Raw genomic sequence first — 115,343 nt, forward strand, 5'->3', positions numbered from 1 at the left:
GCATTTTTATTCTCCGGTTCAGAATATACCTCAACACCAATTTGTTCTCCTACTACATGCAACTGATTGATTGCTGCCGGACGGTAGATATCACAAGCTACCAACAACGGTTTCTTGTTCTTTTTTTCTTTTAAGAAATTAGCTAATTTCCCTGAAAATGTAGTTTTACCCGAACCTTGTAAACCAGACATTAATATCACCGAAGGATTTCCCGAAAGATTAATCCCAGCGACATCACCACCCATTAATTCGGTTAATTCATCCTTAACAATTTTAATTAAAAGCTGACCAGGTTGTAATGTAGTTAACACATCCTGTCCCAACGCTTTTTCTTTTACTCGAGTGGTAAAATCTTTAGCTATTTTAAAATTGACATCGGCATCTAACAAGGCACGACGCACTTCTTTTAAAGTATCTGCAACGTTTACCTCGGTAATTTTACCATGTCCTTTTAGTATATGGAACGCTTTATCTAGTTTATCGGATAAATTATTAAACATAATCTTCTTTTTTATGAAGTGGCAAAGATACTACAAATAGCAATTTTCTGAAATTTTTAAAAAATTATTTTTTCGCTAGTAAATCCAAACTCTGATTTACTATTGAAGCCTACTAAATGAAGCAAAGTTTATAAAAACACAAAGCAGTCTCAATAAGGACTAATCGTTTTGTTTGAGGTATCTATTTTTAAAAATAATATGATTTAGCTTCGATCTGATAAGATGATTTAGCTTCGATCTGATAAGATGATAAAAACCGCTTTACTACTTTGATTATTACCGATTATAAATGAAATTCGTTTATTATACTGCTTTTTCTAATGCAATGTAATTTAAAAGTTTTCCCTCTTTATTAAATTTTGGATAAGCTTCAATTTCACATTGATAGGTAGAACCATCTTTTTTATAATTGAGGACCAATTCTTTGAACGGAAGTTGATTTTGTATTGCTTGTCTGATTCTAATCCTAGTCTCGGAGGAAGTTAACTCACCTTGAAAAATTTTGGGCGATTTCCCGATAATTTCAAAGGGTCTGTAACCATTCATCTGGTAAATCCCTTGTGTAGCAAACACAATCTGTTGCTGTGGATCGGTAATAATAATCTCTCTGTTGGACTGATGAACGATGTTGCGAAAACTTTCTTTAGATTTCCAATCTTTTTGCAAAATATTATATTGTTGTAAATCGTAATCATGACTTGCAAACAAATCCCAGCAGATTAACGGTAGAGAAACTAAATCGAGTTTACTGTAATATTGCGCGTATGCTTTTTCTAGAGGTCCATTCATGGTTATTCACTTTAAATTGGAGAAAACGAATAAACCAGCTTTCATTTCGAAAAAATGAAGAGTAACAGCTTAAGCATTTCTCGTGATGCTCAAACAAAAATCAATTCTGTGTATCTGGCTCATTTTCTGAAAAGAAAAATACAGTTGCACGTCAGCTCAAGATTTACACTTGATTCCACATTGAAAGTAAAAAACTTTCTAAATTGTTTTTATTTATTTAATTACAAATATAAAATAAAAATAAAAAAGTAGCTACTAAGAGCTACTTTGAAAAGGATAATTTATATTTTGTTTTAAAATTTACATTCTTTGCGGAACCTGAATCCCTAATAATTGAAAAGCATTTTTGATGGTTTCTCCCACTTTTTTGGATAATTGGACTCTGAATATTTTTTTCACAGTATCCTCCTCACCTAATATAGAAACCGACTGGTAAAAAGAATTATATTCTTTAACCAAATCGTAGGTATAATTGGCTATTAAAGCAGGACTATGATTGATTGCCGCATTTTGAATCACTTCAGGAAAAAGAGCTACTTGCTTGATTAGTTCTTTTTCTTTTTCATGAAGAGCAGTCATCTTCACATTTTCAGAATAATCGAAGTCCGCTTTTCTAAGAATAGATTGAATACGTGCATAAGTATACTGAATAAAAGGTCCTGTGTTACCATTAAAATCAACCGATTCTTCCGGATTGAACATCATTGACTTTTTAGGATCTACTTTTAACATATAATATTTAAGTGCTCCAAGACCTATAACTTTATATAGTTCAACTTTCTCCGCATCAGTATAACCGTCTAATTTTCCTAACTCTTCAGCTATTGATTGTGCTGTTGTAGTCATTTCCGCCATTAAATCATCGGCATCAACTACAGTTCCTTCACGAGATTTCATTTTTCCTGAAGGTAATTCCACCATACCATACGATAAATGATACAAACTTTCCGCCCAATCAAAACCTAATTTTTTAAGAATTAAGAATAAAACTTTAAAATGGTAATCTTGCTCATTCCCTACGGTGTACACCATTCCACCAACATCAGGATTGTCTTTCACACGCTGAATTGCGGTACCGATATCTTGTGTCATGTATACCGCAGTACCATCTGAACGTAAAACAATTTTTCTATCTAAACCGTCAGCAGTAAGATCAATCCAGACTGAACCATCTGGATCTTTTTCGAAAATTCCTTTTTCAAGACCAAACTGTACAACTTCTTTCCCTAATAAGTAAGTATTACTCTCATAATAATACGAATCAAAATCGACTCCTAGGTTTTTGTAGGTTTGTTCAAAACCATCATAAACCCATTGGTTCATTCTCTTCCAAAGCGCTACCACTTCTTCATCGCCTGATTCCCATTTACGAAGCATTTCTTGAGCTTCTAAGATAGACGGCGCCATTTTCTTAGCTTCTTCTTCGGTTTTCCCTTGACTAATTAGATCGTTGATTTCTTTTTTGTATTGCTTATCAAATTCAACGTAAAAATTTCCAACCAATTTATCTCCTTTCAATCCGGTAGATTCTGGTGTTTGACCTTGACCAAACTTTTGCCAAGCCAACATTGACTTACAAATATGGATCCCACGATCATTGATAATCTGTGTTTTGTATACTTTTTTACCAGAAGCTTTTAAGATTTCAGCTACAGAATAACCCAATAAATTATTACGAATATGCCCCAAATGCAATGGTTTATTGGTATTAGGCGAAGAATATTCGACCATAATGGCTTTATCGCTTGGTTTAGGCAACTGAAAACCAAAAGTTTCGTTAGGGATTATGGCATTGAAAAAATCTAAATAATATGCATCCGAGATTACAATATTCAAAAAACCTTGTACGACATTGAATTTTTCAACCTCTTGAACATTTTCAACCAAATACTGGCCAATTTTAGTTCCTATTTCAACCGGATTCCCTTTTACTAATTTTAACAAAGGAAAAACCACCATGGTAATATCGCCTTCAAATTCCCTACGTGTTGCCTGAAACTCTACTTTATCAAGTGAAACAGCAAACAAAGCCTGAATAGCTTCCTGAATTTTTGGCGTAAGAATTTGTGTTAGTGTCATCATAACTATTTTTTAAAGCCGCAAAGATACTATTTTAATAGAATTTCTTTAAATTTAACCTGTAGAACATTGTAAAGTTATTGGAAATAAAAACCAATATTGTTTTTACTGATAAAGCCCCTGTATCAGTAACTCGCAAATTTTCATCTTTATAGAGATCCGCAAAATCAATTAGTATTAAGCCTAAAAAAAGTATATGAAAAAAATATTATCCCTAGCTTTTACATTATTAGGATATTTGAGTTATTCACAATCCATAACTGTAAACACCTCAACCTACAATGATTTCGGGCTAGTGAATAATGTACTGGTAAACAGTCCGTGTGTGAATATTAGCAATGTGAGTTCTAGAACCGGAACTAACTATGGATCGACTAATGGGATTGGATATTTTGAGAACACGAATCCAGCATTCCCCTTTGCTAATGGTGTTGTGTTAACCACCGGAAATGTTCTCAACGCAGTTGGCCCCAACACCTCGGAACTAAATGATGGTAGCCTAGCTTGGTTGGGAGACACTCAATTGGAAACAACGTTGGCGGCCTCGGGTATTACGATGAACTCTAAAAATGCAACTGTTTTAGAATTTGATTTTACTACGTATTCTAATTACTTCAACTTCCAATTTATTTTTGCTTCCGAAGAGTACGGAACTTATCAATGTAAATCTACTGATGGTTTTGCTTTTTTATTAACGGATGCTTCAGGTTCTACAGAAAATTTAGCCGTTATCCCTTCGACTACTACTCCCATTTCGGTACAAACCATACGAAATAATTTATTTAATTCGGATTGTAGTTCTGAAAATACCAGTTATTTTGGTTCCTTTAATGGTGGTTCTTCGGCAACAAGCTCTGCCTCGAATTTTAATGGACAAACGGTTTTAATGAATGCTACAAAAACTAATTTGATCCCCGGACAAACCTATCATATTCGAATAGTCATTGCAGATGGTATTGACAATCTATCTGATTCTGCACTGTTCCTTGGAGGGAGCAGTTTCGACTTCAGCCAAGATGTATTGGGACCTGATATTTCCAATTTATGCAACAACAACGGGGTTAATGAACCTTATACCATCACCTCCGGTCTGGACCCTAATTTTTTTGATTTTGTCTGGAAAGATGTCAACGGTAATCCTATTCCCGGAGCTACAGGACCCGATTTAACAGTTAATCAACCCGGAACATATCAACTAACGTATTATATTCAAGCTACTAATTGCGAAGTAGCAACGAACGATATTATTATTAATTATCAATTGCCGCCGAACACTCCCAATCCTATTGATCTTTACAAGTGTGACAACGGCGCTGCTACTTATATTTTTGATTTGAATCAAAATAATAGCGTCATTAATCCTTCCGGTCAATATCAATTAAGCTATCACGAAACTTTGGTTAATGCTGATATCAATACCAACTCTTTACCATTATCATACAGTGTTAACACCTCTGATTTACCGAAAGAAATTTGGGTGAGAATAACAGATCCAAACAACGGTTGTTATGCTGTAAAATCATTCTTTTTGCGACTTACGGCCTCGCCTCAAGCCAATAATCCAGGAGATTTCACTAGTTGTGAAACAGCAATGGGATCTGGTCTAGGATCTTTTGATCTAGCTTCGTTAACCCCAACTGTATTAGGCACCCAATCTTCTGCAACCTACACGGTTAGTTATCATCTTTCTCAATCTGATGCTGATAATGACAACAATCCCATAGACATTAATACTGATTACACAAGTTCAAACAGCAGCATTTTTATCCGTATTGAAAACAATACAGACGCCAACTGTTTCAACACTACCAGTATTAATTTAATTGTAAAACCAAGACCTATATTAGATACTATCCCAAATCAGTATGTATGCACTGAGTATATATTACCAAACCTAATCAATCCGGGTACTTACTATACCGGACCTAATCAAACAGGAAGCATTTTAAATGCCGGTACAGCCATAACGACTGACTCTGTGATCTATATTTATCATGAAACCGGAGGCTCTCCCAGTTGTTCTTCCGAATACAGTTTCACTGTTACTATAGTTGATTTGAACGATATTACTCCACCCGGTGTCACTGCTTGTGACAGCTATGTGATACAAGGCTATCCTATTGAAGGGATGCGCTATTTTAAATTACCGGGAGGTCCGACTGTTCCCAACAATATTGAAGTAGTACCGGGAGAAGTTATTTCTAATTTAGGAACCACTACTTTGTATGTTTATTTTACTTTTACCGATGCTTCTTGTCCTCCAATAACTAGTGATTTTGATATTACCCTTTATCAAACCCCAGTGCTGAGCAATACTTTTTCTAATCTGTTTGATTGTGTGCAGGTTAATTCATTACCAACATTAAATACTAATGTAGGTACAGCAAATTATTACACCTACGATGCTGCAACCAATACTTATACCCCTTTAACTTTTCCTATCACCACAACTACGGAAATACATGCTTTTGCCGATAATAATATTTGTCGTTCTGTTATTTCTGTTTTTACAGTCTATATAGGTAGTTTGAATTTACCTAACATTGACCTTTGTTCCGCACCTTATACCTTAACAGCTCCTCCTATCGGAGAATATCGCGATGCTCCCAATGGCGGAGGAAATAGAATCACTACACCGGCAATCATTAATCAAAATAGCATAATTTATCATTATGTCCCAGGCTTCAGTTGTACCGATGATGATTTTTTTACTATCACCTTCAATCAACCATTGTTAACACCACAGAATCCGGTAGCTGTTTGTGAAAACTATACCCTGCCTGTTAACCCTGATGGCGCCCGCTATTTTGAACAACCTGGCGGCCCAACTGTATCAGGGAACACAGAACTATTTGCCAACACTAGCACGATTACCAATAGCCGTACCCTTTGGATTTATAAAGAATCTTCTACAGCACTTACTCCAATTTGTTATAATGAAATTCCATGGGATATTACCATTTACCAAAAACCTGTTATAGATTCGAGAAGCCGTCAAGAAGTATGTTACAGCTATACTTTAACACCCTTATCGGTAGGTGCTTATTATGATGATCCAAACGGACAAAATCCTATCACTGATTTTGTAATCGATGCCTCAGATCTAAATGCAAATGACGATTTGGTGAATTTAATCAAGACTATCTACATTTACGCTGCCAATCCAAATGATCCTACTTGTTTTAGTCAAAATTCATTTGAGATTGATTTTGACAGTTTCAGAGCGCCGGTTTTTGATCCACAGGTACATTGTGACAGTTATACCCTACCGCCTTTACCTGCCAATACTTTTTATTATGATGCGCCCATGGATCCCAATCCCTTGAATCCGCATCCGGGAAATATTATTCCAGCAGGAACAACCTATACTTCCAGCAATGTTGTTTCACCACTTTATATTTATACCGAAACTAATGTTCGTTTTAAATGTAGAGATGAAAGTAGTTTTACGATTACTATAAACAATACGCCATCTTTAGATACTTCCTTACCCGCTACCTTTAATTCGTGTGATACTTTTACGTTACCAGCACTTAGTATAGGGAAATATTACAATCAATCTGTAAACGTACCCAACGGAAGAGTAGAAATACCCATAACTACTTATGATGTAAATAACCCTCCGCCTTCTTCTGTATTTGTATATGCAGAAACGGGTACAACACCAAATTGTTGGGTTGAAAAAGAAATCCCGATCTATTTATACAATGTTACTGAGTTAACCGATCTTCCTAATACCTGCAATAGTTATCAACTCGACCCCACCGCTTTAAAAGTAGGTGAGAATTATTACGATGTAAATGGAAATCCATTAGCTTCCAACGCCATCATTAATACTCCAGGCGCTAACATTATTTACATAAGAGGTAATGCTCCTTTTGCCCCATATTGTCAAGATCAGAGTGATTTTACTATAAATATTGTTGCCAGACCAGTAGCTAATCCTGCCTCAATAGCATCAAAATGTGACGATTACGGCGTGAATGATGGAATTTATCGTTTCGATTTAATCACAGAGGTACAATCTCAGGTTTTAGGTGCTCAACAACCTATTACAAACTTTGCTTTTGATTATTATACTTCTTCAGCGGATGCGAATACTGGGCTGAATGCTATAGTAAATCCTTCAGCTTATGAAAATGAAACACCTTACAACGATGCTATTTGGGTAAGAATAAGTAACAACACAAGTATAAATCCATGTTACGACATTGTTCGAGTAGATTTAAGAGTTAATCCTTTACCAAAAACCACTTTGGCGTCAGAATATTTTATTTGTGAAGATTACGAAACAGGAACGCTTCTCAACAGTGTCACGCTAGATACTGGGCTACGCACGGGATATACTTTTGATTGGACACAAGACGGTGTGAGCCTTACCAACAATTCAGGGGCTATCACAACAAATCAGGTTGGTAATTATACCGTAACCATTACTAACAATACAACACTTTGTTCTGAAACTTTTTCTACCAAAGTGACCAAATATTCTCCTTATCTAGAAATCATTTACAGCGATGCTTTTGAAACACCTAGTTTTATTCAGGTGAATGTATTGGGAGCTGGTTCTGGTCATTACGAATACCAAATTGATAATGGAATGTATCAAGATAATAATGTATTTTATAATGTTTCACCGGGTGAACACCTCATCACTGTGAGAGATAAAGACGGATATTGCTCACCGGCACCATTAAAGGCTTTTATAATTAATTATCCTAAATTTTTTACACCAAATGCCGATGGATACAATGAAACATGGAACATTCCAAATTTAGCGTTAACCAATCCTGATGCAAAAATTAATATCTTCGATCGATTTGGAAAACTGATCAAACAAATTACTCCAAGCGGTCCGGGATGGGATGGAACCTATAATGGAGAACCTCTCCCATCGACCGATTATTGGTTTACGGTTGATTACTCCGAGAAAGGAAGTTTTAAAACATTTAGAGCCCATTTCAGTCTAAAACGCTAACATTCAAAAAAATAGTCACTTTAAAAAGTGACTATTTTTTTATTCTCTTGTAACAAAATAATCTAATGGTCGACTAGTATAACATAAGTTAAAATTTCTTAAATGTTAAATTTAATATAAAACAGTACTTTGTATTGCATAGTATTATTTTAAATATTAATTTTGGCTTACAATCATCATCAATCAAAATCAATCATCAAAATGAAATTAAAAGTTCTTTTAATTTGTATGCTGGCATGTACTGTTGGCATACAAGCTCAAACATCGGTTACCAATAATCCTGCAATTACTATTGGATTAGGAACCATTAGCGGAAAAGTTGTAGACAAAAGCAACAATGAACCATTACCTTACGCTTCCGTAACTATTAAAGAAAACGGAAAAGTACTAACAGGCGGATTTACCAAAGACAACGGAACTTTCCAGATTACAAATCTTCCTCTTAAAAGTCTGAATGTTGAAGTTGTTTTCATGGGATACAAAAAATATGAAACTACAGTACAACTTGGATCAGACGAAAAAAATGCTACTCTTAAAAACATCTTACTGGAAGAAGAAGCTAAGCAACTAAACGAAGTAAGTATTGTCAGAGAAAAATCTACCGTTGAACAAAAAATAGACCGAAAAGTCATCACTGTAGGAAAAGATCTAATCTCCGCGGGTGCCACCGCAGCAGATATTATGAACAACATCCCATCGGTAAGTGTAGACCCACAAAGCAATACGGTAAGCTTGCGCGGAAATGAAAATGTGAAGATTTTCATAGATGGAAAACCTTCTAACCTATCGGCAGCTCAGGCTTTACAACAAATTCCATCGACATCTATCAAACAAATTGAATTGATTACCAACCCATCAGCTAAATACAATCCTGAAGGAATGAGCGGAATCATTAATATTGTTTTGAACAAAAATGCGCAATTGGGTTTTAACGGAAATGTAACCACGGGAGTAACTTTTGCTAAAACTCCAAAAACAAACAACGCTATTGATCTAAATTATCGTATTAATCAATTTAACTTTTACACCAATTATTCTCTCAATCACGGTAAACGTATCAATAATGGCATCATTGATTGGGTAGATTATTACAATGTAAACAACAATATTTCGTATTTTGATATTACAAACTTCAACAAAAGTCATTACACTAAAACCGGTGTTGATTTTTATTTAAACGAGAAAAACACCTTATCATTTTACACCATTCAATCGTTTTTTAAATCTACAGGGACTTTTAGTAATACTATGGATTTTAGTACAGGACCTTTAACCGATCGAACGCTGATTCAGAGTGCCATAAATGACGGAAAAAATCAAACGTATAACTTGGCCTATCGTTTAAAATTTGACAAACCCGATAAAACATTAGATGTAGAAGTGAATTACAGTCTAAATTCTGATCCAGAAGACAGCAAATACTATGATGAAAACAAAACATTATTGTATACGAATCAGGCCTACACCAACGGAAATAATCTTATTATTAATGCCGATTTTGTGAATCCAATCAATGAAACTACTAAGTTAGAATTAGGAGCAGAAAGCAGATTTGACGGTACCGATAACAAATTAAATTTTGATTATAATTACAATTCGGATTTCGATTACCAAAGAAACATCCAATCCGTTTATGGTAACTACAATAAACAAATTAATAAATGGAGTTATCAGTTAGGTCTTCGTTTGGAAAGTTATGATGCAGAAGCGAATTTCAGAAAAGTGAATGAACAACCCGGACAGTTTAAAGACTATATATTTACAATGTATCCTTCGGCTTTTGTAACCTTTAATGCTTCTGAGAAAAATGCTTTCAACTTTAGCTATTCCAGAAGAGTTGACAGACCAAATCTTGGACAAGTTAACCCGATTAGAGAATGGAGCAGCCCAACTATAGACCAAGAAGGAAATCCAAATTTGAAACCACAATTCACCAATTCGATTGAAGTAAACTATACCAGAAAAGTAAAAATAGGAACTTTCACTGCAGGAACCTTCTTTAGATATATTAATGATGATATCTCACAGGTAATTCTTTCGCACCCAACAGATGCAAACAAAAAATTGTTAACCTATACCAATTTTGACCAAAATACAGAATATGGAGTTGAAATCTCAGGGAACTTGGATCTAAAAAAATGGTGGAGTGTGAATTTTAGTGCCGACAGCTACTTCAGAAACTTGAAAGGATTTGTAGAAGATCCCGATGGAAATTTATATGAAGATAAAGTATTAGCAGTTCCTTTTAACACCAGAATGAATCATACGTTTAAAATAAATAAAGATTTACGTTTGATATGGTTTACTATGTATCGCGGAAGTGAAAAAGGGCTTCAGTTCTCTAACAACGACATGTGGAAAACCGATTTAGGAACAAGACTGAATTTACTTCAAGGAAAAGGCACATTGACCCTGCGTTTTAATGACATATTTAAAACCATGAAATCGAGTTTTTACAGTAATAATCCGGATACTATTAGAGGACAATTTTCATGGGAAAGCCAAAATGTAAATCTTAGTTTCAATTACCGCTTCGGTAGTGGAAAAGATAAAGCATTACAAAGAAAACAAAGAGAGCAAAACGAATCACAAGGAGGCGGTCTCTTTTAACAATAGTTTGAGTTAGGTTATTTTTAAAACGCTCTCGTATGAAAATTACGGGAGCGTTTTTTTCGTGTTAAACATTTCTTAAATCTGTAACACTTTACCCATACCTGAGTCTAGTGATTATAAATTTGTGGCGAAAATCGTCAATCGTAATCAAAATTAATCTAATGAAACTTAAATTATTATTTTTTTGTTGGCTTGTACAATTCATATCAGTACAAGCCCAAAATTCGGTAACTGGATCAAATGCTAATGGAAGCATCTCCGGTAAAATTATCGAGAAAAAAACTGGAGAGCCCATTCCATACGCAACAATTTCTGTGAAAAATGAGGGAAAAGTAATTTCTGGAGCTATTTCAAAAGATAATGGAACATTCACAGTGAACAATTTACCTTTAAAGAATTTAACCGTTGAAATTCAATTTATAGGTTTCAAAAAATACGAATCTACTTTTACTTTATCTGAAGAAGACAAGAGTATTTCTTTAAAAACCATCAGCCTTGAAGAAGAAGCTACAGTGTTAAATGAGGTAGCGATTGTAAAAGAACGATCTACGATTGAACAAAAAATTGACCGAAAAGTAGTGAATGTAGGTAAAGATTTAGTAGCGTCAGGAACAACCGCTTCTGAAATGCTTAACAACATACCTACGTTGAGTGTTGATGCTCAAACTAAAGAGATCACTCTTCGAGGCAACAGTAATGTAAGAGTTTTAATAGACGGAAAACCTTCTAATATTGAAGTAGGTCAATTATTACAGCAAATTCCATCTTCATCCATCAAGCAAGTAGAATTAATTACCAATCCGTCGGCTAAGTACAATCCTGAGGGAATGAGTGGTATCATTAACATCATCTTGCACAAAAACGCCAATACAGGATTCAACGGAAGCATTAATACCGGAACTACTTTTGGTATCACTCCTAAAACCAATTCTGCTTTGAACCTAAATTACAAAGTTGGGAAAGTGAATATTTACAGTAACTATGGTTACAACCACGGTATTAATTCTAACAATGGTTATGTAAATTCAGAAAATCCAACACGAGAAATTGAGCAGAATTTCAGTTTTAGAAACAGAAACAATTCTCATTTGTTAAAATTAGGTCTTGACTATTACATCAACGAAAAAAACACTTTATCGTTTTATACTAATCGTAACCAAACACACGTAGACGGTCAGAGTAAAAGCGATGTAGATTATTTTGACAACACAACGGTTTATCTAGACGACAATCCCGCAGTTCCTGGAGGCGTAGATCCTAACGATCCTAATACCTATATCGAAAGAACCAATCGAGATTCTAATCAAATGTCACGAAACGAAAATGAAAATAAAAATCAGACCTATGATTTAGTTTTCAAACATGATTTCGACAAAAAAGGAGAAAACATCGAGTTTCAGGTAAATTATTCAAACACAAACAATACTGAAAACACGAATTATATTGATACTGTTTTTAGTCCAACGGTTGTTAGTAATTCTCAAAACAGAATCAATACTGAAACCGATTATACACAGTTCAATATCGATTATACTAATCCGCTTTCTGAAACTACAAAGTTAGAATTAGGGTACGAGTCGAGATTACAAAATACGATGAGTAATTTTGATAATATCAGACAAACAAGTTCTGCTGAAAATAATTTCGATTTTGACCGAAATATTCACGCTGTGTATACCAATTACAGTAAAAAATGGAATAAATGGAGTGCTCAATTAGGATTAAGAGCTGAGATATATGATTTAAAAGCTAATTTTGAAAGTATCTCTACTATCACTTCCGAAAATATCCAAAAAAGTGTTACTGACGATATTTTTTCGGTATATCCTTCAGCATTCCTTAATTATACTCCAGACGATAAAAATTCATTCAACTTGAATTATTCTAGAAGAGTAGACCGTCCAAGCATCGGGCAAATTAACCCTATTCGTGAATGGACTACTCCAACCATGGAATCAAGAGGTAACCCAGATCTAGTACCACAATTCACCAACTCTTTTGAATTGAACTATACTCGTACAATGAAATTGGGTACTGTAACTACCGGAGTTTTTTATCGCAGAATTAATGATGAAATTTCAAGAGTTACTTACGTTGATCCAAATGACGAAAACAGAAGAATCATGTCTTTTGACAACTTCAAAGACAATAATGCTTATGGTATTGAAGCTTCTGCGAATTTAAAATTCTCTAAATGGTGGGCCGCTAATTTAAGTGCAGACACGTATTTTAAAACCGTACGAGGTATTGTTCAAAACGGAATCACTGGCGAATACGAAAGTAAAGAAATTGATGCCAATACCTTTAATGCTCGCATGAACAATACGTTCACGGCTAACAAAAAATTACGTTTCCAATTGTTTGGTATGTATCGTGGTCGCGATTTAAACTTGCAAGGCGAAAGAAAAGCTATGTATAAAGCGGACATTGGTGCCACCTACAACATCTTTAAAGGTAAAGGAACACTAACCATGAGATACAACGATATCTTTAAAAACATGCACTTTGCTTTTGATGGTAATATTCCTTACAGACAATATGGTGCTTTTTATTGGGAAAGCAGAACTTTTTATGTGGGGTTGAATTACAACTTCGGAGTGGGGAAAAACAAAGCCTTACAACGAAAACAACGTGATCAGAATGAAACACAAAACAGTGGCGGTATGTTTTAACCACTAAAACAATATAAAAAAACCTCGAAATTTACATTTCGAGGTTTTTGTTTTTATAGCGCTATTACTTTTTAATAATATAAGCCTTCTTAATGGCATCTAATTGTGGAAATCTCGAGATAAACTCTAAACGCTTTGTAGCTAAAGAATCGTAAACTTTCATGGTTTCATTACCATATCCAGAATAAAGCTGTTCTACAACCTCCATCCCTTTTGTGACTTTTCCAAAAGCAGGAAATCCTTTTACTTTATTATAGGACACCGTATCTAATCTTGTATTATCTTTCAAATTGATAAACAAATGATTACCACGAGTATTAGGTCCTGAACGCGCATAGCTAATAGCTCCTTTTACATTACTCCCTTTAACCACTTCATCTTTTACCTTGAATTGATCCCAAGTATGTGAAGTTTTTGTCGAATCCATAGATCCAAATTGGACTACAAAATTTGGTACAACTCTGTAAAAAAGAACATTATCGTAGAAATGATGTCGTAATTGTTGGTAAACTCTATCGACCGCTAAAGGTGATAAATCCCTATTAAATTCTACTTCAAAATCTCCTTTAGTGGTTTCAAAACGGGCCTGAAAAGTTTCCGGCGATTTTTCCTGCATCCATTTTGCATTAAAATTGTTTTTACAACCTAAAGCCAACAAGGCTACTATGATGATAGATTGGCGCATCAATTACCATTTAATGATAACACTACCCCAAGTAAATCCAGAACCAAAAGCGGCAAGTACCACGGTATCTCCTTCTTTGATCTTTCCTTTTTCCCATGCTTCTGTTAAAGCAATCGGAATGGAAGCCGCAGTGGTATTACCATATTCCATGATATTGTTATACACCTGATCGTCATTCAGTTTAAATTTCTGTTGAATGAATTGCGAAATTCTCAGATTGGCCTGATGAGGAATTAACATGTCTATATCAGATATTTCCAGTCCATTTGCTTTTAAACCTTCCATAATCACTTCACTGAAACGTACCACCGCATTTTTAAATACGAATTGGCCATTCATGTGCGGGTAATAACTCTCATCGTTAGGATCGTTGTCTGCAATAATATCGGTTACCCATCTTTTACCCATACCCGGTGCGATTACCGCTAGTTCTTCTGCATACTGACCTTCTGAATGTAAGTGAGTAGACAAAATACCTTTGGTTAAATCTTCTTCTCTGGATAAAATTGCCGCACCGGCACCATCTCCAAAAATAACAGAAACTCCACGACCACGTGTGGTAAAATCTAATCCTCGGGAATGTACTTCGGAACCAATTACCAATATATTTTTGTACATCCCGGTTTTAATGTATTGATCGGCAATGGAAATAGCATACACGAAACCTGAACATTGGTTACGAACATCTAAAGCTCCCACTGTTTTTAATCCCAAATCTCTTTGAACTAAAACCCCTGGTCCCGGAAAATAATAATCCGGACTTAATGTGGCAAAAATGATAAAATCGATATCTTCTTTAGCAATACCAGATCGGTCAATAGCAATTTTTGCTGCCTTTACTCCCATGGAAGTAGTGGTGTCTTCTAAGCTATTTACGTGTCTTCTTCTTTTTATCCCGGTACGTTCTTGAATCCATTCATCATTGGTATCCATAATTTTCGACAAATCATCATTTGTCACTATATTTTCAGGAACATAATATCCTAATCCTGTTATTTTTGAATGATACATGTTTTAATCAATTTGTTAATTAAGTCTGCAAATTTACGTTTAACTCAAATACAGACAACATAAATAAACAAAATTTATGAATTATAAGTACAAAATCTTATTAAATTTGAAATATTTATAATTCTACGATGGATTACTTTATTATTTGTCTTGTTGCGCTATTGGGTTCCGGATTAACACTTTTCTCTGGTTTCGGGTTAGGCACCCTTTTACTACCCGTTTTCGGATTGTTTTTCCCTATTGAAGTGGCCGTTGTCCTGACCGCTTTGGTACACTTTGCCAACAATATGCTCAAATTAATATTATTTGGAAGAAAAGCGGATAAAAATGTCATTCTTAAATTTGGTATTCCCGCTATTTTGTTTGCCTTTGCAGGCGCTTATGTTTTAGACTTACTCACCCATACTAAACCTCTTATTACCTACAGTATCATAAGCGGTAAAAATACAGATGTCACTTATTTAAAATTATCCATCGGGTTACTTCTAATTATCTTTGCTTTGTTCGAATTCATTCCCAAATTTAAAAATCTTGAATTTGACAAAAAATATTTGTCGGTTGGAGGAATATTGAGTGGTTTTTTTGGAGGATTATCAGGACATCAAGGGGCGTTACGCAGTGCTTTTTTGATTCGTTCGGGATTAAGCAAGGAAACTTTTGTTGCTTCAGGAGTTGTGATTGCCTGTTTAGTAGATTTTTCGCGTTTAAGTATTTACATTCCTAAAATTCTGAACAATGAAGTCACTTTAGATTATAAACTAATAACTCTAGCCACACTTTCTGCATTTATAGGAGTATATTTTGGAAATAAACTATTGCAGAAAACCACCATAAAATCACTACAAAATATTGTTTGTGTAACATTAATTCTATTTGGAATACTAATGATGTTAGGAATACTATAAAAATTTGTTAAGTTTTTATTCTCGAAAATTCCCTTAACCTATTTTTACACAAATAAACTTTCGTAAAATGAAAAAAACACTATTAACCACTTGCTTTTTTATTGCAAGTTATGTGGGGTTTTCTCAAGAAAACATTACCTACCAAAAACCTTCGGCTCCAATTTTAGCCCTAGCTGAATTTGAAAGAGCACCATCGGTATCGATGGATACCAAAAAAGTATACATGTTACTCACCTATCGTGATACTTACAAAACGCTGGACGATTTAAATCAAGTAGAAATGCGTCTTGGCGGATTACGTATCAACCCCGCGACTAATATTTCTAGTACAATAACCTATAACAATAACCTTAAAATCAGAAAAATAAGAGACAAGGTAGAAACTCAAGTCAAAGGACTTCCAAACAATCCAAGAATTGCTTACATCTCATGGTCTCCCGACGAAACTAAAGTAGCATTTACCAACACCGTTTCTTCGGGGGTAGAACTTTGGGTTCTAGACATCGCTTCGGCAACAGCTTCTAAACTGACCAATCCTATTTTAAATGCCAATATGGGAATGCCCTACACTTGGTTCAGAGACGGAAAACATATTTTAGTAAAACAATTGGTACCACAACGTCCTGCACTCATAGATGATAAGAAAGACTTACCCAAAGGACCTGTGGTTTCTACTGCTGATGGAAAAGTCTCTCAAAACAGAACATATCAGGATTTATTGAAAAATCCTACTGACGAAGCCAACTTCGAGAATCTGATTACTTCTGAATACCATAAAGTTAGTTTAGATGGCAGCTCCACTTTATTCAAAAAAGCTGATTTATATGCCAGCGAGTCATTTTCTCCGGACGGTAACTATCTATTAACCAATGTGATAAAAAAACCTTTTTCATATATTATTCCTTACAACCGATTTCCAATCACAACCGAAGTATATGATTTGAAGGCCAATTTAGTAAAAATCATCAACGAATCTCCACTAAACGAAGTAATGCCTAAGGGTTTTATGGCTGTTAAAAAAGGAAAAAGATCGATTTCCTGGAGAAACGACGAACCATCAACACTCTTCTTTGTGGAAGCTCTTGACGGCGGTGACCCTGCTATAAAAGTAGATTATAGAGATGAAGCATTCCTTTGGAAAGCCCCTTTTAATACCGAACCTGTTTCAATATTAAAAACACCTCAGCGTTTTGCAGGAATTACATGGGGGAATGCTACTACAGCCATTGCGTATGACAACTGGTACGACACCAGAAACATGAAAACCTATCTGTTTAACCCCTCCAATTCTTCAGAAAAACCTAAAGTAATTAACGATAGAAATCAACAAGATATTTATGCTGATCCCGGTAATTTCGAAACCAAAAAAAATGAATATGGCCGTTATGTTTTGGCTATAGAAAACAATAACCTCTACTTAATAGGCGATGGATTTACCAAAGAAGGTCAATTTCCTTTTGTAGATGAATTAAATCTAAATACCTTACAAAAAAAGCGTCTGTATCAGAGTAATTATAAAGACAAAAAAGAAGAAATTTTATCTATTGAAGATTTCAAAAAAGGAGAAGTTTTGGTACAAATTCAATCAAAAACCGAATTCCCAAATTATTATTTTAGAAACATCAAATCGAAAGATAAAATTACTCCAATCACTACATTCGCTAACCCTTTTCAAAGTATAAAAAATGTTCATAAAGAGGTGATCAAATACAAACGAAAAGATGGTGTAGAATTATCCGGAACTCTATATTTACCGGCAAATTACGACCGTGTTGGCAAGAAAGAAAAACTTCCTTTATTGATATGGGCTTACCCGGAAGAATTTAAAGATAAAAACTCGGCGGGACAGAATAATAAGAACGCGAATGAATTCACATTTCCTTATTACGGATCATTTGTTTATTGGGTGACCAAAGGTTATGCTGTATTAGATGATGCTTCTTTTCCAATAATTGGAGAAGGTAAAACAGAACCAAACGATACATTCATTCCGCAATTAGTAGCTAATGCCGAAGCAGCTATTGACGCGGTAGACAATTTAGGATACATCAATCGCAAAAAAGTAGCGGTAGGAGGTCATTCCTATGGCGCATTCATGACGGCTAATTTATTAACCCATTCCAATTTATTCGCTTGCGGAATTGCAAGAAGTGGAGCGTATAACAGGACATTGACACCTTTTGGCTTTCAGAGTGAACAACGTAATTATTGGGAAGTTCCTTCGATTTACAATGGCATGTCGCCTTTTATGACGGCTGACAAAATGAAAACTCCAATGCTATTGGTTCATGGAGAAGCAGATAATAACCCAGGAACCTTTACGTTACAAACCGAACGTTATTTTCAGGCATTAAAAGGCTTAGGAGCACCGGTAAGAATGGTGATCTTACCAAAAGAATCTCATGGCTATGCAGCCAAAGAAAATATTTTTCATTTACTGTGGGAACAAGAGCAGTTTTTAGACAAATATCTTAAAAATTAAACATAAATAAGCCCCAATTTTGGGGCTTATTTTATTTCTTTACTTCAAGTGTCACATCTAATTGTAATTCCAGTTCCGAGTCATGCTGAAAAAAAAGAGGCCTACCATTAAAAGCCGCTTTAATTAAATAGTGACTCCCTTTGAAATAGCATTGTTTTACCGTTACTTTCAAAGGACCATTTTCTGTAACCTTTAACTGATGTGGATATACCAAAATATTTTCTGTTTTCCCATCTCTACTAATCGCTAATTCATTAACTTCTCCAAAAAGAGACGCAATGTATTTTGATTCAGGATTTTTATAAATTTCCTTAGAAGGGGCTTTGGCTACCAATTGTCCTCCTTGCAAAATCATCGTCTCATCAGAAAACGATAAGGCATCAGTACTATCATGAGTTGCTACAATTACCGTAATTCCTCTACTTTTTAAATAGGCGAATAAATTACGTCGCAACGCATTTTTCCTAAAATTATCGATATGACTAAAAGGCTCATCCAACAACAATACCTCTGGTTCAAGCGCCAAAACTCTAGCTAATGCCACACGTTGTTGTTGCCCTCCACTCAAAAGATTAACATTGACCTTAGAAAACTCTGTCATTTCAACTATTTCCAAGAGTTCCTGAATCCTTAGTTTTTTTAAAGCTGTAAAGGCATTGGTTAGATATTTTCCAACACTTTCAGCCGCAGTTTCATAAGGCATTAAACCAAAATCCTGAGCCATAAATTTCATAAAAGGCATCCCTGGAACTAAATTGAACTTAGGTCCCGTTATCGGAGTATTATTCCAACTAATGTTCCCTTCATCCAAATCATACAATCCATACATCAGTTTTAGCAGGGTGCTTTTCCCACAGCCACTTTCACCCAGAAGAGCAATATTTTGGCCTTTTTGTATATCAAAACTAATATTATGTAAAATCTTTTTATCGGTATAACCAAAAGACAAATTTTCAACTCGAAGCATATTCAGCATTTATGGAGGACAAATTTACGAAGTAAGACCCTAAAAAAAGGGCTTTTTCGGGCAGCTTTTTCAACAAATTAGCATTAATTTTACTGTCCTGCTTCTTTTTTAGCATCCTCAACCATTTTCTGATTGGCTGTTATGGCAAATTCTACACGTCTGTTTAATGCTCTTCCTGCTTCGGTATCATTCGTTGCTATAGGATCGGCTTCACCCATACCCAAAGTATTAAAACGTGAACTTGACAAGCCTCTGGATACCAAATACGATTTCACAGCAGCAGCTCTTTGCTCTGATAGTTGTAAATTATAACTATCGGTTCCTTTACTATCAGTATAACCAAAGATTTGAATATCTGTATCCGGATATTCTTTGAAAACCGGCACTAATTTATCCAGATTAGCTTTGGCTTTACTGGTCAAAGTAGCTTTATTGAAATCAAAGTTTACCGAATTTTCTCCTAGAGTTAACTTAATCCCTTCTCCTACTCTTTCAACTTGCGCACCCGGTAATTGTTCATTAATTTGTCGGGCTTGACGGTCCATCTTGTTTCCAATAACTCCACCAACGACTCCACCAACGACTCCACCCAACACAGCACCCATAGCACCTTTTCCTCCTTTACCAAGGTTGTTTCCTAAAACACCTCCTATAACAGCACCACTAACAGCACCAATAGCTGCTCCTTTTTGAGTATTGTTTGCATTTTTAACTGCATTACAACTAGTTAAGATTGATCCTGTACAGAACAATCCTGTAACGATATATATACTTACTTTTTTCATAAGGTCTTATTTTATTTGTTCTTTTGAAATTGATAAACGATATCCGTCAGTTTTCCACCAATATCTACCCTATCCACTAACTGAAAGGAATCTTCCGTTTGATTGCGCAAGGCTAAAACATAACCTTGAGTAACTTTTCTGGCTTTGTCATCAGGATTTAGGAACTTTAACACAAACTGTTGTTCTTTAGTAACATACCATTTAATAGCAGCGCTAAAAGAAGGACACCCCCCTTTAGTCAACGCTACATTTCCGCTATCATTATTAGACACGAAAGTCCAGCTACTTCCTTCGAAACAATTGGAATCGGCAATTTGAAACGAATTCACTTTAAAAAGATTTTCACCTATATAATCAACCGAAGTCAATGTCCAATTACCTTTAATAGCGGTTTGTGATTTTCTATCAACAGTTGTACTTGTAGCAGCAGCTTGTTTTGTTTTGCAACTTACTAGGGTTACTAGCAATGCAAAAAACAACATCATTTTTTTCATATGCGAATATATTTATGTTTCTCGTTATACAAAATTACAACGATTTTCTAATCGTCTTAGTATAATTTTTCTGATTCATCACGCTATAAATCGGTCATTTTGTCACCTGAGGAAGATTTGGTATTTGTTTTGAAAGAAATAAAGAGATAATAAATTTACTAATAAAATTTGACATACTATGACAACAGGAAAAATTAATGTTTCGGTAGAAAACATCTTTCCCTTAATCAAAAAGTTTTTATATAGCGACCACGAAATTTTTCTTCGTGAGTTAGTATCGAATGCTACCGATGCAACTTTAAAATTAAAACACTTAACCAATATTGGAGAAGCCAAAGTTGAATACGGCAATCCTATTATCGAAATCAAAATAGATAAAGAAAACAAAAGAATCCACATTATCGACCAAGGTATTGGTATGACTGCTGATGAAGTAGAGAAATACATCAATCAAGTTGCCTTTTCCGGTGCCGAAGAATTTTTGGAAAAATATAAAGATTCTGCCAAAGATTCAGGTATTATCGGTCATTTTGGTCTTGGATTCTACTCTGCTTTCATGGTAGCTAACAAAGTGGAAATCATCACAAAATCATTCAAAGACGAACCAGCCGTTCATTGGACTTGTGACGGAAGCCCTGAATTTACTTTAGTGCCTCACTCTAAAACCGAAAGAGGAACAGAAATCATTCTAAACATTGCTGAAGATTCTCTAGAATTTTTAGAAGATTATAAAATTCGTGAATTGTTGACCAAGTACAACAAATTCATGCCGGTTCCTATCAAATTTGGTACCAGAACAGAAACAATCCCTGTTCCAGAAGGTGCTGCTGAAGATGTAAAACCAGAAACCAAAGAAGTAGATAACATCATCAACAACCCAAATCCGGCATGGACTAAACAACCTTCGGATCTCACTGATGAGGACTACAAAAACTTCTATCGCGAGTTGTATCCAATGAACTTCGAAGATCCGTTGTTCAACATTCATTTGAATGTAGATTATCCTTTTAATCTTACCGGTATTTTATACTTCCCTAAATTGTCTTCTGATTTACAAATCCAAAAAGACAAAATTCAATTGTACCAAAATCAGGTATTTGTAACGGATAATGTAGAAGGTATTGTTCCTGAGTTCTTGATGATGCTTAAAGGAGTGGTAGATTCTCCGGATATTCCGTTGAATGTTTCTCGTTCTTATTTACAAGCCGACGGAAATGTGAAGAAGATATCTAACTATATTACCCGAAAAGTATCGGACAAATTAAAGTCATTATTTAATGAAAATCGTGAAGATTTCGAGAAAAAATGGAATGATATTAAGATTGTCTTAGAATACGGTATGTTATCGGAACCAAAATTCTATGAAAAAGCTGGCGATTTTGTTTTGTACCCAACAACTGATGAAAAATATTTCACTTTATCTGAATTAAAAGAAGCTATTGCTCCTATTCAAACAGATAAAAACGGAAAATTAGTGGTGTTATACGCTTCCAATAAAGATGCACAACACAGCTACATCGATATTGCCAAAGCAAAAGGGTATCAAGTATTGTTGTTAGATTCACCAATCGTATCGCATTTGATTCAAAAATTAGAAGCTGATAACGAGAATTTAGTCTTCAGTCGCGTGGATGCAGATCATATTGATAAGTTAATTCAGAAAGAAGAAAATCAAATTTCTAAATTATCTGATGAAGAAAAAGAAAAACTAAAAGTAAGCATTGAAGCAGTTGTACCAAAAGAAAATTACACTGTTCAAATGGAAGCCTTAGACAGTACTTCTGCTCCGTTCATCATTACACAGCCTGAGTTCATGCGAAGAATGAAAGAAATGAGCGCAACCGGTGGCGGAGGAATGTTTGGAATGGGCAACTTCCCTGACATGTACAACTTAGTTGTAAACACTAATTCGGAATTGGCTTCAACTATTTTACATGCCGAAAACGAAGAATCAAAAGCTAGTCTGGTTAAACAAGCCTTAGATTTAGCGAAATTATCTCAAGGATTACTAAAAGGTGAAGAGTTAACTGCATTTGTAAAACGTAGTTTCGAATCGTTATCCTAAACCATTTTCTCTTTAATTAAGAAAGACCTGTTTCTACCATGATTCAGGTCTTTTTTTATTCCTTTACACAAAAAACTTCTTTATTCTTTAAGCGTTACAATCAAACAGAATTGCGAATAAAACAATTTGCTTATCGTGAAGATTCAATAAAATTCTGATATTTTAATCAAAATTTAAACTAATAAACTATATTTGCCGGCTTTTTAAATTTGAAAAAATGACGAAAAATACCTTATTAAAAGGCGTTTTGCTTGTGGGTTTAGGCGCTACCAGTTATGGAATGCTTGCTACCTTTGTAAAATTAGCCTATGATGAAAAATTCACTACCGGCGAAGTTACCTCTTCACAATTCATCTTAGGAATCCTAGGAATCTTAATCATCAATTTATTTCAAAAAGTGAAGAAGGGAGAAGCTGTTGTAAAAGCTACACCAAAAAACATTTTCGATTTAATGTTGGCTGGAACTTCTCTTGGAATGACAAGTGTATTTTATTATTTAGCCGTAAAATATATTCCTGTTTCAATTGGAATCGTATTATTAATGCAAACCGTATGGATGGGCGTTCTTTTAGAATGGTTTTTAGATAAAAAAGCTCCCTCTTTGCAAAAAATAATTTCTGTAGCAATTGTTTTATTGGGTACAGCTTTAGCAACCAATCTGTTTAGCAAATCTATTGTATTAGACTGGAGAGGAGTTATGTGGGGGGTATTAGCAGCCTCTTCGTTCACCACTACTATGTTTACTGCCAACAGAATTGCATTAGGTATTTCTTCAGCACAACGTAGTTTGTACATGCTTCTTGGTGGCGCTGTAATTGTATTTGGTTTTACTATCGCCACACAAGTTACTCCGTTTAACATGGCCATTTTCGCAAAATGGGGTATCATATTAGCCTTATTTGGCACTATTATTCCTCCTATGCTCATGAATGCAGGATTCCCTTACACAGGCATTGGATTAGGAAGTATTGTCTCTTCTTTAGAATTACCGGTTTCTGTAATGATGGCATTTATGATTTTAAATGAAACCGTTGTATTTTCACAATGGATTGGGATTATTTTAATTATCTTAGCGATTGTGATTATGAACATACAATTTTCTAAAAAATAAATGGCACACCATTGGCATCAATATCTAATGGCCACCGTGTATATTCTAGCAGGTTTGAATCATTTTCGAAACCCTAAATTATATACACGGATAATTCCCAACTACCTCCCTAATCCTTCACTATTAAACAAATTGAGTGGATTGGCAGAAATTGTTTTAGGTATTGGACTATTATTCCCACAAGTTTCGAAGCTATCGGCTTGGGGAATAATTATTTTATTGATTGCGGTCTTTCCTGCCAATGTGTATATGTACCAAAATGAAAAAGCTGGTTTAGGACTACCCAAATGGATCAGACTAGTTCGTCTTCCGTTGCAGTTGGTATTGCTCTATTGGGCTTATCTATATACGTAACTATGAGTTTATTTCCTGAGGAAAATATTGTTTTCAATTTACCTGATGCGGAAATAACCTATTTTCCTCAGTTCATAAATTCAGTTGACGCGCATGATTTATTTCAAAAATTACTCCAAGAAACTCCCTGGCAACAAGATTATATTACTGTTTTTGGAAAAACGCACGCACAACCAAGATTGACTTGCCTCTATGGAAACGAGGGCAAACCGTATGGCTATTCTAATATTGTCATGCAACCTAACCCTTGGACTCCTTTAATTATGTATATAAAAGAAGAGGTAGAGAAAATTTGTAATGAAAATTTCACCACGGTACTTCTGAATTTATACCGTGACGGACAAGATAGTAATGGTTGGCATGCGGATAATGAAAAAGAATTAGGCAGAAATCCTATTATTGCCTCGGTAAGTTTTGGTGCAGAGAGAATCTTCCAACTTAAACACAACACCTTAGATAACAAGCAAAATATCACATTACAAAACGGAAGCCTTCTAATAATGAAAGGCACCACACAACACTTCTGGAAACATCAAATTCCCAAAACCAAGACAAAAATTGGTCCTAGAATCAACTTAACCTTTAGAATTATTAAATAATTTTTTTGTTATATTTGGTAAAAACCAACCCAAATTATGATAAATGAAATTATTAACTATTTTGAAAACATACCTTCTTCGCATCGAAGTGCAATATTAATAGGAGGTATTACTGTTTTTTGGTTTATTGAAAATGGGATTCCCTTATTCAAATTCCAATACAAGAAATGGCAACATGCACTGCTAAATTTCTTTTTTACCGCAACCACCATTTTGGTCAATTTTTCGTTAGCCTTTTTATTGTACAAAAGTTCGGTGTGGGCTACGACAAATCAATTCGGTTTGATCTATTGGTTACATCTAGACAATTTATGGCTACAGGCTATCATTGGTCTCCTGATTATGGATTTAATAGGCGCCTATCTAGCCCATTGGGTTCAGCACAGAATCAAACCTCTTTGGCGCTTCCATTTAATTCACCACACAGATACTTGGGTAGATACCACCACCGCTAACAGGCATCATCCCGGAGAAAGCGTTATTCGATTCTCGTTCACCGTTTTAGCTATTTTTACAGTCGGAGCTCCCATTTGGTTATTTTTCTTGTACCAATCTCTTTCGGTCTTTTTTTCACAATTCAACCATGCTAACATGAAAATGCCAAAACTCTTGGATCAATACATTGGTTACCTGATTGTTTCCCCGGACATGCATAAAATTCACCACCACTACAAGTTACCTTATACCGATAGTAATTACGGAAATATATTTTCGATTTGGGATCGTTTGTTTGGAACTTTTAAAGTGATGAACCGTGAAGAAATCCTTTATGGCATTGACACTCACATGAAAATGGAGGAAAATAACAATTTAAAGAATTTATTATCCATTCCATTTCAAAAATATCGTAATCCAGAGCACTAAAATATTTTTTTTCTTAACGATATTTTAGTAATATTGGTATAAGTATTGCAGAAGTTTATATTGAATTAATGTTTTATAAATGAGAAAAAGTAAAATAGCTGATTTAGACAAAGAAACTTTAGAAAGGCTAATCAGTATGGCGCAAGAGGAACGCAAACCTTTTGAAACAATTAAACAAGAATTTGGCATTAGTGAAAACGAAGTAACAGAACTAATGCGTAAGCGCTTATCCAAAGATCAATTTGAGCTCTGGAAAAAAAAGGTCACCGCTTCAAAACCAAAGCCAAAACCTATTAACATTGATGATTTCGATGAAGATTTAGACGGAAAATACTATTTAAAAAATAAATTTGATTGACTTTCAACTCCTGAGAAAATCAGGAGTTTTTTTTGTAACAAAAACACGAAAAATACTACTTATAGACATTAATTAATCAACAATAAAATGAAAAAGATACTCCTTGCAGCTTCGTTTGCTTTTCTTCTGCTAGGCTGTAAAACGGCTCAAACTTCCGCTGAAGTAAGTTCGAATGTTCAAGTAAACATCGACCTGAACACTATTAAAGACGACAAAGTAATGGTAACGGTTTTACCTACGAAGATAAATCAGGACGTAATCACGTATAATATTCCTAAAACAGTTCCTGGAACGTATTCAACGGACAATTACGGGAAATATATCGAAAATTTAAAGGCCTACGATGCAAAAGGAAAAGCTTTAGTAGTTGCCAAAATGGATGACAATACTTGGCGTATTACCGATGCTAAAAAACTTAACAAAGTAACATATTGGGTAAACGACACCTATGATCAAGAAACCACAGGAGGTCTAGGCGGAAAAGATGTTTTCTCTCCAGCGGGGACGAATATCGATCCTAATTGTTTTATGATAAACACACATGGTTTCGTTGGTTATTTTTCTGATAAAAAAGACGCTACCTATAGTTTAAATATTGCCCATCCAGCAGAATTATTTGGTGCTACCGCTATGACAGATCTTGATCCGAGCAGCACAAGCGACACCTTTAAAACAAGCAGATACGCAGAATTGGTGGATCATCCGATTATGTATACCAAACCCGACTACACTACTTTTAAAGTAGAAAATATGGATATCATCATTAGTGTGTATTCGCCAAACGGAAAATTCAAAGCGGCGGATATTACTCCTAATATGGAAAAAATGATGATTGCTCAGAAAAAATTCTTGGGTCCAATCAATAATACCAAAAAATACGCAGTATTGATCTATCTTTCCGATATGCAAAAAAATGATGCCAAAGGTTTTGGAGCATTAGAGCATACCACCTCAACAACAGTAGTAATGCCAGAACAAATGCCTGCGGAAGAGATGGACGAACAACTAAAAGATATTGTTTCGCATGAATTTTTCCACATTGTTACTCCTTTAGGGATTCATGCTAACGAAATTCATTATTTTGATTTCAATGCTCCAAAAATGTCGAAGCACTTATGGATGTATGAAGGTGTTACGGAGTATTTTGCTAACTTATTCCAAATCAATCAAGGTTTAATTACCGAAGAAGAATTCTACGGAAGAATGTCGGAAAAAATCCGTCAAGCCTCTGTAATGGATGACACAATGCCTTTCACTCAAATGAGTGCCAACGTATTGGAACAACCTTACAAAGACCAATATTTGAATGTATATCAAAAAGGAGCTTTAATTGGAATGTGTTTGGATATCATTATCCGAGAAGAAAGTAATGGTCAACGCGGTATTTTAGATTTAATGCAAAAACTAAACAATGAATACGGCATTCAAAAACCATTTAAAGATGACGAATTATTCGATAAAATCATTTCATTAACATATCCTAAAGTAGGTGAATTCTTCAAAACGTATGTAGAAGGACCAACGCCTATACCATACGATCAGTTTTTTGGAAAAATGGGAGTTACCACAGCTACTTCAAAAATAGCAGGAAATCCGTTTTTTAATTCTCAAGCGCCTTTTATCTCAGTAAACCCTCAAACAAAAGAAATTATCGTAATTCCAGGCATTCCTTTACCTGAATTCTATTCAGCCATCGGACTAAAACCTGAAGATATCATTACGGCTATTAATGGTAAAAATTACAATCTAGACAATATCTATGACTTGATTGGAGAAAGTCAAAACTGGAAAGAAAACGATGCCATTCAAGTAAAAATAAAACGTTCGGGTAAAGAGATGGAATTAAAAGGAAAAGTAAAACTTCCTTACGAAGAAGTACTAGGTTACAAAGCCACCGATGATTCTAAAAAAGCACTTCGAGACGCTTGGTTAAAAGGTTAAACAACCTCCTAAAATATACTCATCATAAATCCTCAGTTTAACATTTAAATTGAGGATTTTTTTATTATTTTGCGCCAAATTTATGAAACTATGCACAAAATATTATTTGCCGCGTTATCACTAACTGTTTTACTTTCATGCAGTGAGAAAAAAAACGAAGGAAACTTAGAAATTACCGGAAACATTAAAGGATTTAAAAAAGGTAAATTATATATTCAAAAAATAGAAGATACCACATTGGTAGCACTAGACACTATTGTGTTAAACGGAACCTCAACGTTTGAAAGTCACCTAAACATTGATTCACCAGAAATGTTGTATCTGTTTGTAGATCGTGGTGTATCCAATTCTATCGATAACAACTTATTGTTTTTTGCAGAACCTGGAAAAATCAATATCGATACTGATGTAGATTATTTCTTCGCCAATGCTAAAATCACAGGGTCTAAAAACCAAGAACTTTACGAAGAATACAAAAAAATCATCTCTAAGTTTAATGACCAGCAATTAGAATTAATCCAAGAAGAAATTTTAGGACAAAAAGGTGCTAAAAAATATTCTGCCGAAGAAAACAAGAAAAAACAAGAAGCACTATTAAAGAAACGCTATTTGTATGCGGCTAACTATGCTTTAACCAATGCGAACAAAGAAATTGCTCCATACATTGCCCTTACGGATATTTACGACATGCAAATTAAATTTTTAGACACTATTCATAAATCAATGACTCCCGAAGTGGCTAAATCGAAATACGGAAAAAAATTCTCGGATTATTTAAAAAAGAGAAAAGCATCCGAAGAACAATAATTTTAAAAGACCTCACTTGAGGTCTTTTTTTATAGCAAAGAATAAACTTTTGAAACCATAAAGCTATATAAAATAGTTTTATATAAAAAATTAACTTAAAAAATAGTTTTTTAATAAATAATATTAGTCATTATTGTATTTTAGCTTTTTTTACAAGCTAAATACAAACTAATACAAAATGAAAAACTATTACTTTATTCTACATGCCTTTTTATTTGCAACCGCACGTCTTTATTCCCAAGAATTAGAACTACCAGAAAGTGCTACTTACGACGTTGGAACAAAATCTTTTTACATCTCTAACGTAAAAAGTAAAAACATCATCAAACAAAACGAAAAAGGAACAAAAAGCGTCTTTGCGCAAGTTGATGCTCAGTGTTTAGGATTAACAATTCACAACAATACTTTATTTGTAGTGGCCGATGACCAAATACTCGGGTACGACATTAAAACCAAAAAAAACACCTTTACCTTTGCTATTAACGAAGCAAAACAGTTAAACGATATCACTACCGATGGCAATGGGACTCTATTTGTTTCAGACAAAGGAGATCACAACATCTATAAAATCAATATAAAAGACAAAAAGTACAATAAACTATTAAAACCCAACAGTATTAAATGTCCCAATGGTTTATACTACGACAAAGCCTCTAAAGTCCTTTTAGTTTGTAATACGGTCGACAATAGCAGTATTTACACCGTAGATACCAAAAGCGGAGAAATCATCTCTCAATTTGCCACTAATTATAGTAATTTCGATGGGTTGGCAGTAGACAAACTAGGAAATATGTATGTGACGAGTTGGTCAAAAGATTGGAAAACAAGTAAGCTTTTACAATTTGGAAAAACAGCCAAACAACCCAAAACACTTTTGTCCAACACCAAAGGAATGTCTGATTTAGATTATAATCCTTTATTAAACCAACTGATCATGGTATTTTCTTTCGAAGGAAAGATAAAAGCGGCTTTCACCAATCAAATCAATTAATTCAAAACACGAATATTCATCCCTAAATTTTTTAACAAAATAGACTATAAGAAAATACATTTTTCCTTAATGGTTAGAATGCTTTAATCGAAAACAAATTCGCTGATAATCAGATATATGCATTTCATCGAATTTTTATAAATCTTGACAGACTATTCTTTTTTCTTACATAAATTTCAATTAAATTTATGTAAGAAAAACTGTTAATATCATGAGAAAGATTGCAACCCTTATAGTACTATTAACTTGTTCGCAAGTTTTTTCACAAGTAGGTATCGGAACCATAACTCCATCTGAAACACTTGATATTAATGGAAGCCTAAGAGTAAGAACTAGGACCACCGGGGCAGTAACCGACAGTGTTTTAGTTGCCAATACCACTGGTGTAGTGAAGAGAGTAAATGCGCGTGATTTAGTAAACAATACCTTTAGTGGAAGAACACTAGTAAAAGGCAGTTTAAGTACAGGAGGTCTTATTTCTCTAACTCTTTTAGGAGATATATTCAATACTACAAGGCTTATTCCATTTACAGAAGAATTTGATTTAGGAAATGAGTTTAATAGTTCTATATTTACCGCCAATGAAGCAGGATATTATGATATTGGTGTACAACTTAAAAATGAAAACTTTGTAACGGTAGATACAGATTTTGGAGTAGTAATACTTAAGGGAAACGTCGCGGGTACATCATACACTGAAATTGCCAGAAACTCTTCTGTAAATGCTACTATATCTATTCCACCTCTTACAACCTTAGCAATAACTCCATACAGACAAATTAATACTGTGGTTTATTTGAATGCTGGTGAAAAAATAAAGTTTCATTTAGTTGCAGGTTTACTAGGATTATCTATAAATCTAGTTGGGAAGAATACCGAGTCATTTTTTTCAATTCAAAGGATTAGATAAACACCTAAAAAAGCATAAAAAACTCCCGATTTCTCGGGAGTTTTTATTTACTATGATTAGCTATTACGCTTTTCCGGCAGCAATTAAGTTCAAAGCAGAACCGGCCACAAACCATCCAATTTGTCCCTCGTTATAAGTGTGATTTGCCATGATAATGTCTTTAGAACCATCAGCATGAACAAATTCCAATGTCAGTGGTTTACCTGGCGCAAAGTCGGTTAAATCTAAGAAATTGATGGTATCGTCTTCTTGAATTTTATCGTAATCCGCTTCGTTGGCAAACGTTAAAGCTAACATTCCTTGTTTTTTCAAATTGGTCTCATGGATACGCGCGAATGATTTCACTAAAACGGCTTTCACGCCCAAATGTCTTGGTTCCATAGCCGCATGTTCCCGTGAAGAACCTTCACCATAATTATGATCGCCCACAACAATAGAAGGTATTCTAGCTGCTTTGTAAGCTCTTTGTACTTTTGGCACCTCATCATAAGCGCCTGTTAATTGGTTTTTCACCGAATTCGCTTTTCCATTAAATGCATTTTCCGCACCAATCAACATGTTATTCGAAATATTATCCAAATGGCCACGAAAACGCAACCAAGGTCCAGCCATCGAAATATGATCAGTCGTACATTTCCCGAACGCTTTTATTAACAATTTGGCGCCTGTAATATTTTTACCATCCCAAGCATCAAAGGGCGCTAATAGCTGTAATCGGTCTGAAGTCGGAGAAACTACAACTTCTACGCTAGAACCGTCAGCTGCTGGTGCTTGAAAACCAAGATCTTTTACATCAAAACCTTTGGTTGGCAATTCATCGCCAATAGGTGGATTTAATTTAACCGCTTCTCCATTATCGTTTAATAAAGTATCAGTGATGGGATTAAAATCCAAACGCCCTGCAATGGCTATGGCTGCCACCATTTCAGGAGAGGTTACAAAAGCGTGTGTATTCGGATTTCCATCGGCTCTTTTTGAAAAGTTTCGGTTGAATGAATGCACGATGGTGTTTTTCTCTTGTTTGTCCGCTCCTTCTCTATCCCATTGCCCAATACAAGGTCCGCAAGCATTCGTAAACACTTTAGTTCCCATTTTCTCAAAATCGGCAATGATTCCATCTCGTTCAATGGTGTATCGAATTTGTTCCGAACCTGGATTAATTCCAAATTCTGCTTTTGGAGTAATACCATGCGCCACAGCTTGTCTCACAATGGAAGCGGCGCGCGACATATCTTCGTAAGACGAATTGGTACACGAACCGATTAAGCCCCATTCTACCTTTATCGGCCAACCATTCGCTTCAGCTTCGGCTTTCATCTTAGAAACTGGCGTTCCTCTATCAGGGGTGAAAGGCCCGTTAATATGTGGTTCTAATTCTGAAAGGTTAATTTCAATTAATTGATCAAAATATTTATCAGGATTCGCATAAACTTCGGCATCAGCTGTCAAATATGAAGCTACTTTATCCGCTGCATTTACCACATCTTGACGACCAGTTGCTACTAAATATCTTCGCATCGAATCATCGTAACCGAAAGTAGAAGTGGTAGCTCCGATTTCCGCACCCATATTACAAATGGTTCCTTTTCCAGTACACGACATCGATTCAGCACCTTCACCGAAATATTCCACTATAGCTCCCGTTCCACCTTTTACGGTTAAAATATCAGCTACTTTTAAAATAACGTCTTTTGGTGCGGTCCAACCGTTTAATTTACCCGTTAATTTTACACCGATTAATTTTGGAAATTTTAATTCCCAAGACATGCCCGACATTACGTCTACTGCATCTGCTCCACCAACACCAATAGCTAACATTCCTAAACCACCTGCATTTACAGTATGAGAATCGGTTCCAATCATCAATCCACCTGGAAATGCATAATTTTCTAAAACAATTTGGTGAATAATTCCTGAACCCGGTTTCCAAAAACCAATGCCGTATTTATTAGATACTGATGACAAGAAATCAAAAACCTCTTTTGATTGTTTATTCGCGAAAGCTAAATCAGCTTCCGCACCCGATTTTGCTTGAATTAAATGGTCGCAATGTACGGTTGTAGGAACCGCTACTTTACTTTTTCCAGCATGCATAAATTGCAATAAAGCCATTTGGGCTGTTGCATCTTGACAAGCCACTCTGTCTGGAGCAAAGTCAACATAATCTTTTCCTCTTGTGAAGGCTTGTGTTGGCATTCCTTCCCATAAATGCGAATACAAAATTTTCTCCGATAAAGTCAAAGGACGTCCAACCAACTCGCGTGCTTTATCCACTCGCTCTGCCATGGTAGCGTACACTTTTTCAATCATTTCTATATCAAATGCCATAGTTGTGTGTTTTAAATTTATTATTTAATCTTACTAATTTACAAAAATTCAAACAGATAAAAAACAAAAAAGCCTAAGTAAAAACTTAGGCTTTTCATTTTAATCTATAGGTATTTCAATTATCCTACTAACAATTTGTGTGATGGAGCAAACTTAGTTAAGTTAATGCCTTCTACCGCTTGTTTGTACTCTTCAATTGAAGGCGTTCTTCCTAAAATTGTCGATAATACAACCACTGGAGTAGATGACAATAAAGATTCTCCTTTTTTCTCTGCAGAATCTTCCACTACACGCCCTTGGAATAAACGTGTTGATGTTGCCATAACGGTATCTCCTTTAGACGCTTTCTCTTGGTTCCCCATACATAGGTTACAACCTGGACGCTCTAAATATAACATGTTTTCATATTCAGTACGAGCCACTGCTTTTGGAGCATTATCATCAAATTCAAATCCTGAATATTTTTGTAATACTTCCCAATCGCCTTCTGCTTTTAATTCGTCCACAATGTTGTAAGTTGGAGGAGCTACCACTAAAGGCGCTTTGAATTCCACTTTACCTTGTTGCTTTTCAATATTTTTCAACATCTGTGCTAAGATTTTCATATCGCCTTTGTGAACCATACAAGAACCGATGAATCCTAAATCTACTTTTTTCTCACCTCCGTAGAAAGAAAGCGGACGAATCGTATCGTGTGTATAACGTTTTGAAACGTCTTTGTTGTTAACATCTGGGTCAGCAATCATAGGCTCAGCGATTTGATCTAAATCTACCACTACTTCTGCATAATATTTTGCATTAGCATCTGGACGTAACGCTGGTTTTTCACCTGAACGGATTTCCGCAATACGTTGGTTTGCTTTATCGATTAATCCTTGAAGTACACGGTTTTTGTTATCCATGCCCTTGTCAATCATGATTTGAATTCTTCCTTTTGCAATTTCTAATGATTCGATTAACGTTTCATCTTCTGAAATACAAATAGACGCTTTTGCTTTCATTTCAGCAGTCCAATCGGTGAATGTAAACGCTTGGTCAGCTGTTAAAGTTCCGATATGAACTTCAATAATTCTACCTTGGAATACGTTTTCACCTCCAAATTGATGTAACATTTGCGCTTGTGTAGCATGAACTACATCGCGGAAGTCCATATAATCTGGCATACTTCCTTTGAAAGTCACTTTTACCGATTGTGGAATTGGCATTGAAGCTTCTCCAGTTGCTAAAGCAAGAGCCACAGTTCCTGAGTCTGCGCCAAACGCTACTCCTTTTGACATTCTAGTATGAGAGTCACCGCCAATAATGATAGCCCATTCATCAACTGTAATATCATTTAATACTTTGTGAATTACGTCGGTCATTGGATGATAAACACCTTTTGGATCACGTGCTGTAATCAATCCGAAATCATTCATGAATTGCATTAATTTCGGGATGTTGGCTTGTGCTTTTTTATCCCAAACCGATGCTGTATGACAACCTGATTGGTACGCTGCATCAACAATTGGAGAGATCACGGTAGCTGCCATTGATTCTAATTCTTGAGCCGTCATTAAACCTGTAGTATCTTGCGAACCTACAATGTTTACGGTAACGCGAACATCAGAACCAGCATGCAACACTTGTTTAGAAATAGTTCCAACAGCATTTTTGTTGAAGATTTTCTCAACAGCCGTTAATCCCTGACCTTCGTTGTGAATCTCTTTTGAAGGAGCGTATACAAGAGGTGCTTCAATTCCTAAAGTTTTAGCTGCAAATGTTTGTAATTTTTTACCAAAAACGATAGCATAAGAACCACCTGCTTTGATAAATTCCATTTTTTGTGGCGTGAATGATCTTGAAATATCAATCAATTCTTTATCACCGTTGTATAATTTTTTTGTTTTTGTATTGATAGTTAAAACCGTTCCCGTTGCAACTGAATATACTTGCTCTAAAACAGGTTCTCCATTTTCATCACGAACTAATTCACCATTAGCATCGGTTTTTTTAACCCAGTTTTTCAAATCGATTCCGATACCACCTGTTACGTCAACTGTAGTAAGGAAAATTGGAGAAATTCCGTTTGTTCCACCTACAATTGGAGCAAAGTTTACGAATGGCACATAAGGACTCGCTTGTTTTCCTGTCCAAAGTGCTACGTTATTTACACCCGACATACGAGAAGAACCTACACCCATCGTACCTTTTTCAGCAATTAACATTACCGATTTATCCGGATGTTGTGCTTGTAAAGCTTTGATTTCTTCTTGCGCTTGAGGCGTAATCATACATTTTCCGTGTAATTCACGGTCAGAACGCGAGTGCGCTTGATTCCCTGGAGATAATAAATCGGTAGAGATATCACCTTCTCCAGCAATAAACGTTACTACTTTGATTTCCTCCGGAACTTCTGGAAGTTTTGTAAAGAACTCTGCTTTCGCATAGCTTTCTAAAATGTCTTTTGCTACAGCATTTCCATTTTCATAAGCCACTTTTAAACTATCCATATCGGCATCGTATAAGAAAACTTGTGTTTTTAAAACTTCAGCCGCTTGTTTAGCAATTGCCTCATCATTTCCTAAAGCTAAATCCAACAATACTACGATAGATGGACCACCTTTCATGTGGGATAATAATTCAAAAGCAAAAGTCGGCGTGATTTCAGCTACTACTTCTTGACCTAAAATAATTTCTTTTAAGAATTTAGCTTTAGCTCCAGCCGCAGGTGTTGTACCTGGTAATGTATTGTAAATAAAAAATTTAAGAGAAGCTTCTCTGTGAGGATTGTTCACCTCTTTGATTTGCGAAATAATTTCGCTTAATAATTCTGCACCATCGATAGGTTTTGGGTGCAATCCTTGCGCTTTACGCTCTTCAATTTCAGCAAGATATTCTGTATACAAATTCATTTTGATATCGAGTATAAGGTTTTTATTTGTTGCCCAAATTTACAAAATAGGCACACTTTTTTAAAATATTTAAAGCAAATATCTTGTTAAGCTTTTTATTTTTCAGAAAAACCATCTAAAAGACTATAAAAACTACTGAAAATTCAATTAGAATGGCAAAAATTAAAAAAAATGAATTTTTAAAACAGTTTTTTTATAATTACTTCTTCGGAAATTCCTTCAGCATCCGCTTTGTAATTCTTAATAATACGATGACGTAATATTCCAATGGCTACTGCTTGAACATCTTCAATATCCGGAGAAAATTTCCCATTTAAAGCTGCATGTGTTTTGGCAGCCAAAATTAAATTCTGTGAAGCTCTAGGACCCGCTCCCCAATCTAAATAATTCTTAACAAACTCTGTCGCCAAAGGATTATCCGGTCGCGTTTTGGAAACCAAAGTTACCGCATACTCAATTACGTTATCCGGCACTGGAATCCTTCTAATTAACTGTTGAAAATCGATGATTTCTTGAGCCGAAAACAACGAATTTACCGTCACTTTATAATCGGTAGTCGTACTTTTCACTACCTGAACCTCTTCTGCAAACGAAGGGTAATCTAATTTTATAGCGAACATAAAACGATCCAACTGCGCTTCAGGTAAAGGGTAGGTTCCCTCTTGTTCTATTGGATTTTGAGTAGCTAGAACGAAAAAAGGCAAATCTAATTTATAATGATGCCCCGAAATGGTTACGGCTTTTTCCTGCATTGCTTCTAGCAAGGCCGCTTGTGTTTTGGGTGGTGTACGGTTAATTTCGTCTGCCAAAATGATATTGGAAAAAATAGGCCCTTTGATAAACTTAAACGTACGATTTTCATCTAAAATTTCACTTCCCAAAATATCTGAAGGCATCAAATCCGGAGTAAACTGAATACGTTTAAAATCCAATCCGAGCGCCTGAGATATTGTATTAACCATTAAAGTTTTTGCCAAACCAGGAACTCCCACCAACAAAGCATGTCCACCGGAGAAAACACTCAAAACGATTTGATTAATCACCTCTTCTTGGCCTACAATAATTTTTGAAATTTCTTGTTTAAGCTCTTTTTGCTTTTGAACTAAATTTTGAATCGCTGCAACGTCAGACATTTTGAACTATATTTAAATTGAAAAGAGTTAGTCTTATGAATTCATAAAACTAACTCTTTTCTTCGAAATACTAAAATAATTATTTTTTCAACCAATTATTGGTAAAAGTACAATCACGATATTCGTCATTGATTTTTACGTAGGTTTCTTTAATTTTTTCTTCTGTCCATTTGGCAATAGCTTTGATTTGTTTTTCTTTCAAAGCTAATTCTTTCAAACGAGTGTAATCTTTAGAATAATCAGCGGTGTGCTCATCAAAACGATTAGTTACTGTCATAATCTTGTAAAATTTACCTCCTGAACGGTCTTCATCCGCCATAGGTAAAGAAACCTCTCCTTCTTTAAGGTTCGCTACAATGCTATATAAAGATGGATCCATTTTAGTTAATTCAAAACGAGTATCTTGTGTTTTAGGGTTGGTTAGCAAACCTCCATCATTACGCGTTTCTTTTTCGTCTGACATCGTTCTAGCTGCTTCAGAAAAGGTAATTTCTTTGTTAAGGATTCTTTTTCTGATTAAATCCGCTTTTTCTTTTGCAGCTTTCAAAACCTCATCAGACACTTTTGGAGTGATTAGGATATGACGTAAATCCAAATCCTGTCCTCTTACTTTTTCTAAATAAATAATATGATACCCGAATTCTGTTTTGAAAGGCTCTGAAATTTCACCTTCTTGCAAACTAAAAGCAACGTCTTTAAATTCTTTTACGAATTGTGTTTTACGGTTCATTTTGTAAAATCCACCGGTAGAACGAGATCCAGGATCTTCCGAATAAAGTACTGCTTTACTGAAGAAACTCGCTCCGTTTTCTAAAACATCTTTTCTCAATTGTTTTAATTGATCAATAGCTTTTTGCTCAGCTTCTTTGGTTACTTGAGGTTTTACCACAATTTGAGCAATTTCCATTTCCGCACCAAAAACCGGTAGTTCGTCTTTTGGAATTTTTTTGAAGAAATCACGAACTTCTTCCGGTGTGATAGTTACTTCATCAACAATCTTTTTCTGCATTTCTGAAGTTAACTTGTTAGTTTTAATAATTTCAAAAAGCTCCGTTTTTAAATCCTCTTCATTTGCTTTTTTAAAATACTGCACCACTTTTTCTACAGATCCTAACTGCTCAACCATGTAAGCGTATTGTTCTTCTAATTTCTGATTAACCTCTGTATCTGTAACAATGATACTATCCTGAATAGCTTGATGCGCATAAAGTTTATCCTCCAACAACTTACCTAGCATTTGACAACGTGTAATTTCGTTTGTATTTACACCTTGCTGTTTCAGTTCTAAATAAGTTTTATCTATGTCAGAATCTAAAATGATATAATCACCCACAACTCCTATCACACCATCTACTTTGGTTTTGTTCACCTGAGCTGATGCTCCAAAAGCCATCAACAAAGTCGCGATGATCACATTACATTTAACGTTTAAAAATTTCATTTTCTTTCTTTTATATTGGCATTAATTATTTTTTCATTTGGGCTTTTAATCGCTCAAAAACCTCCTGATTGATTGTAATTTTGAATTCTTTCTTCAATTCCGAAACCCAATTATCCTCTAAAAACTGTTGATAATCATTGATTACTCGCCCTTTGATTTCGTCTAGAGCTTTTGGACCCGATGGAATTATTTTAACTACTTTATTCACAAAATAAGAGTCACCTTCTTTATACACTTCTGAAACTCCTGTTTGGAACATTAAATTTTTAGGCGAATTTGCATTTCCTTCCTCCACCACTTCCTCTTTGGTCATAATATTTACAACTTCTTTGGTGTTAAATTTTGATTTTATAGCCTCTGTACTATCGCCAGACAGCAACATCTTGCGTGCTTTTTTAGCTACATCTTCTTTAGTTGAAGAAACGATAATTACCTCTGCTCTATTCTTCCATTGGTATTTATCAATATTTTTATTGTAAAAATCTTTTAGCCCAACACTATCTTGTTTCGCCTTGTTCCAGATTTCTTTCTCCATTAAATCGAACAATAATAATCCATCGCGATATTCTTCAACGATGTTAGCGAATTCCGGGAACTCACTTTCTAAGTGATCGTTGTAATAGGTGTTTAATTGATTATCAACAAAGTTTTGATAGCAATAATCCACCAAATTACCTATAGGTTTTATTTTTAGACCCGCTTTTTGTTGTGATTCCAACTCTGACAAGAAAGCGGTTGCGCTGATTGATTTGTCTTGAATCTTCACCAATTTTTTTTCAAAATCTTTAGTGTTCGCAGGCAACGTCCATTTGTTATCATAATAATCATCTGTCACTGTAGCTTTTACAGACTTGTACAGCTTATCATTTCTTTTAACAGTGTATTTTTTACGAAGTTTAGATGTTAGTGATTTTGCGATTAAACGAGAACGATCGTCACGACGAATTTTATTTTCTAATTCACGCTCCATTTGTTCCAATTGCTGAAGCGGATGTCTTTCAACTAACTTCACGATATGCCATCCAAATGCAGTTTCAAAAGGCTCTGAATAATCCCCAGGATTTTTTAATCCGAAGGCAACATTTTCAAACTCTTCTGAACTAAGTTGTCCCGAAGAAAATTTAGGCAATACACCACCACGTGGACCCGAGTTTTGATCCTCTGAAAATTGTGTCGCTAAACTTTCAAAATTTTCTCCTTGTTTTAATTTGGTATAAATTTCCTGAATGGTAGCCTTTTGTTTTTCTGTATCCACAGGAGTTTCTCCTTCTGCTCTAGGCTTTAAGATCATGATGTGAGCCACTGTCACTTCTCCTCTATTATCACGTAAATCATTAACCTTTACCAAATGATAACCAAACTTAGTTCTAACAGGCATTGAAACCTCACCTACTTTGGTCTTATAAGCTGCACTTTCGAAAGGATATACCATTCTGAAAGCTGAAAAATAACCTAAATCCCCTTTGTTTTCTTTCGCCGATGGATCTTGAGAGAATTGTTGAGCCATCTCTTCGAAATTAGCTCCTGCAATTATCTTTTTACGAATATCAAGAATTTGATGGTACGCTTTTAATGTATCAGATGGTAAAGCATTTTCGTCGCACATGATAAGAATATGAGCTGCTTTTACCTCTTTCTGCGATCTGGCATAAGCTTCATCAATAAGCGCTTTGGTTACCTTGATATCCGAAGTATAATTTTTAGCAAGTTGACTTCTGTAAGACTTTAATTCACTAATATATTTCGGGTCATTTTGTAAACCTAATTTATTCGCTTTGTTAATTTTTAATTTGTATCCCAAAAAAAGTTCTAAATACTGATTCAAATCTTTTTGAGATTCATCTTTAACTAAATCAATATTTTTATTGTAAACTCTAGCAAATTCATCCGTATAATATGGCTTGTCATCAATAGAAAACAATACTTCTTTTTTGACTTGTTGTCCAAAAGAGAAGGTATTTACTGCCAATAACAAACTTAAAATTATTTTATTGAACGTCATATTCATTAGTGTATAACAATTGTTTTTTTAATTTATTTTTCAAATAACGAACAAAAATAGCAATTCGGAGATATTATCCAACTATAATAACATGTATTAACAAAAATTTATTAACGAAAAATAGTACTTTTGCAAACCATTTTACAATGTCATTATGAGTTTTTTAAAAGAAATACAACGCCGAAGAACCTTCGGTATTATCTCCCACCCCGATGCGGGTAAAACAACTTTGACCGAAAAGTTATTATTATTTGGAGGTGCAATTCAGGAAGCGGGAGCCGTAAAAAGCAATAAAATTAAAAAAGGAGCCACCTCCGACTTTATGGAAATTGAACGCCAAAGAGGGATTTCCGTAGCTACTTCAGTTCTAGCATTCAATTATAAGGACAAAAAAATCAACATTCTGGACACTCCAGGACACAAAGATTTTGCCGAAGATACTTTCAGAACTTTAACTGCTGTGGATAGTGTTATTGTGGTGATTGATGTTGCGAAAGGTGTCGAAGAACAAACTGAAAAATTGGTAGAGGTTTGTCGAATGCGAAATATTCCAATGATTGTGTTTATCAACAAATTGGACCGTGAAGGTAAGGATGCATTCGACTTGATGGATGAAGTAGAAAAGAAATTAGGACTTCATGTAACGCCATTAAGTTTCCCAATTGGTATGGGATATGATTTTCAAGGAATTTACAACATCTGGGAGAAGAATATTAATATTTTTGAAGGAGACAGCCGCAAGAATATTGAAGAAACCATTGCTTTTGAAGATGTAAACAGTCCTGAACTAGAAAACATCATTGGTGAAAAACCAGCTAATAGACTACGTGAAGAATTAGAATTAATTAGTGAAGTTTATCCTCCTTTTGACCGAGAAGCTTATCTAAAAGGTGATTTACAACCGGTTTTCTTTGGTTCTGCGTTGAATAATTTTGGGGTTCGTGAATTATTAGATTGTTTCATTGAAATTGCACCTTCTCCACGTCCTAAAGATTCGGATACGAGAGAAGTAAAACCAGAAGAAGAGAAATTCTCTGGGTTTGTATTTAAGATTCACGCCAACATGGATCCAAAACACCGTGACCGATTGGCTTTCATAAAAATTGTATCTGGAACTTTTGAAAGAAACAAACCTTATTTACATGTTCGATTAGGAAAAAATTTAAAATTCTCGAGTCCAAATGCCTTTTTCGCTGAAAAGAAAGAAATTGTAGATATTTCTTATCCTGGTGATATTGTTGGATTACACGATACTGGAAACTTTAAAATTGGTGACACCTTAACAGAAGGGGAACAAATGAGTTTTAAAGGTATTCCTAGTTTCTCTCCGGAACATTTCAGATATATTAACAATGCCGATCCATTAAAATCGAAACAGTTAGAAAAAGGAGTAGATCAGCTAATGGACGAAGGTGTTGCTCAGTTATTTACATTAGAAATGAACGGCAGAAAGGTTATCGGAACCGTTGGAGCTCTTCAGTATGAAGTAATTCAGTACCGACTGGAACATGAGTATGGTGCAAAATGTACCTACGAAAATTTCCCCGCTTATAAGGCGTGTTGGGTAAAACCTGAAGATCCTAAAAATGAAGAATTTGCCGAATTTAAACGAATCAAACAAAAATTCTTAGCTAAGGACAAATACGGTCAGTTGGTTTTCTTAGCCGATTCGGATTTTTCTATTCAAATGACGCAAAGTAAATACCCAAGTGTGAAATTGTTTTTCACCTCTGAATTTGAATAATTCAATTCATTCTCAAAATAAAAACAAAAGCGACCAAAAGGTCGCTTTTATTATTCTTATAAGTCACTCTTTGTAGAGAAAAAATTATGCTTGCCCCGTTGGTCCAAAATTCAACGGAATTGGTGCTTGTTCTGTTTCTTTAATTTCTCCGTGAGTACTTTCAAATCTATTAATATTATCTGCCAAAGCTCTAACCAATCTTTTAGCATGTTGTGGCGTCAAGATAATTCTAGACTTTACTTTTGCCTTAGGAACTCCTGGCATGATGTTAATAAAATCGACTACAAATTCTGTATTAGAGTGATTGATAATAGCTAAATTGGAATAGATCCCATCTGCTGTAGCTTCATCTAGTTCAATGTTAATTTGTCCTTCTGGATTGTTCTGATTGTTCATGTTTCACTATTTTAAAAGTTCTCCTTCTACGATGCACACTCTAAGATGATAACGTGAGGAGATAATAATTGATTTAAAAAAATCCTAACAGTATGCACTGTTAGGATTTATAAATATAATCAGAAATTTAATTACTAGTAGTTAAATTCTTCTTTTGTAATCATTAATTCGTCATATTCTTCTTTAGAACCTACAATTGTATTGTCGTAGTCTCTCATACCTGTACCGGCAGGAATTCTGTGACCTACAATTACATTTTCTTTAAGACCTTCTAACGTATCAATTTTACCTGCAACTGCAGCTTCATTCAATACTTTAGTAGTTTCCTGGAACGATGCCGCAGAAATGAACGACTTAGTTTGTAACGATGCTCTTGTAATACCTTGAAGTATTGGAGTCGCTGTAGCAGTAATTACATCACGTGCTACTACTAAGTTTTTATCTTCGCGTTTTAACAATGAATTTTCATCACGTAATTCACGAGCTGATACAATCTGACCTGGTTTCAAGTTAACCGAATCTCCTGCATCTTCAACCACTTTCATTCCGTATAATTTATCGTTTTCTGCGATAAAATCTTTAGTATGAATTAATTGTTCTTCAAGGAATAACGTATCTCCAGGATCTTGTACCTGAACTTTACGCATCATCTGACGAATCACTACCTCGAAGTGTTTGTCATTGATTTTTACCCCTTGTAAACGGTATACCTCTTGAATTTCATTCACTAAGTATTGTTGAACCGCCGCAGGACCTTGAATTCTTAGAATATCTTCTGGAGTAATAGCCCCATCTGATAAAGGCATTCCCGCTCTCACGAAGTCATTTTCTTGAACTAAGATTTGATTAGATAATTTAACCAAGTATTTCTTAACTTCTCCAAATTTAGACTCTACAATAATCTCACGGTTACCTCTCTTAATTTTACCGAATGATACTACACCATCGATTTCAGAAACCACCGCTGGATTAGAAGGGTTACGAGCTTCTAATAACTCAGTAATTCTTGGTAAACCTCCCGTGATATCGCCTGCTTTAGAAGAACGACGTGGGATTTTCACTAAAATTTTACCTGCTTTAATTTTCTCACCGTCTTCAACCATAAGGTGGGCTCCCACTGGTAAGTTATAAGAACGAATTAATTCACCATCTTTACCATAGATATGTAAAGTCGGGATTAATTTTTTATTTCTACCTTCAGAAATTACTTTTTCTTGGAATCCAGTTTGCTCGTCGATTTCAACCATGAACGATTGTCCTTGCTCTAAATCTTCGTAACCTACTTTACCAGTAAATTCTGAGATAATAACTCCATTATAAGGGTCCCATTTACAGATTACTTCACCTTTTCCTACTGATTGACCATCAGCAACAAAAATGCTAGATCCGTAAGGGATGTTATGAGTACTTAATAAAATACCTGTCTTCTCATCTACTAATTTTAATTCTGTTGAACGAGAAATTACGATATCTACAACATTACCCTCATTATCTTCACCCTTAACTGTTTTTAAATCTTCGATTTCTAAACGTCCTGGGAATTTAGCAACAATACTTGACTCTTCTGACAAACCTCCTGCAACCCCTCCAACGTGGAACGTACGAAGTGTTAACTGTGTTCCTGGCTCACCAATTGATTGTGCTGCAATAACTCCTACTGCTTCACCTTTTTGAGTCATTTTTCCTGTAGCCAAGTTACGTCCGTAACATTTAGCACAAATACCTTTTTCAGCCTCACAAGTTAAAGGAGAACGTACTTCTACTTTTTCAACTGGAGAAGCTTCAATTTCTTTAACAATTGCTTCCGTGATGTGTTCACCAGCAGCTACAATTACCTCAGAAGTTAATGGATTGATAACATCTTGTAATGCTACACGTCCTAAGATTCTTTCCCCTAAAGTTTCAACGATTTCTTCGTTTTTCTTTAAAGCAGTAACTTCAACTCCTCTTAATGTACCACAATCTACTTGGTTTACAATTACATCCTGAGCTACGTCATGTAAACGACGAGTTAAGTAACCCGCATCCGCCGTTTTTAACGCCGTATCCGCAAGACCTTTACGAGCACCGTGCGTAGAGATGAAGTATTCTAAGATGGAAAGACCTTCTTTAAAGTTCGATAAGATCGGGTTTTCAATAATTTCTCCACCACTAGCTGTCGATTTTTTAGGCTTAGCCATCAAACCACGCATACCGGTTAACTGACGAATCTGCTCTTTGGAACCACGGGCTCCAGAATCAAGCATCATATATACCGAGTTGAAACCTTGCTGGTCCTCACGGATATTTTTCATCGCTAACTCCGTCAATTGTGCATTGGCAGAAGTCCAAATATCAATAACTTGGTTGTAACGCTCATTATTGGTAATAAGACCCATGTTATAGTTCATGGAAATAACATCCACTTGCTCTCTTGCTTCTGCAATTAATGCTTCTTTTTGCTCTGGAATCTTGATATCTCCCAAAGAGAATGATAAACCTCCTTTGAAAGCGAATCTATATCCCATGTCTTTCATGTTATCCAAGAAAGCTGCTGTTGTAGGAACATCTGTTACAGCAAGGATTTTTCCAATAATATCACGTAATGATTTCTTAGTTAAAACCTCATTGATATATCCAGCTGCTTCTGGCACTACTTCGTTAAATAATACTCTACCTGCAGTAGTTTGGATAATTTTATAAACTAATTCACCATTTTCATTAAAGTCTTTTGCTCTAATTTTGATTCTAGCATTCAACTCTAATTTCCCTTCATTTAAAGCAATATGTACTTCTTCTGAAGAATAGAAAGTCAAGCCTTCTCCTAAAATAGGATGTTCTGGTGTTGATAAACGTTCTTTGGTCATGTAATATAGACCCAATACCATGTCCTGAGAAGGAACCGTAATAGGCGCTCCGTTAGCAGGGTTCAAAATATTGTGAGAACCTAACATTAACAACTGAGCCTCTAAAATAGCCTCTGGTCCTAATGGTAAGTGAACCGCCATCTGGTCACCATCGAAATCCGCGTTAAACGCCGTACATGTTAATGGATGTAACTGGATCGCTTTTCCTTCGATTAGTTTAGGTTGGAATGCCTGAATACCTAAACGGTGTAACGTAGGAGCACGGTTTAGTAATACTGGATGTCCTTTAATTACGTTTTCAAGGATATCCCATACCACTGGCTCTTTTTTGTCAATAATTTTCTTAGCTGACTTAACTGTTTTAACAATTCCTCTTTCGATTAATTTACGAATAACGAATGGTTTGTACAATTCAGCCGCCATATCTTTTGGCAAACCACACTCATACATTTTCAATTCAGGTCCAACGACAATTACCGAACGAGCAGAATAATCCACACGTTTACCTAGTAAGTTTTGACGGAAACGTCCTTGTTTACCTTTTAATGAATCTGATAATGATTTTAATGGTCTGTTTGATTCTGTTTTAACCGCAGAAGCTTTTCTTGTATTATCGAATAATGAATCTACAGCCTCTTGTAACATACGTTTTTCATTACGTAAGATTACTTCAGGAGCTTTAATTTCCATTAATCGTTTTAAACGATTATTACGGATAATTACACGACGGTACAAGTCATTTAAATCTGAAGTTGCAAAACGACCTCCATCAAGTGGAACTAACGGGCGTAATTCAGGTGGGATAACAGGAATTACTTTCAAGATCATCCATTCTGGTAAATTCTCTCTGTTTTGATTTGCTTCACGGAAAGATTCTACTACTTGAAGACGTTTTAAAGCTTCTGTTTTTCTTTGTTTAGACGTTTCATTATTAGCCGCATGACGTAATTGATACGATAAAGCATCTAAATCTACACGCGCTAATAAATCCATAATACATTCAGCACCCATTTTGGCGATGAATTTATTAGGATCTGTATCGTCTAGATATTGGTTTTCCATAGGAAGAGAATCCAAAATATTTAAGTATTCTTCTTCTGTTAGGAAGTCCATTTTTTGTAATGATTCACCATCAGCATTTTTAGCGATACCCGGTTGGATAACTACATAACGCTCATAGTAAATGATCATATCTAATTTTTTAGATGGTAATCCTAAGATGTAACCAATTTTGTTTGGCAACGAACGGAAATACCAAATGTGTGCGATTGGAACCACTAAATTGATGTGTCCTACACGGTCACGACGTACTTTTTTCTCAGTAACTTCAACCCCACAACGGTCACAAACGATTCCTTTGTATCGGATTCTTTTATATTTACCACAAGCACATTCAAAATCTTTTACTGGACCGAAAATTCTTTCACAGAAAAGACCATCACGTTCAGGTTTGTGCGTTCTATAGTTGATAGTTTCTGGTTTTAATACCTCTCCACGAGATTCTGCCAAAATGGATTCTGGTGAAGCTAAACCTATCGAAATTTTATCGAATCGTTTAATGGTATTCTTGTCTTTGTTTCTATTCATCATAGTTTCTACTATTGATTTATTTGCAATTAAAATTGATTTAATAGTGGCAATACAACTTGCCAACTCCCACGAATTACTTCTCAAAACTTCTAAACCTCTCTAGAAGTGCTAGTTATAAAACCTTGTTTTATAAAAAATCGGAACGGTTTACGGGGCTAAATCCTAAAAACTCGAATTAATAAGCAATCAGTTCCGAAAAATCGGAACCGATTACTGAAAATATATTTATTCTTCTAAACGAATGTCTAAACCAAGACCTTTTAATTCATGCATTAATACATTGAATGATTCCGGTAAACCTGGTTCAGGCATTGTTTCACCCTTAACGATTGCTTCGTAAGTTTTAGCTCTACCGATTACGTCGTCAGACTTCACGGTTAAGATTTCACGTAGAGTACTTGATGCTCCATAAGCTTCTAGTGCCCAAACCTCCATCTCTCCGAAACGCTGACCTCCAAATTGTGCTTTACCACCTAATGGTTGTTGCGTGATTAAAGAGTAAGGACCAATAGAACGAGCGTGCATCTTATCATCTACCATGTGACCTAATTTCAACATATAAATTACACCCACAGTTGCTGGTTGATGGAAACGTTCTCCAGTTCCACCATCGTATAGATAAGTATGTCCAAATCTTGGTACTCCTGCCTCATCAGTTAAAGCATTGATCTCGTCTAAAGAAGCTCCATCAAAAATTGGTGTAGCGAACTTCTTCCCTAACTTCTTCCCTGCCCAACCTAGAACTGTTTCATAGATCTGACCGATGTTCATACGTGAAGGTACCCCAAGTGGATTCAATACGATGTCTACTGGTGTTCCGTCTTCTAAGAATGGCATATCTTCCTGACGAACGATACGTGCAACGATACCTTTGTTACCGTGACGTCCTGCCATCTTATCACCTACTTTTAATTTACGTTTCTTAGCGATGTAAACTTTCGCTAATTTCAATATACCTGACGGTAACTCGTCACCTACAGTGATAGTGAATTTCTCACGACGTAACGCTCCTTGAAGGTCGTTTAATTTAATTTTATAGTTATGAATTAAATCATTAACCATTGCATTAGTTTCGTCATCAGCTACCCACTGTCCTTTGGTTAAGTGAGCGAAATCCTCCACAGCTTGTAACATCTTTTTAGAATATTTCTTACCTTTTGGTAATACTTCTTCTCCTAAATCGTTCATTACTCCTTGTGAAGTTTTACCATCAACAATAGCAAATAACTTATCGATTAATCTGTCTTTTAATTCAACAAATTTAGTTTCGAATTCCATTTCAAGAGCAGCCAATTCGTCTTTGTCTTGAGAACGCTTACGTTTATCTTTTACAGCTCTTGAGAATAATTTTTTATCTAAAACTACACCGTGTAATGAAGGAGACGCTTTTAATGAAGCATCTTTTACATCACCTGCTTTATCACCGAAGATTGCTCTTAATAACTTCTCTTCTGGAGTAGGATCTGATTCTCCTTTAGGTGTAATTTTTCCGATTAGAATGTCACCAGGTTTTACCTCGGCACCAATTCTAATCATACCATTTTCATCTAAATCTTTAGTAGCTTCTTCCGATACGTTTGGAATATCATTAGTCAGCTCTTCGTTACCTAATTTTGTATCACGAACTTCTAATGAATAATCATCGATATGGATTGAAGTAAAGATATCATCACGAACTACTTTCTCAGAAATTACAATAGCATCCTCGAAATTGTATCCTTTCCAAGGCATGAAAGCTACTTGTAAGTTTCTACCTAATGCTAATTCACCGTTTTGAGTGGCATAACCTTCACAAAGCACCTGTCCTTTTACCACTTTATCACCTTTTCTTACAATAGGTTTTAAGTTTATTGAAGTACTTTGGTTCGTTTTTCTAAACTTAATAAGGTTATATGATTTTTCATCTGTATCAAAACTTACTGCTCTTTCCGCATCAGTTCTTTCATACTTAATAGTAATCATGTTAGCATCTACATATTCTACTGTACCATTACCTTCTGCATTAATCAATACACGAGAATCTGAAGCTACTTGACGCTCTAATCCGGTTCCTACAATTGGCGATTCAGGACGTAATAATGGAACGGCCTGACGCATCATGTTTGACCCCATCAAAGCACGGTTCGCATCATCATGCTCTAAGAATGGAATTAATGAAGCGGAAATAGATGCAATCTGATTCGGTGCCACGTCGGCATAATCTAACTCTGTTGGATCAACTACAGGGAAATCGGCATCTTGTTTAGCAATTACTTTATCCTCAGTTATTTTTCCTTCATTATCAATTGCAATATTAGCTTGAGCAATTAATTTACCTTCTTCTTCTTCAGCACTTAAGTATACTGGATCTTCTGTAAGGTCAATTTTTCCATTAGTTACTTTACGATAAGGAGTCTCAATGAATCCCATTCCGTTTACTTTCGCATAAACTCCAAGAGAAGAAATCAAACCAATGTTTGGTCCTTCCGGCGTTTCAATCGGACATAAACGACCGTAGTGCGTGTAGTGAACGTCACGAACCTCGAATCCAGCTCTCTCTCTAGATAAACCACCAGGACCTAAAGCCGACAAACGACGTTTGTGCGTAATCTCTGCTAATGGATTGGTTTGATCCATGAACTGAGATAATTGGTTCGTACCGAAGAATGAGTTGATCACCGATGATAATGTTTTTGCATTAATCAAATCGATTGGTGTAAACACCTCATTATCACGAACGTTCATACGCTCACGAATAGTACGAGCCATACGAGCTAAACCAACACCAAACTGAGCCGATAACTGCTCACCTACTGTACGTACACGACGGTTAGATAAGTGGTCAATATCATCGATCTCTGCTTTAGAGTTAATTAACTCGATTAAATATTTAACGATAGTAATGATATCCTCTTTAGTAAGCACCTGCTTATCCATAGGAATATCAAGACCTAATTTTTTGTTCATTCTATAACGACCAACATCTCCTAAGTTGTAACGTTGATCCGAGAAGAATAACTTGTCGATAATTCCACGAGCCGTTTCTTCATCAGGCGGTTCAGCATTACGTAACTGACGGTAAATGTGTTCTACTGCTTCTTTTTCAGAGTTCGTAGGGTCTTTTTGTAATGTATTGTGAATGATTGAATAATCAGCCGTATTTAAATCTTCTTTATGTAATAAGATTGATTTTACATTAGATTCTACAATTTCTTCTACATTATCTTTATCTAAAATCGTATCACGATCTAAAATAATTTCGTTACGCTCGATAGATACTACTTCACCAGTATCCTCGTCAACGAAATCTTCATGCCATGTATTTAAAACACGAGCAGCTAATTTCCTTCCAACATATTTTTTTAACCCAGATTTAGAAACTTTAATTTCTTCTGCAAGGTCAAAAATCTCCAAAATATCTTTATCTCTTTCGAAACCAATGGCACGGAAAAGAGTAGTAACAGGTAATTTTTTCTTTCTATCGATATAAGCATACATTACGCTATTGATATCGGTAGCAAATTCAATCCATGAACCTTTGAAAGGAATTACACGGGCAGAATATAATTTAGTTCCATTTGCATGGAAAGATTGTCCAAAGAACACACCAGGAGAACGGTGCAACTGAGATACTACAACGCGCTCAGCTCCGTTAATTACGAAAGTACCGCTAGGCGTCATGTAAGGGATAGTACCTAAGTATACATCTTGCACAATTGTTTCGAAGTCTTCGTGCTCTGGATCTGTACAGTATAATTTTAAACGTGCTTTTAATGGTACACTGTAAGTAAGACCTCTATCTATACATTCTTCGATTGTGTAACGAGGTGGGTCAACAAAGTAATCAAGGAATTCTAAAACGAATTGATTACGAGTGTCAGTGATTGGGAAATTTTCCATGAAGGTGTTGTATAAACCTTCATTACCTCTTTCGTCAGATTTGGTTTCCAATTGGAAAAAATCTTTAAACGACTTAACCTGAACATCCAAGAAATCTGGATAATTAGGAATATTTTTTGTAGAGGCAAAATTCAATCTTTCAGTTTGATTTGTTATCATCAATGGACAAAATTTTGATTAAAAAAAAGTAATTTTTGTGTAAAACACAACCAATTAAAAACTATTCATACTTCTTTTTGTAACCAATACATCTCTGAAAATAAAATGAAGTAAGTTTTTATTTTTGCCTTCGTATTGATTTAAAAATTTTCGTGTTAAAATTTATCTAAATAAAGTAATAAATTCATTATACGAAAAATGGTTTAGGCCTTTGAGTGCTATACTCAAGGCCTAAACCTGTATTCTAAACTATGTTAGCTTATTTAAGCTCAACAACAGCTCCTGCCTCTTCTAAAGCTTTTTTAAGACCTTCAGCCTCGTCTTTAGAAACAGCTTCTTTTACGTTAGTTGGAGCAGCGTCAACTAAATCTTTAGCTTCTTTAAGACCTAAACCAGTTAATTCTTTAACCGCTTTAACAACTCCTAATTTAGAAGCACCAGCATCTTTCAATACTACTGTGAATTCTGTTTGTTCAGCAGCAGCAGCTTCACCTCCACCTGCAGCAACTACTACAGCAGCAGCAGCTGGCTCGATACCATATTCATCTTTTAATATTGTAGCTAAATCGTTAACTTCTTTAACAGTTAAGTTTACTAATTGTTCTGCGAATTGTTTCAAATCTGCCATTTTTTCTATCTTTTAAAATGATTTGTAATTTATATAATTTATTTAGTGCGCTAATTATTCTGCTGCTTCACCTTTAGTTTCAGCATTATTAAGTAATGCAGAAATAATACGTTGAGCAGGTGATTGTAATAATCCGATGATTTCTCCAATAACTTCTTCTTTAGATTTAAGAGAAGCTAATGACTCTAATAGGTTATCACCAATATAAATTTCGTCGTTGATGTAAGCACCTTTTAAAACTGGCTTATCACCTTTTTTACGGAATTCTTTAATAATTTTTGCAGGAGCATTTGCAATGTCAGCAATCATAATTGAAGTGTTTCCTTTTAAAGTAGATGGTAATTCACCAAATTCTTTATCAGAAGCTTCCATAGCCTTAGCTAGCAAAGTGTTTTTAACAACTTCTAATTTGATACCTGCTTTGAAACAAGCTCTTCTTAAATTTGAAGTAGTATCTGCATTTAAACCAGAAATATCAGCAAGATATACGATATTTGCTCCAGCCAATTGTGCAGTTAAATCTCCAATAGCGATTGATTTTTCTTCTCTTGTCATATCAAAAACTTTTAACTACCAATTATACTGCTTTAGGATCTAAAGCGATAGCCGGACTCATAGTACTAGATAAGTGGATTGACTTAATATAAGTACCTTTTGCAGCAGTTGGTTTTAATTTAATTAATGTTTGAATAATTTCGTGCGCGTTCTCTTGAATTTTTTGAGCATCGAAAGACACTTTACCAATTCCAGCATGAACAATACCTGTTTTATCTACTTTGAAGTCAATTTTTCCAGATTTAACCTCTTCTACAGCTTTACCTACTTCCATAGTAACTGTACCGGTTTTAGGGTTTGGCATTAAACCACGAGGTCCTAAAATACGACCTAATGGACCTAATTTACCCATAACTGCAGGCATAGTAACGATAACGTCTACATCTGTCCAACCGTCTTTGATTTTTTGTAGATAGTCATCAAGACCTACATAATCAGCACCAGCCGCTTTAGCTTCAGCCTCTTTATCCGGCGTAACTAAGGCTAATACTCTCATATCTTTACCAGTTCCGTGAGGTAATGAAACCACACCTCTAACCATTTGATTCGCTTTACGAGGGTCAACTCCTAATTTAACAGCGATATCAACAGATTCATCAAATTTTGCAGAAGCAACCTCTTTGATTAATGCAGAAGCATCTTTTAAAGAATATAGTTTATTCTTCTCAATTTTTGAAGCTGCAACTTTTTGCTTTTTTGTTAATTTTGCCATTTTCTCTTATTTTAAAGGAGAATCTCCAGTTACAGTTATACCCATAGATCTAGCTGTTCCAGCAACCATGCTCATCGCTTTTTCAATTGTGAATGCATTTAAATCAGGCATTTTGTCTTCAGCGATAGTCTTAATCTGATCCCAAGTAACACTAGCTACTTTTTTACGATTAGGCTCTCCTGATCCTGATTTTAATTTAGTTGCCTCTAATAATTGAATAGCAGCAGGTGGAGTTTTTACAACAAAATCAAACGATTTGTCTTTGTACACAGTAATTTGAACTGGTAACACTTTGCCAGGTTTATCTTGTGTTCTAGCATTAAATTGCTTACAGAACTCCATGATGTTAACCCCAGCAGCTCCCAAAGCAGGTCCAACCGGTGGCGATGGGTTCGCAGCACCTCCCTTTACTTGTAGTTTAACTACTTTACTAACTTCTTTAGCCATTGTTTAAAAATTTAGCACATCGATCAATTGGAAGCGATTGATGTGAGTTATATGTAACAAAAATTATATTTTTTCTACTTGTGAAAAGCTTAATTCAAGAGGTGTTTTTCTTCCGAAGATTTTCACCATTACTTCCAACTTGCGCTTTTCTTCATTTATTTTCTCAACAGTTCCATTAAATCCATTGAAAGGACCATCTGTTACTTTCACTGTTTCTCCTAAAGTGTAAGGAATAGCTCCGTGATCTACAGTAGTAGCCAATTCATCTACTTTTCCTAACATACGATTTACTTCAGACAAACGCAAAGGAACAGGATCACCTCCCTTAACTTCACCTAAGAAACCAATTACACCTGTAATAGACTTGATGATATGAGGAATTTCACCCGTTAAATTAGCTTCAATCATTACGTAACCAGGAAAATATACTCTATCCTTGCTAATTTTTTTTCCATCACGAACAGTCACTACCTTTTCTGTAGGCACTAAAACCTGAGAAATATAGTCAGACATTCCCACACGGTTAATTTCTTGCTCAATATAAGCCTTAACCTTATTTTCTTGTCCGCTTACAGCTCTTACAACATACCATTTTTTCACACCAGTCTCCGCCATAACAAAAAATTATCCTTTTATCCAGTTAAAAAAACCAGCAATTGCTTTCCCGAAAACAGTGTCGATACCCCATGTAGCTAACGCAATAATCACAGAAAAAACCGCAACAACTATTGTAAGTTTTTGCACTTCTTCCCATGTTGGCCAAGTTACATTTGATTTTAACTCCTCAAAAGCTTCAGATATGTAATTAGTAACTTTATTCATTCTATATTGTTTTTGCACGGGCGGAGGGATTCGAACCCCCATCAACGGTTTTGGAGACCGCTATTCTACCCTTGAACTACGCCCGTAAATAAAATCCAGCAGCAGGGTACACTGCTGGATTTCTATAATTACTTATATAATTATTCTAAGATTTCAGTTACCTGACCAGCACCAACTGTTCTACCACCTTCACGGATAGCGAAACGTAAACCTACGTTTAATGCAATTGGAGATAATAAAGTAACTTCGATAGTTAAGTTATCACCTGGCATAACCATCTCAACACCTGCAGGTAAAGAAATAGTACCTGTTACGTCAGTTGTACGAACGTAGAACTGTGGACGGTAGTTGTTATGGAATGGAGTGTGACGACCACCTTCTTCTTTTTTCAAGATATAAACCTCAGCTTTGAATTTAGCGTGTGGTTTAACAGATCCTGGCTTACAGATAACCATACCACGACGGATATCAGCTTTGTCAATACCTCTTAATAATAAACCAACGTTATCACCAGCTTCACCTCTATCTAAGATTTTACGGAACATCTCAACTCCAGTAATAGTAGAAGTTAACTTGTCAGCACCCATACCGATGATTTCAACTGGATCTCCAGTATTAGCAACACCTGTTTCGATACGACCTGTAGCAACTGTACCACGACCTGTAATTGTGAATACGTCCTCAACTGGCATCAAGAATGGTTTTTCGTTATCACGAACTGGCTCTTCAATCCAGTTATCAACAGCATCCATCAATTCAAGAATTTTTGGAACCCATACCGGATCGTTGTTTAATCCACCTAAAGCAGAACCTTGAACAACAGGACCATTATCTCCATCATATTCATAGAAAGATAATAAATCTCTGATTTCCATTTCTACTAACTCTAATAACTCAGCATCATCAACCATATCCACTTTGTTCATGAATACAACGATACGAGGAATACCTACCTGACGCCCTAAAAGGATGTGCTCACGAGTTTGTGGCATTGGACCATCAGTAGCAGCAACTACCAAGATAGCACCGTCCATTTGAGCAGCACCAGTAACCATGTTCTTAACGTAATCCGCGTGACCTGGACAGTCAACGTGAGCATAGTGACGGTTAGCTGTTTCATACTCTACGTGAGATGTATTAATAGTAATACCTCTTTCTTTCTCCTCAGGAGCGTTATCGATTTGATCAAACGATTTTGCTTGACAGTAACCTGCATCAGATAATACTTTAGTGATTGCAGCAGTCAAAGTAGTTTTTCCGTGATCTACGTGTCCGATAGTACCGATATTTAAGTGCGGTTTCGAACGATTAAAACTTTCTTTTGCCATTTTACTTAATTTTTAATCTTAGTTATATATTAGTGTTCAAAAATTTAAACTAATTTGAGCCAATGACGGGATTTGAACCCGTGACCTCTTCCTTACCAAGGAAGCACTCTACCCCTGAGCTACACCGGCGGTAAAGTTTTTTGTTTTACGTTTTAAGCTTTATGTTTCTTGCAAATCACTTAAAACCCAAAACTCTTCAAACTTTTATTGTGGGGAGAGCAGGATTCGAACCTGCGAAGGTTTCCCAACGGATTTACAGTCCGTCCTCGTTGGCCGCTTGAGTATCTCCCCTAACCTTAATGCAATATTTCAAAAGAGCCGATGGAGGGACTCGAACCCACGACCTGCTGATTACAAATCAGCTGCTCTAGCCAGCTGAGCTACACCGGCGACTCATTAAAAAAGTCCGCTATTTCTAACGGACTGCAAATGTATGTATTATTTTTATTAATCAAAATTTTTTTGACGAAATTTTTCATTAAGCATGCTCACTTAATTTTTCTTTACGTTTTAAAAGCAATCTTTGTTGTGCTTCTACCGATAGATCCACCCCTTCCTCGAATGTTTTACAAGTTTTTTTAACAATAAATTCATCACCAGGCACAATCACTTTTAATTCTACCACTTTATTTTCTTTTTCACTGGTTTGTTCCACTTTAAGAAAAGCATCAGCGGAAACAATTCTATCATAAAACTTCTCTAATTTATTCACTTTTTCATCAATAAAATCAACTAACTTTCTATCAATGTTAAAATTAACTGCATGAACATTTACCTTCATAATAAAAAACTTTTAATTAAACATTATAAAGAATCATTTTGGTTTCTTGGATGCGCATTTTGATATACTTTTTTAAGCTCAGTTAAACTAGATTGAGTATAAACTTGGGTTGACGCAAGACTTGAATGCCCTAACAATTCTTTAATTGAATTCAAATCAGCACCATGATTAAGCATATGAGTCGCAAACGTGTGTCGTAACATGTGCGGGCTCTTTTTTACCTTCTCTGATACATTACTAAAGTAATCATTTATTAATCGATAAACAAACGTTTCATTCAATTTATTTCCGTTAGAAAGCAGAAATAAATAATTCACATCTATTATTGATTTCAGTAATTTTCTTTCATGCAAATATGCATTTAACTGCTCTTTCATTAAAGGCAATAGCGGAATTACACGCTCTTTATTGCGTTTTCCTAAAACCTTGATCACCGAAGTTTCAAGATCTACATTATGCAATTGCAAACCAATTAATTCAGAACGCCGAATTCCTGTAGTATAAAACAGATCTATAATTAATTTGTTCCTGATTCCATCGAAATTCTGTTCATAGTTAATATGATTCAAGACTGAATCCAACTCTTCTTCCGAAAAAGGAATTTGTATTTTTTTTGGCGTCTTCAAAGCTTTATGCCTAGCCAATGGATTTATTTCAATTTGCTTAGTTTTTAATAGAAATTTACAAAACGCTTTTAAGGAAGCTATTTTTCTATTTACGGTAGTATTACTCATTCCCGAATCAACCATTGACACCACCCAACTTCTAACAAGTGTATAAGACACATCTTCCAATTGAGTACCTTCGAAATTTTCATTGAGGAATAGCTGAAAAAACTCCAAATCTTTTCCATAAGCCAAAGCCGTATGCAAAGAATATTTTTTTTCTTTAATGAGATAATCGAGAAATTTTTGTTGATTGGATTGCATAAAAAAACGTTAGCATAAAAGTATAAAACTTCTATTACTAACGTATTTATTTTTGAGAAATTATTTTACTAACTCTCTAAGCTATCTTTCAAACCTTGGATATACTGCGCTTTTTGAATTTGCGCTCTTCTTGTTACAGAAGGTTTAGTAAATTGCTGACGTGCTCTTAACTGACGTACAACTCCGGTTTTGTCGAATTTTCTTTTGTAACGTTTTAACGCTCTATCGATATTTTCTCCGTCTTTAATTGGTATAATTAACATAATCTAGACACCTCCTCTCATTTACGGCTGCAAAAGTATGAAATTATTTTAGATTACAAATTCTTTTTAAAGAAAAAGAAAAGAATTAAACACTTCAAACACAGAAATTCATAAAGTTTGAGGCCTAAAATTGAAAAAGCCAAGAAATCGTATTACTTCTTGGCTTCTATATATCACGGCCTTCTTTTACTAATTGAAGAAAACCAATATTGTATTAAAAACTATTTTACTGCTGGCTTATAATTTTTATTGTCGATGATCATTTTCGACAAAATTTCTTTCAAAATTTCAGAAGTTCCTCCTCCAATTGGGCCTAAGCGACTATCTCTAAACAAACGAGCCAACGGATATTCTTCCATATATCCATAACCTCCCAACATTTGTAAACAATCGTAGATCGCTTGATCGGCAACTTTAGTAGATTTTAATTTGGCCATAGTAGCTTCTTTCACCACATATTCGCCCTTTACTAATCTAGAAACAGCCAAATAATTGAAGATTTTACAATGCTCAACTTCTGTTGCGTGTTCCACTAAGGTATGTCTTAAAGCTTGAAACTGATTTATTTTTGTACCAAATGCTTCTCGTTGTGACATATAGTCTAGAGTATAATCAATAGCATATTCTGCTCTTGCATGCGCATTGATAGCCATAACTAATCGCTCTAACGCAAAATGTTGCATAATGTAAGGAAAGCCCTTTCCTTCTTCACCCATTAAATTTTCTTCAGGTATTTCTACATTATCAAAAGCAATTTCCGCAGTATCGGAAGCTCGCCAACCCAGTTTATCTAATTTTGTAGCTGAAATACCATTTGATTTTGCATCTACTAAAAAGATACTTATACCCTTATTACCCAATTCCGGATTTGTCTTAGCCGCTAAAACATAATAATCAGCATAAACTCCATTAGTAATAAAGGTTTTAGAACCATTGATAATGTATTTATTTCCTTTTTTCTCCGCTACTGTACGCATACCTGCCACATCACTTCCTCCAAAAGGTTCTGTAATACACAAAGCACCTATTTTTTCACCAGCAATACTTGCCGCAAGGTATTCCTTTTTTATACGCTCGTCACCTTCCGCATTCAAATGTGTCATGGCTAAATAAGCATGAGCCCACATAGCTGCAGCAAATCCAGACGATTTGATTTTTTGAAGTTCTTCTAAAAATATAACGGTATAGAACAAATCTAAATTTGATCCTCCGTAAGCTTCAGGATAATTTAGCCCGAAAAACCCCATTTCTCCGAATTTTTTCCAGATAAAACGTTCTACCTGTCCTGTTTTTTCCCACTTTTCTATATGAGGTACTACTTCTTTTTGTAAAAAATCACGAAAACTCTCTCTGAATAATTGGTGTTCTTCTGTAAAATATATTGAATTCATGTATACTAAAAATGTTTTAAAAAATGTGTTGTTTTTAGAAGTCCAAATATAGGGCAATAATTTTTGATTTATCAACTGGGAAACCTTGAACTTTTGTTAAATCTTCTATAGATTTTATCCCGTTGTTCATACTGCGATAAGTTACAATTTCGCGTGCCAAGGCATATCTAAAATAAGGAAACTTCGCTAAATTTTTTACCGATTCATTATTGATGTCAATTTTTCGAACCTCAGGAATGACCGTTACTCTAAAATATTTATTCAGTTCCGCAATAACTTCGGGCGAAAGTCCCCAAACATCTTCCATTTGCGCCATACTTACGAATCCGCCCAATTGTTCTTTCTGTTTTAATATTCGATCTGAAATGGCATCCCCGATTCCGTAGATCTTCATCAAATCTTCTTTTGAAGCTTGATTTATATCCAAAATCACAATCTTCTTTTCCTTTTTATAAAAAGACTGCGCCTCATATTTTGGATATTGTTTAGCGTATAATTGTTTATTCTTAACCCAATCCGGAAATTTAAAGTAAGGAGAAATGGCAGCCAACAATGAATCCGAAACTTTTGTCACTTTTTGAAACTCTTCGGCTGAATTGACAAATTTTCCCGTTTTACGAAAAGCCAATAACCGATCGATTTCTTCAACATTCATTCCTAACTTATATCCTTTGAAATCGGTAATAAAATTCGGATTGAAGGGATACATTTTATAACTATTCTCCTCTGAATTATTTTTTAGAGAATCGATAGCCGTTTGCATTGACAACCATTTTTCTTCTTCTGGAGTCATTTTTTTAGTAGAAGAAAAATCAATGAGATAGTAACTTAGCTGAAGAGAAATAATAATAGCCACTAAAATAACTAAACCGATACGTTGTTCGCGATTAAAATTGAGAAGGTCTTTAAAATTCATAGACTATAAATCAAAAACTGAACTTCTCTTTGCACGAACCAAATCCTTTAACTTCATCACAAAACCTATGGTTAGGTATACCCCAAACCACAGACCCGCAGTCACGAAAGAAATATAAATAAAAAACAATCTCACACTATTGGTTCGCATTCCGAGCTTTTCTGCCAAACGCGAAGCAATATGAAAACCTTGTTCTTCAAAAAAATACTTTAATTTCAGTACAAAAGACATATGTAAAATTTTTACATTTTCTGTAAAGCTACAATATTTTTTAATTTTTTAAAACAGCAACACCAATAGCACATTGTAAACATTTATTCTGATCACAATAATCATTTTTTAATTGCAACAAAGCTTGTGATTCAAATGCATTCTGGGCTACAATACCAATGTGTTTAAATTTCTCAACCACTGCATTTTTTTCAGTAATTATTTTTTCCAGTAAACGAATATAACTTTCTGTGGTTTCTTCTCCTAAGCTAGTATAGTAAGCGAACTTCAGAGGAACGATGGTATTAATAATTAGTAAATCTACAAATGATTTAGATAACGGTTTTTCTTTATATCGAGACGGTTTTTCAAGATTATAATGCGACAACCAATACTCGGAAACCGAAACATTAAATATTTTATAAAACTCCTCAAGTTCATTGGCTTGAAGTATTTGAGAAAACAAATTTCGTTGTTTGTGGTATAACATTGCCAATTGAGCCAAACGAATCGTGGGGAAATTATCTGGTCTTAATCTAAAAAAATGGACAGACAAAGATGACTGTTCTTCTATTTGATATTTTATTTTTAAATACTGATACAAATCTACTAGCTCTTTGACATAATGATCTTGAGGTTCTTTTGGTAATAAATTTGCCTGCCCAAAGAAAAGTGCTTCCAAATATTGCACATCGAAAGCTTCTTTTCGAATCACCGAAAAAGGAATCGATTTTGCTAGCTCCAAAAAAGCTTCTCCGTTACTGTTTAATCCAAAATTTTTAGCTATCAAAGTAAAAAAAGTTGCTTCCCAATCGTTTTGATTATTCTTCAATACTTCTTGTATAGACTTTGATTTTCGTTCCAGACGATCGAAAAATAATCGCTCCATCCAATTTTTGACTACTAATTGTGGGATAGATTGGATCTCATTTTCACAATTGATCCATTTTTTCGAACGGATTAAATTCTTGTATTGATGGAGTAACTCGTGAGAAACATAATGCTGTAACTCCAAAACCGGAATTTCGGTATTATCCCTTCGAAAAACTTCTGTATCGTGTTGCCATACAACATGTAAAATAACATTATCGTAATTTTCATCCCGTTCGTGATGATGCAAGTACCAATCGGAAGAATTTATATGAATTTCGACGTTTCCTGCCCATTTTTGATTTCCAATAACGATTTGGGCATTAAAAAAATCAGGACCTGCTTGCTGTAGATATTGTCCGATGTATAAAACTTGAAGTGATTCTACTTGCGTGGTTCGTAGATTGGTGTTGGCAAATTTCTGATATTGCCATAGGTAGTGCAAAAAATCTTCTTTCATAATGTGGCGTGTAAAATTCTAAATGGCTTATAAACAGATCAAAAATACAAAAAAAAGAAAAACCCCCAAACAATATTTTGTCCGAAGGTTTTTATATTATGATTATAGAAAATTATTTTATCGAATTAATAATATCATGCTTTGTGATGATATGATATTTATTATTTCCTAAATCTACCAATACAGCTTGATTATCTTTACTAATCAATTTAGAGACTTCTTCTACCGGAGTACCTAATTTCACAACAGGATATGGTTTACCCATTACTTCACGTATAGGTCTATCGGCAACATCTTTATCAGCAATAAACGCTTGAAATAAATCAGATTCGTCTACTGATCCTGCAAAACCATTCACATCGATAACAGGAATTTGCGAAATTTTATATTTACGCATGCGCTCTATAGCGTGAGAAACCAATTCTTCTGTGCGAACCACAACTAGAGGTTTGTCTAAGTGGTCTTTAATCAAATCTTCCGCTTTTGTTATTTCATCTTCTAGGAAACCGCGCTCACGCATCCAGTCATCATTGAATATTTTACCTACATAACGGCTACCGCTATCATGAAATAAAACCACCACAACATCATCTGGTTTGAATTGATCTTTTAATTGCAACAAACCTTTTATAGCTGCACCTGAAGAGTTTCCTACAAAAATTCCTTCTTCTAATGCTATTTTACGTGTATAAACAGCGGCGTCCTTATCGGTTACTTTCGTGAATCCGTCAATTAATGAGAAATCAACATTTTTAGGCAAAATATCTTCCCCTATTCCCTCTGTGATATAAGAATAAATCTCGTTTTCATCGAAGATTCCTGTTTCATGATATTTTTTGAACACAGATCCGTAAGTGTCTACACCCCAAATCTTAATATTAGGGTTTTTCTCTTTTAAATATTTGGCAATTCCTGAAATCGTTCCACCTGTTCCTACTCCTACAATAAAGTGAGTGATTTTACCATCAGTTTGTTCCCAAATTTCAGGGCCTGTCTGTTCATAGTTGGCTTGGGTATTAGAGGGATTATCGTATTGGTTTACATACCATCCGTTGGGAGTTTCTTCAGCCAAACGTTTAGAAACAGAGTAATACGAACGAGGATCGGTAGGCTCTACATCGGTGGGACATACCACTACTTTGGCACCAACCGCACGAAGGATATCCATTTTTTCCTTTGATTGTTTATCCGATATCACACAAATTAACTTATATCCTTTCACAATAGCGGCTAAAGCCAATCCCATACCGGTATTTCCCGATGTTCCTTCGATAATAGTTCCTCCCGGTTTTAATCTTCCGTCTGCTTCTGCATCTTCAATCATTTTTAAAGCCATACGGTCTTTCGCGGAATTCCCTGGATTGAACGTTTCTACTTTAGCTAAAACCAAAGCATCTACCTCGGCTGTCACTTTATTTAATTTTACTAAAGGAGTATTTCCTATTGTTTCTAGTATGTTTTTTGCGTATTGCATTTTTAAAATTTTAGGGTACAAAGTTAACTAATTGAAGCTATTAATCGAAAAAATTCCAAACTAAACCAAAACGAATCACAAAATCTTTATACGGATAGTTTGGTGCCGAATAATAATTATATCCTGTGAAGCTTGAGTTAAAATGTTCTGCTTTCAAGAAAATCCGGGTTTGACGTACTCGCGCATTGACAAAAAAATCAACTAGAGGAAAACCTCCAATTTTTTCCTGATTCTGCACATAAAATTCTGCCATCAAAGGGTTGTAGCTATTGCCATAATATTTAGTAAAATACTGAACTGTAAAACCTGTTTGAAGGTATAAAGCTTTTTGAAAAAAATAGTCCGTAAAATAGATAGTGTTGCGAGTCAGAATCTTCGGTACATTAACAATTTCATCATCTTGTCCTACTTGTTGAAACAACAAAGTATTGTCCAGAGCAAACTTGCCAAATTTAATTTCTTTATTCGCTTTTACAGACAAATAATTAATGGTACCAGTATATTGTTTGGGAGACATCACTATGGTTTGTCCAGAGGCATCATCATTACTAAAATACAAATGATCGTTTAAGACTGTAAATTTTGCTTCTGCATTCAGCCATTGTGTTTTGAAAGAAACTTTTAATTCGTTGATTTTTTCGTTACTGAAGCTGTTATGCCAATTATAATTGACAAAATCGCTCTGATATAAAGTAAAATTCAAATCCGGTACTTTACTCAAATTCTGATATTGTGCACTAAACGAGTTTTTCGGGTTGAATTCATAACGTGCAAATAGATCTAACTTTGAAAAAGTCTGATTCGAGAAAGCTTTGGAAAATAATCCATAGCCTTTGACTTTGCCTTTATTGTAAAAATATTTTCCTCCAACAGCATTCAAAGAATTATTGTTCGAATTAGGAACAATTACCTGATTGTTTGACAATGTATATCTGTCGTAAAAATAATTGTATTTATAATTCTCCAGAAACACATTGAATTTACCTACCAAAGAGTTACTAAAAGTGGCCCCTAACCTATTGTACAAATAATTTGATTTTACAAAATCATTATAATTGCTACTTACGTAAGAAGAACCAAATTTATCGGTCGCTGTAGTTTTTTTAAACTCAAAAAAACGAGTTTCATAAGTAAACTGATGGTCTAATAATATATTATTAGCCATATCCTTTTTATTGATTCTAAAAGAATGATCTATAAAATATCTTTTGGATTTTAAGACCGACGAAGCATCTTCGAAATTAACTTCTAATCGAGCACGTTGGTTAAATTCGGGGTCACCCGATTCAAAATCGGCTTTATTAAGTAAGCCTCCATTTTCATTATTCAGAAAGTCCTGGCCTGCAAAGTGTACATTGGCAATGTACCGTTTATCCGAAGTATTATAGCTGGTAGTAAAGACGAAATTTCCATTGCTAGACAAGGAATTCAAATAATGTCCTAAGGATCTTAATCCTTTATAACTGATTGAAAAATTAAGATTTTTCGAAGTATTCAATGTTATAAATGCCTCAAGACTTTGCCCTTGCTTTAGAGTTGTTTTAAAGTATAATTCTGTCAAAGGTGTTGCTACATTGTAATAGTGAATATCTTTCGATTCGTAGAAATTAAAATATTTCGCTTTAAATCCGAATCTAGGTAAAACCTCGAAGGAATTCAATCCAAAGTCTAAAGTATTGTAAGTATGACCATCATTAGCAAATGGCAGCAAACCAAAATTATCTTTTCTTAAATAATTAAATTTATAATCCGACTCTATAGTCAAAGAAGTATCTACAAAAACAGTATCTTTTTCCAAAGAGACTATTTTATACATGTCTTGGGTAGCCTTGGGAAAAGATTTAGGCGTTGCTCGTAATGATCTTCGGATTGTATCTTTTGAAAAACGAGAATCATTTTCTTGTCCATAAACAGAAAATGAGAGCACTACTATGATTATACTAAAAAAATTCTTCATCGCTACAAAAATACACAAATGAAGCGAAAAAGAAAGCATAAAAAAACTCCCGCAAATTGCGGGAGTTTAAGTTTTACAAATTAGGATTATTTAAAACTTCAGCTTGTGGAATTTCAAATGTTAATCTTGGATCATTATAAGGCATAGGAACGCCTTGGAAAGACAAGTGATTTGAGCCTCTACTGATAGTAGCTTTATTTCTCTTCATCGCTAAATAGCTCTTTCCTTCACCCCAAAACTCAACTCTAGTTTGAAGATAGATCTCATTTAACAAAGGTTGACCAGTTAATGAATCAATGTAAGCATAATCAGCTGCATTAGAAAAACGATTTGCTAGAACTAATTTTAGATAATCTTTCGCTTCTAACTCCATACCTGTTTTAGCAGCACATTCAGCATACAACAAGTACATTTCTTCCACTCTCATAAAAACGATATCAGTTTCTATATATCTTTGTCCTCCTTCAGCTCTACCCGGGTGATAGAATTTATTCGAAGGTAATAAATAACGTGAGTTAGTTGTTGCTACAGAAGTATTAAATTGAGTTTTTCTAACATCATTATTGTTAATTAAAGCGAATAACCCATTGTCTATAGCTTTTCTATCTCCAGCCCATTGATAACTGTATGTAAAAAGATCCACTTGACCCCACCAAGAAACCAAATTAAATCCCATATCGGTAGTCAAATCAACTCCCCACATCCAACTATTAGAGTCAACAGAGTTAAAACCACCTACAGCTTCTGTTCTTGACAAAATAGAATAACCTGAATTATCTGCAACATCTTTAGCATAATCTCTAGCCTTAGCCAAGCTAGCTGCATCACCTATATAAGCATAAGCATAAGCCGCTAAACCTTTGGCTACATCTGCATCGATTGAGGTTTTGTTAGGTCTTGAGAAACCATCTAACAAAACAATAGCCTCTTCTAAGTCCTTAACTACTTGTGTCATTACTTCTAAAGAAGTGGCACGTGGCTGAGAATTGTTATCAGAAGATAATTTTAAAGGAATCGATTTATCACTTGGTATGTATTCATTAGCATAAAGTTGTTGCAAATAAAAATGTCCGTAAGCTCTTAATGCTTTAGCTTGACCTAAGGCATATCTACCACCATCAGTAGTTGGTTGAGCATCATTTCCGCCTTGCGCCTTGATAACATTGTTTGCACCAAAAATAATTCTGTAATAATAGCGCCATGGCACATAATTCTCAGTACGGGTAAAATCTTCTGTAGCTGTCAAACGTGTCAAATTTCTATACCAACCATAAGCAGATCTTGATAAAGCCATATCACCTGACAACATATCAGTATAAATATCAATACCTTTTTGTCCAAAATCATCATCGCCATCTGTTCCACCTACACCATCAGTATACATTGTAGAATAAACCCCACTTAAAAATCCATTTAAGATTGAAGGATCGTATTCTGAAACTTCTCCTACTTGTTCTGGAGTTACAAACTCATTAGGCTTAGCCTCTAAATAATCTTCAGAACAGCCGATTAAAACAAGACTTGAAAAAAGTCCTATAAATATTTTCTTTTTCATAATTTATCTTTTTTAAAATTTCAATCTTACACCACCAGAAATAGTTGATAAAGGTGAATAAGTATATTGACTAGATGCACCAGTTTCAGAAACAGTTGGATTGAAACCTTTTCTGTATGCAGAAAGATATAGGTTATCACCTGACACAAATATACTTAAAGAAGCTAATTTTAATTGTTCAGTATATCTTTTAGGAACATTATATCCTAAACGAATATTGTTTAAGTTAATATAATCAGCTTTTGTCAAAAATCTTGTTGAAGCAGAAGCTACGTTAGCATCTTGATTGTTAGATAATCTTGGAACATTAGTAACATCACCTGGTTGCTGCCATCTGTCTCTAATATCAACGTGCCAGTTGTTTTGTCCTGCTTGACCATTATTCATTAAGTTGGCATAAGCACTATCATATGCATATCCACCAAAACTATATAACATTTGAACACTGAAATCAAATCCTTTGTAACCTGCTGATAAATTAACTGCTCCTCTTACATCAGGAATAATAGATTTCCCTACGAATTTCTGAGTAGCTAAAGCATAATTTGTTACATTAGTTTTTTCTATAAAATCTTTTCTATCAGGGTTCTTAGTTAAATAATCAGTTAAAGACAAAATACCTTCTCCTGTATCCACAGCACCATTACCGTTAGCATCATCATAATGTTGAACCCACATTGCTTGTCCAGTAGCAGGATCTACTCCAGCCCATTCTCTTAAATAAAAATCATATATTGAATGACCTACCGCACGACCATATAATCCTTGTACATCAATTGTTTTTTCCTTACCAGTAGAAGGGTCTATAGGCATTCTTAATAATTTATTATCTAAAATCTCTCCGTTAATTGAAAGATCAAGGTAACCATCTTTTCCTTTTAAGATATGACCAGTTAGATCAAACTCTAATCCTCTATTTTCTAATTGACCATCATTAACATTAATAATTGCATAACCATCAGAAATTGCAACTCTTCTTTGAAATAAAAGATCATCTGTTAACTTACGATAAACATCTATACTAGCTTCAAATCTGTCTTTAATATCAAATTCCACACCTGCTTGGAACATTTTAGAAGTTTCCCATGTCAAATTAGGATTTCCTTTAGATGAAAATGGAAAAGAGATAGTACCTCCTGCACCAGTATCAGTATTATATCTGTCATAACCAGGATAAAGACCTACTCCATCTTGTTCTCCAGTTAAACCATAACTAGTTTTCACTTTTAAGTTGCTAAATAAGGTTTGATCTTTCATGAAGTTTTCATTAGTAACATTCCATGCTAAACCTAATGACCAGAAATTACCCCATTTGTCTTTTAAAAATCTTGAACTTCCATCACGTCTAATTGTCCCTGTGAAGAAATATTTTTTATCGAAGTTATAATTCAACTGAGAAAAGAAACTCTCTAACTTAACGTTATCAGTGTATGAAGTTGCACCGATATTAACAGCAGCTTGTTCAAATTCAGGTATTGGCAATGCCATCTCATTCTTAGAAGCGCTCAAATATTTATATTCATATGAATTATTTTCATGAGCTCCTAAAACTTCTAAATCATGAACTCCAAAAACCTTTTTATAACGTAATAACTTTAAAAAGTTATAAGTAAACATTTGAATATCTGTTTTAAATATCGAACCGTTTGTACCAGCACTAGGTCCAAAATATTTATTATTCAAATTATCAAATTTTCTTTCATAATACTGAGTTCCTATTTTTGTTTCAAAAGTCAAATCATTTGAAATTTTCACGTCAAATGAAGAGTTAGTTGAAATTTCTTGACGTTTAGCACGCTCTAAAGTATAATATGCATCAGCGATAGCATTAGTTAAAGCTCCGAAACCTCTTCCTGATTCTCCATAATCATACGCAGGCTTTCCATAAATATTATTAAGAATATTTCCATTAGCATCTCTCATGAATAGAGGATAAATTGAAGGAATATTGTCTACAAACCAGAAAACACTACCCGAATCTTCAGACTGTCCACCCTGGTTAGTTGTTGACATTGTGTAACCAATATTAGTAGATGCTTTTAACCATTCTTTCACATCTTGAGTCAAGCTTAATCTACCTGTAATTCTTTCAAAATCAGAATTAATCGAATATCCTTTATCATTCAAATAACCTATAGACGAATAATATCTTGATTTTTCAGAGGCTCCACCCATACTAAGATTCGTCTCTGTTCTTATTGAATTTTGGAAAGCATAATCTTCCCAATTTTCAGGATTATATTTTCTTGTAACACCACTTCTAACCATACCTGTAGCCGGATCAATCAAATCTGCCCCAGAGGCTACATTCCACATATTATAAGCAGAAGCTACTCCTAAACCAGAGAATAAATTATTATTAGCATAATTAAGTGGATTAGCATTATTTATAATAACTCCTTGATTGTAAAGACCTTCCCAGCCAAGAGAAATATATTCTTCAGGAGACTTAATAGTTTCATATCTAGGCAAAGCACTAAAATTAAAACCTGTTCTACTTTCTATTTCTACGAAAGACTCTCCTTTTTTAGCATTTTTTGTTGTTATTAAAATAACCCCATTGGCACCTCTAGCACCATAAATAGCAGTTGCAGTAGCATCTTTTAAAACCGACGTAGAAGCGATATCGTTTGGATTAATCGATTCAATTCGACCACTGTAAGGCACACCGTCAACCACATAAAGTGGACTTCTGTTACCGTTTACAGATCCTAAACCTCTAACTCGTACCGTTCCAACTGTACCTGGCTGACCAGATGTATTAATAACTCTAACACCGGCAACCTCTCCAGCTAAGGCCTGCGTAACACTCGAAACATTCTTTTTGGATAGTTGTTCCGATTTTACCTCTTTAATCGAACCGACAAAATCTCTTTTCTTAGTAGTACTATAACCTACTACAACTACTTCATTAAGTTTAGTAGATTCATCTTTCATGGTAACGTTCATGTCGTTAGAAGCCCCAACTGTTTTTGAAACATCACTCATACCCATGAAGGAGAATACTAAAACCTCACCTTCTTTTGCTTTGATCGAATATCTACCATCAAAACCTGTTGCTGTTCCACGTTGAGTTCCTCTTACCACAACGTTAACTCCTGGCAGTGGACCTGAGGCATCAGATACAACTCCAGTAACCGTTTTCTCTTGAGCGAAAGAAAACTGCATCGTAAACACCATAAATAGTGTAAAAATCCATTTGAACTTTGATCTCATATTTTTTTTATTTGAGTTAGTTATTTCGCAAACTTCTTAATAATTTCTTAATTTACCAAATATAAAATTGTCAAATCTTTTTTAGATTAACACAAGAAAGAATCAAAACACATTAAACATTTATTAAAAAAGCAACTAAATTCTCAGGATATTCCCCCCAAAGCAGTATTTTTGTCAAAATTAACTTTATGTTACATCAAAGTTTTAGCAATAATGTATTTGAATGCGGAACGGACGAAGCTGGAAGAGGATGCCTTGCCGGACCTGTTACAGCAGCCGCTATTATACTCCCGGAAGGTTTTTTTGTAGAAAAACTAAATGATTCGAAGCAATTATCTGAAAAAATCAGAGAAAAAATAAAACCTTTGATTGAAGAGAAAGCTATTTGTTTCTCATTTACACATATCCACAACCAAGAAATTGACGAAATAAACATTTTAAATGCCTCCATGAAAGCCATGCAGGAAAGTATTTTAAAACTCGAAACAAGACCTGAGTATTTAATTGTAGACGGAAATCGTCCTATTTTTAGTAAGTTAGGAATTAACACCCAACACGGATATAATTTTACTAAAGAAGAAATTGAACTATTACAATCTATTCCCAATCAAAGTATTATTAAAGGGGACAGCAAGTATTTGAGTATTGCCGCCGCTTCTGTTTTAGCCAAAACCTACCGAGACGAATACATGAATCGTATTCACGAAGAATTTCCCATGTACGGATGGAATAAAAACAAAGGCTACCCTACCAAAGAACATCGCGAAGCCATTGCCCAATATGGCCCCAGCAAATACCATCGTTTGTCTTTCAGATTATTACCGGAACAATTGAGTTTTGATTTTTAAGTAAAGAGTGTTTCAAGAATACGGGGTGTGTTCCCTAAAAACCTCAACTATACTATACGATAAATATGGGATAGGTATGGGATAGGTATGGGATAGGCATGGATATGCCCCGTCCTATAATAACTTTACCAGTCATTAAAAAAATCAAGCCTTAATCATTTCTGCTTCGAAAAGATTTTGAAAATGTTTTAGAATTTTTTCTTTTACTTCCGCCTCATCCACTTCATGTCCTAACTCTACCTGCATTGAGGTCACTGCTTTGCCTTTGATCCCGCAAGGAATAATATTATCAAAATAGCCCAGGTTCGCATTCACATTTAACGCAAAACCATGCATCGTAACCCAACGCGAAGCTCTTACGCCCATAGCGCATATTTTTCGGGCAAAAGGGGTTCCTACTCCCAACCAGACACCTGTTTCTCCTTCACTTCTTTCCGATTGTAAACCGTAATCCGACAGCGTCAGAATGATCGCTTCCTCTAACAAACGCAAGTATTTATGTATATCTGTAAAAAAATTCTCCAGATCCAGAATAGGATATCCAACGATTTGTCCCGGGCCATGATAGGTAATATCTCCTCCCCGATTGATTTTATAAAAAGTAGCTCCTTTTTCTTCCAATTGTTTTTCAGACAGCAACAAATTACTAATATCGCCACTTTTCCCTAAAGTATACACATGAGGATGTTCTACAAAAAGAAAATAATTAGCCGTTTCTATTTCAGGATTTTCTTTTTTTTGCATTTTCTGATTTACAATGTCCGCAAAAAGCGATTCCTGAAAATCCCAAGTCTCTTTGTAATCTCTGGTACCCAAATCTTTGAGTTGGATTTTTCTATTCATTTTAAATTATTTTACAAACTCAATTTCTAAGTTTAATTTTTCTGGCTCTCTTCTGTATTCATTGAAAGAATATTCTAAAGTGATGGTTTTTCTATCTTCCGAAAATAAAGCGGTGGGATTATTCACTTTTTTTACCGCCTTTGGGAAATGATATTTAACAATGTATTTGGACGATTCAAAGATCATCTGATAGGAATTTAACGAATCATTTTTTAAGTCTTTTTGTTGTGATTGATTTGCCACTGCCTTTCTGGTAAACTTCTTGCCATTGTATGTATAATTCATGGTGGCCCCGTTATTTCCGAAAATTCCGATATCCGACATTGGCCCTATGGACTGCGTTTTTTTATCCAACGCATTCAACTCCTTTATATTATTGGTCATTTCCTGCAATTCGGCAACGGATGAAAAAGGCGAAAAGAGAGAGAACAAAAATTCTTTTGAGTCTTCCTTCATCTTCAGGTGCATTTTAAAATTCTCCAATTTTTTCAAACGCTCTTGTTCTTTCAATGAGAGCTTGGTGATACTGTCTTTTTTTTCTTCGAGAATTTTCTTAAAAGAAAAAACAGAATCTATGGATTTTCCCATGCTGCCCGAAACCGAATCTTTAGGCATCATAGCCATAAAAGCAGAACCATCCATTTGCAAAATATATTTTCCCGACCCATCTGGGTTAATCATAATTTCTTCCGTGAAAGTACAACTTGTTATACCTAAGGTTAAAACAAGTAAAAAAAGGATTTTTTTCATACCATCATAATTTTGTCAAATATACGAATAGTTTGCCAATTAGCCCCGATAGAGCCGATAGCTTGCAAAGCTATGAGCAACTAAAGGCGAAAGCGGGAATAGGCTCCACTGATTTTCTATGACAAATCGCTCCTGAATCGTTAAAAATCAGACTTGAAACTTGAACTAAAATGCCTTATCTTTGCAGGCTTAAAAAATTATTGTTATGCAACTTTCGGAACAAGAAATTATCAGAAGAGACAAACTGAACGCATTACGCGAACTGGGCATCAACCCTTATCCTGCCAACTTATACCCTGTAGATCACACTTCGAAACAGGTGAAAGACAATTTTGAAGAAGGCAAAAAGGTGGTTGTCGCCGGACGTATTATGAGTATGCGTGATCAGGGGAAAGCTTGTTTCGCAGAATTGCAAGACAGTGAAGGAAGAATTCAGCTGTATTTAAACCGAGATGTAATTTGTCCTGGAGAAGACAAAACGCTATACAACCAAGTTTTTAGAAAATTGACCGACTTGGGAGATTTTATTGGTGTAGAAGGTGAATTGTTTACTACTCAAGTAGGAGCAAAATGTATTCGTGTGACTACTTTTTCTTTTTTAAGTAAAACTTTACGACCATTACCTCTTCCTAAAACCGATGACGAAGGAAATGTTTTTGATGCTTTCGTGGATCCAGAATTACGTTATCGTATGCGTTATGTGGATTTGGTGGTGAATCCGCAGGTGAAAGAGGTTTTTTATAAAAGAACAAAATTATTCAATGCCATGAGAACCTTCTTTAACGAAGCGGGTTATATGGAAGTTGAAACACCAATTTTGCAATCTATTCCAGGAGGAGCCTCTGCGCGTCCTTTCGTTACGCATCACAACGCCTTGGACATTCCATTGTATATGAGAATTGCCAACGAATTGTATCTGAAAAGATTAATCGTGGGTGGTTTTGATGGAGTCTATGAATTTTCGAAAAACTTCCGTAACGAAGGAATGGACAGAACCCATAACCCTGAGTTTACGGCCATGGAAATCTATGTAGCTTATAAAGACTACAACTGGATGATGGAGTTTACCGAAAACTTGTTAGAATATTGTGCTTTACAGGTAAACGGTACCACCGAAGCTACGTTTGGAGAACACAACGTAAACTTTAAAGCCCCTTATGCTCGTATCACGATGACCGATGCGATTAAACAATTTACCGGTTTCGATATTTCCGGTAAAACTGAAGCCGAATTGTTTGAAGCAGCCAAAGGGATGGGAATTGAAGTCGATGAAACCATGGGTAAAGGAAAACTGATTGACGAAATTTTCGGAGCAAAATGCGAAGGAAACTTTATTCAGCCTACTTTCATTACAGATTATCCCAAAGAAATGTCGCCCCTTTGCAAATCGCACCGAGACAACCCTGATTTGACCGAACGTTTTGAATTGATGGTTTGTGGGAAAGAAATTGCCAATGCGTATTCCGAATTGAACGATCCTATTGATCAACGCGAACGTTTTGAAGCACAGATGGCGCTGTCGGAAAGAGGCGATGACGAGGCGATGTTTATTGATCAGGATTTCTTAAGAGCTTTGGAATACGGTATGCCGCCTACTTCCGGTTTAGGAATCGGCATGGACCGTTTAATTATGTTCCTGACCAATAATGCTTCCATCCAGGAAGTTTTATTCTTCCCTCAGATGCGTCCCGAGAAAAAAGGCCCTGAATTGAGTGAAGACGAAAAACTAATCATCAATTTACTGAAAGTCGAAAACCATCAACCACTAGGCAGTTTGAAAGAAAAAACCGGATTGAGTGGCAAAAAATGGGATGCTGCCATGAAAGGTTTGGCAAAACATGGTTTGACAAAAGTTGTTGTAGACGGCGATCAAAAAACAGTCGTTTTAAGTTAATTGGAACTATTTTCAGAAATAAAAATTAAACTTATAAAAAACGGAACTCTTATTAGAGTTCCGTTTTTTTATAGCTCAAAGGTCCAATGTATAAAAACATTTCTCCCTTTCCGAGGTATATTCTTCCAATCGGAATAAGTCGTATAATAAGCGTCTAAAATATTTTCAATCCCTGTTTTCAACATCATTTGATTTTTTAACACCGAAAACCGATAGCCTATCGTAGCATTTAAAATAGCATAATCCGCCGTTTTGTCTTCTCCAAAGAAAGGGTTGTAATTGTTTTGCACCCCATTCCCTTGTACTTCTATCTCGGCGTTGAATTGTTTTTGAGCGTATTGCAGCGAAAAATTATAACTCAACGGTCGTATCAGTGGTAATTTTTCTCCTTTACTCCCTTCCCCAAAACTATAACCTAGATGAGCCTTTCCAAGAATGTATTTCCCCCATCTGATTTCTGTACTCCAATCGGCAGAAAATTGTTTAGCCTGTTTCAAAGCCGTATATACTTTAACTCCATTGGCCCCAATTGTCATGGGAACTAAAGTCTTGTGAGGTATTCCTATGATGTAATCATAAATATGAAAGTAGGCCGCCGATAATTTACTCTTGATTCCTTTTGTTTTGAATGTCAGAAACGCATTCCCTTCCAGCGCTTTTTCATTTTTTAAATTAGGATTACCAATATAATCAAATCCGTCAAAACTATTAAAAAGATAAAATCCGTACCCTTCTGAAACGGAAGGCGCCCGGTCTCCATACCCCAAGCCTACGCCCCATTCCAGCTTATTTTTCTCTTGTTGGTAATTCACTGAAGTGCTTACCAATAGTCTTGCCTTGGTTTTACTTACATCAGGATAAAAAATCTGAAGCGTTTCTCTGCCCAGATTATCTCTAAAGGTATTGTTATGACTGGCCAAGCCCAAAGAAAACTTCAAACTCTGATGATCCTCCAGCCACCAGCGGTCTTCTGCAAATACACCGGTATAGAAAGTTCCTATATTGGGCCACGTATACATATACATTTCCGATTCGTTGGGATCCTTAGGATACATAGTCATTTCGGCCAAGGCTGAATTGTAAAAAGAATTCAGATTTAATTGAAGATCGTGTTCCTTCACTGTGCCCGAGAGAATCGAATACATCCCGAATGTTTTACTCCATCCCGGCATATCCATATGAATGGGTACGTCGGGACGCGTAGTATCATCCATCTTGTGCGTGATGCTATTAAAATACATCTTGGTTTCCCATTGCTTTACTGATGATCCTAACGGCTGCACTTCATATCTTAACGACGTAATAATGGCTTCTGCCAAAGAAACATCCATCGGTAAAGCCGGATAACCCACATCCACAGCCTTATCATAGATTACGGAGCCTTCCAACACTTTGTTCTTTGCGATTTTAACTCCGGTAGTGAGTGAAAGATTCCATTTTGTAAAAGGCGAATACAGTACTTCCTTATGGTTACCCGCTTTATAATTTTCTGCGTCCCGATACATAAAATTTGAACCCACATACAATGTACTATCGGAAAAATTCAGCTTTCCTCCGATGATTTTTTGAGAATTATTAGATTCGAAACCGGATTGAAGACTTCCTTTCCAACCTCCTTGGTCAAAATTACTCTTTGTCCGTTTCAGATCGACCGATCCTCCAATCGTATTTCCAAAATGCGCACCTTCCTGGCCGGAATGTATGGTTGCCTCCGACAAATTCGAAATCTCCACATACGAAGTCATCGGATCCATCTTATCGGTGCAAGCTCCAAAAATCCGCATTCCATCAATGGTGAGTACTGTTCGTTCCGTAGCCATAGAATTCAGCATCGGTTCCCAGGCATACGCGCCTCGTTTTATCATGCCTACTTTATGTGATTTTTGCAGATATTCTTCTACAGTAGCTAATGGTTTTTCCTGTTTGTCTGCCGGATGGTTATTTTTCCCAATCACTATCACTTCTTTTAACTCTTTTGTTTTAAGTGAATCCACTATGGGCGATTGACTCCATAGCATTGAAATCGAAAAAAACAACAATCCCCAAACGATTGTATTTTTTTTCATATAAAAGGTAAAAAAAGGTCAAAACGAAGATTTTGACCTTTATAAAAACTAATTAAAATTCTACTTCAAAGAAAATACTGCTTGATTCTACTGTATCGGTAATTTCTTCTCCTTTCACAACTGTTCCGGTAGTGTTCGCCAATTGGAGATTGATTTTCCAATATCCGGTCATGGTCAACGACAACTTTCCATCGTATAGTCCCCCTTGAACGGCTTGTACCGGATTAACATTATTTGGTGAACCATGATTTCCCATACTTGGCATTCTCGGATCAATCTTAACGGTATAACCATCTACCACCGGAAATGTCATCATGTCCTGCATTTTAAAAACACCCACTTTCATCTCGTTTACGGCTACTTTGGGAGCGGTTGGCGCTACCAAAGCCATGATATATTTAACCCCATCGGTTCCTGTGAAAGTCGTTACTGTTCTTTTTGCAGCAGCCGGTACATTTATCACCGATGTTGCAGAATAGTCGCTTCCTTCAATAGCGTAATCTATTTTCAAATCCCAGTATTCTGTATCATTTTGAGGCATTTGAAAAACAATATACCCTTTGTAAAGCGTTTCGTTATTTCCCGGTTTGCTGATCGCCGATTTAGGACAAGAATGCGATTTCGTTGTCATGTGCATCACCGGCAACCAATTGGCCGTTGCATTTTTCACATAGTTGCCCTCTACCTTATTTTTAATTCGGAACATTACCTCATTATAGCCTTGTTCTAATCCTGCTTTGTTGGTATACAGTTCTATGGTATGAACATCGTTTGAAAATTCATTAATTTTAGTCAAACCCTCCAATTCGTTTATTTTTACCGAATCATCCGCATCATTACAAGAAACAATAGTTAGGCTTGCCACTAGTGCAGCAATTACATTTTTGAATATAAATTTCATTTTATTTTATTAATTAAAGTTTATAAAAGATCCTCCGGAGCCCGTAAGTTCCAGATAAGATACATGAGTCTTTACTGCTCTAAGCAGAACAGAAGACCTAATTTTTGATTACTTTAAACAATAAAAACAGGAGGATGAAAAACGGTATCACTATTTAAATAGCAATATAAATTTGAATAGTGATTGAAGGTCGCGTTACGGTCTTGGAAATAAACCTGAGTCCAATTGAAATCATTTATTTCCTGAAAAAACAAAATTTCGAATACAGGAGTTGTATTTTTTTTATCCGATGACAATGGTTTTTCCTCTTCGGAAGCTTTTGCCAATTCTTTCATCAATTGACATTTACCGTTACATTCCAATTCGGGTTTTGCCTTGTTTTCACAAAGCACTTTTGAAATGTACTCATAATTCACCACGTAATCGACCACCGGCAAAACGGGCTTAGCTAAGAATAACAGGGCAATTATGGATAAAAGGTATTTCACTTCACAAAGGTAAAAAACAAAATCTTGATATTCCTAACAAAAATCATATTAAACCTTTTCTTTTTTTTATAGTCATATCTGTAAATTAAACTTTAAAAGACATGAAAACATTTCTCACCACCACTGTTCTTACTTTATTCTTTTCAATGCATGGTTTTTCTCAGGACGCGCCAAGAAAGCAACGCGCTGAGAGAGAACCTTTAAGCCTTGAGCAACGCAATCAGCTACAACTAAAAAAAATGACTCTGGAATTGGATTTAACCGCTTCCCAACAAAAAGAGATGGCGGCACTCCTTGCCGAAACCTCTGCCAAACGTGAGGCTAAAAAAGCGGAGAGACTTACACAACAGGATGCTAAAAAAGAACTTTCAGCCGATGAAAAGTTTGCATTGCGAAACAAAATGCTGGACGAACAAATTGCTTATAAAGCCAAAATGAAGAAAATCTTAACCGAGAAACAATTTGAAAAATGGGAAGCCTCTACCCAAAAAAGACAACATGCAATGCGTAAGATGAAAAGAACGCATCCATCGAAAAACCAACCCCAAAGTGAATAATCGATTGGGGATTTTACAAAAAAACTCCGCCGAAGCGGAGTTTTTTATTCTTATAAAGTTTTCGTTACCTTCTCTACAGCTCTGATTGTAAAATCTAAATCGTCATAAGTCAAGGCATCGGTTATGAACCAAGTTTCGTAGGCTGAAGGCGCAATATACACCCCTTCTTTAACCAAACCGTGGAAGAAATCTTTAAAATATTGATTGTCTCCGTTTTTGGCCGTATTAAAATCATACACCTCGTTTTTATCAAAATGCACCGAAATCATCGATCCTACACGGTTTATAGTAAATTCGATCCCATTCGCCGTTAGTACTTCCCGGATTCCTTTTTCTAGATACGCTGTTTTTTCTTCCAGACGATTGAAAATATCCACATCGTTGTTTAACTCCTGCAGCATTCTTAATCCTGCAGCCATAGCTAAAGGATTGCCTGACAAGGTTCCAGCCTGGTAGACCGGTCCCAGTGGCGCCAGGTAATTCATAATTTCGTTTCTAGCTGCAAAAGCCCCCACCGGCAAGCCTCCTCCTATGACTTTTCCGAAACAAACAATATCTGCTTTAATATTGTATAATTCCTGAGCTCCGCCTTTTGCTAGACGAAAACCGGTCATGACTTCATCAAAAATCAACAAAGTGCCGTGTGCGTCACATAATGAACGTAAGGCTTCCAGAAAACCTTCTTTGGGAGGCACACATCCCATATTCCCGGCAACCGGCTCTATGATGATGGCTGCCACTTCCTCTTTGTTGGCTTCCAACAAAGATTTCACATTTTCGATATCATTATAATGGGCCAATAATGTATCTTTTGCTGTTCCCTGCGTTACGCCAGGGCTGTTTGGTGAACCAAAAGTTATGGCACCACTTCCCGCCTGAATCAGAAACGAATCGGAGTGACCGTGGTAACATCCCGCGAATTTTATAATCTTATCTCTTCCGGTAAAACCCCTAGCCAGACGGATCGCACTCATGCATGCCTCGGTTCCAGAATTTACGAAACGAATTTTATCGATATTAGGCACCATAGCCACTGCTAATTGTGCAATTTCAGTTTCAATTTCTGTTGGCATCCCGAAAGACGTTCCTTTTTTGGCTTTTTCGATTACGGCATTGACCACCGGTTCGTAGGCATGCCCCAGAATCATAGGGCCCCACGAATTGATATAATCAATGAGTCGGTTTCCGTCTTCGTCGTACAAATAAGCTCCTTTGGCTTCTTTTACAAAAATTGGCGTTCCTCCTACGTATTTGAACGCTCGAACAGGAGAATTGACTCCTCCCGGAATTACTTTTTCTGCTTCAGCAAACAGCTGGCTACTACGTTGGTATATCATATTTTTCTCCTAAATGTTTTACAATAGCCCCGATGGCAGTGGAAATCCTGTCCGGGCGAACAGCCTGGACAGATTGCAACGAACAGCGGGAACTTCGTTTAAAAAAGTGCCCCAAAGATGGGCTCCTTATTTATCTTATAATTAAAGTTTGTCCTATTGAAATGGCGTTATCTGCCAAGTTATTGATTGCTTTTAATTGATCTACTGTCGTATTGTATTTTTTTGAAATAGAATACAAGGTTTCTCCTTGCGCTACGGTATGAGTAGCATCTGCCGTTATCTCTTTCGGTTTTTCTAGGGGTTTCACCTCTGTTTTGGCTATCGTTTGAGTTGGCTCTTCGAAAGCTATCCCTAAAACTTCAGCATCGTATTTTTGCAACTGATAGCGTTCTATTAAGCTGATTAATTTATTAGGATATTTGGGATCGGTGGCGTACCCCGCTTTTTTTAGTCCGTAAGCCCAGGCTTTGTAATCGTTTTTGGGCAGTTTAAACAAGGGCGCATACCATGGGCGACTCGTTAAAAACAAGGAGTGATCGCGAAAAGATTCTTGGGGGTGTACATATTTTCTGAAACATTCCTGCGGTGCATCGTCATCATGACTCACGTTTTCCCCTTTCCATTCTTTGTGGCATTTGATCCCGAAATGATTGTTGGCAATCGTTGCCAAGCGACCGGTTCCTGCTCCAGATTCCAGAATCCCCTGAGCCAAGGTGATACTAGCCGGGATGCCGTGTCGTATCATATTGTCTTTGGCCACCGTTTTAAAATCGTTGATGTAGGCTGCAACAACCGCTGCGGTTACTTTTACTTTTGAAGTAGCGACCAACTCTTCCGAACTTTTTTCGGTTTCGTCGATGATAATTTTATCCTCCGGTGTGATTTTTTTCTTTGGTTTGTGTGCATGAACCGTTTTGGTGGTTTGTATTTTAGGCTTTGAAGCACCACACCCGAATAAGGTTATGGACAGGATCAGGTAAAAAATCTTATTCATGGTAGATTATTTTATTCATTTTCTTTTGGTCTAGATACTGGTTCATTCCTTTAATTCCTTGCAGGCCTCCGGTATGAATCATAAGAATCTTGGTTTGAGGAGGAAAATACCCCTGACGAATCAAATCGAAGACCCCGAAGACCATTTTCCCGGTATAGACCGGATCTAAAGGAATTTGAGTCTGTTGATAAAAAAGATTCATAAAATCGATTAATCCCTGTGTTACTTTGCCGTACCCACCGAAATGATAGTCTGTTATCAGGTTCCAATTCTCTCTATTTGCAAACTTACGAATTTCGTTTTGTAAAAAATCACCTTTTAAGGCAGGAAAACCCAAAACTTTCTGGTGCGGGAGTGCCGCGTTACTTATTCCTGCTATTGTTCCTCCGGTTCCTACGGCCGAACAAATGACATCAAATTGTGCGTCTTCGTGCGTGAGGATCTCCTGACAGCCTTTCACCGCCAACGCGTTTGTTCCTCCTTCGGGCAAAATAAAACAGTGGCCGTATTTTGATTTCAGGCTATTCCTAAATGTCGGTTCTTCTTTTTGTCGGTATTGTTCCCGGGTTACAAACTCAAATTTCATACCACATTGCTGTGCGAATTTTAATGTCGGGTTAACTTCGATGGCTTTCCAAAGTTCTTCGCCCCGAATAACCCCTACACTATTGATTCCTTTTTCTTTGCAGGCATAAGCCGTTGCAGCTATATGATTGGAAAAAGCACCACCAAAGGTCACCAACGTATCGTAACCTGTCTCCTGAAAATCCGCTAAATTATATTTCAATTTTCTGAATTTATTGCCTGACACCAAAGGATGTATCAGGTCCTCGCGCTTCATGTACAGCGTGACCGTATTGTCCGGTACCGGAACCCTCTGATTTATTACTTTTTCCATTGCTACAAAGTTACGGTAATAAAAAAAGCCCCGCAAAAACGGAGCTTGTGTATTTTATTTAAAAAACTATTTTCTTGAGACCGCAATTTTTTTGGTCATTTCTTTTCCGTCTTTGGTGGTTATTTTAGCAATATATACCCCTTCCGATAACATAGCTGTTGCACATTCATAACTTTCATTTTTTCCTAAATCTTTTTTCAGCATCATTTGCTTGCCGGCAACATCATGTAGTATCAGAGTGGCTAAATCGATTCTTGTTGGATTTTTAATCATTAAAAGACCTGACACATTATTCTGATACATTCCTATTTCGGCAAAAGTCACCTCATTGTTATCCAAAGAGAAATCACGGAAGGTAATTTCGAATCTGTTTTTGTATTCTCCTGCCGGTAACGTGATATCGAAGAAAGCGTTTTTCATATCGTAATACACATCTGTTTCCTTATCGTGCATGAATACCGGCTGATTCGCATCAAAACCATATAAAGTCTCCATTACTTTAATCCTAAAATTGGTATCCGTAGTACCGGTACACACCAAGCCCACCGGGATTTTTTTATTCACATCAAATTTAGTTACCGAAATCAAATATTCTTTCGGATCGTTTTCCAGCATATAAAAGAAACGATAGGGATTTGAGGTCGAAAAAGAAGAAGCATCAAAACCATAATCGAAACCATCGGTGGTAGTCTCTGCGAATCCTAAAGTGGTTGGTGTCACGCCTCCTTTATTAAACATAGCATTAATTCGCAACTGTGGCACATATCCTTGTGACGCTTTGGCTCCCGTGTTTTTTGCATTTTCATTCTGACTTTTGTCACCGGATTGTTGTCTGGTAAAAACCGATTCTGTTCCTTCCTGTTTGTATACGCGGAACGCATTTTTCATGGTTATCACTCCATCCGCTACCGCTTCCACCATAAAACCCTGACCTATGGGAAGAATCGCTCTAGGATAAACGGCTCCGAAGGTTCCCAAAGAGGAATTATAAGTCCCATCGCCATTAAAACTCCAATAGTCTGCCGGGGTATATCCGGCACCCGGCGTATAGGTTCCGTAACCTCCCTGATACTGATTAAGATAATGAGAATTCCTCACCACCTGATCCCAGAACAGCGCTTTACCATCGATTACACTCGCGTTGGCCGGATCTAATAAAAACGCATCTAGGTCTAACGCACTCGGATACGGATTCCCAATTAAGGTATATTTGGTAGCCGAAACAGCATTCGTAATAGTTCCATCGTTTGGTTTCCCGCGGAAATCGTACCGTTGCTTGCTCCCCGGATTGTTCTCTCCCGCACCGGTATGAGGAATCGTAGCATCCGTTCCGCTGGTTCCTTTCATAATAAAGCCTTCTCCGGGTTGCACGTTATAGTTGGCTCCCACATAAACCCAATCGTTATAGATTGCTCCCCCTCTGTACACATGCACCCAACGTTCTGCGATTGACACACTTCCTGCGGCCGAAGTCCCATCGAGTGCCGGGTAGGCTAAGATAGTCGTCGGATTTGTAGCCGTAGCCGTAGTTGGTGCTCCCAATTGCCGAATACCGAAAGGATTATTAACGGTGGTATTGGAATTGACATTTCCTACCGGTGAACACCAGTAATTGTACTGATAATTGTTGACCGTACCTTCCTGAAAGACTGACAAAGCCCCCAAGCCTTTATTTTTTCCTGCCCCAATGGTTCCTTGTAGCAATTGCGCTCCGTTTCTTAAATAAAAAAAACTGTCGCTTTGATTCAATTCTACCTCCTGATTCACGTATACCAACTGATTGTTTGCATAGATATAAGAAGTGGGTGACACATACAACTGTGCCTGCAGTAATTGTATTGACCCTAGGACCAACCACAATCCGAAACCTATTTTTTTCATATTGTATAGAACAAAAGTTATGCCTTGTCAAATTTACGCTTTTTTGTGAAGCAAAACAAATCTTACCTTTTGCCTTACTTTTAAAAACCTACTGAACGCTAAATTCTTAGCGTTGAAACAGTAAAATCGTCCAACCTTAAAAAGGAAAAGCCAACCAACTTATCCCAAAGGCACACTTATAAGAATTATAATACAAGAGCCTTCCAGGCAGCGAAAAACGGCCACCTCTACCCAAAACAGGGCGAACGCTTGTTTTTACTGGAATTTTGACGAAAAGAAATTTTACCATGCTTTTTTTACTCGATAAAATGTTAAAAAAAATCGATGAAAACAATTTATTTGTGTTTTTTTAATAATTTATTTGCATACTTTTGCAACTTACTATATTTTAGTATTTTATCATTAAAAAAATTAAGAATAACCCCCTAAATACACTCCGCCTATGCAGGAATTTTATTCTCACTTCCGAAAATTTTGTGGTCTCGCCACGGTACTTTTTTTTATGTTTTTGAACTCCAGTGTTTCGTGGGGGCAAGTCACCATTACCAAACCTAGTCTTACGGTAACTGCGTATTGTGGTTTTCCTACGGATTATTATCCGCTGGGAGATATAGTTATTACTGAGAAAGATACAGAGGATTTCTCATTACCCAATATATTTAAAGTTTATAGTGTAGTTTTAACAGCCCCTACAAATTTTGAGTTTAAACCAAACACTGGGGCAGTAACTGCTGATTCAGACGAAGATATAACAAATATCTCTATTAATGTCACTGCAACAGCAATAACAATAACATACTCTAGTAGTGAAATTTTTCGAAATAATGAACTAGATAAAGTAACCATTTCCGGGATTGAAGTACGCGGTACAACTGCCGCAAGTACCGGAAGCATTTACAGATCTGGTGGTTCTGGCATAATAACTGGACTAGAAGACTCAACTCCTGTAGCTAGTCTTACTTCCGTAACCTCAACAGCTGTACCGGCTATCACGACCAACCCAGCTAACGCTACTGTAGCAGCAGGCGGGAATACGTCTTTTACCGTAGTGGCCTCTAACCACCCCACAAGTTACACTTGGGAAGTGAGCACCAATGGCGGCTCCACTTGGAGCACTGTAACCAATGGAGGTGTTTACAGCAATGCCACCACAGCTACTTTAAATATTACGGGAGCGACACTTTCTATGGATGGTTACCAGTACCGTGTCAGAGCTACTAATGGTTGTGGGGCATCGGCCTATTCTACAGCCGCTACGCTAACGGTGAGTTTAAATTATTGTAATACAGCCACATCTACTTCAAGTTCAGTTTATATCAATAGTTTTCAAACAGTTGGTAATATAACCAATCTGACCAATTCAGGCACAGGGTATACAAATTCAGGTTACACAGACTACACGAATCTACCCACTACAACTCAAATCCCTGGTGGTGGTATTACTGCAAAATATGATTTAGCTTATTCGGTTTCTTTCAAAGCTTGGGTTGATTGGAATAAAGACGGAGTATTTAATGACACAACTGAAAGAGTCTATGATACAGGATCATATCTAGGAAAATCAACAAGTTTTGGTTTCGTGGTACCAACAACTACAACACCGGGAACTTATAGAATGAGAGTCCGCGCTTATGATCAAGGATTAACATCATTACAACCTTGTGGAGCTTTATCTAACGGAGAAACAGAAGACTACAAAATAACCATCATACCGGACTGCTCTTCAAAAATAACAAGCGTAACTGATGGGGCAAGATGTGATACCGGAACGGTAACCTTATCTGCTAATGCAACAGCGGGAACAACTGAATGGAGATGGTATACTGCTGAAACAGGCGGAACACTTGCCGGTTCCTCTAACACTTCGAGTTGGACAACCCCTTCGCTATCTACAACAACTACTTATTGGGTAGCCGCATGGAACGGAAGTTGTGAATCCTATTTCAGAAAAAAAGTTGTAGCAAAAATAAAACCTATAGCTGGCCTATCTTTTACTACAGCTTCACCAACTGTTTGTGGTGAGGAAAGCATAATTTCACTTGATGCTGCTGGGGGTAATGAAGAAGTAGATTTAGTTTACGAAGATTTTGAAGGACCAGCCGTATTAACTACATCTAACGCAACTGCTACCGGACATGAATGGACCACCAAAGCAAGTACATTCATACCCACAGGAACTGCTTTGTGGAGACCAGCTATCAACTCAAGAGAAGCTGGTAATAAATTCGCATATACAACCTGTAATATGCCTTCTGAAAATGTTGTAACTAGGTTAATTTCTAACAGCTTAAGTTCTGCCACTTTCACAAGTCTTACGTTAACATTCAGACACTATTTCTCTTATTATGCATCACCAGGTGACCATGGTTATGTGCAATACTCCATCGATAATGGTGCTTCTTGGATTAACCTTTATCATTTTCAATCCGACCAAGGCGAAGCAGGACAATTCAAAACTGAAACTATTTCGCTTCCAGCTTCTTGCTTAAACATAACAACTTTAAAAATTAGATTTAGCTACGAATCTACAGGAGGAAACGGATGGGCAGTGGATGATATTAGACTATACGGCTCACGCCCATTAGTCCCTAACTTCACTTGGACAGGAACACCTGTTGATGCCTATACCGATGCTGCTTGTACTATTCCTTATACGGCAGGAACAGCATTAGCAGGAACCACTGTTTGGATTAAACCAACTTTAGCCCAATTGGAACTAGGAAGTTACTCTTTTACGGCAAATGCGAATTTAGCCAATGGCTGTACCACAAGTGCAACCATTAACGTAACCAACAAATCTAAAGTATGGAAAGGTACGACCTCTAACGATTGGAATGTATCCAGCAATTGGTTACCGGCAGGCGTTCCGGATGCTACTACTTGTGTGATTATCCCAACAGGAACTTCTTCAAAAATTATCAATGCCCCAACGGCCTTGGCTAAAAACCTAACCGTTAAGGCACCAACAGGTAATTTAGAACTACAAACCAACCAAAACCTCATCGTTACTGACTGGGTTAAAGTGGAAAACGGTGGAGTTTTCAATATTCGCAATAGTGCAAATTTGGTACAATTGAATGATACACCAAGTCCAGCTAATAGTGGTAACATTACTATGAACAGAACGGCTAACAACCTCCATTTGTTCGATTATGTGTATTGGTCGTCTCCGGTAGAAAACTTTGCCGTGACAAATGTTTCCCCTCTAACGCCAACCAGTAAAATTTACCATTGGGTAACCACTCATAATAACGGTACGGGTTATGGTTATGGTAACTGGTTGAATGTGAATGAAAATATGGTAGCCGGTAAAGGATACATCGTAAGAGTTCCTAATGCCAACACTTCTTTCTCGACTACTTTTACGGGAAAACCTCATAATGGAATGATTACCAAAGGTGTTGCTCGAGGACCTTATAATACTGGTGTTGATTATTTAGGAACCAATGGATGGATTACTACCCATGATGATAACTGGAACTTGGTTGGAAACCCTTATCCTTCGGCTATCGATGCCATAGAATTTCTTGCCGCCAACAGTGGAATCATAGAAGGAGAAGTAAATTTATGGACCCATTCTTCGGCGATTTCGAATACCAACACGAGTCCTTACTATCAAACGTTCAGCTATAACTACAAATCTAACGATTATGTAACCTATAACGCCAGCGGTAACAATATTGGTGCTACAATAGGATTTAACGGAAAAATTGCTGCCGGACAAGGATTCTTTGTAAAAATGATCGACGGAGGCGTTGGTACAGCTAACCTCACCTTTAACAACAGTATGCGTACTGATGGTTCTAACAATGCCTATAACAATGGACAGTTTTACAGAACTAGTAGTCAGCAAACAGCAACTACAGAACCGGAAAAACACCGCATTTGGTTGGATTTAATTGATAGCAACATGAACACGAGTCGTTTTATGACCGGATACATTGAAGGGGCTACTAATGATAAAGATCATTTGTATGATGCCAGAACCAATTATACTGAAAGTTTGAAAGCTTTTACTATGGTGGATCAAAGCGACGATATTTTTGTCATCCAAGGAAGAAGTCTTCCTTTTGATCCCAATGATAAAATCAACTTTGGAATTCAAGTACCGGCCAATGCTACTTACAAAATTGCCATTGCCGATGTGGATGGATTATTTAAAACGGAAGGTCAAAAAATTTATGTGGAAGATTTATTAACCAACACTACTCATGATTTGACTCTAAGTCCGTATTCGTTTACTTCTGACAAAGGAATTTTTAAGAACCGTTTTGTGATTAAGTTCAACGATCAGAAGCTATCCAATACAGACAATGAATTCAGTAATAGTGTCGTTGTATTTGGCAAAGAACAACTTACGATAAAATCAGAATTGTTCTCCATTAAAGAGGTAACGGTTTACGATGTTTTAGGCAAAACATTGTTACATGCCAAAGACATTACCGAAAAAGAATACCAAGCCAATGCTTTACGTCCTACCAATACTGTAATTTTGGTAAAGGCAACCTTGGAAAATGGTGCCGTAATAACGAAAAAAGTTATTTTTTAACACCATAACAAACAAAAAAAGAGGCGGTAATCTTAAGATTACCGCCTCTTTTTTTATTCTCAAAAAATAAAACGTCATCCTCCGACAGTTTCATTAGAAACTCATAACAAACTTCAAAAACCCAATAAAATAGAGTAATACCAAATTAGAAAATTCCACCTGACCTTAAACAAATCCTAATTTTATCTATCTGTTAATCAAAAGACAATATATTTTTTCTACATTTGTTGTAATACATTTTGTTTATTTGTACAAATACGTAACACACTAAAACAAACTAAACATGGGTCAAAAAAACTACTTATTAAAAAAAAGAATCTTACCCCTTTTACTTCTTTTTCAATTATTCCTTTTCAATAGCAATGTATTCGCTCAATCCGTTGGGGATTATCGATCTGTTGTAAGTGGAAATTGGACTACTTTAGGTACATGGCAATATTATAACGGAAGCGCTTGGGTAACACCCTCAGGCACTAATCCGCAAGGGTATCCAGGACAGTACACAACAGGAAATGTTACTATTGCTAGTGGACATACAGTAACTATTGGAGGTGCAGGAATAACAACTCAACCTATCGCTTCCATAACAATCAACGGCAATTTATTACTAAACGGCAATACTTCTTCAACCACAACCTATAATATTAATAGTTCTTCCATCACGGTGACGCCACTCATCGGGACCATTCAGTTTGAGAACAAGGTGGAATTAGTTTTACCAGCCAATGCTGTATTGCAAGTAAAAACAGATACTACTCCTAACCCAGATTACAATGGGCTAATTGGAGATTGTAGCCACAATCAAGATATAAAAATAGGTACTTTAGTTTATGCTTATTGTAAAGGAGGAGGCAGTACCGCTTTAACTTTTGATGAAATTATGCAGGCTGGAGGTACATTGAATGCTGTAGCCGCTTCTAACGGACCGATTTGTGCAGGGAATTCTATCAATTTATCGGGCAGTTATGTAGGAGGAGTCGTTGGTACTAAACCTACTTATACTTATACTTGGTCTATAAAAGATCCTAACAATGTTACAAGCACTTCAAATTCACAAAATCCTGTAATTCCCAACGCAATAACCGGTACCTATCAAGCTACGCTTACTTGTACTATGACCTACAGCGGAACGAGTTACAGCAACTCTGAAATTATTACCATATTAGTAAATGCTAAACCTGCTAAACCAAGTGTCGATGCTGTTATACAGCCCAACTGTTCGGTGAGCACAGGTAGTGTATCGCTGAGCAATTTACCTACAGGAAATTGGACTATAAACCCTGGAAATATTTCAGGTACAGGAAACAACGCAACAATTACTGGCTTAGCAACGGGAACGTATAATTTTGCTGTAACCAATGCTGCGGGTTGTACCTCTGACATAGCTACCGTAGTCATAAATTCACCAAACAAAACATGGAACGGCACTGTAAATAACGATTGGTTCAATGCCAATAACTGGAGTCCTTCGGGAGTACCTACCGCAATCCAATGCGTTACCATTCCAAACACGACAAACAAACCTATCATAGTCACTGCAACTACCACTCATGCTAATTGTAATTCGTTAACTATTTTATCCGGAGGCACACTAGAGGTCACTTCGGGTAGTAATCTTCATGTAACAGACTTTATAAATGTGAATTCAGGAGGAGTTTTAAACCTGAGAAACAGCGCTAACTTAATCCAAACTAATAATGTTGCCAATAGTGGCAGCATTACTATGGACAGAACGGCTAATAACCTCCACTTGTTCGATTATGTATATTGGTCGTCTCCGGTAGAAAACTTTACCGTAACAAATGTTTCCCCTCTAACGCCAACCAGTAAAATTTACCATTGGGTAACCACTCATTATAACGGTTCGGGTTATGGTTATGGCAATTGGTTGAATGTGAATGAAAACATGGTAGCCGGTAAAGGATACATCGTAAGAGTACCTAATGGTAACACCTCTTTCTCGACTACTTTTGCCGGAAAACCTCATAATGGAGTAATCAACAAAGGTGTACTTCGAGGACCTACTGTTGTTGCTAATGACATTCCCGGAACCAATGGACCTATTACGACTTATGACGACAACTGGAACTTAGTTGGGAACCCGTATCCTTCGGCTATCGATGCCATTGAATTTCTTACTGCCAACAGTAGCATTATACAAGGAGAAGTAAATTTATGGACCCATTCTTCGGCAATTTCAACTGCCAATCCGAGTCCTTACTACCAAACTTTTAGCTACAATTACAAATCAAACGATTACGTAACTTATAACGGGAGCGGTGACAATATTGGGGCTACAAAAGGATTTAACGGAAAAATTGCTGCCGGACAAGGTTTCTTTGTAAAAATGATCGACGGAGCAGCAGGTTCAGGCAACATTACTTTCAATAACAGCATGCGTACTGATGGTTCTAACAATGCCTATAACAATGGACAGTTTTACAGAACTAGTAGTCAGCAAACAGCAACTACAGAACCGGAAAAACACCGCATTTGGTTGGATTTAATTGATAGCAACATGAACACTAGCCGTTTTATGGCTGGATACATTGAAGGGGCTACTCATGGGAAAGACCATTTGTACGATGCTACAACCAACTATTCCGAAAGTTTGAAAGCTTTTACCATGTTGGATCAAAGTGACGATATTTTTGTCATCCAAGGAAGAAGCCTTCCTTTTGATCCCAACGATAAAATCAACTTTGGAATTCAAGTACCGGCCAATGCTACTTACAAAATTGCCATTGCCGATGTGGATGGATTATTTAAAACGGAAGGTCAAAAAATTTATGTGGAAGATTTATTGACCAACACCACTCATGATTTGACTGTAAGTCCGTATTCTTTTACTTCTGACAAAGGAATTTTTAAGAACCGTTTTGTGATTAAATTCAACGATCAGAAATTATCCAATACGGACAATGAATTCAGTAATAGTGTCGTTGTATTTGGCAAAGAACAGCTTACCGTAAAATCGGAATTGTTCTCCATCAAAGACGTAACGGTTTACGATGTTTTAGGTAAAACATTATTACATGCCAAAAACATTAGCGAAAAGGAATACCAAGCTAATGCTTTACGCCCTACCAATAGCGTAATTTTAGTGAAAGCAACTTTAGAAAATGGTACAATAGTGACGAAAAAAGTTATTTTTTAAGAAAATCACAAAATGCCCAAAAAGACCTTGATTGCAAATAATCAAGGTCTTTTTCTTTTGCATAAGCTTCTCTTTCAAAAGAAATATTATAATACGCCATTTTAGCATTTCTATATTGTATGCATCGGAAAATAAATTCTATTGCATACCAAACAAAAAAAGGAATTACCAACATTTCCAGTTGCTGACGAATATGAATCCGTTCATGATTCACAAATACTAGATCATTTCGATCACTTTTGTTAGCCAAAAAGACAAATGGGTAAATGGTGATTCCTCTAAAACCTTTTGGTGTCAAATATTTAAAAACAATCAGAATCATATACCACAAATTTGATAAATTTGTAAACATGAACCATGATTTACATCCAAATAATTTAAAGGAAGGTGAAGATTTTTATTACACCCCTGAAGGTTATAAATGTTTTACAGAAACCTACCATTTAAAACGAGGCTATTGTTGTAAAAGTGGATGCCGTCATTGTCCCTATGGATTTGATAAAAAAACCGGCCTCATTAAACATTTATAAAACACAACAGTGGACATTCTTTTGCTTAAATATAAAATCAAAATAGATAAGTCCTATCACAGGTCGGATATTCGGTACCCATAGTTTTTTAAAAAAAAAACAGATGAAGAACAACTTGATTAAATAAACAGAATAATCCAAAGATCAAAAATGACTTTTCAAGAACAAATTTTAGAAGGAATCCCTTCAATCTTACCCAAACCAAAAGCATACGAAGCTCATATCAATCACGCTCCGAAACGCAAAGAAATTTTATCAGACGAAGAAATGAAATTAGCTCTTAAGAATGCTTTACGCTATTTTGAAGCGAAACATCACGAAGAACTAATACCTGAATTTAGAGAAGAGCTTCAAGAATATGGTCGAATCTACATGTATCGACTACGTCCAGATTATGAGATGAAAGCTCGCCCTATTTCAGAATATCCTGGTAATAGTGAGCAAGCCAAAGCGATAATGCTTATGATTCAAAATAACTTGGATTATGCAGTAGCACAACACCCGCATGAATTAATAACCTATGGCGGTAACGGTGCTGTTTTTAGCAATTGGGCTCAATATCGTCTGACTATGAAATATCTAGCGGAGATGACCGATGAACAAACCTTAGTGATGTACTCGGGACATCCTATGGGTTTATTTCCATCACACAAAGAAGCACCAAGAGTTGTAGTAACCAATGGTATGATGATTCCCAACTATTCTAAACCGGATGATTGGGAAAAATTTAATGCTTTAGGCGTTACCCAATACGGTCAAATGACAGCAGGAAGTTACATGTATATTGGCCCGCAAGGTATTGTGCATGGTACCACCATTACCGTTTTAAATGGTTTCCGAAAAATCAAAAAAAATCCAACAGGCGGATTGTTTGTCACCTCTGGTTTAGGAGGAATGAGTGGCGCACAACCAAAGGCAGGAACAATTGCTGGATGTATCACAGTTTGCGCAGAGGTAAATCCAAAAATCACCAAAATTAGACACGAACAAGGCTGGATACACGAAATTATTGAAGACCTCAACGTATTAGTTACAAGAGTAAAATCAGCAATAGTTAAAAAAGAAGTCGTTTCCATTGCTTATTTAGGAAATGTTGTAGACGTCTGGGAAAAATTTGACGAGGAAAACATAACCATCGATTTGGGATCGGATCAAACTTCCCTTCATAATCCTTGGGCTGGAGGCTATTATCCGGTAGGCATTTCGTTTGAAGAATCTAATGAAATGATGGCCAACAACCCCGAGAAATTCAAAGAAGAAGTACAAAAAACTTTACGCCGACATGCTGCAGCAATCAATAAACACACTGCAAAAGGCACCTATTTCTTCGATTACGGTAATGCCTTCTTGCTAGAAGCTTCTAGAGCTGGAGCTGACGTTATGGCTGAAAATACAACATTAGGAAGAGAGTTCAAATACCCTTCGTATGTTCAAGATATTATGGGACCTATGTGTTTTGATTACGGATTTGGACCCTTCCGATGGGTTTGTACTTCAGGTAAACCCGAAGATTTAGCAAAAACGGATGCAATTGCTTGCGCTGTTTTAGAAGAAATGATGAAAAACGCTCCTGAAGAAATCCAACAACAAATGGCCGATAATATTCAATGGATCAAAGGAGCCCAAGAAAACCAATTGGTTGTAGGATCACAAGCCCGAATCTTGTATGCTGATGCAGAAGGTCGAATGAAAATTGCCGAAGCCTTTAATCAAGCCATTGCTTCAGGTGAAATTGGCCCAATAGTCTTAGGTCGTGATCATCATGATGTTTCTGGAACCGACTCTCCTTATAGAGAAACCTCTAACATTTATGACGGCTCAAGATTTACAGCCGATATGGCTATTCACAACGTTATTGGAGATAGTTTCCGAGGAGCTACTTGGGTTTCTATTCACAACGGCGGTGGTGTTGGATGGGGAGAAGTGATTAACGGAGGATTCGGAATGTTACTGGATGGAAGTAACGATGCTGACAGACGCTTAAAATCGATGTTGTTTTGGGATGTGAATAACGGAATTGCAAGAAGAAGTTGGGCACGTAACGAAGGCGCTGTATTTTCTATAAAAAGAGCAATGCAAGTGGAACCTTTGCTAAAAGTTACTTTACCTAATTTTGTTGACGAAAATTTACTATAACTTGAATAACAGTTTTTTAGCCTATATTCGGTATGATTTTTGCGGTAAATTTATTAATCAAACATATTACAAAATGAAACTAATTAATTTACTTTCCTTAGCAACTTTATTTATTCTTACCTCTTGTAGTTCGGTAAGAGTAAATGCTGACTACGATAAAAATATTAATTTTAGTCAGTACAAAACGTATGCTTTTCACAAAAGCGGTATCGATAAAGCTGAAATTTCTGATTTAGACAAGAAAAGAATTTTACGTGCCATTGATGCCCAAATGACCGCCAAGGGGTTTACCAAAAGTGAAACTCCTGATTTATTGGTAAATATTTTCACCAAAGAAAGAGAAAAAGTTGATGTAAACACCTACTACAATGGTTGGGGTTACGGATGGAGCTACGGGTGGAATCCTTATTTGTGGGGAGGAAGAACCTATGTCTCTTCTTCTACCGAAGGCACATTATTCATTGACCTGATTGATGCTAAAAGCAAAGAGTTAATCTGGCAAGGAATAGGCACCGGATATTTGTCACATGACACCGAGAAAAAAGACGAAAGAGCGAATGAATTTGTAACTCAAATCTTGTCTCAGTTTCCTCCACAAAAAAAATAATTATAAAGCTGTCTCCAAAACAATTGGGGATAGCTTTTTTTCACTACTCGCTTGAAATTCGATAAAACACATAAGTTCATTCGAATTACTCGATTCTAATCCTATTTTTTATTACACTTGTTCCAACGGTGTGGCAATAACATTTATCATGTTTCATCTGAAAATGAAATTTTAAATTTGCTCAAATTATTTTTACAATGAAAGACATTCAAAACTTAGATGATATCAAACAAATGGTTGACACTTTTTATGACAAGGTAAAAGTAGATCCGCTTATTGGTCCGATATTTAATGGAGTAATTAAAGATCGATGGCCAGAACATTTACAAAAAATGTATGGTTTTTGGGAAACTGTATTATTAGATGTGCACAGCTATTCCGGAAGTCCCTTCCCTCCTCATGCCAAAATGCCTATAGAACAAATTCATTTCGAGCGTTGGATTTTACTTTTCATCAACACTGTAGATTCTCTTTTTGTAGGAGAAAAAGCAGAAGAGGCGAAATGGCGCGCCGAAAAAATGGCGGAAATGTTTCATCATAAAATAGAATATTTTAAAGCCGCTGGTCATAAACCTCTTATTTAACCATCATTAAGCCGTCCCACTTATGACAAACATAAAATTACCTACTCTTTCATTATTCTTTTTATTTTCTATTTCTTTACTAAGTTGTAGCTCTACCAATCTGATGACTTTACGTGTCACTGAACCTGCGCCAATTTACTTGGAATCTAAAGGAAAGACCGTTGGTATTATCAACAGGACTGAACCTTCTAAAGACACTAAAACTTTGGATGAAATTGACAAGATCTTATCGTTAGAAGGAAAAAAAATAGATGCAGAAGCTTCGCAACGCATCATCTCTGGATTACAAACAGAACTAATCAGAAATAATGGTTTCAAAGAAGTAAAAATTGTTGAGGATTCTAGTGTAAAAAACAGTGGCTTGGATATTTTTCCTGCTGCATTATCTTGGGAAACTATTACCAAAATGGCACAACAAAACAATATAGACTATCTCTTGGAATTATCTTTTTTAGACACTGATACTAAAGTAGATTATAAAACCACCACTTCGCAAGCTAGCGCTATAGGTGGTTTAAAAATCCCTATTATAGAACATCAGGCCACGGTAAATACGATTATAAAAAATGGATGGCGCATCTACGATACCCAAAACAAAATCATAGTAGATGAATCTGTACTTCATAAAGGTGTGACATCTGTTGGAAGAGGAATCAATCCTGCTAAAGCCATAGAAGCTATCGTTGGAAGAAAAGAAAGCGTATTGGATTTGAGTTATAAAAACGGGCAAGAATATGCTTACAAGACTCTTCCTTATAATATTAGAGTGTCACGAGATTATTACGTAAGAGGCACACCCAATTTTGAAATCGCAAAAAGAAGAGCACAATCTGGAAACTGGGATGGTGCCGCAGAACTTTGGGTGAAGGAAGTGAATAACTCTAATCCAAAAATTGCAGGAAGAGCTTGCTATAATATGGCCATCAGCAGTGAAATTAATGGTAACATCGAAAAAGCAATCGAATGGGCAGCCAAATCTTACAGCGATTACGGCGATAAATTAGCTTTACGCTACATTAATGTCCTAAAAAACAGAGCGCATAGAAATAACATTCTAAACAACCAGAAGCAGTAGCCTTCTTCCCGGTTTTATTTTGTTATTTTAACCCTTAAATATATTGCCACTATGTAGCGCAATTATTAATTTTACAAAATAAAAGAATACATCGCATGGAAACGCATTTTGAAAGCAATCCTTTGATTGACAGACTACCGGATCATTTAAAGCAGTTCATCAAACCTCAAAACTATGAGGATTATACTCCTATTAATCAAGCGGTATGGCGTTATGTAATGCGTAAAAACGTAGACTATCTGGGCAAAGTCGCACATGAATCTTACTTGGACGGTCTTAAACAAACCGGTATTTCCATCGATAATATACCGAATATGTATGGTATGAATCGAATTCTCAAAGAAATCGGTTGGGCTGCGGTGGCCGTAGACGGTTTTATTCCTCCCAATGCTTTCATGGAATTTCAAGCCTATAACGTATTGGTTATTGCCTGCGATATCAGACAATTAGAACATATCGAATACACCCCTGCACCGGATATTATTCACGAAGGAGCTGGACACGCTCCAATTATAGCTAACCCGGAATATGCAGAATATTTAAGACGTTTTGGAGAAATTGGATGCAAAGCCATTTCATCCGCTCGTGATTATGAATTGTATGAAGCGATTCGTTTGCTTTCCATTTTAAAAGAAGCTGAAGATACTCCAGCCGAAGAAATCAGAAAAGCCGAGGAGCGTGTCGATTATTTACAAAACAATATGGGCGAATTGTCAGAAATGTCGCGCATCAGAAATTTACATTGGTGGACAGTTGAATATGGTTTAATTGGAACCCTTGAAAATCCTAAAATATACGGCGCTGGATTACTTTCTTCTATCGGGGAGAGTGCTTGGTGTATGACCGATAACGTAAAGAAACTCCCTTACGACATTCAAGCTGCCGATGTGAGTTTCGACATTACAAAACCGCAACCTCAACTATTTGTTACTCCAGATTTTGCCAAATTGAGTATGGTTTTAGAAGAATTTGCTAACAAAATGGCACTACGTACCGGAGGTTTGTCTGGTGTAAAAAAACTAATCGACTCTACATCTTTAGGTACTATTGAATTAAGCACCGGTTTACAAATCTCTGGAATATTCTCAAATGTAATTGAATGTGAAGGCAAACCCGTATATATTCAAACAGCGGGAAAAACTGCACTATCCTATAGAGAAAAAGAATTGGTCGGTCATGGAACCGAATACCATGCAGAAGGCTATGGTTCTCCTATTGGAAAATTAAAAGGAATCAACCTTGCCATTGAAGATATGAGTCCGAGAGATTTAAGTGCTTATGACATTCACGAAGGAGAACAAGTTACTTTGGAATTTGAAGGTGATATTACAGTTTCTGGTGAAATTATAACCGGAACCCGAAATATCCAAGGCAAAATATTACTAATCAAGTTCAAGAACTGCACCGTTACTCATAGAGAAACTGTATTGTTTCAACCGGAATGGGGAATATACGATATGGCAGTAGGAAAAGAAGTTGTTTCTGCATTTTCAGGACCGGCTGATGTAAAAAGTTTTGATATGATTAGCCATGTTCCTTCTAGCCAAACTATAAAACCCAAAAAATCGGCCGAAAGAGAAGAATTGGAAACATTGTATCAAAATGTTAGAAATATCCGCGAAAACAAACCTAGTACTATCACTCTTAAAGAAGCTTTCGCAGCAGTATCTGCGAATCATCCTTACGATTGGTTACTTTCTGTGGAGATAGTAGAATTGGCGCATCAACAAAATTTGACCGATTTGACTGAAAAAGTTTTAGCACACCTTGAAAAACTAAAACACACTAGACCCGAAGTGGCACATTTAATTAATGGCGGTTTAGATCTTATTTTTGAAAAAGAAACTGTTTAGTGACAAAAGTTACTGACTTTCCTATATCGATGCCCGTATCTTTGATAAAAAATATTAAGATATGGGCATTTTAGATTTATTCGGTTTAGGAAATAAAACCAACGATATCAAAGAATTTGTAGAAAAAGGAGCTGTAATTATCGATGTTAGAACTCCAGGCGAGTACGTATCGGGACATATAAAAGGCTCGAAAAACATTCCATTAGATACGATTTCGTCTAAAATTAACGAAATTAAAAAGCTTAACAAGCCTGTCATTGCTTGTTGCAGAAGCGGAATGAGAAGTGGACAAGCTACATCAATTTTAAAACAACACGGAATCGAATGTATTAACGGTGGCGGATGGGATAGCCTACAAGCTAAACTATAATCATAAAAATATAAAAGGCTGTTTAATAACAGCCTTTTATATTTTAAATTCTTTTTCCGTTTTAATTTCCTGACCTTGGTATTCTACCTTCCACCCTACAGTATGGGTCACTAACAATATTTTTGACAATTCGCTAATCAATCGATTTTTAGCATTGGTTTTTAACGTTGATTTTTGGATTTTTTTGGCTAAATCGGCTTTAACTTTTTTCGTTATATTATTAAAATCGGCTCCAGTAAACTCGTTGAATTTACTTTGTTCAATATCATAATACTGAATATCCGGACTTATTTTAATTTCTTCTTTAGGAATATTTATGATCTTGATTAACTTGTTTTTCTCGTCTATTTCGTACTTCATTTGACGTAAATCATACGCCACAGTCACATCGGAATTCACAATGACCAACGCTTTTTTATCAAAGGAAATCAATCCTCCAAAATACTTATTCTGATCTTTAAATGTAAGCACTTGAGAAAAGTGACCTTCTGTTACTACAAGCTTTCCAACATTTTTGATTTGTTCCTGAATTAAATTCGAATTGTATTCCGTAGAATTTTCTTCTTCTGAAAAGATATACTGGTAGGCAAAAAAAGCTAAAATCAAGAATAATAGCCCGAAGAAAAGTTTTTTATAAAGATTTACCATAATTAAAAAGAAATATGAGGTAACTTATTCACTAAAGTATTTATTTTTTCCTGAAGATTCGCTAAAAATTTTTGATGCGCCTCTGATTCAGGTGTAAAAGATCTATGATGCAATCCTTTCTGTACTGTTTCAATTTCTTTGAGCGTTAACAAAGTAGATTCATTAAAATACATTCTACTAAAACATTCCCAAATATAATCGATTGCTACTGTGTTGGGATGCAACCAATCTCTATCATAAAAGCGATAATCGCGCAACTCGTCCATTACAATTTCATAGGAAGGAAAATAATCAAAGGTTGGATTTTTGAAATCAAAAGCCTGATACAATGCCGCAAACAAATGACTTTTACTCACATTATTTTCAAAAAAACCATCTTTAATATGACGGACAGGCGAAACTGTAAATACGAATTTCACCTTCGGATTAATAGATTGCATCAGCGTTACTATATTTTGCAAACTCGTAACATTTTGAGCCACCGAAAGCAACTCTTTAGTAAAGGCTTTCTGAGGAACTTTATGACAATTTGCCACAATTTTATCAGATTCCTTAAATCGATACACCCAAGAGGTTCCCAAAGTAATTAAACAATGAGAGATTGTAGCAATGTAAGCATGTGTTGAATCTAGTAATTGATTCAGTGTTTCTAAGAAAATTTCTTTGTTGGGATGTGAAAGTTCAGAATGTACTTCAAAACAATGCCACAAATCATTATGATGAAAAACATCTTCTTCTGTGAAATACTTTTGATGAACCGTTCGATCAACTAATTTTTCTAAAGAGACTACATTAAAAACTATCCCAAACGGATTAACTTTATTTTTAAACTTATAGTAGTCCAACTTCCGTCCTATATTTTCAGCAAAACAAGAACCCAATAACAGAAGGTCTGACTGATAATCAATTTGAAAATCGCTTGTAGCAACCGGTATTTCTGTTCTAAACTGCATTAGGGCAATAATTTTATCAAAAATACAAAATATTAAGCTTAGTATTTTAACAATTTATTACCTCTATAATTTCATATTTTTGCATGACAAAACAAGCCCTAGCGCTACTTCTTAAAATTTTATGAAATTACTATATAGTTATTTAAAAAATCACAAAGCCTTATTATTCCTCGCTTTATTCATGGCTGCCTTGAATATTTGTTTTAGCCTAAGTGACTCTGTTATCACAGGTAAATTAATGCAAGATTGCGGCGTGGGAATTGCTAAATACAAAGGAAATGAACTCGGTTTCATCAAAGCCGTAGCGTTTTGGTTGGGACTATCTATTGTTATTGCAATGGTTTCCAGAATCACTAAAAATTTCCAAGATTATTTTACAAATATTGTGATTCAACGTACGGGAGCGGCTATGTATACAGAAGGAATTAAAAAGTCATTGGATTTACCTTTTGCCCAATTTGAAGACCAACGCAGTGGAGAAACATTAAACAAATTACAAAAAGTTCGAATTGATTCAGAAAAACTAATCAACCTCTCTATTTCTCTAGTCTTTCAAACAGTAGTCGGATTTGTATTTGTTTTCATTTATATCGCCCAAATCGATGTGAAAATTGCATTCATTTTCATCGTGACGGCTCCTATTATTGGTTTCGTAAGTTCTTATTTAGGTAAAAAAATCAAAGAAGTTTCCAAGACGATTGTTAAACAAACTAATGCCTTGGCGGGTGCCACTACTGAAAGTTTACGTAATATCGAATTAGTAAAAAGTTTAGGTTTAACTCATCAGGAAGAAAACCGTTTAAATCTGAATACTTTAAAAATATTAAAACTTGAATTACAAAAGATTCGTTACATCCGAAGTTTGAGTTTTATTCAAGGTACGACCGTACATTTTATGCGTACTTTGGTGGTATTTACTTTATATTATTTTGTATTTCAAGGCAAAATAGTCGTGGGTGATTTATTGACCATGACGTTCTTCACCTTCTTCATCTTCAATCCGTTGCAAGAAATGAGTCAGTTTATCATTGTCAAAAATGAAACTAAAGTTTCGTTAGATAATTTTAAAAATCTATTGGAGAAAGAATCGGAATACAAACCTGCTAATCCAACTAAAATTGGTACGATTGAGAAATTGACATTCTCCAACGTCAGTTTCCAACACCAAACGGCCAATTTCAAAGCGGTGGAAAACATTTCCTTTGACATTAAAAAAGGAGAAACCGTTGCTTTTGTGGGGCCATCTGGTTCTGGAAAAACTACTCTGGTAAAATTATTAGTTGGACTTTACAAACCTAATGAAGGTTCCATAGCTTATAATGACATTGATGAAAAAGAAGTCGATTTATTAGAATTGAGAAAACAATTAGGATTTGTAACCCAAGATGCACAACTATTTTCGGGAACTATTCGTGAGAATTTACTCTTCGTAAAACCGAATGCAACCGATGAAGAATTGTTGCATGCCTTAGAACAAGCGAGTTGTCAAAATTTATTAAACCGTGCTGAAAACGGATTAAACACCACTATTGGTGAAGGCGGAATTAAAGTTTCAGGTGGTGAAAAACAACGTTTATCTATTGCACGAGCGATACTTAGACATCCTAATCTATTGATTTTTGATGAAGCTACCTCAGCCCTAGATTCAATTACCGAAGAAGCCATCAATGAAACCATCAAATCCATTTCTAATCAAGAGCGAATTACGATATTAATCGCCCATCGATTATCTACGATAATGCATGCCGATAAAATCTTTGTTTTGGAAAAAGGACACATTATAGAACAAGGAAAACACCAAGATTTAGTAGACAGTAAAGGATTATATTATGCCATGTGGCGTCAACAAATAGGAGAACGCAAATAAGATGTTTAAAAAAGAATATTTAGAACCTAACGCAGGTTTTTCACAAGTCGTGAAAGTAGAAACCAATGAAACGGTAACGCTTTATATTTCAGGACAAATTGGAACGGGAACGAATTTAGAAGAACAAAGTATTTCTACTTTTAAAAATTTAGAAACTTTGTTACATCAATGCCAAGCGACTTTTAAAGACGTGGTAAAAATGAATACGTATATCGTTAATTTTAATCCACAGGTTGATTTACCCGTTTTTAGAAAAGTCCGTGCTTCTTTTTTAGGTGAAACTTATTATCCTGCGAGTACTTTAGTTGGAGTAACTGTTTTAGGCAATCGAGAATGGTTGATTGAAATTGAAGCAATTGCAGTGATTAAAAAATAATAAAACCCACCTAGAATTTAATCTCTTAGTGGGTTTTAAAATATTAATAGTATAAATTACTTCACAAAATCAACAGCTTTTTCCAACGCTTCTTTTACCCCTGCTGGATTTTTACCCCCTGCAGTTGCGAAGAATGGTTGGCCTCCACCACCTCCTTGAATATATTTCCCAAGTTCACGAACTACTTGACCGGCATTTAAACCTTTAGCTTCCACTAATTCTTTAGACACATAACACGTTAACATTGGTTTGTCATCGCTTACTGTAGCTAAAACTAAGAATAAATTATCTTTATTTTGTCCTAATTCGTAAGCCAAGTCTTTAGCTCCATTAGCATCTAAATCCACTTGAATTGCCAAGAAATCTACTCCGTTTACATTTTGTATTTGAGTCGCTAATTCCCCTTTTAAGTTTTTCGCTTTTTCTTTAAGTAATTGCTCTACTTGTTTTTTCAATTTGGCATTCTCTTCTTGTAGCGAAACCACCGATTTGATTATATCTTGTGGATTTTTTAAGGTTTCTTTTACCTCAGCAACTAAGCTTTCTTGATTAGCAAAGAACTCTTTCACGGCGTTATTAGTAATCGCCTCAACACGACGAATTCCTGCCGCCACAGCTCCTTCTGATACAATTTTAAAATACCAAATGTCTGCTGTATTTTTCACATGGATTCCTCCACATAATTCCATACTTTCACCAAACTTAATCGCACGCACATTATCACCATATTTCTCTCCAAATAAAGCCATAGCCCCTTCTTCAATTGCCTGCACAAACGGAATACTTCTTCTTTCAATTAATGGTAAGTGCTCCTGAATACGAGCGTTTACAAAATTCTCCACTTGTTTCAATTCTTCCTCAGTTACTTTTGCGAAATGAGAAAAGTCGAAACGTAAATAATTTGGAGCTACTAACGATCCTTTTTGCTCCACATGCGTTCCTAAAACAGAACGTAAGGCTTGATGCAATAAGTGGGTAGCGGAGTGATTACTCGCACATAAAGCACGTAATTCCGTATTCACTTTGGCTTGGAATATAGCATTTACATTTTCAGGTAATTGCTTAGCAAAATGTAAGATTAAGTTATTTTCTTTTTTTGTATCAATGATTTCAATAGTCTCATTAGCCGAAACCAAAACACCTTTATCTCCTACTTGTCCACCGCCTTCTGGATAGAACGGCGTATTATCTAAAACAATTTGGTACAATACCCCATCTTTTTTAGAATCTACTTTACGGATACGGGTGATTTTTACTTCATTCTCCGTTTGGTCATACCCTACGAAAGTTTCTACATTTCCTTCAATTAAGACCTTCCAATCTTCCGTAGAAACTTCAGAAGCCGCACGTGAACGCGCTTTTTGTTTTTCTAATTCAGCATCAAATTCTGCCTCATTGTATGAATAACCTTTTTCTTTTAAAATTAAAGCCGTTAAATCTTTAGGAAAACCGAAAGTATCATATAATTCAAATACTTTTTCCCCTTTTACTTCTTTACCGGCTGTTTCAGCTACCACTTTTTCTAATAATTGTAACCCTTGCTCCAAAGTTCTTAAGAACGAAGCTTCCTCTTCACGAATTACTTGCGTTACTAAATTTTGTTGAGCTTTAATTTCAGGGAAAAACTCACCCATTTGTGTTGCTAAAACTGCAACTAGCTCATTAATGAATGGCTCTTTTTTGTTTAAGAATGTAAATCCGTAACGAATCGCACGACGTAAGATACGACGAATCACATACCCCGCACCTGTATTGGAAGGCAACTGCCCGTCTGCAATTGCAAAAGCAACAGCACGAACGTGGTCTACAATTACACGAATCGCAATATTAACTTTGTTTTGCTCTTGCCCTTCGACTCCGCTCAGGGTGACAGAGTTATTCGTATATTTTAAACCTGTGATTTGCTCTACTTTTTCGATAAGTGGCGTAAATACATCAGTATCATAGTTAGACGTTACGCCTTGCATCGCCATACACAAACGCTCAAATCCCATTCCGGTATCTACGTGTTGGGCTGGTAATTTTTCTAGAGAACCGTCGGCTTTACGGTTGAATTCCATAAATACGTTGTTCCAAATTTCCACTACTTGTGGATGGTCGGCATTTACTAAGTCTCTTCCTGAAACTTTCGCTCTTTCCTCATTAGAACGTAAATCGATATGAATTTCAGAACACGGACCACATGGACCTTGGTCACCCATTTCCCAGAAATTGTCTTTTTTGTTTCCTAAGATGATGCGATCTTCAGACACATATTGTTTCCAAATATCGAAAGCTTCTTGATCAAAAGGTACATTTTCAGATGGATTTCCTTCAAAAACCGAAACATACAAACGATCTTTATCTAATTTCAATACTTCCGTTAGGAATTCCCATGCCCAAGCTAAAGCTTCTTTTTTGAAGTAATCGCCAAAAGACCAGTTTCCTAGCATTTCGAACATGGTATGGTGGTACGTATCAAAACCTACATCTTCTAAATCGTTGTGCTTTCCTGAAACACGAAGACATTTTTGAGTATCGGCGATACGTGGACTTTTTGGAGTTCCGTTTCCTAAGAAAAACTCTTTGAACTGCGCCATTCCTGAATTGTTAAACATCAAGGTAGGATCGTCTTTTAAAACGATAGGTGCAGAAGGAACAATTAAGTGGTCCTTACTTTTAAAAAAATCTAAATACGCTTTACGAATGTCTTGTGATTTCATTTATACTTTTTGTTTAAATGCTTAAGGTCAAAAACTGAAATTAGTCAACCTTAAAAATACTTTTATTTTTTATCGATAATCCCGACCATAACAAATCCCAAGGAAGCAATCTGATTAACAATACATTAGAATACAAAACAACGAAACTCAGCTAAGAATTTCATTCCGATTCTTAAAGTTCAAGCATTAAAAAAATTTATCTTTTTGGGTAATATTTTGTTACTTTGTAATAATGTGTGCAAAAATAGTACATTTTTAAAGAATGGGGAAAGTAAAATATTATTTCGACACCGAAAATTTAGCCTACCGAAAAATCAAACCCAAAAAAGGTAGAAATATAGGTTACATTGCCTTGTTTTTAATCGCTTCGGCGTTATTTGGATTTTTATCATTTTTTATCGCTTCAAATTCCAATTATTTTGAAACGCCAAAAGATAAAATCCAAGCGCGTCAGATCGAAAACATGAAGATCAATTATGCTCTTTTGAATGAAAAAATTGATCAATTGGATGAAGTTATTGCCGCAATGCAAGAGCGTGACAATAATATCTACAAAGTTTATTTTAACTCGGCCGGTTTTGAAAAAGACGAGAAAGATAGTATTAATGCTAAGGCGACCTTCAAGCAATTGTTAACCTACGACAATCAGGAAATTATTAATTTTACCAATAAAAGAGTCGACAAAATTGCCAAAGAATTAGCAATGCAATCGAAATCACTAGACGAAATTTTACGATTAGCTAAAAACAAAGAGAAATTTCTCTCTTCTATTCCCGCCATACAACCCGTTAAAAACGAACAACTAAAACGCATGGCTTCCGGTTATGGTTACCGAAGTGACCCTTTTACCAAAGCGCGTAAGATGCACAAAGGAATGGATTTTACTGCACCAACAGGAACTCCCGTTTTCGCTACGGGCGACGGTGTTGTTCGAAGAGCTGATGCTGGGGCCTCAGGATTTGGAAATCATATTGTAATTAATCATGGTTTTGGCTACGAAACGGTCTATGCTCACTTAAGCCGATACAATTGTAGACCTGGTAAACGAGTAAAACGAGGAGACATCATAGGTTTTGTTGGAAGTACCGGTCGAAGTCAGGCACCACACCTGCATTATGAAGTCCATAAAAACGGAAAAGTAGTCAATCCTATCAACTTCTACTATGGAGATATTTCTGCTGTAGAATACACCGCTATTGCAAAAATGGCAACCCAAGAAAATCAATCATTTGACTAGGATTAGGTCATATTTATTGTTCTCAATAGTATATAAAAGAATTTAAATAATCGAAATGCATATAAACCTTCCGGAAAACAAACGTTATTACAGTATGGGCGAAGTAGCCACCGCTTTTGGTGTTAACCAATCCTTAATACGTTTTTGGGACAAAGAATTTGACATTTTAAAACCTAAAAAAAATGCCAAAGGCAATCGTATGTTTAGTCCTGAAGACATAAAAAATCTTCAATTGATTTACCATTTGGTAAAAGAAAGAGGATTTACTTTAGAAGGCGCCAAAGTACATTTAAAAGAAGGTCAAAAAGCAACGATGGATAAATTTGAGATCATCAGAAGACTGGAAGCCATCAAAACACAATTAACAAACATTAAAAAAGAGTTGTAATCAACAGATTTAATCTAAACTCAAAAAAGCAACCTTTTTACTTTCCATTTATTTTTCGATTGTCCTTGAAAAAAAATCAATCTCTTTAATTCTTGAAATTTCATGGTCGTAGAATTTTTTTTGACTTAATCTCCTCAAAAATTAATCGAACTATTTCGTAACTTTTTTTCTTTTTTTACGTCTAATTATCAAATTGAATAACTAAAACTTAAAACATAGCAAATCATGAGAAAATGGATTATTCCAACCGTAATTATTGCAATATTAGTATTTTGGGCAATTTCATCCTATAATGGACTTGTAGGGGTTCAAGCAGATGCTAAAACCGCTTGGTCTAAAGTAGAAAGTGCTTACCAAAGAAGAAGCGATTTAATTGGAAACTTGGTTAAAACTGTACAAGGAGCTGCCGATTTCGAAAAAGGCACCTTAACCGCTGTTATTGAAGCGCGTGCCAAAGCAACTTCTATAACAATAGACCCAACCAACGTTACTCCAGAACAATTAGCTCAATTCCAACAAGTACAAGACGGTTTAAAAGGATCTTTATCTAGATTATTGGTTACTGTAGAGCAATATCCTGATTTAAAAGCCAACCAAAACTTTTTAGAATTACAATCTCAATTAGAAGGTACCGAAAACCGTATTAATGTAGAAAGAGACCGTTTTAACGATGCCGTTAATGTTTATGATAAAAAAATCAAAACTTTCCCTTCCGTAATTTTTGCAAAATTATTCGGATTTAATGAGATGGCTCGTTTCAAAGCTGAAGAAGGTGCTGAAAAAGCTCCTGAAGTAGATTTTGATTTTGGCAACAAAAAAGAAACTAAATAATGTCTAAAACCGAAGATTTCTTAACCAAAGCCGAAGAACAAGAAATTGTAGAAGCTATTATTTTAGCCGAAAAAAATACTTCGGGAGAAATTCGCATACATATAGAAGAAAATAGCACTAAACCTCCTCTCGAAAGAGCTCAGGAGGTTTTTCATCTTTTAGGCATGGACAATACCCAACTTCGAAACGGTGTCCTATTTTACATTTGTATGCAAAGTAGAAACTTCGCAGTCATTGGCGATAAAGGAATTAATGATGTGGTCGAGGCTGATTTTTGGGATTGTACCAAAGACACTGTGATTTCGCATTTCAAACAAGGCAAATACAAAGACGGTTTGGTAAGCGGAATTTCGAGAGCTGGAGAACGCCTCAAAAAACATTTCCCTTTTGAAGATGGCGATAGCAATGAATTGTCGAACGAAATCTCAAGAGGATAATGAAAAGAATTATTCTACTATTCAGTGTCTTGTTTACAGTTGCATTACAAGCACAACTTAAAATTCCTAACAAACCATCTTTTATACCTCCTGTAATAGATAGCACCAATACTTTGACTGAAAGTCAGAAAAGTAACCTATATCAAAAGTTAAAGATTTACTCCGACAGTACTTCTACCGAAGTTTTGGTAATGATTGTTCCCACTACCCAAGGAGAAAGTATTGCTCGTTACGCCACTGATCTAGGACAAAAATGGGGAATAGGCCAAAAAGGCAAAGACAATGGAATTGTCGTTTTAATTGCCAAAAATGACCGAAAAATTTCCATTCAAACAGGATACGGCATCGAACATTTACTTACCGACGCGCTTTCACGAAGAATCATCGAAAAAGAGATTAAACCGTACTTTAAAACCGGGAATTACTACGAAGGCATCGACAAAGGAACTACCGCTATTTTTAAAGTTATCCAAGGTGAATACAAAGGCGAACCCAAAAAAGAAAGTGATGGCTCAGGATTCATATTCTTGGTATTTTTGGTAATTCTAATCTTACTAATCCTTTCTAAAGGTAGAGGAAACCGTAATGGTGGAAATTCCGGCGGATTAGATCTAGGTGACATCATTATCCTTAGCAGCCTTGGAAGAGGCAGCGGCGGAGGTGGCAGTTGGGGATCTTCTGGCGGTGGCTGGGGAGGATTTGGTGGCGGCGGTGGCTTCGGTGGCGGTGGAGCTAGCGGTGATTGGTAATTTTTCTTATCAATCGCGAAACACTATTTCACTTTACTCCTTATCACAAAATAATGTAAAAAAGTAGGAAAGAAACGCTTTATCAAAACACCAAGCGTTTCTTTTCCTCCTATATACACTTCAAATTTTTGTTTTTCTATCGCTTTTATCATTTTTTGAGCAAAAACCGGAACCGTCATACCATTTTGAGTGGCTTCATCATCCGTAAGTTGTTTTGATCCATCTCCAACAAAAGCATTCTTAGCTACATTGGTCTGAATAAATCCAGGACAAACAAGAGTGACATTTATTCCATCTTTTTGATGTTCCATGCGCATGACATCAAAGAAACCATGTAAAGCGTGTTTTGCACCACAATAACCGGAACGGTACGGTGAACCAAATTTTCCCATTAGACTGGTTACTACCGCATAATGACCACTATGATTTTCTATAAAATGTGGTAAAATAGCTTTTGCCAAGGCTACATTAGCCAAATAATCGACTTCAATTAATTTTCGATCTACTGAAAAATCAGTTTCTGCTATTAAAGAACGTTGACTTACACCTCCATTGAGAATCAGAAGGTCAATTTTTCCAAAAAAAGAAATCGCTTTTGCCACTTGCTCTTTCATCGAATCTAAATCAGCCAAATCAAAAGGTAAGATCTCAACTTCAGTTTGACATTGTTTTTTGAGATTTTGCAATGCTTCAATACTTCTAGCCGATACAATTAGCTTGCATTTTTTTTCTGCCAAAGCATACGCTAATCCTTCTCCAATACCTGAAGAAGCTCCAGTAATCCAGACAACTTTATTGTCTAATTTCATAACACTTTATTTTTGAAACGACAAGATACAAAATATAAGACATAAAAAAACGGAAGTAAAAACTTCCGTCTCTTGGTTTTATTTTTGTCTAAAATAAACATCGATTGGCACTCCTTCAAAATCAAAATTCTCACGCAACTTGTTTTCTACGAAACGTCTGTAAGGATCTTTAATGTACTGAGGTAAGTTCGCGAAAAACACAAATTGTGGCGCAGGTGTAGGTAATTGCATACAAAATTTAATTTTTATATACTTTCCTTTCACTGCTGGAGGTGGCATGTGCTCTATAATAGGCAACATGATTTCATTCAATTTAGAAGTCGCTACGCGTTGTTTACGATTTTCGTATACCTGTACTGCTGTTTCTAAAGCTTTCAGTAAACGTTGTTTGGTTAACGCAGACACAAAAAGAATAGGCACATCGGTAAACGGTTCGATTTCTTTGCGAATAGCATCTTCATAACGCTTTGTCGACATGGTATCTTTTTCCACCAAATCCCATTTATTCACTAAGATTACAATTCCTTTTCTGTTTTTTTCAGCCAACCAAAATATATTCTGATCTTGACCTTCAAAACCACGGGTAGCATCGATCACTAGGATACATACATCACTATGCTCTATGGCACGAACAGAACGCATCACCGAGTAAAATTCTAAATCTTCCTTTACTTTCGCTTTGCGTCGAATACCAGCCGTGTCAACTAGATTAAATTCGAAACCAAAACGGTTGTATTTTGTATCGATAGCATCGCGAGTCGTTCCTGCGATATCAGTCACCACAAATCGATCCTCTCCAATCAACGCATTTATAAAAGATGATTTTCCTGCATTAGGTCTACCCACTACACAAAAACGAGGCAACGGATTTTCTTCCTCTACCGCATCTGGTAATTCTGGTAACACTTCTACTAATTTGTCTAACAATTCTCCGGTTCCACTTCCACTCATCCCGGCAATGGTAAAATATTCACCTAATCCTAGGTTATAAAACTCGATAGCATCTTGCTGACGCATTGCATTGTCAACTTTATTTACGGCTAAAAGGACAGGTTTTGTTACTTTTCTCAACAATTTTGCTACCTCTTCATCCATTGGAGTGATGCCATCTTCAACATCTACCACAAAAATGATTGCATCCGCTTCATCGATAGCCAATTCTACTTGTTTTCGAATTTCTCCTTCAAAAATATCATCTGAACCTTTAATATAACCGCCTGTATCAATCACTGAAAATTCCTTTCCGTTCCATTCGCTTTTCCCATAGTTACGGTCACGGGTCACTCCCGAAACTGAATCTACAATAGCTTCGCGACGCTGAATTAAGCGATTAAAAAAAGTCGATTTTCCTACATTAGGTCTCCCTACTATGGCTACTATATTGTTCATTTTATTTTTTTTGAGTTGGCAAAATTACACTTTTTTAACCAGTTACAATACTTTTAAAGACATCAATTCTGCATTTCATCGTAAAACTTTCGTTTCAAAATATTCATTTTTAATGATTTGCTATTTAAAAAACGTGATTTAATGAAAATATGTATATCTTAGAATAACCAAAATAAGAATTATGGAACCTGACAAAAGTATTGCACTGCGACCTAGATTTTATAAAGAGTTAGTACAACCCATCGAAGAGATTCTATCTCGTTGCGAAAAACTGAAAAAAGAAGTCCAACCTAATTACAGCATCAAAACCTCTGGCAATCATATTTGGTTATATATTGGAGAACAAAACAAAAAATTCTATTCTCCTCATTTACACCTGGAATTAGAACATCGAGAAAACAATCACACCCATGTTAGAGGTTTATTTGGACCCAACCAAACTCTTTGGACATTATTTATGTTTCTACATTTTATTATTGCCGGGATTTTCCTTATTTTCAGCATGATTGCTTACTCCAATTGGTCGTTAAAGCTTCCTTACAAAAACGATTTATTAATCATGTCATTAATGGTTGTGGTTTGGGGTTTACTTTATCTTATTGGTAGAAGCAACCGCCACCATAGCGTTCCACAAATGAAAGAATTAGAAGAATTGATGAATAAAATTCTAACTTGATTATTTCTGATTGTATCCGAATCTTTTTAGTTGGTACGCATTATTTCTCCAATCTTTATTAACCTTAACGTATAATTCGATGTGAATTTGTTTTCCGAAGAATTTTTCTAAATCTTCTCGAGACTGCATACCTACTTTCTTGATCGCAGCCCCTTTATGGCCTATGATGATTCCTTTCTGTGTATCTCTTTCCACCATAATTACGGCACGAATTCGGATAATATCTTCATCTTCTTTAAATTCCTCCGTTTCAATTTCTACCGCATACGGAATTTCTTTGTCATAATTTAAAAGAATTTTTTCACGAATCGTTTCGTTAACAAAAAAGCGTTCAGGCTTATCGGTTAATGCATCTTTAGGATAAAAAGGTGGTGAAACCGGCAACAATTCTAGAATACGATCAAAAACAGCCTGCACATTAAAGTTTTCTAGGGCTGAAATAGGAAAAATTTCTGCATTAGGCACTTTTTCTTTCCATAAGGCTACTTGCTCTTCCAATTGTTCCTGATTGGACTTATCAATTTTATTCAACAACAGCAAAACAGGGATTTTAGAATGAATAATTTTTTTGAAAAACGCTTCATCTTTAAGTTCCTTCTCTCCTATTTCAACCATATAAATCAGAATATCTGCATCTTCAAAGGCGCTTTTGACAAAATCCATCATAGAGGCTTGCAAATCATACGCTGGTTTAATAATTCCAGGAGTATCCGAAAAAAGAATCTGAAAATCCTCTCCATTTACAATTCCTAAGATACGATGACGAGTAGTTTGTGCTTTACTAGTTATAATAGACAATCGCTCGCCAACTAAGGCATTCATTAAAGTTGATTTACCCACATTAGGATTTCCAATGATATTTACGTAGCCTGCTTTGTGTGACATGAAAAAAAAAATTTAGCTTACAAAGGTAGTCATATCAGGCCAATAGACGAAATAAAAGATTATTTTTTAAAATACGCTTGCTTTTTAAATAAATCGTTGTACTTTTGTACTCGAAAATCGCGGGATAGAGCAGTAGGCAGCTCGTCGGGCTCATAACCCGAAGGTCACAGGTTCGAGTCCTGTTCCCGCTACTAAGAAAAAAATATTGAATTACAACCGTACATCGCGGGATAGAGCAGTAGGCAGCTCGTCGGGCTCATAACCCGAAGGTCACAGGTTCGAGTCCTGTTCCCGCTACTAAATTAAAGCCATTCTATTTGAGTGGCTTTTTTTGTATCAACATGGATCAATTTGTAGTTTACATATTATTCTCTGAGGTTCACAGTAAAACTTACGTTGGTTTTACTTCAAATTTGATTGAAAGATTTGCATCTCACAATGCTTTAGGCAAAAAAGGATACACTATCAAATACAGACCTTGGAAAGTAATACATGTTGATTTTTTTTCAGAAAAATCTGAGGCTTTAAAAAGAGAGAAATACTTAAAATCAGGAAAAGGAAGAGAGTTTATAAAAGAGATTATTTCTCAATTATAACGTTTCTAGACTCATATCCGCCGCGGCGGACAAAGATTTGAATCCTATTCCCACTTACAAATTAAAGCCATTCTATTTGAGTGGCTTTTTTATTTATTATAATTTATGAAAAGAGTTGTTGAGGCTAGAAAATTACTTGAAGTAGACAAAAATGTCACTTTGAAAGAATTAAAAACCATTTACAGAAACAGTATGAAAGAGACGCATCCTGACCGCTTTGTAAATGACGAAGAAAACAAAATTGCTGCTGAAGAAAAAAGTAAAGCCATCATTAACGCCTATCATTTTTTAGTAAGTATAGCACCAGAAACGGTTGAAAAAAATCTACCCGAATATCAGGAAACCATTAATAATTCGAGCATTTTAGAATTTTATCTAGAAAAACAAACACTGTTTATCACTTATCTAAATGGAATGTCGTACGAGTATATTGGGGTTCCAAAAAACGTATACATCAAAATGATTAATGCCGAATCTCCAAATCGATTTGCCAAACGTCATATTTACGGGAATTATATTTACAGAAAAACGGGAGAAAACACAGAAGTTTAATCTCTAAGAATACAAAACGCCATAAGACTTTCAATAACTGAAAGTCTTTTTTGTTATATTTGAGTAACTAACAAAAAACAAACAAAGCATGTCAGTAAATTTCCCAGCCTTAGTAGTAGCCAGTTTAGTCACTTTATTTATTGGATTCATCTGGTATCATCCCAAAGTTTTTGGAACCGCTTGGATGAAGGAAACTGGAATGACCGAAGAAAAAGCGAAACAAGGTAATCTGATTAAAATTTTCGGTTTGACTCTACTCTATTCTTTTTTGCTTTCTTTTATGCTTACTCAAATTGTAAATCATGAAATTGGAGCGCTTCAAGCCGCTGGAGGAAATGTTAACGATCCTGCACTGAAAGAATTCTTAAAAGCACATCACGGAAAATTTCTCAGTTTCAAACATGGACTTCTCCACGGCATCATGGCTGGAGTCTTATTCGCATTTCCTGTTATTACCATCAATAGTTTATTCGAACAAAAATCTTGGAAATATATTTTGATTAATGCCGGTTATTGGATTATCGCTCTAGGCATTATGGGAGCTATCATTTGTGGATGGCAATAAATCTTTAACATTTTATTACAACCTCTTTCCCCTACATTTGCAAAACAATTGTTTTGAGTTTGAAGCCAATATCCTATACTATATATACCTCTACCAACGAATTACCTAAAAACTGGAACGAAACTGCTTCCGGGAATATTTTCTTGGAAAAGTCTTATCTTAAAGTTTTAGAAAAATCGGCACCCACAAATATGAAATGCTTATTCATAGGCATTTTTGAACAAGAAACATTACTTGGCATCGTTTTAGCACAATTTCTTGAAGTCAACAAACTGGAATCTTTTGGAGAACGAGACCGATGTATAAAAACCACCATCAGAAACTTTGTTTTTAAAAGGTTTGCCTCTAATGTTTTGATTTTAGGTAATAATATGATTACTGGTCAAAATATGTATGCCTTTAATCGGGTTTTGGATCCAAGAAGCATTAGTGAATTACTTTGGCAGTGTTCCAAGGAGATTGTCGCCTATTTCAAGAAAAAAAACACTCCAATTCACCTTGTTTGTTTTAAAGACTTTCACCAAAATGAAGCAGTCTATTTAAAAAAACATCATTTTAAACCATTATTTCATTTTGATGTACAACCCAATATGGTGTTTGAACTAAATCCTATGTGGAAACAACAATCGGATTATGTCGCTGATTTTTCAAAAAAATACCGCAATCAATACAAGCGAGCCTCTCATAAATTTACTGGAATTACTATTAAAGAATTAGGAATCGATGAGATTCTTCAGCACGAAGAGCGAATATATGAGTTGTATCATCATGTAGCCAAAAACGCACCATTTAATACTTTTTTCCTTGCTAAACATCATTTTTCGACGTTTAAAAAAGAACTTTCCAATCAGTTTTTAATTTACGGGTATTTCTTCAACGAAAAACTCATTGGTTTTCACACGCTTTTACTCAATGGTGAGATTCTAGAAACCTACTTTTTGGGATACGACAAAGATCTTCAGAAAGACAAAATGCTCTATTTGAACATGCTGTATGCGATGACAGAATTCGGTATTAAAAATAATTTTAAGAAAATCATCTTTGGAAGAACCGCTCTAGAGATTAAAAGTTCTATTGGGGCCCAACCCGAAACAATGTCTGGATTCATTTTTCACACCAATACATTCATCAATCGATTTATTGGTAAAATTTTTAACCAATTGGAACCTAAAACCGTTTGGCAACAGCGACATCCTTTTGTTTAGTTGGATTTACGCTATTTACCCTTCCAACTCCATTTGAACCATTTCCCAATCCTCTAACAATTGTTCTAAATCTTTTTTCTTCTTTTCATAAGCCGAAAAGAAAGAAGCATCTTGCATTAGTTTTTCATAATTTTCAGCCAATGCCTTATCATCCTTTTGAATTTCATTTTCTAACTGTTGAATCTGATTTTCAATTTTAGACAATTTGTTTTGCAATGTTTTTTGAGCTTTCTGCTCTTCGTAAGAAAGTGTTTTTTTCTCGACCTTCTTTTCTACT

91 protein-coding genes and 6 tRNA genes (2 of these 97 cut by a window edge) are annotated in these 115,343 nt (G+C 35.8%); 42 read left to right on the forward strand and 55 right to left on the reverse strand.

Going from position 1 to position 115,343, the window contains the following annotated elements; translation table 11 throughout:
• From ffh to argS, 3 genes are all read right to left on the reverse strand, one after another.
• Window positions 1-500 carry the beginning of a signal recognition particle protein gene (gene ffh, locus NAT50_RS00585; RefSeq protein WP_250590437.1) on the reverse strand. 847 nt of this gene lie to the left of the window's left edge, so only the first 500 of its 1,347 coding nucleotides appear in the window; it begins with the start codon at window positions 498-500; the stop codon falls past the left edge of the window.
• A gap of 303 nt (window positions 501-803) precedes the next feature.
• Window positions 804-1,289 carry a PAS domain-containing protein gene (locus tag NAT50_RS00590; RefSeq protein ID WP_250590439.1) on the reverse strand — a complete coding sequence of 162 codons (486 nt, stop codon included), beginning with the start codon at window positions 1,287-1,289 and terminating at the stop codon, window positions 804-806.
• A gap of 300 nt (window positions 1,290-1,589) precedes the next feature.
• Window positions 1,590-3,368 (reverse strand): arginine--tRNA ligase, encoded by a 1,779-nt coding sequence (argS, locus tag NAT50_RS00595; protein ID WP_250591392.1) that lies wholly within the window; start codon window positions 3,366-3,368, stop codon window positions 1,590-1,592.
• Between the two features lie 196 nt (window positions 3,369-3,564).
• Between argS and NAT50_RS00600 the strand changes: the two genes are divergently transcribed.
• From NAT50_RS00600 to NAT50_RS00610, 3 genes are all read left to right on the forward strand, one after another.
• Entirely contained in the window at window positions 3,565-8,346 is a 4,782-nt protein-coding gene (locus tag NAT50_RS00600) for a T9SS type B sorting domain-containing protein (RefSeq protein WP_250590441.1), read from the forward strand.
• 201 nt (window positions 8,347-8,547) lie between these two features.
• Entirely contained in the window at window positions 8,548-10,956 is a 2,409-nt protein-coding gene (locus NAT50_RS00605) for an outer membrane beta-barrel family protein (RefSeq protein ID WP_250590442.1), read from the forward strand.
• A 164-nt stretch (window positions 10,957-11,120) separates the two neighbouring features.
• Window positions 11,121-13,631, forward strand: coding sequence for a TonB-dependent receptor domain-containing protein (locus tag NAT50_RS00610; RefSeq protein WP_250590444.1), 2,511 nt, complete (start codon window positions 11,121-11,123; stop codon window positions 13,629-13,631).
• A 64-nt stretch (window positions 13,632-13,695) separates the two neighbouring features.
• On the opposite strand, the gene NAT50_RS00615 is transcribed toward NAT50_RS00610, so the two are convergent.
• Window positions 13,696-14,316 carry a peptidylprolyl isomerase gene (locus NAT50_RS00615; RefSeq protein WP_250590446.1) on the reverse strand — a complete coding sequence of 207 codons (621 nt, stop codon included), beginning with the start codon at window positions 14,314-14,316 and terminating at the stop codon, window positions 13,696-13,698.
• Window positions 14,317-14,319: 3 nt separating this feature from the next.
• Entirely contained in the window at window positions 14,320-15,327 is a 1,008-nt protein-coding gene (locus NAT50_RS00620; RefSeq protein WP_250590448.1) for a 3-oxoacyl-ACP synthase III family protein, read from the reverse strand.
• 128 nt (window positions 15,328-15,455) lie between these two features.
• Between NAT50_RS00620 and NAT50_RS00625 the strand changes: the two genes are divergently transcribed.
• Together NAT50_RS00625 and NAT50_RS00630 are read left to right on the forward strand one after the other, a co-directional pair.
• A complete protein-coding gene (locus NAT50_RS00625; protein WP_250590450.1) occupies window positions 15,456-16,232 on the forward strand; it encodes a sulfite exporter TauE/SafE family protein in 777 nt (258 codons plus the stop codon).
• Window positions 16,233-16,299: 67 nt separating this feature from the next.
• Window positions 16,300-18,714 (forward strand): S9 family peptidase, encoded by a 2,415-nt coding sequence (locus tag NAT50_RS00630; RefSeq protein ID WP_250590452.1) that lies wholly within the window; start codon window positions 16,300-16,302, stop codon window positions 18,712-18,714.
• Between the two features lie 31 nt (window positions 18,715-18,745).
• Here NAT50_RS00630 and NAT50_RS00635 read toward each other — a convergent pair whose 3' ends face one another.
• The 3 genes from NAT50_RS00635 to NAT50_RS00645 all read right to left on the reverse strand — a co-directional run bounded on the left by NAT50_RS00635 (window position 18,746) and on the right by NAT50_RS00645 (window position 20,951).
• A complete protein-coding gene (locus NAT50_RS00635) occupies window positions 18,746-19,681 on the reverse strand; it encodes an ABC transporter ATP-binding protein (protein ID WP_250590454.1) in 936 nt (311 codons plus the stop codon).
• A gap of 89 nt (window positions 19,682-19,770) precedes the next feature.
• On the reverse strand, window positions 19,771-20,466 hold the full coding sequence (locus NAT50_RS00640; RefSeq protein WP_250590456.1) for an OmpA family protein: 696 nt from the start codon (window positions 20,464-20,466) through the stop codon (window positions 19,771-19,773).
• A gap of 11 nt (window positions 20,467-20,477) precedes the next feature.
• Complete coding sequence (locus NAT50_RS00645; RefSeq protein ID WP_317236665.1) at window positions 20,478-20,951, reverse strand: lipocalin family protein; 474 nt, start codon at window positions 20,949-20,951, stop codon at window positions 20,478-20,480.
• Window positions 20,952-21,138: 187 nt separating this feature from the next.
• On the opposite strand from NAT50_RS00645, the gene htpG reads away from it, so the two are divergent.
• The 10 genes from htpG to NAT50_RS00695 all read left to right on the forward strand — a co-directional run bounded on the left by htpG (window position 21,139) and on the right by NAT50_RS00695 (window position 30,960).
• The gene (gene htpG / locus NAT50_RS00650; protein WP_250590460.1) at window positions 21,139-23,025 is read left to right on the forward strand and encodes a molecular chaperone HtpG; all 1,887 of its coding nucleotides are present in this window, start codon (window positions 21,139-21,141) and stop codon (window positions 23,023-23,025) included.
• 217 nt (window positions 23,026-23,242) lie between these two features.
• A complete protein-coding gene (locus tag NAT50_RS00655; RefSeq protein ID WP_250590462.1) occupies window positions 23,243-24,136 on the forward strand; it encodes an EamA family transporter in 894 nt (297 codons plus the stop codon).
• Window positions 24,137-24,490: a DoxX family protein gene (locus tag NAT50_RS00660; protein WP_250590463.1), complete on the forward strand. Its 354-nt coding sequence runs from the start codon at window positions 24,137-24,139 to the stop codon at window positions 24,488-24,490.
• Window positions 24,491-24,492: 2 nt separating this feature from the next.
• Window positions 24,493-25,089, forward strand: a complete 597-nt coding sequence (locus tag NAT50_RS00665; protein ID WP_250590465.1) for an alpha-ketoglutarate-dependent dioxygenase AlkB family protein — start codon at window positions 24,493-24,495, stop codon at window positions 25,087-25,089.
• A gap of 39 nt (window positions 25,090-25,128) precedes the next feature.
• Window positions 25,129-25,953 carry a sterol desaturase family protein gene (locus NAT50_RS00670; protein ID WP_250591394.1) on the forward strand — a complete coding sequence of 275 codons (825 nt, stop codon included), beginning with the start codon at window positions 25,129-25,131 and terminating at the stop codon, window positions 25,951-25,953.
• Between the two features lie 79 nt (window positions 25,954-26,032).
• Window positions 26,033-26,311 (forward strand): TIGR03643 family protein, encoded by a 279-nt coding sequence (locus NAT50_RS00675; RefSeq protein WP_250590467.1) that lies wholly within the window; start codon window positions 26,033-26,035, stop codon window positions 26,309-26,311.
• Between the two features lie 87 nt (window positions 26,312-26,398).
• Window positions 26,399-28,252, forward strand: coding sequence for a M61 family metallopeptidase (locus tag NAT50_RS00680; RefSeq protein WP_250590469.1), 1,854 nt, complete (start codon window positions 26,399-26,401; stop codon window positions 28,250-28,252).
• 90 nt (window positions 28,253-28,342) lie between these two features.
• On the forward strand, window positions 28,343-29,059 hold the full coding sequence (locus NAT50_RS00685) for a DUF4369 domain-containing protein (protein WP_250590471.1): 717 nt from the start codon (window positions 28,343-28,345) through the stop codon (window positions 29,057-29,059).
• 178 nt (window positions 29,060-29,237) lie between these two features.
• The gene (locus tag NAT50_RS00690) at window positions 29,238-30,050 is read left to right on the forward strand and encodes an SMP-30/gluconolactonase/LRE family protein (protein ID WP_250590473.1); all 813 of its coding nucleotides are present in this window, start codon (window positions 29,238-29,240) and stop codon (window positions 30,048-30,050) included.
• A 211-nt stretch (window positions 30,051-30,261) separates the two neighbouring features.
• Complete coding sequence (locus NAT50_RS00695) at window positions 30,262-30,960, forward strand: hypothetical protein (protein ID WP_250590475.1); 699 nt, start codon at window positions 30,262-30,264, stop codon at window positions 30,958-30,960.
• A 63-nt stretch (window positions 30,961-31,023) separates the two neighbouring features.
• Here NAT50_RS00695 and NAT50_RS00700 read toward each other — a convergent pair whose 3' ends face one another.
• The 5 genes from NAT50_RS00700 to NAT50_RS00720 form a co-directional block, all read right to left on the reverse strand.
• Complete coding sequence (locus NAT50_RS00700; protein ID WP_250590477.1) at window positions 31,024-33,288, reverse strand: aconitate hydratase; 2,265 nt, start codon at window positions 33,286-33,288, stop codon at window positions 31,024-31,026.
• Between the two features lie 119 nt (window positions 33,289-33,407).
• Complete coding sequence (locus NAT50_RS00705) at window positions 33,408-36,179, reverse strand: bifunctional aconitate hydratase 2/2-methylisocitrate dehydratase (protein ID WP_250590479.1); 2,772 nt, start codon at window positions 36,177-36,179, stop codon at window positions 33,408-33,410.
• A 179-nt stretch (window positions 36,180-36,358) separates the two neighbouring features.
• Entirely contained in the window at window positions 36,359-37,312 is a 954-nt protein-coding gene (locus tag NAT50_RS00710; protein WP_250590481.1) for an AAA family ATPase, read from the reverse strand.
• 79 nt (window positions 37,313-37,391) lie between these two features.
• Window positions 37,392-38,753, reverse strand: coding sequence for a peptidylprolyl isomerase (locus tag NAT50_RS00715; RefSeq protein ID WP_250590483.1), 1,362 nt, complete (start codon window positions 38,751-38,753; stop codon window positions 37,392-37,394).
• Between the two features lie 25 nt (window positions 38,754-38,778).
• Window positions 38,779-40,755, reverse strand: a complete 1,977-nt coding sequence (locus NAT50_RS00720) for a peptidylprolyl isomerase (RefSeq protein ID WP_250590485.1) — start codon at window positions 40,753-40,755, stop codon at window positions 38,779-38,781.
• Window positions 40,756-40,909: 154 nt separating this feature from the next.
• Between NAT50_RS00720 and NAT50_RS00725 the strand changes: the two genes are divergently transcribed.
• Complete coding sequence (locus NAT50_RS00725; protein ID WP_250590487.1) at window positions 40,910-42,499, forward strand: peptide chain release factor 3; 1,590 nt, start codon at window positions 40,910-40,912, stop codon at window positions 42,497-42,499.
• A gap of 84 nt (window positions 42,500-42,583) precedes the next feature.
• Here NAT50_RS00725 and NAT50_RS00730 read toward each other — a convergent pair whose 3' ends face one another.
• The 25 genes from NAT50_RS00730 to NAT50_RS00850 form a co-directional block, all read right to left on the reverse strand.
• Window positions 42,584-42,895, reverse strand: coding sequence for a DUF3467 domain-containing protein (locus NAT50_RS00730; protein ID WP_250590489.1), 312 nt, complete (start codon window positions 42,893-42,895; stop codon window positions 42,584-42,586).
• Window positions 42,896-43,029: 134 nt separating this feature from the next.
• Window positions 43,030-47,331, reverse strand: a complete 4,302-nt coding sequence (rpoC, locus tag NAT50_RS00735; protein ID WP_250590491.1) for a DNA-directed RNA polymerase subunit beta' — start codon at window positions 47,329-47,331, stop codon at window positions 43,030-43,032.
• 225 nt (window positions 47,332-47,556) lie between these two features.
• On the reverse strand, window positions 47,557-51,369 hold the full coding sequence (gene rpoB / locus NAT50_RS00740; RefSeq protein WP_250590493.1) for a DNA-directed RNA polymerase subunit beta: 3,813 nt from the start codon (window positions 51,367-51,369) through the stop codon (window positions 47,557-47,559).
• 259 nt (window positions 51,370-51,628) lie between these two features.
• Window positions 51,629-51,997: a 50S ribosomal protein L7/L12 gene (rplL, locus tag NAT50_RS00745; protein ID WP_073309946.1), complete on the reverse strand. Its 369-nt coding sequence runs from the start codon at window positions 51,995-51,997 to the stop codon at window positions 51,629-51,631.
• A 54-nt stretch (window positions 51,998-52,051) separates the two neighbouring features.
• Window positions 52,052-52,552 carry a 50S ribosomal protein L10 gene (gene rplJ / locus NAT50_RS00750; protein WP_250590495.1) on the reverse strand — a complete coding sequence of 167 codons (501 nt, stop codon included), beginning with the start codon at window positions 52,550-52,552 and terminating at the stop codon, window positions 52,052-52,054.
• Window positions 52,553-52,574: 22 nt separating this feature from the next.
• Window positions 52,575-53,264: a 50S ribosomal protein L1 gene (gene rplA / locus NAT50_RS00755; protein WP_250590497.1), complete on the reverse strand. Its 690-nt coding sequence runs from the start codon at window positions 53,262-53,264 to the stop codon at window positions 52,575-52,577.
• Window positions 53,265-53,270: 6 nt separating this feature from the next.
• A complete protein-coding gene (gene rplK / locus NAT50_RS00760) occupies window positions 53,271-53,711 on the reverse strand; it encodes a 50S ribosomal protein L11 (RefSeq protein WP_250590499.1) in 441 nt (146 codons plus the stop codon).
• A 63-nt stretch (window positions 53,712-53,774) separates the two neighbouring features.
• Window positions 53,775-54,326, reverse strand: coding sequence for a transcription termination/antitermination protein NusG (gene nusG, locus NAT50_RS00765; RefSeq protein WP_250590501.1), 552 nt, complete (start codon window positions 54,324-54,326; stop codon window positions 53,775-53,777).
• A 9-nt stretch (window positions 54,327-54,335) separates the two neighbouring features.
• The gene (gene secE / locus NAT50_RS00770) at window positions 54,336-54,533 is read right to left on the reverse strand and encodes a preprotein translocase subunit SecE (protein WP_250590503.1); all 198 of its coding nucleotides are present in this window, start codon (window positions 54,531-54,533) and stop codon (window positions 54,336-54,338) included.
• Window positions 54,534-54,548: 15 nt separating this feature from the next.
• Window positions 54,549-54,619: transfer RNA gene (locus NAT50_RS00775), tRNA-Trp, on the reverse strand.
• A gap of 54 nt (window positions 54,620-54,673) precedes the next feature.
• Complete coding sequence (gene tuf, locus NAT50_RS00780) at window positions 54,674-55,861, reverse strand: elongation factor Tu (RefSeq protein ID WP_250590505.1); 1,188 nt, start codon at window positions 55,859-55,861, stop codon at window positions 54,674-54,676.
• A 57-nt stretch (window positions 55,862-55,918) separates the two neighbouring features.
• Window positions 55,919-55,990, reverse strand: a tRNA-Thr gene (locus NAT50_RS00785).
• Window positions 55,991-56,071: 81 nt separating this feature from the next.
• Window positions 56,072-56,152: transfer RNA gene (locus tag NAT50_RS00790), tRNA-Tyr, on the reverse strand.
• Between the two features lie 25 nt (window positions 56,153-56,177).
• A tRNA-Thr gene (locus NAT50_RS00795) sits at window positions 56,178-56,251 on the reverse strand.
• A gap of 88 nt (window positions 56,252-56,339) precedes the next feature.
• Entirely contained in the window at window positions 56,340-56,642 is a 303-nt protein-coding gene (hpf, locus tag NAT50_RS00800) for a ribosome hibernation-promoting factor, HPF/YfiA family (protein WP_250590507.1), read from the reverse strand.
• Window positions 56,643-56,665: 23 nt separating this feature from the next.
• Window positions 56,666-57,571 (reverse strand): tyrosine-type recombinase/integrase, encoded by a 906-nt coding sequence (locus NAT50_RS00805; RefSeq protein WP_250590509.1) that lies wholly within the window; start codon window positions 57,569-57,571, stop codon window positions 56,666-56,668.
• Window positions 57,572-57,639: 68 nt separating this feature from the next.
• Window positions 57,640-57,834, reverse strand: coding sequence for a 30S ribosomal protein S21 (gene rpsU, locus NAT50_RS00810; RefSeq protein WP_250590511.1), 195 nt, complete (start codon window positions 57,832-57,834; stop codon window positions 57,640-57,642).
• A 221-nt stretch (window positions 57,835-58,055) separates the two neighbouring features.
• Entirely contained in the window at window positions 58,056-59,225 is a 1,170-nt protein-coding gene (locus NAT50_RS00815; protein WP_250590513.1) for an acyl-CoA dehydrogenase family protein, read from the reverse strand.
• Window positions 59,226-59,259: 34 nt separating this feature from the next.
• Entirely contained in the window at window positions 59,260-60,141 is an 882-nt protein-coding gene (locus NAT50_RS00820; RefSeq protein ID WP_250590515.1) for a ComEA family DNA-binding protein, read from the reverse strand.
• Window positions 60,142-60,144: 3 nt separating this feature from the next.
• Window positions 60,145-60,372, reverse strand: coding sequence for a PspC domain-containing protein (locus NAT50_RS00825; RefSeq protein WP_250590517.1), 228 nt, complete (start codon window positions 60,370-60,372; stop codon window positions 60,145-60,147).
• A 40-nt stretch (window positions 60,373-60,412) separates the two neighbouring features.
• Entirely contained in the window at window positions 60,413-61,681 is a 1,269-nt protein-coding gene (locus tag NAT50_RS00830) for a DUF2851 family protein (RefSeq protein WP_250590519.1), read from the reverse strand.
• Window positions 61,682-61,793: 112 nt separating this feature from the next.
• Window positions 61,794-63,155, reverse strand: coding sequence for a pyridoxal-phosphate dependent enzyme (locus tag NAT50_RS00835; RefSeq protein WP_250590521.1), 1,362 nt, complete (start codon window positions 63,153-63,155; stop codon window positions 61,794-61,796).
• A gap of 40 nt (window positions 63,156-63,195) precedes the next feature.
• Window positions 63,196-65,112 carry a putative porin gene (locus NAT50_RS00840; RefSeq protein ID WP_250590523.1) on the reverse strand — a complete coding sequence of 639 codons (1,917 nt, stop codon included), beginning with the start codon at window positions 65,110-65,112 and terminating at the stop codon, window positions 63,196-63,198.
• A gap of 73 nt (window positions 65,113-65,185) precedes the next feature.
• Window positions 65,186-66,667, reverse strand: a complete 1,482-nt coding sequence (locus NAT50_RS00845; protein WP_250590525.1) for a RagB/SusD family nutrient uptake outer membrane protein — start codon at window positions 66,665-66,667, stop codon at window positions 65,186-65,188.
• A 12-nt stretch (window positions 66,668-66,679) separates the two neighbouring features.
• Complete coding sequence (locus NAT50_RS00850; RefSeq protein ID WP_250590527.1) at window positions 66,680-69,883, reverse strand: SusC/RagA family TonB-linked outer membrane protein; 3,204 nt, start codon at window positions 69,881-69,883, stop codon at window positions 66,680-66,682.
• Between the two features lie 188 nt (window positions 69,884-70,071).
• Here NAT50_RS00850 and NAT50_RS00855 point away from each other — a divergent pair, with 188 nt between their 5' ends.
• Window positions 70,072-70,731: a ribonuclease HII gene (locus NAT50_RS00855; protein ID WP_250590529.1), complete on the forward strand. Its 660-nt coding sequence runs from the start codon at window positions 70,072-70,074 to the stop codon at window positions 70,729-70,731.
• A 144-nt stretch (window positions 70,732-70,875) separates the two neighbouring features.
• On the opposite strand, the gene lipB is transcribed toward NAT50_RS00855, so the two are convergent.
• Window positions 70,876-71,574, reverse strand: coding sequence for a lipoyl(octanoyl) transferase LipB (gene lipB / locus NAT50_RS00860; RefSeq protein WP_250590531.1), 699 nt, complete (start codon window positions 71,572-71,574; stop codon window positions 70,876-70,878).
• Between the two features lie 6 nt (window positions 71,575-71,580).
• Window positions 71,581-72,324 (reverse strand): hypothetical protein, encoded by a 744-nt coding sequence (locus NAT50_RS00865; protein WP_250590533.1) that lies wholly within the window; start codon window positions 72,322-72,324, stop codon window positions 71,581-71,583.
• A gap of 205 nt (window positions 72,325-72,529) precedes the next feature.
• Between NAT50_RS00865 and lysS the strand changes: the two genes are divergently transcribed.
• Window positions 72,530-74,218, forward strand: a complete 1,689-nt coding sequence (lysS, locus tag NAT50_RS00870; RefSeq protein ID WP_250590535.1) for a lysine--tRNA ligase — start codon at window positions 72,530-72,532, stop codon at window positions 74,216-74,218.
• Between the two features lie 68 nt (window positions 74,219-74,286).
• Here lysS and NAT50_RS00875 read toward each other — a convergent pair whose 3' ends face one another.
• From NAT50_RS00875 to NAT50_RS00885, 3 genes are all read right to left on the reverse strand, one after another.
• On the reverse strand, window positions 74,287-76,284 hold the full coding sequence (locus NAT50_RS00875) for a TonB-dependent receptor domain-containing protein (RefSeq protein ID WP_250590537.1): 1,998 nt from the start codon (window positions 76,282-76,284) through the stop codon (window positions 74,287-74,289).
• A gap of 52 nt (window positions 76,285-76,336) precedes the next feature.
• Entirely contained in the window at window positions 76,337-77,185 is an 849-nt protein-coding gene (locus NAT50_RS00880) for a FixH family protein (RefSeq protein WP_250590539.1), read from the reverse strand.
• A 113-nt stretch (window positions 77,186-77,298) separates the two neighbouring features.
• Entirely contained in the window at window positions 77,299-77,673 is a 375-nt protein-coding gene (locus tag NAT50_RS00885) for a hypothetical protein (RefSeq protein WP_250590541.1), read from the reverse strand.
• A gap of 101 nt (window positions 77,674-77,774) precedes the next feature.
• On the opposite strand from NAT50_RS00885, the gene NAT50_RS00890 reads away from it, so the two are divergent.
• On the forward strand, window positions 77,775-78,230 hold the full coding sequence (locus NAT50_RS00890; RefSeq protein WP_250590543.1) for a hypothetical protein: 456 nt from the start codon (window positions 77,775-77,777) through the stop codon (window positions 78,228-78,230).
• Window positions 78,231-78,280: 50 nt separating this feature from the next.
• On the opposite strand, the gene hemL is transcribed toward NAT50_RS00890, so the two are convergent.
• From hemL to NAT50_RS00910, 4 genes are all read right to left on the reverse strand, one after another.
• On the reverse strand, window positions 78,281-79,567 hold the full coding sequence (gene hemL, locus NAT50_RS00895; protein ID WP_250590545.1) for a glutamate-1-semialdehyde 2,1-aminomutase: 1,287 nt from the start codon (window positions 79,565-79,567) through the stop codon (window positions 78,281-78,283).
• 130 nt (window positions 79,568-79,697) lie between these two features.
• Window positions 79,698-80,561, reverse strand: coding sequence for a glucosaminidase domain-containing protein (locus NAT50_RS00900; protein ID WP_250590547.1), 864 nt, complete (start codon window positions 80,559-80,561; stop codon window positions 79,698-79,700).
• Window positions 80,554-81,459, reverse strand: a complete 906-nt coding sequence (locus NAT50_RS00905; protein WP_250590549.1) for a 1-aminocyclopropane-1-carboxylate deaminase/D-cysteine desulfhydrase — start codon at window positions 81,457-81,459, stop codon at window positions 80,554-80,556. The genes NAT50_RS00900 and NAT50_RS00905 overlap by 8 nt, the downstream gene beginning before the upstream one ends.
• 66 nt (window positions 81,460-81,525) lie before the next feature.
• Window positions 81,526-83,340: a secretion protein gene (locus NAT50_RS00910; protein WP_250590551.1), complete on the reverse strand. Its 1,815-nt coding sequence runs from the start codon at window positions 83,338-83,340 to the stop codon at window positions 81,526-81,528.
• Window positions 83,341-83,842: 502 nt separating this feature from the next.
• Here NAT50_RS00910 and NAT50_RS00915 point away from each other — a divergent pair.
• Window positions 83,843-87,889 carry a GEVED domain-containing protein gene (locus NAT50_RS00915; protein ID WP_250590553.1) on the forward strand — a complete coding sequence of 1,349 codons (4,047 nt, stop codon included), beginning with the start codon at window positions 83,843-83,845 and terminating at the stop codon, window positions 87,887-87,889.
• A gap of 283 nt (window positions 87,890-88,172) precedes the next feature.
• Window positions 88,173-91,046, forward strand: coding sequence for a T9SS sorting signal type C domain-containing protein (locus NAT50_RS00920; protein ID WP_250590555.1), 2,874 nt, complete (start codon window positions 88,173-88,175; stop codon window positions 91,044-91,046).
• On the opposite strand, the gene NAT50_RS00925 is transcribed toward NAT50_RS00920, so the two are convergent.
• A complete protein-coding gene (locus NAT50_RS00925) occupies window positions 91,036-91,368 on the reverse strand; it encodes a hypothetical protein (protein WP_250590557.1) in 333 nt (110 codons plus the stop codon). The two genes, NAT50_RS00920 and NAT50_RS00925, sit on opposite strands and share 11 nt — an antisense overlap.
• A 28-nt stretch (window positions 91,369-91,396) precedes the next feature.
• Between NAT50_RS00925 and NAT50_RS00930 the strand changes: the two genes are divergently transcribed.
• From NAT50_RS00930 to NAT50_RS00960, 7 genes are all read left to right on the forward strand, one after another.
• Window positions 91,397-91,576 carry a DUF5522 domain-containing protein gene (locus tag NAT50_RS00930; protein WP_250590559.1) on the forward strand — a complete coding sequence of 60 codons (180 nt, stop codon included), beginning with the start codon at window positions 91,397-91,399 and terminating at the stop codon, window positions 91,574-91,576.
• A 150-nt stretch (window positions 91,577-91,726) separates the two neighbouring features.
• On the forward strand, window positions 91,727-93,712 hold the full coding sequence (locus tag NAT50_RS00935) for a urocanate hydratase (protein ID WP_250590561.1): 1,986 nt from the start codon (window positions 91,727-91,729) through the stop codon (window positions 93,710-93,712).
• A gap of 73 nt (window positions 93,713-93,785) precedes the next feature.
• Window positions 93,786-94,319, forward strand: a complete 534-nt coding sequence (locus NAT50_RS00940) for a DUF4136 domain-containing protein (RefSeq protein ID WP_250590563.1) — start codon at window positions 93,786-93,788, stop codon at window positions 94,317-94,319.
• Between the two features lie 197 nt (window positions 94,320-94,516).
• Complete coding sequence (locus NAT50_RS00945) at window positions 94,517-94,903, forward strand: group III truncated hemoglobin (protein WP_250590565.1); 387 nt, start codon at window positions 94,517-94,519, stop codon at window positions 94,901-94,903.
• Window positions 94,904-94,925: 22 nt separating this feature from the next.
• The gene (locus NAT50_RS00950) at window positions 94,926-95,978 is read left to right on the forward strand and encodes a DUF6340 family protein (protein ID WP_250590568.1); all 1,053 of its coding nucleotides are present in this window, start codon (window positions 94,926-94,928) and stop codon (window positions 95,976-95,978) included.
• Window positions 95,979-96,073: 95 nt separating this feature from the next.
• Complete coding sequence (locus NAT50_RS00955; protein WP_250590570.1) at window positions 96,074-97,831, forward strand: aromatic amino acid hydroxylase; 1,758 nt, start codon at window positions 96,074-96,076, stop codon at window positions 97,829-97,831.
• Window positions 97,832-97,892: 61 nt separating this feature from the next.
• Window positions 97,893-98,201: a rhodanese-like domain-containing protein gene (locus tag NAT50_RS00960; RefSeq protein WP_250590572.1), complete on the forward strand. Its 309-nt coding sequence runs from the start codon at window positions 97,893-97,895 to the stop codon at window positions 98,199-98,201.
• 36 nt (window positions 98,202-98,237) lie between these two features.
• On the opposite strand, the gene NAT50_RS00965 is transcribed toward NAT50_RS00960, so the two are convergent.
• Window positions 98,238-98,849, reverse strand: coding sequence for a DUF4230 domain-containing protein (locus tag NAT50_RS00965; RefSeq protein WP_250590575.1), 612 nt, complete (start codon window positions 98,847-98,849; stop codon window positions 98,238-98,240).
• A 2-nt stretch (window positions 98,850-98,851) separates the two neighbouring features.
• Window positions 98,852-99,802, reverse strand: a complete 951-nt coding sequence (locus NAT50_RS00970; RefSeq protein ID WP_250590577.1) for a GSCFA domain-containing protein — start codon at window positions 99,800-99,802, stop codon at window positions 98,852-98,854.
• 121 nt (window positions 99,803-99,923) lie between these two features.
• On the opposite strand from NAT50_RS00970, the gene NAT50_RS00975 reads away from it, so the two are divergent.
• Window positions 99,924-101,669 carry an ABC transporter ATP-binding protein gene (locus NAT50_RS00975; RefSeq protein ID WP_250590579.1) on the forward strand — a complete coding sequence of 582 codons (1,746 nt, stop codon included), beginning with the start codon at window positions 99,924-99,926 and terminating at the stop codon, window positions 101,667-101,669.
• A 1-nt stretch (window position 101,670) separates the two neighbouring features.
• Window positions 101,671-102,045, forward strand: coding sequence for a RidA family protein (locus NAT50_RS00980; RefSeq protein ID WP_250590581.1), 375 nt, complete (start codon window positions 101,671-101,673; stop codon window positions 102,043-102,045).
• A gap of 56 nt (window positions 102,046-102,101) precedes the next feature.
• Here NAT50_RS00980 and alaS read toward each other — a convergent pair whose 3' ends face one another.
• Window positions 102,102-104,747, reverse strand: a complete 2,646-nt coding sequence (gene alaS, locus NAT50_RS00985) for an alanine--tRNA ligase (RefSeq protein WP_250590584.1) — start codon at window positions 104,745-104,747, stop codon at window positions 102,102-102,104.
• A 262-nt stretch (window positions 104,748-105,009) separates the two neighbouring features.
• Between alaS and NAT50_RS00990 the strand changes: the two genes are divergently transcribed.
• The 5 genes from NAT50_RS00990 (at window position 105,010) to NAT50_RS01010 (ending at window position 108,389) form a co-directional block, all read left to right on the forward strand.
• Entirely contained in the window at window positions 105,010-105,984 is a 975-nt protein-coding gene (locus NAT50_RS00990; RefSeq protein ID WP_250590587.1) for a M23 family metallopeptidase, read from the forward strand.
• A 55-nt stretch (window positions 105,985-106,039) separates the two neighbouring features.
• Complete coding sequence (locus tag NAT50_RS00995; RefSeq protein WP_250590590.1) at window positions 106,040-106,372, forward strand: MerR family transcriptional regulator; 333 nt, start codon at window positions 106,040-106,042, stop codon at window positions 106,370-106,372.
• Window positions 106,373-106,597: 225 nt separating this feature from the next.
• A complete protein-coding gene (locus NAT50_RS01000; RefSeq protein WP_250590592.1) occupies window positions 106,598-107,203 on the forward strand; it encodes a LemA family protein in 606 nt (201 codons plus the stop codon).
• Window positions 107,203-107,640, forward strand: a complete 438-nt coding sequence (locus tag NAT50_RS01005; RefSeq protein WP_250590595.1) for a TPM domain-containing protein — start codon at window positions 107,203-107,205, stop codon at window positions 107,638-107,640. Before NAT50_RS01000 ends, NAT50_RS01005 begins: the two co-directional genes overlap by 1 nt.
• A complete protein-coding gene (locus tag NAT50_RS01010; RefSeq protein ID WP_250590597.1) occupies window positions 107,640-108,389 on the forward strand; it encodes a TPM domain-containing protein in 750 nt (249 codons plus the stop codon). The genes NAT50_RS01005 and NAT50_RS01010 overlap by 1 nt, the downstream gene beginning before the upstream one ends.
• A gap of 23 nt (window positions 108,390-108,412) precedes the next feature.
• On the opposite strand, the gene NAT50_RS01015 is transcribed toward NAT50_RS01010, so the two are convergent.
• Together NAT50_RS01015 and der are read right to left on the reverse strand one after the other, a co-directional pair.
• Window positions 108,413-109,198, reverse strand: a complete 786-nt coding sequence (locus NAT50_RS01015) for an SDR family oxidoreductase (RefSeq protein WP_250590599.1) — start codon at window positions 109,196-109,198, stop codon at window positions 108,413-108,415.
• A gap of 78 nt (window positions 109,199-109,276) precedes the next feature.
• Window positions 109,277-110,587: a ribosome biogenesis GTPase Der gene (gene der, locus NAT50_RS01020; protein ID WP_250590602.1), complete on the reverse strand. Its 1,311-nt coding sequence runs from the start codon at window positions 110,585-110,587 to the stop codon at window positions 109,277-109,279.
• Window positions 110,588-110,768: 181 nt separating this feature from the next.
• Between der and NAT50_RS01025 the strand changes: the two genes are divergently transcribed.
• The gene (locus tag NAT50_RS01025) at window positions 110,769-111,263 is read left to right on the forward strand and encodes a hypothetical protein (protein ID WP_250590604.1); all 495 of its coding nucleotides are present in this window, start codon (window positions 110,769-110,771) and stop codon (window positions 111,261-111,263) included.
• Here NAT50_RS01025 and era read toward each other — a convergent pair whose 3' ends face one another.
• Window positions 111,264-112,148, reverse strand: coding sequence for a GTPase Era (gene era / locus NAT50_RS01030; RefSeq protein ID WP_250590605.1), 885 nt, complete (start codon window positions 112,146-112,148; stop codon window positions 111,264-111,266).
• 118 nt (window positions 112,149-112,266) lie between these two features.
• Between era and NAT50_RS01035 the strand changes: the two genes are divergently transcribed.
• The 6 genes from NAT50_RS01035 to NAT50_RS01060 all read left to right on the forward strand — a co-directional run bounded on the left by NAT50_RS01035 (window position 112,267) and on the right by NAT50_RS01060 (window position 115,066).
• A tRNA-Met gene (locus tag NAT50_RS01035) sits at window positions 112,267-112,339 on the forward strand.
• A 33-nt stretch (window positions 112,340-112,372) separates the two neighbouring features.
• Window positions 112,373-112,445, forward strand: a tRNA-Met gene (locus NAT50_RS01040).
• A gap of 44 nt (window positions 112,446-112,489) precedes the next feature.
• Window positions 112,490-112,744, forward strand: coding sequence for a GIY-YIG nuclease family protein (locus NAT50_RS01045; RefSeq protein WP_250590608.1), 255 nt, complete (start codon window positions 112,490-112,492; stop codon window positions 112,742-112,744).
• 105 nt (window positions 112,745-112,849) lie between these two features.
• Window positions 112,850-113,296, forward strand: coding sequence for a KTSC domain-containing protein (locus NAT50_RS01050; RefSeq protein ID WP_250590610.1), 447 nt, complete (start codon window positions 112,850-112,852; stop codon window positions 113,294-113,296).
• 88 nt (window positions 113,297-113,384) lie between these two features.
• Window positions 113,385-113,861, forward strand: a complete 477-nt coding sequence (locus NAT50_RS01055) for a DUF1761 domain-containing protein (RefSeq protein ID WP_250590612.1) — start codon at window positions 113,385-113,387, stop codon at window positions 113,859-113,861.
• 53 nt (window positions 113,862-113,914) lie between these two features.
• The gene (locus NAT50_RS01060; RefSeq protein ID WP_317236666.1) at window positions 113,915-115,066 is read left to right on the forward strand and encodes an 8-amino-7-oxononanoate synthase; all 1,152 of its coding nucleotides are present in this window, start codon (window positions 113,915-113,917) and stop codon (window positions 115,064-115,066) included.
• Between the two features lie 15 nt (window positions 115,067-115,081).
• On the opposite strand, the gene NAT50_RS01065 is transcribed toward NAT50_RS01060, so the two are convergent.
• Window positions 115,082-115,343, reverse strand: partial view of an ABC-F family ATP-binding cassette domain-containing protein gene (locus NAT50_RS01065; protein ID WP_250590614.1) — the 3' portion only. 1,655 nt of this gene lie beyond the right edge of the window; the window shows 262 of its 1,917 coding nt (coding positions 1,656-1,917); its start codon lies off the right edge, out of view; its stop codon occupies window positions 115,082-115,084.

This window comes from Flavobacterium luminosum, from assembly GCF_023635005.1.
GTDB lineage: Bacteria > Bacteroidota > Bacteroidia > Flavobacteriales > Flavobacteriaceae > Flavobacterium > Flavobacterium luminosum.

Bases quoted from the DNA above. Each gene is read 5' to 3' on its own strand.
- NAT50_RS00840 (WP_250590523.1), bottom strand. From the start codon at position 65,112: ATGAAGAATTTTTTTAGTATAATCATAGTAGTGCTCTCATTTTCTGTT.
- NAT50_RS00680 (WP_250590469.1), top strand. From the start codon at position 26,399: ATGAAAAAGATACTCCTTGCAGCTTCGTTTGCTTTTCTTCTGCTAGGC.
- NAT50_RS00715 (WP_250590483.1), bottom strand. From the start codon at position 38,753: ATGAAATTTTTAAACGTTAAATGTAATGTGATCATCGCGACTTTGTTG.
- NAT50_RS01050 (WP_250590610.1), top strand. From the start codon at position 112,850: ATGAAAAGAGTTGTTGAGGCTAGAAAATTACTTGAAGTAGACAAAAAT.
- NAT50_RS00665 (WP_250590465.1), top strand. From the start codon at position 24,493: ATGAGTTTATTTCCTGAGGAAAATATTGTTTTCAATTTACCTGATGCG.
- NAT50_RS00915 (WP_250590553.1), top strand. From the start codon at position 83,843: ATGTTTTTGAACTCCAGTGTTTCGTGGGGGCAAGTCACCATTACCAAA.
- NAT50_RS00825 (WP_250590517.1), bottom strand. From the start codon at position 60,372: ATGTCTTTTGTACTGAAATTAAAGTATTTTTTTGAAGAACAAGGTTTT.
- rplK (WP_250590499.1), bottom strand. From the start codon at position 53,711: ATGGCTAAAGAAGTTAGTAAAGTAGTTAAACTACAAGTAAAGGGAGGT.
- NAT50_RS00980 (WP_250590581.1), top strand. From the start codon at position 101,671: ATGTTTAAAAAAGAATATTTAGAACCTAACGCAGGTTTTTCACAAGTC.
- NAT50_RS00710 (WP_250590481.1), bottom strand. From the start codon at position 37,312: ATGTCTGACGTTGCAGCGATTCAAAATTTAGTTCAAAAGCAAAAAGAG.
- NAT50_RS00695 (WP_250590475.1), top strand. From the start codon at position 30,262: ATGAGAAAGATTGCAACCCTTATAGTACTATTAACTTGTTCGCAAGTT.
- NAT50_RS00700 (WP_250590477.1), bottom strand. From the start codon at position 33,288: ATGGCATTTGATATAGAAATGATTGAAAAAGTGTACGCTACCATGGCA.
- NAT50_RS00645 (WP_317236665.1), bottom strand. From the start codon at position 20,951: ATGATGTTGTTTTTTGCATTGCTAGTAACCCTAGTAAGTTGCAAAACA.
- NAT50_RS00875 (WP_250590537.1), bottom strand. From the start codon at position 76,284: ATGAAAAAAAATACAATCGTTTGGGGATTGTTGTTTTTTTCGATTTCA.
- NAT50_RS00690 (WP_250590473.1), top strand. From the start codon at position 29,238: ATGAAAAACTATTACTTTATTCTACATGCCTTTTTATTTGCAACCGCA.
- NAT50_RS00685 (WP_250590471.1), top strand. From the start codon at position 28,343: ATGCACAAAATATTATTTGCCGCGTTATCACTAACTGTTTTACTTTCA.
- NAT50_RS01005 (WP_250590595.1), top strand. From the start codon at position 107,203: ATGTCTAAAACCGAAGATTTCTTAACCAAAGCCGAAGAACAAGAAATT.
- NAT50_RS00615 (WP_250590446.1), bottom strand. From the start codon at position 14,316: ATGCGCCAATCTATCATCATAGTAGCCTTGTTGGCTTTAGGTTGTAAA.
- NAT50_RS00935 (WP_250590561.1), top strand. From the start codon at position 91,727: ATGACTTTTCAAGAACAAATTTTAGAAGGAATCCCTTCAATCTTACCC.
- NAT50_RS00945 (WP_250590565.1), top strand. From the start codon at position 94,517: ATGAAAGACATTCAAAACTTAGATGATATCAAACAAATGGTTGACACT.
- NAT50_RS01025 (WP_250590604.1), top strand. From the start codon at position 110,769: ATGGAACCTGACAAAAGTATTGCACTGCGACCTAGATTTTATAAAGAG.
- lipB (WP_250590531.1), bottom strand. From the start codon at position 71,574: ATGAATAGAAAAATCCAACTCAAAGATTTGGGTACCAGAGATTACAAA.
- lysS (WP_250590535.1), top strand. From the start codon at position 72,530: ATGCAACTTTCGGAACAAGAAATTATCAGAAGAGACAAACTGAACGCA.
- NAT50_RS00975 (WP_250590579.1), top strand. From the start codon at position 99,924: ATGAAATTACTATATAGTTATTTAAAAAATCACAAAGCCTTATTATTC.
- rplL (WP_073309946.1), bottom strand. From the start codon at position 51,997: ATGGCAGATTTGAAACAATTCGCAGAACAATTAGTAAACTTAACTGTT.
- NAT50_RS00835 (WP_250590521.1), bottom strand. From the start codon at position 63,155: ATGCAATACGCAAAAAACATACTAGAAACAATAGGAAATACTCCTTTA.
- NAT50_RS01010 (WP_250590597.1), top strand. From the start codon at position 107,640: ATGAAAAGAATTATTCTACTATTCAGTGTCTTGTTTACAGTTGCATTA.
- NAT50_RS00940 (WP_250590563.1), top strand. From the start codon at position 93,786: ATGAAACTAATTAATTTACTTTCCTTAGCAACTTTATTTATTCTTACC.
- argS (WP_250591392.1), bottom strand. From the start codon at position 3,368: ATGACACTAACACAAATTCTTACGCCAAAAATTCAGGAAGCTATTCAG.
- NAT50_RS00965 (WP_250590575.1), bottom strand. From the start codon at position 98,849: ATGGTAAATCTTTATAAAAAACTTTTCTTCGGGCTATTATTCTTGATT.
- NAT50_RS00655 (WP_250590462.1), top strand. From the start codon at position 23,243: ATGACGAAAAATACCTTATTAAAAGGCGTTTTGCTTGTGGGTTTAGGC.
- rpoB (WP_250590493.1), bottom strand. From the start codon at position 51,369: ATGATAACAAATCAAACTGAAAGATTGAATTTTGCCTCTACAAAAAAT.
- NAT50_RS00855 (WP_250590529.1), top strand. From the start codon at position 70,072: ATGTTACATCAAAGTTTTAGCAATAATGTATTTGAATGCGGAACGGAC.
- NAT50_RS00930 (WP_250590559.1), top strand. From the start codon at position 91,397: ATGAACCATGATTTACATCCAAATAATTTAAAGGAAGGTGAAGATTTT.
- hemL (WP_250590545.1), bottom strand. From the start codon at position 79,567: ATGATATACCAACGTAGTAGCCAGCTGTTTGCTGAAGCAGAAAAAGTA.
- NAT50_RS00805 (WP_250590509.1), bottom strand. From the start codon at position 57,571: ATGCAATCCAATCAACAAAAATTTCTCGATTATCTCATTAAAGAAAAA.
- NAT50_RS00990 (WP_250590587.1), top strand. From the start codon at position 105,010: ATGGGGAAAGTAAAATATTATTTCGACACCGAAAATTTAGCCTACCGA.
- NAT50_RS00820 (WP_250590515.1), bottom strand. From the start codon at position 60,141: ATGAATTTTAAAGACCTTCTCAATTTTAATCGCGAACAACGTATCGGT.
- NAT50_RS00600 (WP_250590441.1), top strand. From the start codon at position 3,565: ATGAAAAAAATATTATCCCTAGCTTTTACATTATTAGGATATTTGAGT.
- NAT50_RS01015 (WP_250590599.1), bottom strand. From the start codon at position 109,198: ATGAAATTAGACAATAAAGTTGTCTGGATTACTGGAGCTTCTTCAGGT.
- NAT50_RS00705 (WP_250590479.1), bottom strand. From the start codon at position 36,179: ATGAATTTGTATACAGAATATCTTGCTGAAATTGAAGAGCGTAAAGCG.
- NAT50_RS00845 (WP_250590525.1), bottom strand. From the start codon at position 66,667: ATGAAAAAGAAAATATTTATAGGACTTTTTTCAAGTCTTGTTTTAATC.
- nusG (WP_250590501.1), bottom strand. From the start codon at position 54,326: ATGGCGGAGACTGGTGTGAAAAAATGGTATGTTGTAAGAGCTGTAAGC.
- NAT50_RS00605 (WP_250590442.1), top strand. From the start codon at position 8,548: ATGAAATTAAAAGTTCTTTTAATTTGTATGCTGGCATGTACTGTTGGC.
- NAT50_RS00730 (WP_250590489.1), bottom strand. From the start codon at position 42,895: ATGAACAATCAGAACAATCCAGAAGGACAAATTAACATTGAACTAGAT.
- rplA (WP_250590497.1), bottom strand. From the start codon at position 53,264: ATGGCAAAATTAACAAAAAAGCAAAAAGTTGCAGCTTCAAAAATTGAG.
- NAT50_RS00955 (WP_250590570.1), top strand. From the start codon at position 96,074: ATGGAAACGCATTTTGAAAGCAATCCTTTGATTGACAGACTACCGGAT.
- NAT50_RS00890 (WP_250590543.1), top strand. From the start codon at position 77,775: ATGAAAACATTTCTCACCACCACTGTTCTTACTTTATTCTTTTCAATG.
- NAT50_RS00660 (WP_250590463.1), top strand. From the start codon at position 24,137: ATGGCACACCATTGGCATCAATATCTAATGGCCACCGTGTATATTCTA.
- NAT50_RS00970 (WP_250590577.1), bottom strand. From the start codon at position 99,802: ATGCAGTTTAGAACAGAAATACCGGTTGCTACAAGCGATTTTCAAATT.
- NAT50_RS00920 (WP_250590555.1), top strand. From the start codon at position 88,173: ATGGGTCAAAAAAACTACTTATTAAAAAAAAGAATCTTACCCCTTTTA.
- NAT50_RS00620 (WP_250590448.1), bottom strand. From the start codon at position 15,327: ATGTATCATTCAAAAATAACAGGATTAGGATATTATGTTCCTGAAAAT.
- NAT50_RS00850 (WP_250590527.1), bottom strand. From the start codon at position 69,883: ATGAGATCAAAGTTCAAATGGATTTTTACACTATTTATGGTGTTTACG.
- NAT50_RS01045 (WP_250590608.1), top strand. From the start codon at position 112,490: ATGGATCAATTTGTAGTTTACATATTATTCTCTGAGGTTCACAGTAAA.
- NAT50_RS00925 (WP_250590557.1), bottom strand. From the start codon at position 91,368: ATGATTCTGATTGTTTTTAAATATTTGACACCAAAAGGTTTTAGAGGA.
- alaS (WP_250590584.1), bottom strand. From the start codon at position 104,747: ATGAAATCACAAGACATTCGTAAAGCGTATTTAGATTTTTTTAAAAGT.
- era (WP_250590605.1), bottom strand. From the start codon at position 112,148: ATGTCACACAAAGCAGGCTACGTAAATATCATTGGAAATCCTAATGTG.
- NAT50_RS00630 (WP_250590452.1), top strand. From the start codon at position 16,300: ATGAAAAAAACACTATTAACCACTTGCTTTTTTATTGCAAGTTATGTG.
- NAT50_RS00900 (WP_250590547.1), bottom strand. From the start codon at position 80,561: ATGAATAAGATTTTTTACCTGATCCTGTCCATAACCTTATTCGGGTGT.
- NAT50_RS01055 (WP_250590612.1), top strand. From the start codon at position 113,385: ATGTCAGTAAATTTCCCAGCCTTAGTAGTAGCCAGTTTAGTCACTTTA.
- NAT50_RS00815 (WP_250590513.1), bottom strand. From the start codon at position 59,225: ATGAATTCAATATATTTTACAGAAGAACACCAATTATTCAGAGAGAGT.
- NAT50_RS00880 (WP_250590539.1), bottom strand. From the start codon at position 77,185: ATGAAATTTATATTCAAAAATGTAATTGCTGCACTAGTGGCAAGCCTA.
- NAT50_RS00635 (WP_250590454.1), bottom strand. From the start codon at position 19,681: ATGCTTCGAGTTGAAAATTTGTCTTTTGGTTATACCGATAAAAAGATT.
- htpG (WP_250590460.1), top strand. From the start codon at position 21,139: ATGACAACAGGAAAAATTAATGTTTCGGTAGAAAACATCTTTCCCTTA.
- NAT50_RS00960 (WP_250590572.1), top strand. From the start codon at position 97,893: ATGGGCATTTTAGATTTATTCGGTTTAGGAAATAAAACCAACGATATC.
- der (WP_250590602.1), bottom strand. From the start codon at position 110,587: ATGAACAATATAGTAGCCATAGTAGGGAGACCTAATGTAGGAAAATCG.
- NAT50_RS00590 (WP_250590439.1), bottom strand. From the start codon at position 1,289: ATGAATGGACCTCTAGAAAAAGCATACGCGCAATATTACAGTAAACTC.
- NAT50_RS00640 (WP_250590456.1), bottom strand. From the start codon at position 20,466: ATGAAAAAAGTAAGTATATATATCGTTACAGGATTGTTCTGTACAGGA.
- NAT50_RS00675 (WP_250590467.1), top strand. From the start codon at position 26,033: ATGAGAAAAAGTAAAATAGCTGATTTAGACAAAGAAACTTTAGAAAGG.
- tuf (WP_250590505.1), bottom strand. From the start codon at position 55,861: ATGGCAAAAGAAAGTTTTAATCGTTCGAAACCGCACTTAAATATCGGT.
- NAT50_RS00725 (WP_250590487.1), top strand. From the start codon at position 40,910: ATGAGTTTTTTAAAAGAAATACAACGCCGAAGAACCTTCGGTATTATC.
- rpsU (WP_250590511.1), bottom strand. From the start codon at position 57,834: ATGTTAATTATACCAATTAAAGACGGAGAAAATATCGATAGAGCGTTA.
- rplJ (WP_250590495.1), bottom strand. From the start codon at position 52,552: ATGACAAGAGAAGAAAAATCAATCGCTATTGGAGATTTAACTGCACAA.
- rpoC (WP_250590491.1), bottom strand. From the start codon at position 47,331: ATGATGAATAGAAACAAAGACAAGAATACCATTAAACGATTCGATAAA.
- NAT50_RS00720 (WP_250590485.1), bottom strand. From the start codon at position 40,755: ATGACGTTCAATAAAATAATTTTAAGTTTGTTATTGGCAGTAAATACC.
- NAT50_RS00625 (WP_250590450.1), top strand. From the start codon at position 15,456: ATGGATTACTTTATTATTTGTCTTGTTGCGCTATTGGGTTCCGGATTA.
- NAT50_RS00995 (WP_250590590.1), top strand. From the start codon at position 106,040: ATGCATATAAACCTTCCGGAAAACAAACGTTATTACAGTATGGGCGAA.
- hpf (WP_250590507.1), bottom strand. From the start codon at position 56,642: ATGAAGGTAAATGTTCATGCAGTTAATTTTAACATTGATAGAAAGTTA.
- NAT50_RS00610 (WP_250590444.1), top strand. From the start codon at position 11,121: ATGAAACTTAAATTATTATTTTTTTGTTGGCTTGTACAATTCATATCA.
- NAT50_RS00830 (WP_250590519.1), bottom strand. From the start codon at position 61,681: ATGAAAGAAGATTTTTTGCACTACCTATGGCAATATCAGAAATTTGCC.
- secE (WP_250590503.1), bottom strand. From the start codon at position 54,533: ATGAATAAAGTTACTAATTACATATCTGAAGCTTTTGAGGAGTTAAAA.
- NAT50_RS00905 (WP_250590549.1), bottom strand. From the start codon at position 81,459: ATGGAAAAAGTAATAAATCAGAGGGTTCCGGTACCGGACAATACGGTC.
- NAT50_RS00910 (WP_250590551.1), bottom strand. From the start codon at position 83,340: ATGAAAAAAATAGGTTTCGGATTGTGGTTGGTCCTAGGGTCAATACAA.
- NAT50_RS00865 (WP_250590533.1), bottom strand. From the start codon at position 72,324: ATGAAAAAAATCCTTTTTTTACTTGTTTTAACCTTAGGTATAACAAGT.
- NAT50_RS01000 (WP_250590592.1), top strand. From the start codon at position 106,598: ATGAGAAAATGGATTATTCCAACCGTAATTATTGCAATATTAGTATTT.
- NAT50_RS00950 (WP_250590568.1), top strand. From the start codon at position 94,926: ATGACAAACATAAAATTACCTACTCTTTCATTATTCTTTTTATTTTCT.